Here is an 83,874-nt window from a genome sequence, read left to right as displayed (position 1 = left end):
CTGCTTACGTTTGCCGGCGTACTCAGCATCGGCGAAGGACATCTGTTTCATCGGGACTCAACCGTTCGATTCCTGTGAGGCGGGTATTTCACCAAATCTGGAAGCCTTTTTCAGAGTTTCCCTAAGTGCGCTGCTTTTCAGCACCCTGAATACCGGCAAATCGATAAAGCTGAAAAGCGCCGAGCATACGGCAACTCAACCCTTGAACCATGCCTTCCGGCAGTACGCCAAAGCGGCAGTGACGGTGGCCAGTTCCGGAGGGTTCTTGAGTGCAGCGAAAATCCTCTTTGTCAGCTTGTCTACTGGAGGGTTGCTGGGTTGGGGAGTCATTGACCAGTTGTCAGGCGAGCCAAGTGTCAGCGTTGGCCAACTGGTTGCCGTATTCGTCATTGCCGGAAGCTTTTTGCTCAACATCTCAGCGCTGACTGAAGGTTATCGAGTGCTCGATCAGTTTCTGGCTGATCAGCGAAGACTACGCTACCTGCTGTCACTGCCAGACTTTGATGATGACAGTCGACAAGCAGATATCACGTCGCAGAACGAGTCGACGCTCGTCCTTCAGCCCTGCGCCGTCAGCGTTAACAACGCTGTTCAGTTGACCATCAGCAAAACCATGACGTTTTACCAAGGGCAGTCGGTTGCGATTACTGGCCCCAGTGGGGCCGGCAAATCCACCTTGCTCGAAACGCTGGCCGGGCTCAACGCCTCAGTGAGAGCTCACGTGAGTATCGATGAGGTGCAACTCTGCGATCTGAACGCCCAGACACATCTGCAGGTGTTGAGGTATTGCCCTCAATCGCCGCAGTTTCTAGAGGGCAGTTTTGCCAAGTCAGTTCTGTTTGGCATGGATCTATCGCCAGACCTGCACCTGGCGATTAAACGTTTAAATCTTGAGGACATTGTTTCGCAACGCAAACTCACCGAGAACGCCTCTAATATTTCCGGTGGGGAGGCGAAACGCCTGTCTTTGCTTCGCCTGATAAACAGGCCGGGGCGGTTCAATCTGTTCGACGAACCCAGCGCCTCCATTGAACCGAAGTTGGCCGCACCGGTTTGGGATCTTTTGTTCGATACGTTTGCGACTCGCGGATTGATCTGTGTCACCCATGATGTCGACCATCTGTACCGCTTTGATCGGGTCATCGTCATGCAGAACGGCGCGATTATTGAAGATGGCCCCTGGCAGGAATTGGTCGATACAGTCGCAATTAAACTTCTGTTAACTGATCTTCAGATGGTTGAGGAGTAAAAACGTCAAAGATCGCAGCCTTCGGCAGCTCCTACACGGGATCGCATTCCAATGCAGGAGCCGCCGCAGACTGCGATCTTTTGCTCTTTTCTACAAAATGCCGTTAGTCGCCACCCCCCGCGATGGATTAAAGTAACGCCCCCAGCCCCGGCGTTATCCTTGCGCCTGTGGCCACCCCTTTCCAGGAACAGTCACCGATGGAACATCGTGAAGCGCTGCTGGCGCTGCGAACCTTTCTTTCAACGCAGATTCTCGGCCAGGAAAAACTCATCGAGCGTTTGCTCATCGCCCTGCTCGCCGACGGCCACATGCTGGTCGAGGGCGCTCCGGGTCTGGCCAAGACCAAAGCGATCAAAGAACTCGCCGAGGGCATCGAAGCCCAGTTCCATCGCATCCAGTTCACCCCCGACCTGTTGCCTGCCGACATCACCGGCACCGAGATCTATCGCCCGGAAACCGGGAGTTTCGTGTTTCAGCAGGGGCCGATCTTCCACAACCTGGTGCTGGCGGACGAAATCAACCGTGCCCCGGCCAAGGTGCAATCGGCGCTGCTTGAAGCGATGGCCGAGCGCCAGGTCAGTGTCGGGCGCAGCACCTATGAGCTGTCGCCGCTGTTTCTGGTGATGGCCACGCAGAACCCGATCGAGCAGGAAGGCACCTATCCGTTGCCGGAAGCGCAGCTAGACCGTTTCCTGATGCACGTAAAAATCGGTTTCCCCGACGCCGCCGTCGAACGGCGCATCCTCCAGCAAGCCCGTGGCGAAGCGCTGAACGGCGAGACCAAGCCCGAGCGCCGGGTCAGTCAGCAGGCGATCTTCGCCGCCCGCAAGGAAATCCTCGGCCTGTACATGGCTGACGCCGTTGAGGAATACCTCGTGCAACTGGTCATGGCCACGCGCACACCGGCCAAGTTCGACCCGGAAATGGCCGAGTGGATCGCCTATGGCGCCAGCCCGCGCGGCTCTATCGCCCTCGACCGCTGCGCCCGGGCCCACGCCTGGCTGGCCGGACGCGACTTCGTCAGCCCTGAAGACATTCAGGCGGTGCTGTTTGATGTGCTGCGTCACCGCATCATTCTGTCGTTTGAAGCCGAGGCCGCCGGTATCGACCAGGATCGCGTGGTGCAGCGGATTCTCGACGTCGTAGCCGTCGCTTGACCCCCATGAACGCCCCTCTGCCGTCCGAACCGGGCATCCGCGTCAGCCTCGCCGAGCTGATCGAGATGCGCCACCGTGTGCGCGAAGTGCAGCTGTTTTCCACGCCGAGCCAGCGCAGCCCGCTGATCGGCTTGCATCACTCGAAATTCCGCGGGCGTGGCGTCGACTTCGATCAAGTGCGGGTTTATCAGGCCGGCGACGACGTGCGCACCATCGACTGGCGCGTCACCGCTCGCACCCAGGAGCCGCACACCAAGCTGTTCCATGAGGAACGCGAACGGCCGATCTTCATCATGGTCGAGCAAAGCACGCGGTTGTTTTTCGGCTCGGGGCTGATGTTCAAGTCGGTGCTGGCGGCGCAAGTGGCGGCGTTGATCGGCTGGGCCGCGCTGGGCCATAACGACCGGGTCGGCGGCCTGGTGTTCGGCGACAACGAGCACTACGAAATCAAGCCACGGCGCAGCAAACAGAGCCTGCTGCAACTGCTCAACCGTCTGGTGAAGGTCAACCAGTCGCTGCACACCGAGCGCGAACCGGATCGCGACACGCTCGGCGTGGCCCTGCGCCGCGCCCGTGAGGTATTGCGCCCGGGCAGTCTGGTGATCGTGATTTGCGATGAGCGCGCATTGTCTGACAGCGCAGAGCAGCAACTGAGTTTGCTTTCGCGGCATTGCGACCTGCTGATGCTGCCGCTGTCCGACCCGCTCGATCACGCCCTGCCCGCCGCCGGTCTTTTGCGATTCGCCGAACGAGGCGCGCAACTGGAACTCGACACGCTCAATTTTGACTTGCGCCAGACCTATCGCGCCCAAGCCGAAGCCCGTATCGCACGCTGGGAATTGCTCGCGCAAAAGCTGCGGGTATTGCTGATGCCGCTGAGCACCCAAAGCGAAATGGTCGAGCAGATGCGCGAGTTCCTCAATCCGCAGCGACCGGGGAAAGGTCGATGAACGGCCTCGAGCAACTGCAACCGCTGATCTCCCCGCCACCGATTGCCTTCTGGCCGCCGGCGCCGGGCTGGTGGCTGCTGCTTTTGTTGTTGCCGCTGCTCGGTTTTGCCGTGTGGCGTCTGCGCCGTTTCATCCCGATGAAAAAACGTCCGGTCGTGCGCGCCGAACAGCCGCTCGATCCGGTGCGCATCGCCGCCCTCGCCGAACTGGCACAAATGCCCAAACCCTACGACGGCGCTCCCGCCGGGGCCTGGCTGCAACAACTCAACGGCCTGCTCAAACGCCTGTGCCGCAACCATTACCCTTATAGCCAGAGCCACACGCTCAATGGCCGAAAGTGGCTGGCGTTTCTCGACAACCGTTGCCCGGCCGCCGGGCTGACGCGCTGGATGGTGCTGGTTGAAGGTGCCTACAAACCGGAATGTAAACTTGACGACAAAGCCATCGCCGGCCTGACCCAAGCGGTCGACACCTGGATTCGCAAGCATGTTTGAATTCGCCTGGCCGTGGATCCTCGTCCTGTTGCCGCTGCCGTGGCTGATGCGCCTTGTGCTGCCGGTGGCCGACAGCGGCGAGCCGGCATTGAAAGTCAGCTTCCTCTCCGACCTTGAAGGCCTTGCGCGTCGTCGCGCTCGGGCCAATCTGCCGGCGTGGCGCCAACAGGCACCGTTCATTTTGCTGTGGCTGCTGTTGTTGAGCGCTGCTGCGCGTCCGCAATGGCTTGGCGAACCGCTACCGATTGCTGCCAGCGGTCGTGATCTGCTGGTCGCGGTGGACGTGTCCGGATCAATGGACTTCCCTGACATGCAATGGCAGGACGAAGACGTCAGCCGCCTGACTCTGGTGCAACACCTGCTGGGCGACTTCCTCGAAAGTCGCGACGGCGATCGCGTTGGCCTGATCCTCTTCGGCAGCCAGGCCTATCTGCAAGCACCGCTGACCTTCGATCGCCACACCGTGCGTGTCTGGCTCGACGAAGCGCGGATCGGCATCGCTGGCAAGAACACCGCCATCGGCGACGCCATCGGTCTGGCCCTGAAACGCCTGCGCCTGCGTCCGGCGCAAAGTCGCGTGCTGATTCTGGTCACGGACGGCGCCAACAATGGCGGCGAAATCGACCCGCTGACCGCAGCGAAACTGGCGGCCAGCGAAGGCGTGAAGATCTATCCGATCGGCATCGGCGCCAATCCGGAAGACAGCGGATCCACCGCGTTGCTCGGGGTCAATCCGAGCCTGGACCTCGACGAGCCGACGCTCAAAGCCATTGCTGAAGTGACCGGCGGCCAGTATTTCCGCGCCCACGACGGCAAAGAACTGCAAGCAATCAAGGACACCCTCGACCAACTCGAGCCGGTGACCCAGCAACCGACCCAGGCGCGCCCGGCGCAAGCCTTGTATCACTGGCCTCTGGCGTTGACTCTGTGGCTGAGCCTGTTGTTGGTCGCGCGTGAATTGTGGCCGGACAACCCGCTGCAACGCCTGTTCAACAAGGAGCTGTACCTGCAAAGTCCGCTGCCTGACTGGCGTGAGCGCCTCAAACGCCTGCGTCTGCGGAGGCGCCGATGATCGCCCTCTGGCCGCACTGGTTCCGTCCGTGGTGGTTGCTGCTACTGCCGTTGCTCGGCTGGCTGATCTGGCAACTCTGGCATCGGCAAAAACGCGCTGGTCGCTGGCAGATGATTTTGCCGCCGGCATTCCACGCCACCCTGCTCAGCGGCGGTAGTGGTCGCGACAGCAAACTGCCGTGGGTCGCCCTGGGCGTGGCATGGCTGCTGACGATTCTGGCGCTGCTCGGGCCGAGTTGGGAGCGGGTGGAGCAGACCAGTCAGAAACCTGCTGATCCGTTGGTGGTGGTGCTGGAACTGACTCCGGAAATGCTCGCCACCGACTCACCACCAACCCGGCTTGAGCAAGCACGGCGCAAGTTGTTTGACCTGTTGCAGGCACGCAGCGATGCGCAGACCGCCATTGTCGTCTACGCCGGCAGTGCCCACACGCTGGTGCCGCTGTCGGATGACCTGGCCACCAGTCGCAACCTGCTCGACGCCCTCAAGCCTTCGCTGATGCCGCAAAGCGGTCATCGCGCAGACCTTGCGGTGAGCAAGGCGCTGGCATTGCTCAAACAAGGCGCGCTTGGCCAGGGCCGGATTCTGTTGATCGGCTCATCCCTGAATGAAGAAGAGCGCCAAGGCATTCGCCGTGCGCTGAGCGGTGAGTCGGCGCAACTGTTGATGCTCGGCGTCGGCACCGCCGAAGGCGCGCCGATTGCTCAGGAGGACGGCAGTTTCCTCAAGGACGAACAAGGCGCGATCCGCGTGCCGCAACTCGACAGTCCAGGCCTTGGCGCCTTCCTCAACAGCGTCGGCGGCGACTATCACGTCGCACGGCTGGACGAAGGCGATCTGGGCGCCCTCGGTTTGCTCAATGGCCCGCGCAGCTTGCGCGACGACGGCCAGACCGTGCGCCTCGACACCTGGGCTGATCAGGGTTACTGGCTGCTGCTACCGCTGTTATTGCTGGCGGCGTGTGCCGGGCGTCGCGGCTGGTTGTTCTGTCTGCCGCTGCTGTTCTGCCTGCCGCAGCCCAGCTACGCTTTTGACTTCGAAGACCTTTGGCTGCGCCCCGACCAGCGCGGGCTGCACTTGCTCAAGCAGAAACGCCCCGCCGAAGCGGCGCAACATTTTGCCGATCATCAGTGGCAAGGGGTGGCGTTGTACGAGGCCGGCGACTACAGTGGCGCCGCCCAGCGTTTCGCCGAAGGCAGCGATGCCCGCGCCCACTACAATCGAGGCAACGCGCTGGCGAAAAGCGGTGAGCTGGACGCCGCCATCGATGCCTATGAACAGGCCCTGGAGTTGCAACCGGACTTGCGTCCGGCGCAGACCAACAAGGCGCTGGTGGAAAATCTGCTGAAGCTGCAAAAAACACCACCGCCCGCTGAACCGGAGCGCAAACCGACGGAGCAAAACCTGCCCGGCGATGAACCGCCGCCAGCGACCGCGCCGCCACCTGCGGTACAAAGTGAAACCCGCAGCGAGGCTCAGACCGCCGAGTCGGCCAGCGAACCACCACCGACCGCCCCGCCGCTGCCAGGTCCTGACGAATTGCCCGGCAGTGACGAGGAAGAAGACACGAACACCGTGCCGACGCTGCGTCCCAGCGAGGACAACCTCGAAGGCGAGCAACGTCAGGCACTGGAACAATGGCTGGGCAAGATCCCGGATGACCCCGGCGAATTGCTGCGACGCAAATTCTGGTACGAACAGCAACAACATCAGGATCAGGAAAACATTCGATGACCCGCTTCACCGTTCTCTTGCTGCCCCTGCTGATCTGCACGGCCACCGCGCACGCGGCCGAGTTGATCGCCAGCGTGGATCGCAGTCGCCTGAATTCCGGCGAGACGGTCGAACTCACCCTCGAAACCAGCGACGTCACCCAGTTCGGCAAACCCGACCTGACACCGCTGGAACCGCTGTTCGAAGTACGCGGCACGCGGCAGGTCAACCAGCTGAACACCCTCAACGGCGACAACCGCGCCACCACGCGCTGGATCATCACCCTGTTGCCAAAGGAAAACGGCAGCGTGCTGATCCCGCCGCTGCAAGTGGGCGATGTCCAGAGCCAGCCGATCACCGTGCAAGTGGTCGAAAGCGATGGTCGCGAGGACAAGAACAGCCTCGACCCGGTGTTCATCGAGGCCAGTCTCGATCAGTCCAGCGTCTACGTGCAGGCCCAGGCGATCCTGACCCTGCGCATCTACCATTCGGTGTCGCTGTACGACGACAGCAGCCTGACCCCGCTGCAAATAGCCGACGCGCGCGTCGAGCAACTCGGTGAAACGCGCACCTACGAGAAAGACATCAACGGCGTGCGCCATGGCGTGATCGAAATGCGCTATGCGATCTACCCGCAGCACAGCGGCTTGTTGACCATTGCGCCGCAGACGTTCAGCGCAACGCTGGTCGAGACTCAGCCCGCCCAGGACTCGACCGCACAGGGGCCGAAACCCGGCAAACTGATGCGAGTCAGCTCCGCGCAAATCCCCCTCACGGTCAAACCCAAACCGCTGACCTACCCGATCGATGCGCCATGGCTGCCGGCCCGCAGCTTGAGCCTGAGCGAAAGCTGGAACCCTGAGCCGGAACACACTCAGGTCGGCGACTCGCTGACACGCAGCCTGACCCTGAAGGTCGAAGGCCTGGCCAGCTCTCAATTGCCCGCCATGCCTGCCACTGAAGTCAACGGCCTGCGGCGCTATCCGGATCAACCGGTGCTGAGCAACCAGAGCAGCGACCGTGGCCTGATCGGCAGCCGTGAAGAACGCGAAGCGCTGGTCCCGAGCCGCAGCGGTTTAATCGACCTGCCAACGGTGGACGTGGTGTGGTGGAACACCTTCGAGGATCACCTGGAACACACCAGCCTGCCGGCGCGCACCCTGCAAGTGGCCAACAACCCGAGCCTGCAAGTCGACACCCCGACCGGCAGCCTGCAACCGAGCGCGGTCGACAATGACACGCTGTGGTGGTGGAAACTCAGCACCCTCATTCTGGCCTGCACCACCCTGCTCGGCTTCGGCCTGTGGTGGCGTGCGCGCTGGCAACCGGCGATCCTGCGCGCCGCACAAACCGGCCCGAGCCCGCGCACATTGATGGACGACATCAAGCGTGCGAGTCAGGCGAATGACCCGCACGCAACCCGCCAGGCACTGGACGCCTGGGCCCGTCAGCAACCGGAAACCCTGGCCGATATGGCGGCGCGGTTTGTGCCGTTGTCGGATGCGCTGGATGGGCTCAATGGTGCGCTGTACAGCGAGACGGGGCAGCACTGGCAGGGTGAGGATTTGTGGCGGGCGATTCGCACCATTCCGGCGGCGGAACGGGTGCAGGATCCGGTGGGTGACAGCGGGCTGCCGCCGCTTTATCCGAAGTAAAGATCAAAAGATCGCAGCCTTCGGCAGCTCCTACAGTACATCTGTGTTTACCCCTCCATTTCGGTGTGAACAGCCACCCTGCAGGCTGCGAACTCCAGATCCATCAAGCCTTTGGGCAAGTCTGCGCTTTTGCCAGTAAACTCTCCCCTCTTTCGCCGCCCCTCATTTCCCCGCGGCCATCACCTCTTTATCTGTTGCGGAGTCCACCTTGCGTCTGTTTCACACCTCCGACTGGCACCTTGGGCAAAACCTGCACGGCCAGGAGCGCGATTTCGAGCATGCGCGCTTCCTCGAATGGCTGCTGCGCCAACTGAAACTGGCGCAGCCGGATGTGCTGTTGATTGCCGGTGACATCTTCGACACGGTCAATCCGCCGGTCAAAGCCCAGGAACGCCTCTACGATTTCATCGTCAGCGCCCACGAGCAGCAGCCGTTGCTGACCATCGTGATGATCGCCGGCAACCACGATTCCGGCTCGCGGATCGAACTGCCCGCGCCGTTGATGCGCCGTTTGCGCACCCACGCGTTAGGGCGGGTGTTGTGGCTGGATGATGGGCAACTGGATGCCGAACGCTTGCTGCTGCCGTTGCCGGATAAAACCGGCGAAGTCGCCGCGTGGTGCCTGGCGCTGCCATTCCTGCGCCCGGCGGAGGTGACCGGCGCGCATCTGGGTGACAACTATTTGCGTGGCATCGGCCAAGTGCATGAATGGCTGATCGAAGCGGCCAACGCCAAGCGCAAGCCGGGCCAGGCGCTGATCGCTATCAGCCATGCGCACATGGCCGGTGGTTCGGTTTCTGAGGACTCGGAGCGCAGCCTGATCATCGGTAACGCCGAAGCCCTGCCCGCCAGTCTGTTTGGTCCGAGCATCAGCTACGTCGCCCTCGGTCACTTGCACAAACCGCAGAAGGTCAACGGTGAAGAGCGCATTCGCTACAGCGGCTCGCCGATCCCGTTGTCGTTCTCGGAGATTGGTTATCAGCACCAGATTCTCGATATCACGCTGGATGGCGACACGCTGGTCAGCGTCGAACCGAAACTGATCCCCCGCGCTGTCAACTTGCAGCGCATCGGCCCAGCGCCGTTGGCGGAAATCCTCGTGCAACTGGCGGACTTGCCGAACGTCGATCTGCTGGCCGAAACCCAGCGCCAACCGTGGCTGGAGGTTCGCGTGCGCCTCGACGAGCCGCAACCGGATCTGCGTCATCAGGTAGAAACCGCCCTGCAAGGCAAAGCCGTGCGTCTGGTGCGCATCGCCGCCGAATACGCCGGCAACCGGGGTGCCGATGGCGTGGAGGACGGCACCGCGTTGATCGAACTTGACCAACTCACACCCCAGGAATTGTTCAGCCGCGCGTGGCTCGACAACTATGGCAACGAGGTCGATGAGCAAACGCTCAAGGACTTCGCCGAACTGTTGCAGGACGTGCAAATGGAGGGCGAGCAGCCATGAAGATTCTCGCCATTCGTTTGAAGAACCTGGCCTCGCTCGCTGGGCCGTTTGAAATCGACTTCACCGCTGAGCCGCTGGCCAGCGCCGGTCTGTTTGCGATCACCGGCCCGACTGGCGCCGGTAAAAGCACCCTGCTCGACGCCTTGTGCCTGGCGCTGTTCGGCGCCGTGCCGCGCTTGAACAACACCGGCCGTGACGCCAAAGTCCCGGATGCCGACGGCGAAATCGCCACCGGCGACCCGCGCACGTTGCTGCGTCGCGGCACCGGTGAAGGCTACGCTGAGGTGGATTTTGTCGGTATCGACGGTCGTCGCTACCGTGCGCGCTGGGAAGCCAATCGTGCACGGGAAAAGGCTGGCGGCAAGTTACAGGCCAGCCGCCAGAGCCTGCGCGACATCGATCAGGATCAATTACTGGCCAGCCAGAAAGGCGAGTACAAAACGCAACTGGAAGCCGCGCTGGGCCTGAACTTCGAACAGTTCACCCGCGCCGTGCTATTGGCCCAGAGCGAGTTCAGCGCGTTCCTGAAAGCCGACGACAACGATCGCAGCGAACTGCTGGAAAAACTCACCGACACCGCGCTGTACACCCAGCTCGGGCGCCGCGCCTTCGACAAGACCAAGGAAGCCCGCGAAGCGCACAAGCTGTTGCAGGATCAGGCCACCGGCGTCACCCCGCTTGCGCCCGAAGCGCGGGCGGAACTGGATGAGCGTTTCAACACCGCACAGCAACAACTGAAAGTGCAGCAGACGCAGCTCAAACAGCTTGAACAGCAGCACGGCTGGCTCAAGGAGTTGCGCCTGTTGCAGGAATCGCAGCAAGCCGCCACCGAGCAGCTGCACAGCGCGCAACAACAATGGGAAAGTCTGGCCGGCGAGCGCGTGAAATTGACGCGCCTGGAGCAGCTCGGCCCGCAACGTCACCAGTTCGCGCGTAAAACCGAACTGGATGCGCTGCTGACACCGTTGGCTGCTCAGATTGCCGCGCATACTCAGCAACACGCAGAACTGAGCAAACAGCAGACACTGCTGGAGCAAAATCTGACGGCGGCGAAAGTCGCCCTGAGCGAGGCACAACAGCGCCAAAGCGAGAACGCCCCGCTGTTGCGTCAGGCGTTTGAAGAGCAAAGCACCCTCACCCGTCTGGCCAAAGAAGCAGCCAGCAGCGCCGATGCCAGACAGAGTGCACAGCACGCCTGCACGCAAGGCCAGAGTGACATACAAGCCTTGCTGGAAAAGCAGGGCCAGGTCGCCGAACGCCTGCAACGCATCGCCGCCGGGCTTGAGCAAAGCGCTCACCTTGCACCGTTGAGCGATGCGTGGAATGCCTACCGCGATCGCCTGCAACAGCTGATGCTGATCGGCAACCGTTTGAACAAAGGTCAGGCCGAACTGGCTTCGCTCGAAGAGAGCGCCACGCGCAACGCTGAAGCATTTGCCGCACAAAAGCAGCAACTCGAAGTGCTGTTCAAGGAGGCCGGCGCCGAACCCGATGCCGTCGCCGAGCAGATCGGCATTCTCGGCAATCTGTTGCAGGACAATCGCAAGCAACTGCGCGCCTTCGAAGACCTGTCGCGCCTGTGGGTCAGCCAACAGGACCTGCACAAGCGCAGCGGCGAGCTGCAACAACGCCAGCTCAGCGCCCAACAGGAGCGTGAGCGGCTGACCCAGGACGGCGTAAAAACCAAGGCCGAACTGACCGTCGCCGAACAAACCCTCAACGTCACCCGCGAACTGCTGGAGCGTCAGCGTCTGGCCCGCAGTGCCAGTGTCGAAGAGCTGCGCGCGCAGTTGCAAGACGATCAGCCCTGCCCGGTCTGCGGCAGCAACGAGCACCCGTATCATCAGCCCGAAGCGCTGCTGCAAAGCCTTGGTCGCCACGATGAAAGCGAACAGGCCAACGCCCAGCAAGTGGTCGATCAGCTCAAGGAAAAGCTGGTTGAACTGCGCGCCGAAGTCGGTGGTGTCATTGCTCAGCAAAAAGAGCTGCTGCAACAACAGGAACAATTGGCCGCTCAGCAACAGGCGCTGGCGCCGAGCCTCGACGCTCATCCGCTGTCCGCGCAGTTGCATAATCAGGACGCCGATAAACGCGACGCCTGGCTCACCCGCCAAAACGAGCAATTGAATCAGAGCATCGCTCAGGACGAACAACGCCAAGGCGCCCTGCTCACTCTGCAACAGGACGCCGCGCGCCTGACCCAGCAACTGCGTCAGGCCGAAACTGCGCATCAGCAAGCGGCGCAGCACTTGAGTAACCAGCAGCGCGAGTTGAGCAGCGATCGCCAGCGCCTTGATGAAGAACTCACCGCGTTTGGCAGTTTGCTGCCGGCGGACACTCTCGAAGCCTTGCGCCTTGAACCGGCCGCCACGTTCATGCAGCTCGACCAGCAGATTGCCGAGCGCCTGACGCAAGTCGAGCAGCAGAAGGAAGAACTGGCCGAGCAGCAACAACGTCAGCAAACGCTGGAGAAAGAACAGGATCGCCAGCAGACCCGCGTGCAGCAATCGCAAGCTGCCGAACAGCAATTCAATGCGCTGGCCGAGCAACAACAGGCTTGCCAGCAAAAACTCACGCAACTGCTCGGTGAGCACAGCAGCGCCGAGCACTGGCAGCAGCAACTCGAACACGCCGTTGAACAGGCGCGTAACGCCGAAACCGGCACGGCTCAAGAACTGCAAAATATCAGCACGCAACTCGTGCAGATCGCCGCCGAACTCAAAGCCCAGCGTGAGCGTTTACAAACGCTGGAAAGTGAAGACAAGGATCTCGCCGGCAAAATTGCCGACTGGCGCGCCCGCCATCCCGAGCTGGACGACGGCGGTCTCGAGGACCTGCTGCGGGTCGATGACACGCAACTGGCTGAATTGCGCCAACACTTGCAGCGCAACGAAAAAGCCATCGAACAGGCCAAAGTGCTGTTGCAGGAACGCGATCAGCGTTTGCTCGATCATCAGGCGCAGCACAACGGCAATCTCGATGCCGAACAACTCGCCAGCGCCCTCGTTGACCTGCAGAACCAGTTCAACGTCAGCGAGCAGCACTGCGCCGAATTGCGCGCCGAACAGGCTGAAGACCAGCGCCGGCAGAACGCCAATCAGGCACTGGCGCAGCAAATCGCCGACGCCTACGCCGAGTACCAGCGCTGGGCACGTCTGAGTGCGCTGATCGGTTCGGCGACGGGCGACACTTTCCGCAAGATCGCCCAGGCCTACAACCTCGATTTGCTTGTGCACCACGCCAACGTGCAGTTGCGCCAACTGGTTAAACGCTATCGCCTGAAACGCGGCGGCAGCATGCTCGGCCTTCTGGTGATGGACACGGAGATGGGCGACGAATTGCGCTCGGTGCATTCGTTGTCCGGCGGCGAGACGTTCCTGGTGTCGCTGGCCCTTGCGCTGGGCCTGGCATCAATGGCGTCGAGTACGCTGAAAATCGAATCGCTGTTTATCGACGAAGGCTTTGGCAGCCTTGATCCGGAATCCCTGCAACTGGCGATGGATGCCCTCGACGGCTTGCAGGCGCAGGGCCGCAAGGTCGCGGTGATTTCCCACGTGCAGGAGATGCACGAGCGAATCCCGGTGCAGATTCAAGTGCTGCGCCAGGGCAACGGTTTGAGCACGCTGGAGGTGAAATGAACACGCTGTATTCATTCCGCCGCTGCCCCTACGCCATGCGCGCGCGAATGGCCCTGCGTTATTGCGGCGTACCGGTGGAGATTGTCGAGGTCAGCCTCAAGGCCAAACCCGCCGAGATGCTCGCGATCTCGCCAAAAGGCACGGTGCCGGTGCTGGATGCGGACGGTCGGGTGATCGATGAAAGCCTGGAAATCATGCGCTGGGCGCTGGCACAGAATGATCCGCAGGATTGGTTGCTCAGCGGTGATGCTCGGGTTGCAGAGTTGATCGAAGCCAATGATCAGGTGTTCAAGGTCCATTTGAATCGCTACAGATATGCCGAGCGCTATCCCGAGCAGCCGATGGAAGTTTATCGGGCCGAGGGCGAGATGTTTTTGCGCAGGCTCGAAGAGTTGCTTGAAGGGCGCGATTACTTGCTGACGGATCATCCGAGCCTGGCGGATGTGGCGTTACTGCCGTTCGTACGCCAGTTCGCCCATGTCGATCGCGAGTGGTTCGCGCAAACGCCGTACGTTCGCTTGCAGGCGTGGCTTCAGCGATTCCTCGAATCCGAGCTCTTTACCTCGATCATGAAGAAATAACCACGGGGTCAGGCCAAAACCTGGCACATGCCGAGGGCCGAGCAATCGACTTCGAACGGCCCGAGGAAATTCGTTGCGGCCTTGCTCGGCGGATTGCCGGCCAGCAGCCCGAGCGTATTCGCCCGCTCAATGTTGTGAGCGATGTTGTGATTGGCCTCTATGGCCCGCGCCAGCGCTCCCACCGAGCCTTGACCAATACCCAGCAACGATGCGCCGTTAGTCATCAATGCGAGACTGGCGATAACCCAAAGCCTGTAGCCTTTCATGCGCCGCCGACTCCTGCGAGTTCCACCGGGTCGACCATCACGCTTTGCGAGCGGTGTTCGAACTGAATACCGGGACTTGCGACCTGAATCGGTGCGTCGAAGCTGTGTTCCATCTGCGATGAGATGCTGACGATCAGCACCAGCGCCAGGTAAAGGCCGATGGCCAGGTAGGCGCCGAATTTGGCAGAAGAGATGATTGCGCTGGCCATGGTGTTCTCCCGTGGGCATGTTTCGATGCCCACAGAATCGATCAAAAAAGCTGTGGCAACCACTCAGGGTTTCCCATAGTGAACATCAGCTTCGTTGATCATTAAGCCAGTCTATTTCGGCGCTGAATAAAACCTATTACACGAGGATTTTTCGCACCCACAAACGTGCAGGAGCTGCCGAAGGCTGGGATCTTTTGACGTTGAGGATCAAAAGATCGCAGCCTTCGGCAGCTCCTACAGGGGAGTTTTGTCTGTGTGCTCAGTGTTGGGCTTTGTGATCCAGCGCAGCGTAGAAGTTGGCGCTCTGTTGCAGATATTTCTGGGTGTAGCTCTGGGCGTGGGATTTTTTGCCGTTGATCTCGACGTTGGCACTGGCTGGCAGAACCACGGTGGCGGAGATGGCGGAAGCGGCAATAACGGAGAAGAGATTGAAGTTCATGGCGGTAACCCTCGTGTTCGGTTGGCTTGCTTGCCCGGTTGGGCTGTGGAGCCAACTTAACGCTCGAGGGTTGATCGCTTGAAATGCTTTGTAACAGTAGCAGTTATCAGCGCGATTAATACATAGAGACAGGCCCCGTGAATCGGGGCCTGTGGCTTATTGTCGCACTACAAACTTGAGATCGCTGGGCGCATCCATCGCCAGTTTCTGCACGGTTTTACCGAGCAGGCCGGTCTTGCCATCGCGTTCAACGACGACGATCTCATTGCTCTTCTGGTTGGCAATCAGCAGGAATTTGCCACTCGGGTCGAGGCTGAATTCGCGCGGGTGATCACCGTCCACCGAGCGTTTTTGCAGTTCCTTGAGCTGGCCGGTGGCCGGATCAATGCTGAACACGACCAACTGATTGGCGGTGCCACGGTTGCTGACGTAGAGGAATTTACCGTCAGCGCTGGCATGCAAAGCAGCGGCAGCCTTGTCCGAGGTCGGCTGGCCAGCCGCCAGTTCAACCAATTGCGTCTGGGTCAGCACGCCATCGTTGTAATCGAATACGGCGACTTGAGCGCTCATTTCCATGGTCAGCCAGGCGTGTTTGCCATCAGCGCTGAACAGCAGGTGACGCGGACCACTGCCCGCCGGCATAGGCACGGCAGCGGTTTTCGCCGGTGTCAGCGGCAGCTCCGGGTTGGCCTTCGGGTCGAACTGGTAGATGAAGACCTTGTCCGCGCCCAGATCATTGGAGAACACGTAACGGCCGTCCGGCGAAGAGACCGTCGAGTGCACATGGTTCGACGCCTGACGCTCGGGATTGACCCGGCTCGCCGGGTGCGCGCTCATCTGCACCACCGGTTTGAGTTTGCCGTCTGCGCCTACCGGCAACAACGCCAGGGTACCGCCCGGATCTTCCATCACCGAATAGTTGCTGACGAACAAATGGCTGGCGTCATGACTGAGGCTTGAATGGGTCGGCTCGTTGCCCAGGCTTTGGACTTGATTGATCAGACTAAGCGCATGGGTTTTCGGATCGATTGCATAACTGCTGACGCGACCGACCGGATCGGTCTGGCCTGGACCGTTTTCGTTGACCACGAACAAGCGTTTCTGGTCTTTGGACAGAGTGAGCCAGGACGGGTTTTCGCTTTTCACCACTTGCAGTGGTTTGGCTTCGATCTGACCGGTGGCGCTATCGAAGCTCATCCGATAGATGCCTTGGCTGGCGCCGGCGGTGTAAGAGCCGACCAGCAGCTGGAAGCTTTCAGCGGATGCATTGGAAAGGCCCATCGCACCGACGCTGCCGGCCATCAGCAATGGCCAGAATTTACGCATTTTCATCAGTTTCATCCTCGTCGTCGCTGCTGCTGACGACGTCGCCGTGGCAGACCAGGCGGTGTTCGCCGATAGCTTTGGTCTCATTGAAATAACCGACGATCAACCAGCTCTGCAGAGAATCATCGAAGGTGGCTGCAGCGACCTGCGCCGGCGTGAATTCCCAATGCTTGGCCGCTCGGCCATCGATGCATTCGATGTGCAGATTGTCGTCTTCATCGAGGGCGAATTCGAAAGCGTGCAGGCCGTCGATTTCGACCATACCGCAGTGTTCGAGGGCGTTGAGAAGGGTTTGGGCAGTCATGGTGAACAGTCTTTCTAGGGGGGAAAGAGCGAATGATAGCTTATTGTCGATGCAGATCCGTGTGGGAGCTGGCTTGCCAGCGATAGCAATCTGTCTGACACATCAATGTTGGATGTGCCGCAGTCATCGCTGGCAAGCCAGCTCCCACAGGTTATGCGTGTTGCCTTACAATGCTTCGCGCGAAGGCTTGCCATCCACCAGGCGCTGGATGCGCAACGGGTTGGCGTTTTTCAGCGGTTCCGGCAGCAAGCTGTCGGGGTAGTTCTGGAAACACACCGGACGCAGGAAGCGATCAATGGCCAGTGTGCCGACCGAAGTGCCACGGGCATCGGACGTCGCAGGGTACGGGCCGCCATGGACCATCGAATCACACACCTCGACACCGGTCGGATAGCCGTTGAGCAGGATGCGCCCGACCTTCTGCTCCAGCAGCGGCGTCAACTCCGCGAAGTCCTGGAAGTCCGCCGGCTCGCCGATGATCGTCGCCGTGAGCTGCCCGTGCAAACCGTTCAATGCGGCACTGAGTTGCGCCTGATCAGCCACCTCGACAATCACCGTGGTTGGGCCGAAGACTTCTTCCTGCAGCACTTCATCGCCGTTGATCAACAGGCTGACATCCGCTTTGAACAGCTGCGGCTGCGCTTGATTGCCCTGCTGCGGATTGCCGGCCAGATGCTCGATGCCATGGTGCGCGAGCAGCTTCTGCAAGCCGTTGCCGTAACTGCCAAGGGTGCCGGCATTGAGCATGGTTTGCGCCGGTTGGTCGCCGATCAGCCCTGCAACCTGTTGCACGAAGGCGCTGAACTCTGGCGAGCGAATACCGATGACCAAACCCGGATTGGTGCAGAACTGACCGCAGCCCTGCACGACCGACGCGGTGAGGTCGCGAGCGACGCTTTCCGAGCGAGTGGCCAGCGCCTGCGGCAAGACGATGACCGGGTTGATGCTCGACATCTCGGCAAACACCGGGATTGGTTGCGGGCGTGCCGCCGCCATGTCGCACAACGCACGTCCACCCTTGAGCGAGCCGGTGAAACCGACAGCCTGAATCGCCGGATGCTTGACCAGCCACTCGCCGACGCCACCGCCATAGATCATGTTGAACACACCCGCTGGCATCTCGGTTTTTTCCGCCGCACGAATCAGTGCATCAGCCACCAGTTCGGCCGTGGCCATGTGACCGCTGTGCGCCTTGAACACCACCGGGCAACCGGCAGCGAGTGCCGATGCGGTGTCGCCACCGGCAGTTGAAAAAGCCAGCGGAAAATTGCTCGCGCCGAACACGGCGACTGGACCGAGGCCGATGCGGTACTGACGCAGATCCGGGCGCGGCAATGGCTGGCGATCCGGCAACGGCAGGTCGATCCGCGCGCCGTAGAAATCGCCACGGCGCAGCACTTTGGCGAACAAACGCATCTGGCCGCTGGTGCGACCGCGTTCGCCCTGAATGCGCCCAGCCGGCAACGCGGTTTCGCGGCAGACCACGGCGACGAAATCATCGCCGAGCGCGTCCAGTTCGTCGGCAATCGCGTCGAGAAACTGCGCACGACGCTCAGCGCTGAGGCTGCGATAGGCCGGGTAGGCGGCAGCGGCGGCTTTGGCGGCGGCGTCAACTTCTTCGGCCGTGGCCTGGATGAAATCGTGAGGCAGTTGTTCGCCCGTCGCCGCGTCAACGCTTTGCAGTTTGACGTTGCCGGCAGCGCTACGCTGACCGCCGATGTAGTTGTGACCGAGAATCTGAGTCATGGGATCTCCTTAAAGGGTGCCAATGCTGTCCGGTTCGAAAACAGCCTGAACCGGGGCGATGCCATTGATCAGCGGTGCGCCGAATTCGGCCTGGCTGATTTCGAAAACGTCACCCGGTTGGGTGCGAATGCCATCGGCGAACGACAAGGTCGCGGTGCCGAAAAAGTGAATGTGCACGTCGCCCGGGCGCAGAAACTGGCTGTACTTGAAGTGGTGGTATTCGAGGTTCGCCAGGCTGTGGCACATGTTGGCCTCGCCACTGAGGAACTCGTTCTGCCACAGCACTTCACCGTAACGCAGGATGCGGCTGGTACCCGCAAGGTGTTGGGGTAGCTCACCGACGCGAAGTTCCGGACCATAACTGCAACTGCGCAATTTCGAGTGGGCCAGGTACAGGTAGTTCTTGCGCTCCATGACGTGATCGGAGAACTCGTTGCCGACGGCGAACCCCAGGCGATACGGCTTGCCGTCGTGACCGATGATGTACAGGCCGGCCATCTCCGGCTCTTCACCTGCGTCTTCGGCAAACGGCGGCAACGGGAAGGCTTCGCCGGGGCGCACGACGATGCTGCCGTCGCCCTTGTAGAACCATTCCGGCTGAACACCGGCCTGCCCCGCCGCCGGCTTACCGCCCTCGACGCCCCATTTGAAGATTTTCATGGTGTCGGTCATCGCGGTTTCGTCACCGGCCTGCTGGTGCATCTTGTCGCGGGCCGAGGCGCTGCCCAGATGCGTCAGACCGGTGCCGCTGACCAGCATGTGCGCCGGGTCCGGGTGATCGAGCGGCGGCAGAATGCGCAGGTCTTTGAGCAATTGCGCATAGTCGTGGCTGCTGCCCAGGCCGAGGGTTTTGACTTGCTGCTCCAAAGTGCCGCCGGCTTCGATGGCGGCAAGGGCCAGATCACGCACGCTGCGGGCGTCCTGCACTTCGCGCACCACAGCGCCTTCGACCACGCCGACGCGGCGTTCGCCGTTACTCAATTCGAATTGAACCAGATGCATGTTTTTCTCCTATTCCTTCAAAAACACCGCAGATCCCTGTGGGAGCTGGCTTGCCAGCGATAGCAATCTGTCAGACACATCCATGTCGGATGTGCCGCCGCCATCGCTGGCAAGCCAGCTCCCACAGGGGCGTGTCAGGTGCGTGTGGCACCGCGGGCACTCGCGGCAAACTGGTCAGCCGGCAACACGTGTTTACGCTCCAGCACGCGATACACCACGCCAGTCAGAATCAGCCCAAACACCATCACCCCCGACAGGAAGTACAACCCCGAAGCCAGATTGCCGGTGTGTTCCTTCAGCGCCCCGATCACGAATGGCCCGATGTAGCCGCCGAGGTTGCCCACCGAGTTGATCAGCGCGATCCCCGCCGCCGCACTCGCACCGGCAAAGAACCGCCCCGGCAGCGTCCAGAACACCGCCGTGCAGGAAAACAGTGCAAACGCCACCAGACACAGCGCCGCCAGTTGCGCCACCGGCAACGAGAGCCAGGCACTGAGGAACAAGCCAATCGCGCCCAGCACATACAACACCGCCAAATGTCCGTAGCGGTCGTTCAAGCGATCGGAACTGCGCGGGATGATCAGCAGGCCGATGATCCCGAAGATGTACGGCACCGACGATACGAATCCGGTCACCAGATCACTGCCACCGAACTGTTTGATCAACGTCGGCAGCCACAAGCCGAGGCCGTAGATGCTCAGGGTCACCGGCAGATAGAACAGCGCCAGCAGCAACACGCGCTTGTCTTTCAGCGCATGCAAAGGATTGCCGTGACGGGTCTGACCGTACGCTTGCAGATCCTTTTTCAGTTCGCCGGTCAGCCAGTCTTTCTCGGCCTGATCCATCCACTTCACCTGTTGCGGACCGTCAGGCAACCAGCGCAGCACCGGCCAGGTCAGCAGGATCGCCGGGGTGCCGATGACGATGAACAGCCACTGCCAGCCGTGCAGGCCGAGAATGCCGTCCATGCCCAGCAAACCGCCGGACACGGGACCGGTGATCATCATGGCGATGGGTTGCGAAAGAATGAACAGCCCGAGGATCTTGCCGCGATGGCGCACCGGGAACCATTGGGTGATGTAGTAGAGAACGCCGGGGAAGAACCCTGCCTCTGCCGCGCCGAGCAAAAAGCGCATGACATAGAAGCTGTGGGGGCCCTGGACGAAGGCCATGCCGATGGTGATCGCGCCCCAGGTGATCATGATCCGCGCGAACCAGCGCCGCGCGCCGAAGCGTTCGAGCATCAGGTTGCTGGGGATTTCGAACAGGAAATAACCAATGAAGAACAGCCCGGCACCGAGGCCATAGGCCGCATCGCCGATGCCGATGTCGGCGCCCATGTGCAGCTTGGCGAAGCCGACGGCGGAGCGATCCACATAGGCGATCAGGTACAGCAGGATCAGGAAGGGAATCAGTTTCAGTGTGATGCGCCGTATCAGGCGCAATTCCTGGCTCATGAGATCGGTCTCCGATTGTTGTTTTTATAGAACCTCGGGGGACGCCTCTCGCGGAAAACCGCCAGGACCATCCCTCCGTCGAAAACGACTATATAGTAATACTAATTACCCAACAACACTTCCAAACCGTCGAATTTGAGCTTATGTTAGGCCATCGCTGGAACACTATAGTCATACAATAAGAGAATCGATCATGTCTGATAAGAAACCCACCCTGCGCTCCGCCCAATGGTTTGGCACGGCCGACAAGAACGGCTTCATGTACCGCAGCTGGATGAAGAATCAGGGCATCGCCGACCACCAGTTTCATGGCAAGCCGATCATCGGCATCTGCAACACCTGGTCGGAATTGACCCCGTGCAACGCGCATTTCCGCCAGATCGCGGAGCACGTCAAACGCGGGGTGATCGAGGCCGGTGGCTTCCCGGTGGAATTCCCGGTGTTCTCCAACGGCGAATCCAACCTGCGCCCGACCGCCATGCTCACCCGCAACCTGGCGAGCATGGACGTTGAGGAAGCGATTCGCGGTAACCCGATTGACGGCGTGGTGCTGCTGACCGGTTGCGACAAAACCACTCCGGCGCTGCTCATGGGCGCAGCGAGTTGCGACGTGCCGGCCATCGTCGTCACTGGCGGGCCGATGCTCAACGGCAAGCACAAGGGCAAGGACATTGGCTCCGGCACCGTGGTCTGGCAGCTCAGCGAACAGGTCAAGGCCGGTACCATCACCATTGACGATTTCCTCGCGGCCGAGGGCGGCATGTCGCGTTCGGCGGGCACCTGCAACACCATGGGCACGGCGTCGACCATGGCGTGCATGGCCGAAGCACTGGGCACTTCGCTGCCGCACAACGCGGCGATTCCAGCGGTGGATGCGCGGCGCTATGTGCTGGCGCACATGTCCGGCATGCGTGCGGTGGAGATGGTTCGCGAGGATTTGAAACTGTCGAAGATCCTGACCAAGGAGGCCTTCGAAAACGCCATTCGCGTCAACGCCGCCATCGGTGGTTCGACCAACGCCGTAATTCACTTGAAAGCCATCGCCGGGCGCATTGGCGTCGAACTGGATCTGGACGACTGGACCCGCATCGGCCGCGGCATGCCGACCATCGTCGATCTGCAACCGTCCGGGCGTTTCCTGATGGAAGAGTTCTACTACGCCGGTGGCTTGCCAGCCGTGCTGCGCCGCCTCGGTGAAGCCAACCTGATTCCGCATCCGAATGCCCTGACCGTCAACGGCAAGTCCATCGGCGAGAACACCAAGGACGCGCCGATCTATGGCGAAGACGAAGTGATCCGCACGCTCGACAACCCGATTCGTGCTGACGGCGGTATCTGCGTGCTGCGCGGTAATCTCGCGCCACTGGGCGCGGTGCTCAAGCCGTCCGCCGCCAGCGCCGAACTGATGCAGCATCGTGGTCGTGCAGTGGTGTTCGAGAACTTCGACATGTACAAAGCGCGAATCAATGATCCGGAACTGGATGTTGATGCCAACTCGATTCTGGTGATGAAGAACTGCGGGCCGAAGGGTTATCCGGGCATGGCCGAAGTCGGCAACATGGGCCTACCGGCCAAGCTGTTGGCTCAAGGCGTGACCGACATGGTGCGTATTTCCGATGCGCGGATGAGCGGCACGGCTTACGGCACGGTGGTTTTGCACGTGGCGCCGGAAGCGGCAGCCGGTGGGCCGTTGGCCACAGTGAAGGAAGGCGACTGGATCGAACTCGATTGCGCCACTGGCCGTTTGCACCTGGACATTCCGGATGCCGAACTGGCGGCGCGTATGGCCGATCTGCAACCACCGCAACAGTTGCTGGTGGGCGGTTATCGTCAGCTGTACATCGACCATGTGTTGCAGGCGGATCAGGGCTGTGACTTTGACTTCCTGGTAGGTTGCCGTGGGGCGGAAGTACCCCGCCACTCTCACTAACACCGCCGTCCCCCTGTGGGAGCGAGCCTGCTTGCGAAGAGGGAGTGTCATTCGACATCTATCTGACTGATATGCCGCCTTCGCGAGCAGGCTCGCTCCCACATTTGGTTTCTGTGTCTGCCTCAAGATTATGCCGTGCCTGCTATGATGCGCGGCATCTCCATCGCTCAGGATCGCGCCGCCCCCCATGGATTACCGTAAACCTTCCGACCGCAAAAGCATGCACTCGCGCATTGTCCAGGAACTGGGCAAGCAGATCGTCTCCGGACGCTTTTTGCCCGATGACAAACTGCCCGCCGAAGCCTTGTTGTGCGAGGAGTACGCGGTCAGCCGGCCGGTGTTGCGCGAAGCCACGCGGGTGTTGGTGGCCAAGGGTCTGGTGTATTCGAAGCCGCGCGTCGGCACGGTGGTCAAGGCGCGCCGCGAATGGCACATGCTCGACCCGGACGTGTTGCACTGGCTGATGCAAAGCAGCCCGCAGAACGAGTTTTTCAACGTGCTGACCAGCGTGCGCAGCATCATCGAACCTGCCGCCGCCGCCCTCGCCGCCCAGCATGCGACCGATGCCGACATCGCCGCCATCGGCGAAGCCTACCAACGCATGGAGGCGGCGCCGACGCCGGAAGCACTGCTGCAACCGGACCTGGACTTTCACAGCAGGATTGCCGATGCAACGCACAATGATTTGTTGGCGAACCTGTGCAACATGTTGTCGGTGGCGATTGCCGAGGCGCTGAAGCATTCGAATCAGCGGCCGAACCTGCATGAATTGGCGTTGCCGCGGCACAAGGCGATTTTGACGGCCATTGAAAATCGCGATGCGCTGGGGGCGCGGCATGCGACGTTGGTGCAGCTGGATGATGCGCGCAGTGCGTTGAGTGTTGTGTTGGGGGCTGAGCTTTCTTAAGGCTTTAGATCGCTTGCCCTCACCCTAGCCCTCTCCCAGAGGTAGAGGGGACTGATTGGGGGATATTTGAGATCTACACCGACTTGAACGATTTGCTTTGAATCCATAATCGGCTCGGTCTTTCAGGTCGGTGTGTGGCGAAAGACACCGCCGTCAGCCCCCTCTCCCTCCGGGAGAGGGCTAGGGTGAGGGGCTCTTGATCTTGATCCACAAAAAAAGCCGCAACCCTAAGGTTGCGGCTCTGTCGTTTCAGCCCTTCAGATCAATGCGCAAACAGCGAATTGCCCTTCTGCCCTGCCAGTTTCTCTGGCTTGATCAGGAACTTCGCCAGTGCCGGCAGCAGCCACAGCGCACCGAACATGTTCCACAGCAGCATGAAGGTCAGCATCAGGCCCATGTCGGCCTGGAACTTGATCGCCGAGAAGATCCAGGTGCACACGCCGATGGCCAGGCACAGACCGGTGAACAGCACCGCTTTACCGGTGGATTTCAGGGTCTGGTAATAGGCTTCCTGCAACGGCAGACCGGCACGCAGGAAACTTTCCAGACGGCTGTAGATGTAGATCCCGTAGTCGACGCCGATACCCACGCCCAGCGCCACCACCGGCAACGTCGCCACTTTCACACCGATGCCCATGAACGCCATCAGCGCGTTGCCGAGTACCGAAGTCAGTACCAGCGGCAGCACGATGCACAAGGTCGCCGCCCATGAACGGAAGGTGATCATGCACATCACCGCCACACAGATGTACACCAGAATCAGGATGGTCAACTCGGCCTGTTTGATGACTTCGTTGGTGGCCGCTTCGATGCCGGCGTTACCCGCCGCAAGGATGAATTCCAGGCCGTCCTTGTTGTTGTCCTTGGCGAATTCCTGCACCGCATGCACCGCACGATCAAGGGTTTCCGCCTTGTGGTCGTTGAGGAACACCAGCACCGGCGCCAGCGAGCAACTGTTGTTGTACAAACCATCAGCACGGGCAATCGAGTTGTTCAGCACGTCCGGGTTGCGCGACAGGGTTTCCCATTTCAGGTTGCCCTCGTTCATGCCTTTGATCATCTGCTTGGACACAGTCACCAACGAGATCGCCGACTGCACGCCCTCGGTGTTCTGCATCTTCCACATCAGCTCATCGATCGGCGCCATGGCTTCAAAACGTGAGCAGCCTTCAGCCTTGGTCTTGACCATCACCACCAGCACGTCGGAACTGGTCGAGTAATTGCTGATGATGAAGTTGTTGTCCTTGTTGTAGCGCGAATCAGGACGCAACTCCGGCGCGCCTTGGTCGAGGTCGCCGATTTTCAGGTTCTGGCTGTACCAGAGGCCACCACCGAAGGCGACCAGCGCCAGCGCTACGGAGATCGGTGCAACTTTCGGGCTGGCAAAGTTCGACAGCAAGCGCCAGAACGGATGTTCGCGGTTCGCGTCCTTCTTGCTCTTGGCGATAGCGCGTTTGCTGATGCCGACATAGGAGATGGCGACCGGCAACAGGATCAGGTTGGTAAACACGATCACCGCCACACCGATGGACGCACCGATGGCCAGTTCACGGATAACACCGATGTCAATGATCAGCAGCGTGATGAAGCCCACCGCATCCGCGAGAATCGCGATCATCCCCGGCAGGAACAGTTGCCGGAACGTGCGTCGTGCAGCCGTAAGTGCGTTGTCCGCCTCGCTGGATTGCAGAGCGATACCGTTGATCTTCTGCACGCCATGAGAGATGCCGATCGCGAAAATCAGGAACGGCACCAGCATCGAATACGGATCGAGTCCGAAGCCGAAGAAGTGCATCAAGCCGAGTTGCCAGACCACCGCCACCAGCGTCGTGCTAAGTACCGCGATGGTGCTGCGCACGCAGTTGGTGAACCACAGCAGCAGAATCAGGGTGATCACGAAGGCGACGCCGAAGAACAGCACCACCATCACCAGACCGTCAATCAGGTCGCCGACCTTCTTGGCGAAACCGACGATGTGGATCTTGATGTTCGGGTTCTGCGCTTCGAACTTGTTGCGGATCTTGTCTTCGAGCTCATGGGAGAACTTGCGGTAATCCAGCGCCAGCAACTTGCCCTGATCCTGCGGGTCCGGGTAGGACTCCAGCAGCGGGATGTCGACGATGCTCGACTTGAAGTCGTTGGCCACCAGACGGCCGACCTGACCGGACTTGAGCACGTTGTTGCGCAGCAGATCGAGGCTGTCCTGCGAGCCGTTGTAGCTCTGCGGAATCACCTCACCGCCGGCGAAACCCTCCTCGGTCACTTCGGTCCAGCGCACGCTCGGGCTCCACAGCGACTTTAGCCCGGAGCGGTCAACGCCCGAGATGTAGAACACCTCGTCGTTGATCTGGCGCAGGGTCTCCATGTACTCCTTGGAGAAGATGTCGCCATCAGTGGCTTCCACCGAAATCCGCACGGTGTTGCCCAGGTTCGCCAGATCGTTGCGATGCTCCATCATCTTTTCGATGAACGGATGCTGCAGCGGGATCATTTTTTCGAAACTGGTGGACGGCCGGATCAACGTGGCCTGCCAGAACAGGAAAATGCTCACCACCAGGCAGATCAGGATCACAGCCGGGCGGTTGTTGAAAATCAGGCGCTCGAGGAACGTCGCCTTTTCCTGGTTTTGCGTGTTCAAGGAAGTCATAGCCCCGCCTTCTTATTATTGATCTCGGCGCCGTTCGGCAGCGTGATGTGGACGCCACCCTGCCCGGACAGAATCAGGTTGCCATCGCCGGCGGCGGTCACCGACGACAGGGATATGCGATCCGGGCGGTTGAACACGCTGAAGGTTTCGCCGTTATCGCTGCTGCTGATCACGGAACCGCCGTTGCCGACGATGACGATGGAGCCGTCGTCGAGCAAGGCAGCGCCGGAAAGGCCGAACTCCAGTGTTCCGCGCGCGGCTTTCAGCTCGATCTGTTCCCAGTTGCTGCCAAAATCGCTTGAGCGGTAGAGGTTACCGCGCAAGCCATAAGCCAGCAGCGTCTGCGGTTGAGCAGTGCCGATCACGCCGAAGAGCGAGCCTTCGTATGGGCCTTCGAGTTTTTCCCAGGTCTGGCCCTCGTCGGCGGAGCGGAACATGCTGCCCGACTCGCCGACGATGAACAGCCCGGCGTCTTTCACTGCAGCGATGGCGTTGAGGTGGAACTGGTCTTCGTTATCGAGGCGGTCACTGACGTCTTCCCAGTTTTTGCCGCCATCGGTGGTTTCCAGCAGCGCGCCGTAAGCGCCCACGGCAAAGCCGCTGCTGGCGTCCTTGAACCAGACGTCGAGCAGCGGCGATTCGCGTTTGAGGTCTTCGAATTGTTTGGTCCAGGTCAGGCCGCCGTCCTCGCTGGCGAGAATCTGCGCGTCATGGCCGACCGCCCAGCCGTGCTTGTCATCGACAAAATACACGGCCGTCAGCAACTGCCGGCTCGGCACCTTGGCCTGCGTCCAGGTCTTGCCCTGGTCATCGGAATACAGAATGTGCCCGCGATCCCCGACGGCGACCAAACGGGCGCCAGCGTGGACGACGTCAAGAATGAGGCTTTTCGCGGCTTTGGCTGATTCGGTGGCATAAACCACATCGGCTGGAGCCTGGGCGGCAATCACAGGTGCCGACAACATGGCAAAGCCCAGCATCGAGAGTGCTGTGGCCAGCAACGCGGTGTTGCGTAACGCCGGCGGGCGGCAACGACTCATAGACCTTCCCCTATTTATTATTGTTAGGCCATTTGGCCTTAAAGGGCGCCGCAAGGGTGTTCGAGCGATCGCTGGTCAGAAGCGTAGTCCTGAAACCCGCAATCCAGAGCCCCTTCGGAAGCTGGCTCATCCTATCGGGCTTTGGAAACGTCTGACAATCGGCGCCACGTTATCTTTTGTTAACCGCACACAGGCTTCTGCTGCCAGTGATTTCCATTGTGGGAGCGAGCCTGCTCGCGAATGCGGGGTAACAGTCACCCTCTTTATTGGCTGACCCACCGCTTTCGCGAGCAGGCTCGCTCCCACAGGGGCCTGAGGCGAATTGGGGATGTGGGGTGGCGGCTGAATACAGCGCCATTCGCCGGATGGATGAGGCGAATCTTGCGAGAGGGACTTGCGCGATAGGTATTATGGTATACCATCAGACGGGAAGACACTTTCAACCCCCCCCACCGGAGCAGCTCATGAGTTTCGAAATTCGCAAGATCGTCAGCTATGTCGAAGAAACCTTCATCGAAGGCGGCAAAGCCACCGACAAGCCAGTGACCATGGTTGGCCTCGCCGTGGTGATGAAAAACCCCTGGGTGGGCAACGGCTTTGTGGAGGACCTCAAGCCGCAGATCCGCGCCAATTGCTCCGATCTCGGCGCGTTGATGGTCGAGCGTCTGGTCGGGATCATTGGCGGTGCAGAAAAAATCGAGGCCTACGGCAAAGCCGCTGTGGTCGGCGCTGATGGCGAGATCGAACACGCCTCCGCCGTGATCCACACCCTGCGCTTCGGCAACCACTACCGCGAAGCGGTCAAGGCCAAGAGCTATCTGAGCTTCACCAACAAGCGCGGCGGCCCGGGTACCTCGATTCAGATCCCGATGATGCACAAGGACGACGAAGGCCTGCGTTCGCACTACATCACCCTGGAAATGCAGATCGAAGACGCGCCGCGTGCCGATGAAATCGTCGTTGTGCTGGGTTGCGCCGACGGTGGTCGTCTGCACCCGCGCATCGGTAACCGTTACATCGATCTGGAAGAACTGGCCGCCGAAAAAGCCCAGTAACCACAATAAAAAAGGCAAGCAGGAGCGCTCCATGATTCGGCTCACCGCTGAACTCACCCCGGCTGGCACCAGTTACCTGGCGACCGGCCAAGGCCAGCCCGTGGTTTTGATCCACGGCGTGGGCCTGAACAAAGAAATGTGGGGCGGCCAGATTGTCGGCCTCGCCAGCCAATATCAGGTGATCGCCTACGACATGCTCGGCCATGGCGCGAGTCCGCGACCGGCCAGTGGCACCAACCTGCTCGGTTACGCCGACCAGTTGCTGGAGCTGCTCCATCACCTGAACTTGCCTGAGGCGGCGGTGATCGGTTTTTCCATGGGCGGCCTGGTGGCGCGGGCATTTGCCCTGCATTACCCACAGCGCCTGCAAAGCCTGGTGGTGCTCAACAGCGTGTTCAACCGCAGCGAAGAGCAGCGCGCCGGCGTCATCGCCCGCACTGCGCAAGCCGCCGAACACGGGCCCGACGCGAATGCCGAAGCGGCGCTTTCACGCTGGTTCAGCCGTGAATATCAGGCGGCGAATCCGGCGCAGATCGCCGCGTTGCGGCAAACCCTGGCCAACAACGATCCGCAGGGTTACCTGACCACTTACGAGCTGTTCGCCACGCAAGACATGTATCGCGCCGACGACCTGGGCAGCATTCAGGCGCCGACGCTGATTGCCACCGGTGAGCTCGATCCGGGCTCGACCCCGGAGATGGCCGAGCAACTGGCCCTGCGCATCCCCGGCGCCAAGGTTGCCGTGCTGCCCGAGCAACGGCATATGATGCCCGTAGAGTCGCCGCGTCTGGTCAACCAGACATTGCTGGAATTTCTTGAATTCGCGCACTCCCGACAAAATCAAATAAAGGGGATCGTTGCATGACGCTCGCACGCTTCCAGATGTGCATCGGCGGAGAATGGGTCGATGCCCTCTCCGGCAAGACTTTCGAAAGCCTCAACCCGGCCACGGCCCAAGCCTGGGCCGAGCTGCCCGACGCCGATGAAGCGGATGTCGAGTGCGCCGTGCAATCGGCGCAAACCGCGTTCGACAGCCCGGCATGGCGTGGCCTGACCGCCACCGCACGCGGCAAACTGCTGCGTCGTCTCGGCGACCTGATTGCCGAAAACAAGGAACACCTGGCGCAACTGGAAAGCCGCGACAACGGCAAACTGATCCGCGAAACCCGTGGTCAGGTCAGCTATCTGCCAGAGTTTTTCCATTACACCGCAGGCCTGGCGGACAAGCTCGAAGGCGGCACCTTGCCGCTGGATAAGCCGGATCTGTTCGCCTACACGGTTCACGAAGCCATGGGTGTGGTCGCCGCGATCATTCCCTGGAACAGCCCGCTCTATCTGACTGCGATCAAACTCGCCCCGGCCCTCGCCGCCGGCAACACGATTGTGATCAAGCCGTCCGAACATGCTTCGGCGACCATCCTTGAGTTGGCGCGCCTGGCCCTCGAAGCCGGGATCCCGCCGGGCGTGGTCAACGTCGTTACCGGTTACGGCCCGAGTACCGGCGCCGCCCTCACCCGTCATCCGCTGATCCGCAAGATCGCCTTCACCGGCGGCGCGGCCACAGCACGGCATGTGGTGCGCAGCAGTGCCGAGAACTTCGCCAAGCTGTCGCTGGAACTGGGCGGCAAATCGCCGAACATCATCTTCGCCGACGCCGACCTGGACAGCGCGATCAACGGGGCGATTGCCGGGATTTAAGCGGCATCCGGTCAGAGTTGTGTGTCCGGCTCGCGACTGTTGGTGCAGGACGAAATCTACGACGAGTTCGTCAGTCGACTGGTGGAGCGCGCCCGGCGCATTCGCATCGGCAATCCGCAGGAAGACAGCAGTGAAATGGGCCCGATGGCCACCGCGCAGCAGCTCGCGGTGGTTGAAGGTCTGGTTGCCGATGCCCTCGCCGAAGGTGCGATTTTGCGTACCGGTGGCAAGCGCCCGACGGGGCTCGGTGATGGCTGGTTCTATGAGCCGACACTGTTCGAGTGCGACAGCAATTCGATGAAAATCATGCAGGAAGAAGTCTTCGGCCCTGTCGCATCAGTTATTCGCTTTAAAGATGAAGCCCAAGCGCTGGCGATTGCCAACGACTCACAGTTCGGTCTCGCCGCCGGCATCTGGACCCGTGACCTGGGCCGTGCCCATCGTCTGGCTCGGGATGTGCGGTCGGGGATCATCTGGGTCAACACCTACCGCGCAGTGTCGGCGATGGCACCGATCGGTGGCTTCAAGAACAGTGGCTATGGACGCGAAAGCGGCATCGATTCGGTGCTGGCTTACACCGAACTGAAAACGGTGTGGATCAACCTTTCTCAGGCGCCAATGCCTGATCCGTTTGTGATGCGCTAGGAGACCTGCGACATGATCGAACCCGGCATATATAAAGACGTGATGAGCTCATTTCCGTCCGGCGTCACGGTGGTCACCGCCCTCGACCCGGACGGCGGCATCGTCGGCATCACCGCGAGCGCCTTCAGCGCCCTGTCGATTGACCCGGCGTTGGTGCTGTTCTGCCCCAACTACGCCTCCGACACCTACCCGATCTTGCGCGACAGCAAGCGCTTCGCCATTCACTTGCTCTCAGCCGAGCAGACTGCCGAGGCCTACGCCTTTGCCGGTAAAGGCAAGGACAAGGCCAAAGACATCGAGTGGCATTTGAGCGAACTGGGCAACCCGATTCTGGCCAGGGCTACGGCGATCATCGAGTGCGAGTTGTGGCGCGAATACGATGGTGGCGATCACGCGATCATCGTTGGCGCGGTGAAGAATCTGATTCTGCCGGCACAACCGGTGACGCCGATGATTTATCACAAGGGCAAGCTGGGTCCCCTACCAACCTTGGCCTGACGGATTCACACAATACCCTGTGGGAGCTGGCTTGCCAGCGATGACGGCATCACATTCGATATCAATGTTGAGTGATCTACCGCTATCGCTGGCAAGCCAGCTCCCACAGGGATCGAGTTGAGGCGAACATCATGAACAATGAAAAGTACGAAAAAGGCCTGAAAATCCGCACTCAGGTATTGGGCGAAGCCTATATGCAACGCTCAATAGAGAACGCCGATGACTTCACCCGCCCGTTGCAGGAAATGGTCACCGAATACTGCTGGGGCCATGTCTGGGGTCGCGAGGGTTTGTCGCTCAAGGAGCGCAGCATGATCAACCTGGCGATGATCTCGGCGCTCAACCGCCCGCACGAACTCAAGCTGCATGTGCGTGGCGCCTTGCGTAACGGCCTGAGTCGTGAGCAAATACGCGAAATTCTGCTTCAAGTCGGCATTTATTGCGGCGTCCCGGCGGCCGTGGACAGTTTCCGGCTGGCCCGCGAAGCCTTTGCCGACGCCGACGCCGAGGCCTCCAGTTAACCCCTCGGCTGTTTTGATGCCCGTCTGGCATGGACAGCCATAGTAAAGAGCGGACCCCATGAAACGCCTGCCACTCGACGACAGCTTCAAGGTCAATCGCAACCCCGTTACCCTGCGCGAAATCGTGCTGGATAAACTGCGAAGCGCCATCATGAACTTCCAGCTTCTGCCGGGCGACCGCCTGGTCGAACGCGATCTGTGCGATCGTCTGGGCGTCAGCCGCACGTCGGTGCGCGAAGCCTTGCGTCACCTCGAATCCGAAGGCCTGGTGGAGTTCGCCGATGCCAAGGGGCCGCGCGTCGCCATCATCACCCTCGCCGACGCTGTCGATATCTACGAACTGCGTTGCGTGCTGGAAGGCCTGATCGTGCAGCTGTTCACCCTGCGCGCCAAAGCCAAGGACATCAAAGCCCTGGAGAAAGCCCTCGATGAGAACCGCAAGGCGCTCAAGGACGGCGAATTGCAGCAAGTGATCGACTCGGTACAAGGTTTCTACGATGTGCTGCTGGAAGGTTCGGGCAACCACGTCGCGGCCACGCAATTGCGTCAGTTGCAGGCACGCATCAGCTACCTGCGCGCGACCTCGGTGTCTCAGGAAAACCGTCGCGGCGCGAGTAACCAGGAAATGGAAAAAATGGTCGAGGCGATCAAGAGCGGCGATCCGCTGCTGGCGCATCAGGCTTGCGTGGACCACGTTCGCGCTGCCGCTGCCGTTGCTCTGGACTACCTCAAGCGCAAGCAGGAAGAAACCGGCATCGCTGTCAAAGGCACGCCACCGATCACCCTGCCCATCCCGCTCAAAGAACCTCGTATAGGTCACTGACATGTTCAGCCCGAGCTTTTGCCCAAAATGCGGTGGACCTGATCTCGGTCAGCAGGTACCGCCGGGCGATACGCACGAGCGCCTGATGTGCCGCGGTTGCGGCTTCATCCACTACGTCAATCCGAAGATCATTGCCGGCTGCATCATTGAGCAGGACGGCAAGTACCTCCTGTGCCAACGGGCAATTCCCCCGCGCCCGGGCACCTGGACGCTGCCCGCAGGCTTCATGGAAAGCGGCGAAACCACCGAGCAGGCCGCGCTGCGTGAAGTCTGGGAAGAAAGCGGCGTTCGCGCGGAAATCCTCTCGCCCTACTCGATTTTCAGCGTGCCGAAGATCAGCGAGGTGTACATCATCTTTCGCGCTATCGCGCTGGAGATCACCGGCCAGTTCGGGCCGGAAACCCTCGACTATAAATTCTTCGCCCCCGAGGACATCCCGTGGGAGCAGATCTATTACCCGGCGATCCGGCAGATCCTCGAACGCTATATCGAGGAACGCCAGGCCGGGGTTTACGGGATCTATGTGGGCAATGATGACAGCGGCAAGATTCACTTTATCCGCTGATCCCCACCTATCCCCGTGTGGGAGCGAGCCTGCTCGCGAAGGCGTCGGGTCAGTCGATACAAATGTTGAATGAACGACCGCCTTCGCGAGCAGGCTCGCTCCCACAGGGTGAAGTGGTGTTGCTTACATCGGGGCAACGCCTTCAACAATGATGATTTCCGCCTTCGCCCATTCTTCGCGGTAACTTTTCGCTTCCTGATACGCCGCTGAGTGGTAGCACGCCACAGCCTTCTCAAAGCTCTCGAACTCGATCACCACGCTGCGTTGCGGTGCCTGGCGTCCTTCCATCGCCTCGCTGCGACCACCTCTGGCCAGAAACCGCCCGCCAAACTCGGCGAATGCCTTCGGCGCGCGCTGGGTGTATTGGCTGTAGTGGTCGGGATCGGCAATGTCTACGTGAGCAATCCAGTACGCCTTCATAGTGACCTCTCTGTCGATTATGTATTATGGTATACCAATAATATTTCCAACAAACACTGAGAGTCCAGCATGGCCTTCAACAGCATCGAAGAAATCATCGCAGATTATCGCCTCGGCAAAATGGTCCTGCTGGTCGATGACGAAGATCGGGAAAACGAAGGCGACCTGTTGCTGGCCGCCGACTGTTGCACGCCCGAGGCGATCAGCTTCATGGCCCGTGAAGCACGCGGCCTGATCTGCCTGACGTTGACCGACGAACATTGCCAGCGGCTAGGGCTTGAACAAATGGTGCCGAGCAATGGCAGCGTGTTCAGCACCGCGTTTACCGTGTCGATTGAAGCGGCGGTTGGCGTGACCACCGGTATTTCCGCCGCCGACCGCGCCTGCACGGTTGCCGCTGCCGTGGCCAAGGACGCCCGCGCCGAAGACCTGGTGCAGCCCGGCCACATCTTTCCACTGCGCGCCAAGGAAGGTGGCGTGCTGACCCGTGCAGGCCATACAGAGGCGGGGTGCGATCTGGCCAGACTGGCCGGTTTTACGCCGGCCTCGGTCATTGTCGAAGTGATGAACGACGACGGCACCATGGCACGTCGCCCGGATCTGGAAGTGTTTGCGCGCCAGCACGGAATCAAGATCGGCACCATTGCCGACCTGATCCACCATCGTTTGAGCACCGAGCACACCATCGAACGTATTGGCGAACGCGATTTGCCGACAGTGCATGGCACGTTCCGCCTGATCACGTTTGAGGACCGCATCGAGGGCGGCGTGCACATGGCGATGGTCATGGGGGATTTGCGCCGGGAAGAACCGACGCTGGTGCGCGTGCATGTGATCGATCCGCTGCGCGATCTGGTCGGCGCCGACTACAGCGGGCCAAGCAACTGGACGCTGTGGGCGGCGCTGCAACGGGTTGCGGCAGAGGGGCATGGTGTTGTGGTGGTGCTCGCCAATCATGAGTCTTCGCAGGCGCTGCTGGAGCGGGTTCCGCAACTGATTCAACCGCCACGGCAGTTCAGCCGCTCGCAATCGCGGATCTATTCTGAAGTGGGAACCGGAGCGCAGATTTTGCAGAACCTTGGGGTTGGCAAGCTGCGGCATCTGGGGCCGCCGTTGAAGTATGCCGGCCTGACCGGATATGACCTGGAGGTGGTCGAGAGCATCCCCTTCAGCGAATAACCCGAGACCTCCGCAAATCCAGTGTGGGAGCGAGCCTGCTCGCGAAAGCAGGGGTTCAGTCGCTGGAGATGTTGGCTGTTCCACCGCTTTCGCGAGCAGGCTCGCTCCCACAGTGTTTCGCATTTCAAGCCACAAAAAGCAGATTCGCCAGATAACCGGTCAGGCAAAGTGCTTGCACAAAACTTGGAATACCATAATATGATATTCCATAGACCGGACACTTCCACGAACGTCCATCTACTGCTCCCGACAGGCGGGCAACAACGCAAGCCCGCTCAAAAACACAACAATGAGGGCGTGAAAATGGTGTTGAACAAAGCTGCAACCGCGATCTTTTTTGCGGGACTGCTCAGCGTTACCGGCCAGGCCGCGATGGCCGCCGAGAGCGTGAATTTTGTCAGTTGGGGCGGAAGCACCCAGGATGCGCAGAAACAGGCCTGGGCTGATCCGTTCAGCAAGGCCAGCGGCATCACCGTCGTACAGGATGGCCCGACCGACTACGGCAAACTCAAAGCCATGGTTGAAAGCGGCAACGTGCAATGGGACGTGGTCGATGTTGAAGCCGATTTCGCCCTGCGCGCCGCAGCTGAAGGCCTGCTCGAACCCCTCGATTTCAACGTCATCCAGCGCGACAAAATCGACCCGCGTTTCGTCAGCGATCACGGCGTGGGCTCGTTCTTCTTCTCCTTCGTTCTCGGCTACAACGAGAGCAAACTCGGCGCCAACAAGCCGCAGGACTGGAGCGCCCTGTTCGACACCAAGACCTACCCCGGCAAACGCGCACTGTACAAATGGCCAAGCCCCGGCGTACTCGAACTGGCGCTGCTGGCCGATGGCGTAGCTGCCGACAAGCTCTATCCGCTGGATCTGGATCGCGCCTTCAAGAAACTCGACACCATCAAGAAAAACATCGTCTGGTGGGGCGGCGGCGCGCAGTCGCAGCAACTGCTGGCGTCCGGTGAAGCGAGCATGGGCCAGTTCTGGAACGGCCGCGTTCATGCTCTGCAAGAGGACGGCGCCCCGGTTGGCGTGAGCTGGAAACAGAACCTGGTCATGGCCGACATTCTGGTCATTCCCAAAGGCTCGAAAAACAAGGACGCGGCGATGAAGTTTCTGGCCAACGCCAGCAGCGCCAAGGGCCAGGCCGACTTCTCCAACCTGACTGCCTACGCCCCGGTCAACCTCGACAGTGTGGAGCGTCTGGATTCGACGCTGGCCCCCAACCTGCCGACTGCCTACGCTAAGGATCAGATCACTCTTGATTTCGCGTACTGGGCCAAGAACGGTCCGGCCATCGCGACACGGTGGAACGAATGGCTGGTCAAATGAAAATGGCGGCCACTGCGTCCCGTCCCTCCACTGCCACCGGGAGCGCCGCACGCGCTGCCGGCTCGGCCGAAGGCAAAAAGGCGATTGCGATGCCGCAAGCCGAGTCCCTCAAACAACGCTGGCGCGGTGCCGGCAACCTCCTCCCGGCGCTGCTGTTCCTCGGCCTGTTCTTTCTTGCACCGCTGATTGGCCTGCTGTTGCGCGGCGTTCTGGAACCTGTGCCTGGCCTTGGCAACTATGAACAACTGTTCGCCAACTCGGCGTACGCCCGCGTGCTGCTCAACACCTTTTCGGTGGCCGGGCTGGTAACGGTGTTCAGTTTGCTGCTGGGCTTTCCGCTGGCCTGGGCGATCACGTTGGTGCCCCGCGGCTGGGGGCGCTGGATTCTCAACATCGTGCTGCTCTCGATGTGGACCAGCCTCCTCGCTCGCACCTACTCATGGCTGGTGCTGCTGCAAGCTTCGGGGGTGATCAACAAAGCCTTGATGGCGATGGGCATCATCGATCAGCCGCTGGAAATGGTGCACAACCTCACCGGCGTAGTGATCGGCATGAGCTACATCATGATCCCGTTCATCGTGCTGCCGTTGCAGGCGACCATGCAGGCCATCGATCCGATGATCCTGCAGGCCGGCTCGATCTGCGGCGCCAGTCCCTGGACCAACTTCTTCCGGGTGTTCCTGCCGCTGTGCCGGCCAGGTCTGGCGTCCGGCGGCTTGATGGTGTTCGTGATGTCGCTCGGTTACTACGTCACCCCGGCGCTGCTCGGCGGGGCGCAGAACATGATGCTGCCGGAGTTCATCATTCAGCAGGTGCAATCGTTCCTCAATTGGGGCCTGGCCAGTGCCGGCGCCGCGTTGCTGATCGCGATCACGCTGGTGCTGTTCTACTTCTACCTGAAGCTTCAGCCGGAATCCCCGGTTGGCGCCAGTAACGCGAGGTAAGCCGACATGCTCCTGACTCCCAACGCAATGAGCCGGCGCATGCGTTTCGGCCTCTACGCCACCACCGGGCTGATCGGATTGTTTCTGCTGTTGCCGATCGTCTTTATCGTGCTGCTGTCGTTCGGTTCATCGCAGTGGCTGGTGTTCCCGCCACCGGGCTGGACGCTGAAATGGTACGGCCAGTTCTTTTCCAACCCCGACTGGATGAACGCCGCAGCGGCCAGCCTCAAGGTCGCGGTACTGACGACGATCTGCGCCGTGGCCCTCGGTTTGCCGACGGCGTTTGCCTTGGTGCGCGGGCGCTTCCCCGGCCGCGAGATGCTCTATGGTCTGTTCACCCTGCCGATGATCGTACCGTTGGTGATTATCGCCGTGGCGGTGTATGCGCTGTTTCTCAAGCTCGGGTACACCGGGACGATGTTCGCCTTCGTCGTCAGCCATGTGATCGTCGCGCTGCCGTTCACCATCATCTCGATCATCAACTCGTTGAAGCTGTTCGATCAATCGATTGAAGACGCAGCGGTGATCTGCGGGGCCTCGCGCCTGCAAGCGGTGTTCAAGGTGACGTTCCCGGCGATTCGTCCGGGCATGGTAGCCGGCGCCCTCTTCGCCTTCCTGGTTTCGTGGGACGAAGTGGTGCTCAGCGTGATGATGGCCAGCCCGACGCTGCAAACCCTTCCCGTAAAAATGTGGACCACCCTGCGTCAAGACCTGACACCGGTGATCGCCGTCGCTTCGACGCTGCTGATCGGCCTGTCGGTATTGGTCATGGTGATCGCCGCCGCCCTGCGCCGGCGCAATCAAATCAGCGCCTGAGCGCCCAGGAGTACGACATGAGTGCCGTGATCAAAGACGCATCCCAGCAGAACGACAAACCCCTGGTCAGCCTGCGCAACCTGAACAAGCACTACGGCGACTTTGCTGCCGTGGACAACATCTCGCTGGACATCAAGGAAGGCGAATTCCTCACCTTCCTCGGCTCCAGCGGCTCTGGCAAGAGCACCACGCTGTCGATGCTCGCGGGCTTCGAAACGCCGAGCAGCGGCGAGATCCTCGTCAACGGTCAGTCGCTGGTCAACGTGCCGCCGCACAAGCGCGACATCGGCATGGTGTTCCAGCGTTATTCGCTGTTCCCGCATCTGTCGGTGCGCGACAACATTGCGTTCCCGTTGGCGATCCGCAAACTCGCGACTGCCGAACGCGAACGGCGTGTCGATGCGATGTTGAAACTGGTGCAGCTCGAAGAGTTCGCCCATCGCCGTCCTTCGCAACTGTCCGGTGGCCAGCAGCAAAGGGTCGCGATTGCTCGCGCACTGGTTTACGAGCCACGCATTCTGCTGATGGACGAACCGCTGGGTGCGCTGGACAAAAAACTGCGTGAAGACTTGCAGGATGAACTGCGCCAGTTGCATCGGCGTCTGGGCATCACCATCGTCTACGTGACCCACGATCAGGAAGAGGCGATGCGTTTGTCGCAGCGCATCGCGATTTTCAGTCACGGCAAGATTGTCGGTTTGGGCAGCGGGTATGACCTCTACCAGAATCCGCCGAATGCGTTTGTTGCGTCGTTTCTGGGCAACTCGAACTTCCTCAAGCTCAAGGCGCAGGGCAATGCGGCGGCGAGTTTTGAGGGGCAATCGTTGTCGATTCGGCTGACGGCCGGTTTGCACACCGATCAGGATGTGTTGCTGATGGTGCGCCCGGAAAAGGCGCTGGCGTTGAGCGTGGCGCAGGCGAGCAGCGAACCGCTGGCGGCCGGTTGGAACGAGGTCTCGGCGAAGGTGGTGGAAGTGCTGTTTCTGGGTGAAAGCCAGACTTGCAGCGTGGTCACTTCGGGTGGCACATCGATGACGGTGAAGGCGTTGTCGGCGGCGGGTATGCCGCTCAAGGCCGGGGATCCGGTGCAAGTGCGTTGGGCCACTGCAGACGCCTGCGTCTATACCGAATGGACTGAAAGCGATCTGAACAAGGCAGCTGGCGCTCACTGATAGCGTGTTGTCTGCGGGATTTACCCCCTCACCCCAGCCCTCTCCCAGAGGTAGAGGGAGCAGATCCGGGGATATTGAAGAAGTACGTCGACCTGAAAGTTCTGCAGTGAATCCATATTCACCGCCAATCTTTCAGGTCGATATCTGACGCCGGGCAACTCGGTCAGTCCCCTCTCCCTCCGGGAGAGGGTTAGGGTGAGGGCAAGCAGGCGACGGGGTATCACCTGATCGGCGCAAACCCTTCAATCTCATCCGGCCAAGCCGTCAGCACTTCAAACCCAGTCTCCGTCACCGCCACCATGTGTTCCCACTGCGCCGACAACGAGCCATCCTTGGTCAGCACGGTCCAGCCATCGGGCATGTTTTTCACGTGACGCTTACCGGCATTGAGCATCGGCTCAACGGTAAAAATCATCCCGGCCTTGAGCTTCATGCCCTGATTCGGGAAGCCGTAATGCAGGATCTGCGGCTCATCGTGATAAACCTTGCCAATGCCGTGGCCGCAATACTCACGCACCACACTGAAGCCTTCTTTCTCCGCCAGGCTCTGGATCGCGTGGCCGATATCGCCCAAAGTCGCGCCCGGTTTTACAACGCGAATACCCGCGCACATGGCGTCGTACGTCGTTTTGATCAGGTGCTGCGCCTCAGGCGTCGCCTCCCCGACCACATACATGCGGCTGGTATCGCCAAACCAGCCATCCTTGATCACGGCGATGTCGAGGTTGACGATGTCGCCATCCTTGAGCGGCGTGCCCGACGGGATCCCGTGGCACACCACATCGTTGACCGAGGCGCACACGGTTTTCGGGAAACCGTGATAGCCGACATTGGCGGGAATGGCTTTTTGCACATTGACGATGTAGTCGTTGCACAACCGATCCAGTTCATCGGTGGTGACGCCTGCCTTGACGTGCGGCACCAGCATCGCCAGCACTTGCGCGGCGAGTTTGCCGGCGGCGCGCGATTGAGCGATGTCGGTCGGGGTGTTGATCTTGATCTGGTTTCTCATGCCGTGACGTCTTCCTGAGTCAGTTGTTGCAGGTCCAGCCCGCCGTTTTGTTCAGCACGAATCAGCAAACGGCAGATCGCGCTGTGGTCGAGGTTGGGATGCAGTTCGGCGAGCATGCCGATGCGCATCCAGTGCTCGGCTTGCGCGTTGATCGAGCGGCTGAGTGCGTTGCTGGAAATGCGCAGGTTCTCGTGCATGTCCTCTGAAATCTTTACGATGCCCATAGCGAAATCCGATACGAAGTGTATATGGTTCGTATATTAGCTAAGCATCAGCAAGAATTGCAAATCAAGCCAGCGCCGCGTCGAAAAACGAAGAGATCAGCCGACTCGAACGCCGCTCGGCCAGGCAATACAGATAGGTCTCGGTGTAGAGCGCCGCGCCTTCGATGCGAATCACACGGATGTTCGGGTCGGCAATGAACTCCGCCTCCGACACCACCCCCAGGCCCAGGCCGCGTACCACCGCTTCACGCAGTGCTTCACGGCTGCCGATTTCCATGGCGATACGCGGTTTGACCTGCGCCGCGTGCAATGCCTGCTCCAGCACCAAACGGGTGGTCGAGCCCGGTTCGCGTTGCAGCAAGCGCTGACCTTCGAGCTCCTCCAGGCGCACGCTGCCACGGTTAGCCAACGGATGTTCGTGGTGCGCGAACAGAATGATCGCGTGCCGCGCGTAGTGCACCGCACACAACCCCGGGTCATCCTGACGCCCGGCCAACACCGCGATGTCGGTCACGTAGTTTTCCAGATCGGACAACACCTGCGCCGAGTTGCCCACGCGGATCGACACGTCGATGTTCGGGTGCTGTTGCAGGTAGGTGTCGACCATCTCGATCACATGAAACGGCCCCACTGCCCCCAGCTTGAGCTGGCCGCTGTCGAGCCGCCCCGAGTCGCGCATCAGGTTGTGCGCCTCCAGTTCCAGCAAGGCGATGCGCTGGGCAATCGGCAGCAATTGCCGGCCGACATCCGACAGCTCGATCCGCCGTCCGCGTCGATGAAAAAGCTCGACATTGTGCTTACGCTCCAGGCTTTGCACCTGAGTGGTCAAGGTCGGCTGAGTCAGCCCGCAAGCCCGCGCTCCGGCACTAAAACTGCCGTGACGGGCGACGGCCAGAAAAGCCCGCAGTTTGGCGCTCGACATCCATAGACTCCATCAATAGTTAGCTGCTGTTTCCCATATTGAATTGATTGAATGACTGTCACGTGACAGACCTAGCCTGTGGCAACTCCCAACCACACCGTGGAATGCCATGAAAACAATTAACCAGTTTCTGCGTGTCGTCAGCCTTACCGTACTCGCCCTGAGCGCCAGCCAGGTCTGGGCCAAGGACAAACTGACCATTGGCCTGATCCCGTCTGAAGACTCCCAGGCGATGATCGAGGCGAGCAAACAAGTGCTCGACGATCTGCAAAGCAAAATCGGCATGCCGGTGGTGCCGTTCGTAGCCACCGACTACAACGGCATCATCGAAGCGCTGCGCTCGGGCAAACTCGACGTTGCCTATCTCGGCCCGTTCTCGTATGTGCTGGCGACCTCAGTGGCGGATGTCGAAGCGTTCTCCGTGGCGGTCACCAAGAAGACCGGTCAGAGCGCTTACAAAAGCGTGATTCTGGCGCGCAAGGACAGCGGCATTCACTCGCTGGCTGATCTGCAAGGCCATACCTTCGCTTTCGTAGATCCAAGCTCCGCCTCCGGGCATCTGTTCCCCAAGGCCGGACTTGAACAAGCCGGTTTTGTTCCGGACACCTTGTTCAAGCGAGTAATTTTCTCCGGCTCCCACGACGCCAGCATCCTCGCCGTCGAGAACAAAAAGGTGGATGCCGCCGCCGTCGCCGACCGCATCTTCGCCAGCGCTGTGGCCAAGGGTGTGGTGAAGCAGGATGACTTCGAGGTGGTCTGGAGTTCCAAGCCGATCCCGGAATCGCCGATGGTCTGGCGTAAGGCGCTCGATCCGCAATTGAAGAAAAAAATCGCCGACGCATTGGCATCGATCAAAGACGTACCGTGGGGTGATCAGGGCGTACTTAATGGCTTTCAGCGCACTACTGACGCGGCTTACGACGTGGTGCGCGACACCGCCAAGGTGCTCGATCTCGATTTGCGGAGCATGAAATGATCAGTATCCGCCAACTGACCAAACACTACGGCAGCAACCCGGTTTTGCGCGGAATTGATCTTGAGGTCGGTGCTGGTGAATTCGTCGTGGTACTCGGTCAGTCCGGTGCCGGGAAATCGACCTTGCTGCGATGCATCAACCGCTTGGCGCAGGCCGATAGCGGGACGCTGAGCGTGGCCGGTATCGACGCCCTCGGCTGCCCCGACACCAGCGTTTTGCGTCGAGAAGTGGCAATGATTTTCCAGCACCACAATGTCGTGCCGCGCCTGAGTGTCTTGAAGAACGTGCTGACCGGTCGCCTCGGATCGGTTGGTACCCTCGCCTCGATTTTTCAGCTGTTTCGGCGTGACGATGTGGCGTTGGCCATGCAATGCCTGGAGCGCGTCGAACTGGCGCACAAGGCTGGCGAGCGTACCGATTCACTGTCCGGCGGGCAGAAGCAACGAGTGGGGATTGCTCGTGCCCTGGCGCAACGACCGCAAGTGATCCTGGCCGATGAACCGATTGCCAGCCTCGACCCGAAAACTGCGCGACTGGTGCTGCAGTACCTGCGCGATGCCACTCGCGAGCTGGGCATCACCGTGCTGTGCAATCTGCATCAGATCGAATATGCCCGCGAATTCGGCGACCGCGTGGTCGGCCTCGCTCACGGCAATCTGGTGTTCGATGGCAAGGCTTCGAGCATGACCGATGCCGATCTGGCGCGGATCTATCCGCAGCCATCCACGCAATTGTCCGCAGACACTGCGGCCCCGAACCTGACCTACTGCGCCGCATCGAGGGCCTGAACATGCAATCGAACAACTATCAGTGGGTGGGCGACCGGCCCCGCAGTACACGCAGTTGGCTGACCCTCGGCGCGGTCGTCCTGATCGTGCTGTGGACGCTGAACTGGAGCGCCCAAGGCGCCCAACTCAGCCTGGGCGAACTGGCTGCGGGGCTGCCGCAGATCGGCGACTTCCTCTCGCGAACCTTCCCGCCAGACCTGAGTATCCTGCCGCGCTTGTTGGCACCCGCTGTGGAAACCCTGCAGATCGCCATCTGGGGCACGTTGCTCGGTGTGCTGCTGGCGATTCCGCTGTCGTTTCTCGCAGCGCGCAACCTGAGCCGTAATCGGCTGGTGTTTCACGCCACCCGCCAGGCACTCAATTTTACCCGCAGCATCAACGAGTTGATCCTCGCCCTGATCTTCGTCTCGGCAGTTGGCCTTGGCCCGTTCCCGGGTGTGCTGGCGCTGGCGTTGCACGGTGTGGGCATGCTCGGCAAGTTCTTTGCCGAGAGCATCGAAGAGATCGATCAAGGCCCGATTGAAGCGTTGCAGGCAACCGGCGCCCGACCCTTGCAAGTGATCGTGTTTGGCGTCTTGCCGCAAGTCATTACCGCATGGATCGCGGTGATTCTCTACCGTTTCGAAGTCAACCTGCGCTCGGCCACGGTGCTCGGCATGGTCGGCGCCGGTGGCCTCGGATTCGAACTGGTGAGCAGCCTCAAGCTGTTCAAATATCAGGAAACCGCCACCTGCATCATCGTCATCACCTTCATGGTGATCGTCGCCGATGCGGTATCCAGTCGGCTGCGCGCCGCGATCCAGAGCGGTTCTAATCACTAGAGCCTGGCAACCATGAACGGTTGCGGACGCTGTTATCGCCTCAGCCGATTCAAACCTGCGAATTATCGATTTGAGCCGTTGCCGACGGGCGCTGAGTATGGCGCCACTACCGACAACAACAAGAAGGATTCACCATGACTGCCCGCTTCCAGAACCCAGTTGATACCCGTTTCGGCTGGGGCAGCCTGCAAGAACTTGACGCCCTCACCGAACAACAGACCGTCGCCCTCGTCACCTTCCCCGAAGCGCGTGGACTGGGACTGGTCGATCGTCTGCAAAAGTTGCTCGGTGATCGTCTGGTCTACGTCTTCGAAGACGTGCAGCCCAACCCGGATGTCGCGCACCTGCGCAGCACTTACGAAGATTTTTGGCAGCGTGCCGACACGTGCGACGTAGTGCTGGCGGTTGGCGGCGGCAGTGCGATCGACACGGCCAAGGCGTTGATTGTCGGTACCGCCTCGGGACGTTTTGATGAATTACTGGCGCTGCTGGCGACCGGCAAACCATTCACCCCGCCGCGCTTCAAACAGTTGATCGCCGCGCCAACCACAGCCGGTACCGGCAGTGAAGTCACGCCATGGGCGACGATTTGGGACAGCGCCAGCCAGAAAAAATATTCGTTGCACCTGGAATGCACCTGGCCGCGCGTGGCAATCATCGACCCGCAACTGATGCTCACCGTGCCGGCCGGCGTCACCGTTTCCACCGGGCTCGACGCACTGTCGCATGCGCTGGAATCAATCTGGAATGTCAACGCCAACCCGGTGTCCGACACCTTCGCAATCTCGGCCATTGAAGACATTCTCGAATGCCTGCCGCGCCTGCATAAGGACTTGTCCAGCCAGGAGCTGCGCACGCGCATGGCGCTGGCGGCGCTCAAGGCTGGCCTGGCGTTTTCCAACACCAAAACCGCGCTGGCGCATTCGATCTCCTACGAAATGACCCTGCGCCACGGCCTGCCCCACGGCATCGCCTGCTCCTTCACTCTGCCGCTGGTGCTGGGTTTGGCCTGGGGCCATGACGCTACCCGCGACCGCACCTTGCAGCGCATCTTCGGCGAAGACCTGGCCAAAGCCCAACAGCAGTTGCGCGAGTTCCTGCACAGCCTCGGCGTGAAGACCGAGTTCGCCGATTATGGCGTCTCGGCCAAGGACGCCGAAGACATCATCCATCTCGCGATGCAGGGCGCGCGCGGCAAGAACTTCATCGGTTCACAGGCCGCCTGACGCGTCGCAATTGCTAAATAACCCAAGCACAGCCAGCAGCCAAAAGCTGCGGTGATTTCCTGTCGCACCAAAAAAGAGTGCACCCGCTGCCGACATTCGGCGGGAACCCACAACAATAAGGAAAAGATCATGAATCGTGCCCAAACCCTGCCTGGTCTCGCCGTACGTTCTGCCTCGTTCCGGGTCGCCCAATGGCGCATGTTGCTGGCGGCGATGTTCTGCTACCTGTTTTTCTACACCGGTCGACAAACCTTCGGTTTCGCTATCCCGGGTATCCAGGCCGAATTCGGCTTGACCAAGGAAACCCTCGGCTGGGCATCCGCCGCGATGCTCTGGGCCTATGCCATCGGCCAGGCAATCAACGGCAACCTCGCCGACAAATTCGGTGGTCGGCGCATCATGACCCTCGGCGCAGTGCTGTCGTGCGGGGCGAATTGGGTGACCAGTTTTGCCGGTGGACTCACCAGCCTGATCCTGCCGTGGGGCGTTAACGGTTACTTTCAGGCGCTCGGCTGGGCGCCGGGAAGCCGTCTGCTTTCCAATTGGTGGGCGGCCGGCGAGCGCGGCAAGGTTTATGGCTTCTACACCTTCGCCGCGGGTTGCGCGTCGATTCTGTCGTACGTCACCTCCATCGTCATTCTGGAAGTGTTGCAACTGGAATGGCGCTGGATCTTCCGTTTGCCGGTGTTGTTGATGCTGGCCGGCGGGATCATTTTCTATCTGGTCGCTCGCGAACGGCCTCAGGATCTTGGCTTCGAGCCGCTGACTGATACTGGCGTCGCCAACACCGACGACAAACATCAGGAAGCAGCCCACGGCGCGGTCGAGTCCTCGGCGCAGCGCTACAAGGCAGTACTGAAGAATCCACGCTTGCTTATCGCCGCGCTGGCATTGGGTTTCCAGAACGCCGCGCGCTACGGACTGATCGTCTGGGTGCCGGTGCACTTTCTCGGCGCCAACTGGAAAAGCGGCGACAGCATGGTCGATCCGAAGTGGATCACCGTCGCCCTCCCCGTCGGCATGGCGGTCGGCGCCCTGAGCAACGGCTGGGTGTCGGACAAGCTGTTCGGCTCCAGGCGCTATCTTGCGATCATGCTTTATATGGTCCTCGGCGCTGCGACCAGTCTGTGGATGTGGAGCCTGCCGCCGCACAGTCTGGTCGGTCTGATCGCGTTGTTCCTTTGCGGCTTCTTCGTCTACGGCCCGGCGTCGAGTTTCTGGGCACTGTGTCCTGACCTGGTCGGCGCCAAGCGTGCGGGCACGGCGACCGGGGTGATGAACTTCTCGTCCTATCTGTTCGCCGGACTGGCCGAACCGCTGATCGGCCGTTTGCTTGACTCCACGGCAAATACGTCTCTTATCTTCATCGTGGTCACCAGCGCCTGCCTTTGCAGCGCGGCGGTGGCAATGTTCATCCGACGCTGACGGGGCCTGCATGTACCAGTACCACAAGTGGTTGCGTTCATTTCATGCCGTGGCCAAGACCGGCAGTTTCACCCTCGCCGCCGAGTTTCTGTGCATCGGTCAGCCGACCGTCAGCGAGCAGGTCAACGCGCTGGAGAAAACCTTCTCGGTGGAACTGTTCCATCGTCGCGGGCGCTACATCGAGATGAGCGCGGCCGGGCACAAGCTGTACGCAATTACCCAGGGCCTATTTGGTCAGGAGGATGAGGCGGTGCAACTGCTGCAGAGCTTCAAGCAACGCAAATCCGGCATGCTGCGCCTCGGCGCCGTGTCGCCGCCGATCGCGATGAACCTGACTTATGAGCTAATGCAGCGCCACCCTGATATCGAACTGGAGACCTCGTTCTCCTCGGAAAAGGAAACCCTGGCGCGACTGTTCAATTTTGATATCGATGTGGCGATTCTGGCGCTGTCGGAATTCGATCAGCGCTTCCACACGCGCTTGTATCACCGCTATCCGATCATTGCCGTGGTGCGTGACGACCATCCCTGGGCCAGCCAGGAGCAGGTTCACGTCAGCGAAATCAGCCGCGAAAAATGGGTGCTGCGCGAGACCAGTGCACGCACCCGGCAACTGGTGGAAGAAAGCTGCAAACGCCTCGACATCGAACTCAACTGCGTCATGCAACTGAACAGCCGTGAGGCCATCGTGCACGCCATCGTCAAAGGCATCGGCATCGGTTTTGTTTCGGCCGTCGAGTACGCCGAAACCCCGGGCACCAAGCCGATCACCTTTGTCGACCATCCGTTCTTCATCGAATACCACTTGTGCTGCCTCGGCATACGCAGGAACCGACCGGTAATCGCGGAGCTGTTCGACTCGAATTCACCGATGCTCTGATTCAACACTTATTCCAACCGGCCTACCTCTATATCGAGGGACGGCACACGCTCACCTGAAAACGGAGATTGATCATGCAGTACAAGCAACCTACTTACGTGCAAGCCGCGATTCTCGACTGGGCCGGCACCGTTGTTGATTTCGGCTCGTTCGCGCCGACGCAGATTTTCGTCGAAGCCTTCGCCGAGTTCGGTGTCGCCGTGTCGCTGGAGGAGGCTCGTGGCCCGATGGGCATGGGCAAATGGGACCATATCCGCACTTTGTGCAACCTTGATCAGATTGGCGAACGCTACCGCGCCGCGTTTGGTCGCTTGCCGACCGATGACGACGTGACGGCGATCTACGAGCGTTTCATGCCGCTGCAGATCGAGAAAATCGCCCTCCACTCTGCGTTGATCCCCGGCGCGCTTGAAGCCATTGCGGCGTTGCGTGACAAGGGTTTGAAGATCGGCTCGTGCTCAGGTTATCCGGCGGTGGTCATGGCCAGGGTCATCGAGCTGGCACGAAAAAACGGTTATGTCGCTGACCACGTCGTCGCTACCGATGGAGTGCCCAATGGTCGCCCTTATCCGGCACAGGCGCTGGCTAACGTGATAGCGCTGGGCATCAATGACGTGGCTGCGTGCGTGAAGGTTGACGACACCTGGCCGGGAATTCTCGAGGGTCGCAGTGCGGGGATGTGGACGGTGGCGCTGACCTGCTCCGGTAACGCGCTGGGCCTGACCTACGAGCAATACAAAGCGCTGCCGTCGGACAGACTCGCCGAGGAGCGCACGCGCATCAGCACGATGTTTGCCCCTTCGCGCCCGCATTACCTGATCGACACCATTGCAGAGTTACCCGAGGTGATCGACGACATCAACGCGCGGCTGGCCCGAGGCGAAACCCCTCAAGGCTGCTAGGCCAATCCCCGGTAGGAGCTGCACAAGGCAGCCCTACAGGATTGTATCTGTTGAATTTTGGTCAAAAAAAAGCTGCCAGAAATGGCAGCAAAAACTTTAAGAACACGCGATGTGTTGAGCTCAGTATGGGTATCGAATAATGACAGTGTCATGACAAACAACAATTCACTGAACGGCCCCTGACCCGTCATCAGGATGTCATCAAGATAACGGCAGAGTCCTCGCAAACCGTCTTGAGCCTCGCGACGGATGCTTTGCAAGGACTGCCATGAAAGACGACGCCTCGCTGTTTGCCGCCATCGACCTGGGTTCGAATGCGTTTCGCTTGATGATCGGCCAGTCGGTCCGCAGTCGCAAAGGCCTGATGATTCAGGAAGTGAAAACCTTGCGCGAACCGGTGCGTCTGGCCGAGGGGCTCGACGGTGGTGCGCTTGACACCCTCGCCCTTGATCGAGGCTGGCAGGCATTGGCGCGATTCGGCAAGAAACTGCGCGGATTCGAGCCGGGCCGCGTGCGGGCAGTGGCAACCAGTGCAGTGCGTGAGGCCGATAACGCGCAGCTGTTTCTGGCCAGTGCGGAGCGGCATTTGGGCTTTCGCATCGACGTCATCTCAGGGCATGAAGAAGCGCGATTGGTGTACGCGGGCGTGGCCCACGCATTACCGGGCGTCGAAGACATGCGCCTGGTGGTCGATATCGGTGGCGGTTCTACCGAATTGATCCTCGGCCAGGGCTCACAACCGCTGCTCACCGAAAGCATTTCCATCGGCAGCGGAACATTGAGTGCGCGATTCTTTCGCGGCGGCGAGATTTCCCCCGGTGCGCTGCAAGAAGCCGAACGCGTCGCCATCCTCCAGTTTGAAACAGTCGCTCGACGCTATCGCGCTCAGGGTTGGCAGCAGACCATCGGCTCCTCGGGCACCGCACGGATGCTCGCCAAAGTGCTCAAGGCCAACCGATTGAACGACTTCGGCGAGGATGGCATCACCTACGCAGGGCTGTTGCGCCTGTCGCTGCATCTGCTGGAAGTGACTAACGTCCGGCAGCTCAGGCTCCAGGGCCTGCAACCACACCGCCAAAGCATCCTGCCCGGCGGCCTGGTGCTGATGCTCGCCGCGTTCAAGGCGTTCGGCATCTCGCAGATGGTGCCATCTGAACCGGGATTGCGCCTGGGTGTGCTGCACGGATTGATGAGCAAGCACTGACCTTGCCACAATTTGCCTGCATTCCCTCAGCGGGATCTGCATGGGTTGAAAATATGTGAACACCGCTGATCCCACAGGGATCAGCGGTGGTGTCGGGGCCTTTTTGTATCCCCTCACGCCTACAGTTTTTTCTGCCCAGCGTTCAAATCCGCATAACCCTACTCCCTCATAACGCCCGCCCCCTCCGGCAAATTCAGTTCTATAGTTAGATCAAAATCGTTGAGCTTTTCAGCCCACCGGATGGTTGCGGGAGATCCCTTCACGGCCTATGTTGCAGGCGAGCTTTTCCCCGCGAATGGAACGCGATCAATCACCAACAAGAGGTGAAGAATGTCAAAGGAATCTCGCCCTGCCGTACTTGGGCTGATAGGAAATACGCCGCTGGTGCAAGTGACCCGCTTCGATACCGGCCCGTGCACACTCTTTCTCAAACTCGAATCACAAAACCCTGGCGGCTCGATCAAGGACCGAATCGGTCTGGCGATGATCGACGCCGCCGAACGTGACGGTCGCCTCACCCCTGGAGGCACCATCGTCGAGGCGACTGCGGGCAATACTGGCCTGGGCCTGGCACTGGTCGGGCGCGCCAAAGGTTATCGCGTGGTGCTGGTGGTCCCGGACAAAATGTCCACGGAAAAAGTCCTGCACTTGAAGGCCATGGGCGCCGAGGTGCACATCACCCGCTCCGACGTCGGCAAGGGTCATCCCGAGTATTACCAGGACGTCGCCGCGCGGTTGGCGAAAGACATTCCGGGCGCATTTTTTGCCGATCAGTTCAACAATCCGGCCAACCCACTGGCCCATGAATGCAGCACCGCGCCGGAAATCTGGGCGCAAACCGAACATGATCTGGATGCAATTGTGGTCGGCGTCGGCTCGGCCGGCACCCTGACCGGGCTGACCCGTTTTTTCAAACGGGTGCAACCGGATCTGGAAATGATTCTTGCCGACCCGGTCGGCTCGGTGATGGCGCAATACAGCCGCGACGGCTCGCTGCCAACCCCCGGTTCATGGGCGGTTGAAGGCATTGGCGAGGACTTTATTCCGTCGATCACCGACCTCTCCAGCGTACGCCACGCCTATTCGATCAGCGATGAAGAAAGCTTCGACCATGCCCGTCAGTTGCTGCGTGCCGAGGGCATTCTCGGTGGGTCATCGACCGGCACCCTGCTCGCTGCCGCGCTGCGTTATTGCCGCGAACAGACCGAGCCCAAACGCGTGGTGAGTTTCGTCTGCGACACCGGCACGCGTTATTTGTCGAAGGTCTACAACGATCAGTGGATGACCGATCAGGGCCTGTTGCAGCGCAAAGGCTATGGCGACCTGCGGGACTTGATCGCCCGACGTTTTGAAGACGGCCGGGTCATCAGCGTCGGCCCCGATGACACGCTGCTAACTGCCTTCCAGCGCATGCGCCTGGCGGATGTCTCGCAGCTGCCCGTGCTGGTGGAAGGCAAACAACTGGTCGGGGTGATCGACGAATCGGACATTTTGCTGGGTGTGCATGAGGACGCCGCACGCTTCAGCCAATCGGTCTCCAGCGTGATGACCGACAAACTGCAAACCCTCGCGCCCGACGCCCCCCTCGCTGAGCTGGAATCGGTGCTCAGCCGTGGCCTCGTCGCCATCATCGCCGACGCGTCGGGCTTCCATGGCTTGATCACACGCGTCGACATGCTCAACCAATTACGGAGATCCCTCGCATGAGTCAGCAGGACAACAATTCCCAAGGTTTCGCGACCCGGGTAATCCATGCCGGGCAAGAGCCCGACCCGACCACCGGCGCGTTGATGCCGCCGATTTACGCCAACTCCACTTACCTGCAAGACAGCCCCGGCGTGCACAAGGGTTTCGACTACGGGCGCTCGCACAACCCGACGCGTTTTGCCCTCGAGCGCTGCGTGGCGGATCTGGAGGGGGGCGCCCGCGGGTTTGCGTTCGCCTCCGGTCTGGCGACGATTTCCACCGTTCTCGAGTTGATCGACGCCGGCTCTCACGTGATTTCCGGCAACGACTTGTACGGCGGCACCTTTCGCTTGTTCGACAAGGTGCGCCAACGCAGCGCCGGGCACCGCTTCAGCTACGTCGACCTGACCGACCTGTCGGCATTCGAAGCGTCGTTACAGGACGACACGCGCATGGTCATGGTCGAGACACCGACCAATCCACTGCTGAGCCTGTCGGATCTGGCCGCCATCGCCCGCATCTGCCGCGCACGCGGGATCATCAGCGTGGCCGACAACACCTTTGCCAGCCCCTACATCCAGCGCCCGCTGGAGCTGGGTTTCGACATCGTGCTGCACTCGACCACCAAGTATCTGAACGGTCACTCCGACGTGATCGGCGGAATCGCCGTGGTCGGGCAGAACGCCGAACTGGCCGAGCGTCTGGGCTTTTTGCAAAACGCGGTCGGTGCGATTTCCGGGCCGTTCGATGCGTTTCTTACCTTGCGTGGCGTGAAAACCCTGGCGCTGCGCATGGAGCGTCATTGCAGCAACGCGCAGGATCTGGCGCAGTGGCTGGAACAGCAACCGCAGGTCAAACGCGTCTACTACCCCGGCCTTGAATCGCACCCGCAGCATGAATTGGCCAAACGGCAGATGCGTGGTTTCGGCGGGATGATTTCCGTGGACCTGAACAGTGATCTGGCCGGCGCACGGCGCTTTCTGGAGAACGTGAAAATCTTCGCCCTGGCGGAAAGTCTGGGCGGCGTTGAAAGCCTGATCGAGCATCCGGCGATCATGACGCACGCCACCATTCCACCCGAAACCCGCGCGAAACTGGGGATTGGCGATGGCTTGGTACGCCTTTCGGTGGGCGTCGAAGACGTCGAAGACCTGCGCGCCGATCTGGCGTATGCCCTGACGAAAATCTAGCGCTGCAAGAACGACAAAGCCCGCACGAAGCGGGCTTTGGTGTTCGAGTAGGCGGCCAGTGCTGGTCTCTGGCTTACAAGGTTTATCAGGCTTCTCACAGTACCGGGCCAAATTGAAAAAGGTAGTGCCTCGGCTGCTTCACACGGCATAAGGGCTGGATCTCAGCGCGGAGATCTTTCTAACCGTGCACCCTTCGGAACACGCCCCACGTCCCCTTGCTATCCGTTTGCGCATCAGTCTGCGTCTTCACCTACATCTTTGAGACTAGCAAAGGCTTACGGAGGCGGCGCGGGATTTTTAGACTGATTTGAGCTTTGCGCAGAACGTGCAGGAAGGGAAACGCCTAACCCCTGTATATCCCCGCTGCGCACTAGCACATTTGTGCTAATCGACCGCTCCGCCACCCGGCGCTATATTCCCCCGCAACCCCGACGTTCCTCAACGCTGCCTGCGTGCAGCGTGCGGGATCGTTGTGCCTGGAAATCAAAAACAACAGCAAGGAAGAAACACCATGAAACTGCATGCCAACCTCTGCAAGATCTCTCTGATCAGTGCTGTGCTGCTCGGCGTTGCCGGCTGCCAGACCATCAAACCCACCGAAGCCAGCATGAAAGAACGCGCGCAAACGGTGATCGGTAAACCGGTATCGAGAATCGACAACATCCGCAACGACAGCACCCTCACCTACTACACCGCCTACACCCCGGCCGGGGAATACAACTGTGAATTGCCCAGCGGCGTCATCGTCGCCGTGGCAGGCATGGGCATCATGAAGCCGCCGCTGTCGTGCCTGCCCAAAGGCGCTTCACCGATTCCGCTGCAATAATTTCTCCGTCCGGTAAAGGATTGCCTTTGCAAATTGCAGCAGGCTAGCTGCCACAGGGATTTGTGGTGCGGCCGCGATGATCATTTACGGCACATTTTCAGCGAGTTCCGGCTGGCGGTCGCGCAGGGTGCGCAAGGTCGCGCGCAGCTCGGCCGGGCGCACGGGTTTGGACAGGATGGCAATTTGGCGGTCGTGCAGGGCCGCCTGTATTTTTTCGATGTCATGCCCGGTGATGATCATCGCCGGCACCGCCCAGCCTCTCTGCCGGCGCACTTCATCGATGCATTCGATGCCGGTGGCATGGGTGCCGAGGTCATAGTCGGCGACGATGATGTCGCAGTCGGTGACCAGATCCACTGCCGCCAACTCGGCCTGAACCACACAGCCCCAGCGCTCCAGCAATGCTGACGTCGCCAGCAGCACGTTGCGATCATCCTCAACCAGACACACCTTCAACCCGGTCAGCAAACCGACCTGGCGCACCTCATCACGATTGACCGTTGATGGCGGCGGCGCGACGATCGGCAATCCGTACAAGGTCACCGCCGTGCCCCGCCCAAGCCGCGAACGCAAAGCAACACTCACACCCATCAACTGGCCCAGTCGCTTGACGATCGACAGGCCCAACCCCACCCCCTCGACATCCTTGTCGCGCACTTGCCGCACCCGATAGAACTCCTCGAACACCTTTGGCAAATGCTCCTCGGCGATACCATTGCCGCGGTCATAAATCACGATGGCCAGCCCTGCCCCGCGCCCACGCACGCCGATCAGGACCGGCCGATGCGCGCCATATTTGAAGCAATTGGAAAGCACGTTCTGCACCATGGTCGCCAGCAGTACCGGATCGGTGCGCACCCAGTATTTACAGGGGCGCAAGCGCAGGTCGACGCCAGCCCAGCGCGCAGCTTCGGCGTTCTGGTGAATCAGTTCAGTCAGCCATTCGTGCAAGTTGATGGTTTGCAGCTTCGGCAACACCCGTCCGTTATCAAGGGTGTACAGGTCGAGAATGGACCGAAACAGCTGCGACACGTTGAGCAGCGAACGGTCGATGTTGTCCACCAGCCGACGCTCCTCATCACCCAGCCGCGACTCGCGCAGACACGCGGTAAACAGCCCGATGGAGTGAATCGGCTGGCGCAGGTCATGGCTGGCCTGAGCGAGGAACCGCGACTTCTCCAGATTGGCCGCGACCGCTTCTTCCGACGCCTTGCGCGTGCGCTCCAGCAACAGATGGGCGTAAAACGGGATCACCGTGCTGGTGATCATCAGCATCAACACCATGAACGGTTGCGCCTGCCACACCGGGGTCAGGCGATAGACACACAGCAGCGCCAGCAACGCCAGGCCCGTGGCAATCGCCAGATAGCGCGAGCCATAACGCATGCCGTTGCCGAGGTTGACCCAAATGATGACCGCATACAGGGGCAACGCCGCCTCGCCTCCCACCACCAGACCAAAGCAGGTGCCGGTGTAATCGTGGACCATGGCGAAAATCCGCCGTGCCGGGTAATGCCCCGGCCAGCGCACAATTGCCTGGCGTAACCCGATCGAGGCCAGCAGAAACACGATGATGTAGGTGATCACCGGTAGATACGTATCGAAGCGCTCGCCCGGCAAAAAACCCAATATGAGCATGTAAACCACGGCAATACTGGCAATGATGATGCGCAGATTGGCCTGGTCGAGTTCGGTATTTTTCTCGAACTTCATGGTAAACGTCCTTGTGCAGCAATCGTCAGATTCGGAAGCAGCCTACAGGCAACGATCGCGCCCGGTGCTAAGGTGCAAGCCTTGAGCAATGCCTGACCCAGGGAGGGACATGCCATGACATGCCGAATTATCATAGCCGACGATCACCCGCTGTTTCGTGAGGGGATGCTGCGCACGGTTCAGCGACTGCTGCCCGAAGCCGTCATCGACGAAGCCGGCGATCTGGACGCGGTGCGGGCGCTGCTGGCAGTGGGTGAAGAGCCGGACACACTGATACTGGATCTGCGCTTTCCCGGACTGACCGGCGTCAGCCAGCTCGCCGAACTGCGCCAGCGCTTGCCGCGCAGCACGCTGATTGTGGTGTCGATGGTCGATGATGAAGCATTGATCCGTGACGTCATGGCCGTCGGCATTGACGGCTTTATCGGCAAGAACATTGCCCCGGCCGAAATCGGTCAGGCGATTCTGGCGATTCGTGAAGGCGAGGTGCTGGTGAAGTTTGCGCCGTCAGGGCTGTTGCCGCTGGAGACCGGCACCCCGCTCACACCCCGTCAGCAAGACGTCCTGCGCTTGATCGCCCAGGGCAAGACCAACAAGGAAATCGCTCGCGAACTGGATATTTCACCGTTTACGGTGCGCATTCACGTGTCTTCTTTACTACGCACGCTCAACGTGCCCTCACGGGCGGCCGCTGCGGTGAAATACGCAGGGATTCTGTAGGCGCAGGCTTCGGTAGCTCCTACAGGTGACGGTGTGGGTTATGGATCGACCTGCGCCATCAGCTCCGGCACCGACTCCGGCCGTTTCGCATAGCGCTGCGCCAACACCGCGCAAACCATCAATTGAATCTGATGGAACAGCATCAGCGGCAGGATCAGCACGCCAATGGTGCTGCCGGCAAACAATACCTGAGCCATCGGCACGCCGGTGGCCAGGCTCTTTTTAGAGCCGCAGAACAGAATGGTGATGCGGTCTTCCTGACTGAAACCGAAGGCCTTGCCCAGCAACGTCGCCGCCACTAGCACCAGTGCCAGCAAAATGCAGCAGACAACTACCAGCCCGAGCAACTCGATCAGCGGGATCTGATGCCAGATGCCTTCGTTGACTGCCTCGCTGAACGCGCCGTAAACCACCAGCAGAATCGAACCCTGATCGACAAACTTCAGCCAGTTCTTGTTGCGCCCTACCCACGCGCCGATCCAGCGACGGGCAATCTGACCCACGATGAATGGCAGTAGCAACTGCACGCTGATTTTGACGATCGCATCGAGGGTCGAACCGCCGTCACCATGGACATCGAGCAGCAGCGTCACCAGCAACGGCGTGAGGAAAATCCCGAACAGGCTGGATGCCGCCGCACTGCAAATCGCCGCAGGAATGTTGCCCCGCGCCAGCGAGGTGAAGGCAATCGCCGATTGCACCGTTGCGGGTAACGCGCACAGGTAAAGCATGCCCATGTACAACGTGTCGCCAATCAGCGGCGACAGCAGCGGTTTCAAGGCAAATCCAAGCAGCGGGAACAGCACGAAGGTCAGACCGAACACCAGCAAATGCAGACGCCAGTGACCGGCGCCGGCGATGATCGATTCACGGGAGAGTTTGGCGCCGTGGAGGAAAAACAGCAGTGCGATGGCGATGTTGGTCAGCCAGCCGAAACCGACCGCGACCTGACCGCTGGCAGGTAGAAAACTCGCCAGTAGCACGACGCCGATCAGCGTCAGGGTGAAGTTGTCGGGCAGGAATCTTGGGCGCGTCATGGTGTGTTCATCCGGGGGTTGCCAGTGCGTGCCGACGACTCTAACGTGAGCGGGAATTACCGACTAACGCCGAAGAGCCTGCAGATGCCGCCTAAAGGACATGTCAAAAGTATTCGGCGCAGCATTCCCGGGCTGCCCAGCCTGCCGCGGCCACTGTACGGGCGCACTGAATCCCTGCCCAATCGCGCACTGACCCGCCGCCACAGCCATCCGTGGGTGCAATTGTCGTACGCCATTGAAGGGGTGCTTGAGGTCCAGACCAGTGCCGGACGCTTCGTTGCGCCGCCGGAGCGCGCCGTATGGATTCCGGCCGGTGTGCCGCATCGGGTATTCAGTTCGCCGCACACCGAAATGCGCAGCCTGTATATCGATTGCAGCGTTGCCGGTTGGGCAGTTGAGCACTGTCATGTGCTCGGTGTCAGCGACTTGCTGCGCGAACTGATCCGCGCCTTCAGCCAGGTTCCCGTGGAATACGATCAATCCGGCCCACACGGACGGCTGGCCCAGGTGATCCTCGATCAACTCGCCGAAGCGCCACAGATCGATCTGATGTTGCCGCTGCCGCAAGACCCGCGTTTACGGCAGATCTACCAGAGCCTGGAGCAACATCCCGAACAGCAGACCACGCTGAGCCATTGGAGCGAGAAGTTCGGTGTCACCGAAAAAACCCTCACGCGCCTGTTCCTGCGCGACACGGGCCTGACCTTCCGCGCCTGGCGCCAACGCTTGCGCCTGCTCGGAGCGCTGACGCCACTGGAAAAAGGCGAACGCGTCACCGACGTCGCGCTGGCCTGCGGCTACGACTCGACGTCGGCGTTTATTGCAGCGTTTCGCCAGCAGTTTGGGGAGACGCCGGGGGAGTTTTTTCGCTGATCCGCGATCATCCACGGGGTCAACACTTCGTTAAAACCGAACTCTAAACCAGAAATAAACGATTTTTCTTTCGCCCAAACACGTCGCTAGCATGGCCTCGTCTGACCCTGATACAACCAGAACAAGGGAGCGTGACATGCCAGAAACGAACATCAATATCGGCGAACCGTGGATGTGGGGCGCCTTCATCGTCTTCGTACTTGCGATGTTGGCATTGGACCTTTTTGTGTTCGGCGGGCGCAAGGCGCATCGGGTTTCAGTGCGAGAAGCCTCGGCATGGGTCATTGCCTGGTGCTTGCTGGCGCTGAGCTTCGCCGGGCTGCTGTGGTGGTATCTGAACGGTGAATTCGGCGGCGAAATCGCCCGACAGAAAACCCTGGAATTCCTCACCGGTTATCTGATCGAGCAGTCGCTGTCGATCGACAACATGTTCATCTTCGTGATGATCTTCACCTACTTCGCCGTGCCGCCGGAGTTGCAGCGTCGCGTGCTGCTGTACGGCGTACTCGGGGCGATCGTGATGCGTGCGGTGATGATTTTTGCCGGGGTGTGGCTGGTATCGCAGTTCGAGTGGCTGCTGTACGTGTTCGGGGTGTTCCTGATCATCACCGGTATCAAGATGCTGATCTTTGCCGATCAGCAACCGGATCTGGAGAAAAACCCTTTATTGCGCTGGGTGCGGGGGCATATGCGGATTACCAGCGGCTTTCATGGCGAACGGTTTTTTGTCCTGCAAAACGGTGTGCGCTGGGCCACGCCGATGTTTCTGGTGCTGGTGCTGATCGAGGCCAGCGACTTGATGTTCGCGGTCGACAGCATCCCGGCGATCTTCGCCGTCACCACTGACCCGTTCATCGTCTTCACCTCGAACATCTTCGCGATAATGGGCCTGCGGGCGCTGTACTTTCTGCTGGCGGACATGGCCGACCGCTTCCACCTGCTCAAGTACGGTTTGGCGATCGTGCTGGTGTTCATCGGCGGCAAGATGACATTGATGCCGTGGTTCCACATGCCGGTGGAATGGTCGTTGGCGGTGGTGGGCGGGGTGATTTTCGGGTCAGTGCTGCTGAGCCTGATCACGACGAAGGGCAAAGCGCCGGAAAACCAGTCACCCTAATCCCTGTGGGAGCGAGCCTGCTCGCGAAGGCGTCGTGTCATTCAACGATTATGTTGGCTGATCCACCGCATTCGCGAGCAGGCTCGCTCCCACAGAATTGCGTGCTGTCAATTACCGGATTTGATGCTGGTCCAGACCCGGGTGCGAACACGCTCAACCTTTTGCGGCAGTGGCTGGACGACGTAGAGGGTTTTCAGCGCCTCGGGGGTCGGCGTCAGGTTCGGGTTGCCAGTGATTTCCTTGTTGATCAACGCCATCGAATCCTTGTTCGCATTCGGGTAACCGAGGAAATCACTGATCGGCGCGATGACCTTCGGGTCAAGCAGGTTGTTGAGAAACTCATGAGCCTCGGCGACGTTCTTCGCGCTCTTCGGAATCGCGAACGTATCGAACCAGATCGGCGCGCCTTCCTTCGGCAAGCGCCAGTCGACCACGACACCATTGCCCGACTCTTTCGCGCGGTTGCCGAACTGATAGAAGCTGCCGGAATAACCGATGGCTACGCAGATGTCGCCGTTGGCGATGTCGGTCATGTATTTGGCGGAGTGGAAGTAGGTGACGTAGGGGCGAACCTTGAGCATCAGCTCTTTGGCTTTTTCGTAGTCGGCGGGGTTTTGGCTGTTCGGGTCGAGGCCCAGATAATGCAGGGCCAGCGGCAGAATTTCCGTCGGCGAATCAAGCATCGCCACACCGCAGGATTTCAGCTTTTCCATGTTCTCGGGCTTGAACACCAGATCCCAGCTGTCCACCGGCGCATTCTCGCCCAGCGCCGCCTTGACCTTGGCCGGGTTGAAGCCGATCAGCACCGTACCGACCATGTAGGGCACGCCGTACTGGTTGCCGGGATCGTTCTTGCCCAACAGCTTCAAGAGCTCCGGGTCCTGGTGTTTCCAGTTGGGCAACTTCGACTTGTCGAGTTTCTGAAACACACCGGCCTTGATCTGGGTCTCGAGAAACTGGTTCGACGGCACCACCAGATCGTAACCGGAGTTACCGGTCAGCAGTTTGGCCTCCAGAGATTCGTTAGTGTCGAAGGTGTCCCAGGTCACTTTGATGCCGCTTTGCGCTGCGAAATCCTTGGGCACCGCCGGCAGGATGTAATCCGCCCAGTTATACACCCGCAGTTCGCGCTGCTCGGCCTGGACCGTGCTGGCCAGCAGCGTCAGTCCACACACGGTGGCACCCAGAATACGTTTCATCGTGACCATGGTTGTTTTCCCAAAAAGCGACGTGAGTTCGATGGTTTTTATGTTCTGTACACGGCAGTGGCTAAAGATAGCCAAGGGTAAAAAGGTCTGGCGTTTCGTTGTGGCTTTGATTCTTGCTGACCGCGTAGATGGATCACAGTGGGCGATGGGCCAAAAGGGGATCGATATGGCCAATTTGAATGACCACCGTTATGCGCAAACGCAAGTAGCCGGTGAATGGCTGGGCAGTGTTCGTACTAGATTCACCCACTTCGTGCCTATTCAAATCCCGTTGAACATCGCCTTTTCGACGCAAAAGCCACGCTTATCGGCTCCGCTTAAAAGCCCTTGCAAAGAACAAATACTGGTATACCATCAGACCAACAAATACATAACAATCGCGTCACAACACCCGAGGACTGCCCAATGATCGATGCCGCCATCTACAAACAAGTCATGGGCTCGTTCCCGTCCGGCGTAACCGTCATCACCACTCTTGATGACGACGGCCAGATCGTCGGTCTGACCGCCAGCGCCTTCAGTTCGCTGTCGATCGATCCGGCCCTGGTGCTGTTCTGCCCCAACTACAGCTCCGACTCCTACCCGGTACTGATCAAGAACAAACGCTTTGCGATCCATGTTCTGTCCGGTGGCCAGCAAAGCGAAGCCTACGCCTTCGCCCGCAAAGGCAAGGACAAGGCACAGGGCATCGAGTGGACATTGAGCGACCTGGGCAATCCGATTCTGGCCAACGCGACAGCGGTGATCGAGTGCGAGTTGTGGCGCGAATACGAAGGTGGCGACCACGCGATCATGGTCGGCGCGGTGAAGAACCTGATCGTGCCCGAACAGTGCGCCGGTCCGCTGGTGTATTGCCACGGCAAAATGGGCGCCCTGCCCGTCCTGGCCTGATCAAAACCTCCAGACTCATGCAGATCAAATGTGGGAGCGAGCCTGCTCGCGAAAGCGGTGTTACAGGCAAGCAGATAGCGACTGACACTACGCCATCGTGAGCAGGCTCGCTCCTGCAGTTTTGCGGCCACAACAACAAAAAATCCGAGGAAGCGTCATGAAATTTTCCCTGTTCGTACACATGGAACGCTGGGACGAAAGCGTCAGCCACCGCCAACTGTTCGAAGACCTCACCGAACTTACCCTGATGGCCGAGGCCGGTGGTTTCAGCACCGTGTGGATCGGCGAACACCACGCCATGGAATACACCATCTCGCCAAGCCCGATGCCGCTGCTGGCCTACCTCGCGGCCAAAACCACCACCATCCACCTCGGCGCCGGCACCATCATCGCGCCGTTCTGGCACCCGCTGCGGGTCGCCGGTGAATGCGCGTTGCTCGACGTCATCAGCAACGGCCGCATGGAAGTCGGCCTCGCCCGCGGCGCCTATCAGGTTGAATTCGATCGCATGGCCGGCGGCATGCCCGCATCAAGCGGCGGCCAGGCCCTGCGAGAAATGGTTCCGGTGGTCCGCGCCCTCTGGCAAGGCGACTACGCCCACGACGGCGACATCTGGAAATTCCCCACGTCCACCAGCGTGCCGAAACCCATCCAGAAGCCCAATCCACCGATGTGGATCGCCGCCCGCGACCCGGATTCACACAACTTCGCCGTGGCTAACGGCTGCAACGTGATGGTCACGCCATTGATGAAGGGCGACGAAGAAGTCCTCGATCTGAAGAACAAATTCCAGACTGCGCTGGACAACAATCCAGACGTAGCTCGCCCGCAATTGATGGTCCTGCGTCATACCCACGTGCACACCGTTGATGATCCGGAAGGCTGGAAAGTCGGCGCGAAAGCGATCTCGCGGTTCTACCGCACGTTTGATGCGTGGTTTGGCAACAAGGAAACGCCGGTGAACGGCTTCCTTGCGCCGAGTCCGGAGGAGAAGTTCGCAGGGCGTCCGGAGTTTGAGCTGGAGAGTTTGCACAAGACAGCGATGATTGGTACGCCGGAGGAGATTATTCCGCGGATCAAGTACTACCAGGAACTGGGGGTGGATGAGTTTAGTTTTTGGTGTGATAACAGCTTGCCGCATGAGGAGAAGAAGAAGTCGTTGGCGTTGTTTATCAAGCATGTGGTGCCGGCGTTTCGGTGAAAACCGTTGCGCACTCCGTAACTGAAAACGGGGGAGCATTCATCAGAATGAACGCTCCCCTTCTTTGTCCGTCGAGGACGCTGTTAAAGACGATTTTTCAATGCTCGACGCCGAACCGAGTCGCCACCTCGTTCGCCGCCAACACGCGACCGTCCTCTGCCTTCAGTTCAATCTTGCGGATCGGTTGGCGATTCTTCGCATCGACCATCACTGATCCCGCCTCACCCGGTTCGTACATAAACTCGCCGCCCCATTGCGACAGCGCGACAATCACGGTCTGCAAGGCCTTGCCGCGTTCGGTCAGCACATATTCCTTATAGGCGCCGCCATCGGCTGCCGGCACCGTTTGCAGGATGCCCTGCTCCACCAACGCCTTGAGGCGGGCGCTGAGCATGTTTTTGGCGATATCCAGGTTCTTTTGAAAATCGCTGAACCGGCGTATGCCCTCCAGCGCATCGCGGATGATCAGCAACGACCACCAGTCACCGATCAGGTCCAGTGTCCGGGCAACCGGGCAGGCATTGCCCTGCAGGCTTTTGCGCTTCACGTCAACGTACTCCCTCAAACCAGTGATCGGCCTTGTGGCTCAGGGTTGCATCATACAACCCTGATGCCGAGATCCAACCCAGCACCTGCATACAAGTGACCGGTTGCGATTGCGGGGATAGTGAAGGCTGCCTTTTCGGCAATCCATGCACGCCCTTCGAAGAACCCTGACGCAAGGAGTTTCCATGAGCACGCTCACCACGCAAGACGGCACCGCAATCTATTACAAGGACTGGGGCAGCGGTAAGCCCGTGCTGTTCAGCCACGGCTGGCCACTGGACGCCGACATGTGGGAATACCAGATGGAATACCTGAGCAGTCGTGGCTATCGCACTATCGCTTTCGACCGTCGGGGTTTCGGCCGTTCCGATCAACCGTGGACCGGTTACGACTACGACACCTTTGCCGATGACATCGCGCAACTGATCAATCATCTGGACCTGCGTGAAGTGACACTGGTGGGTTTCTCCATGGGCGGCGGGGATGTCAGCCGCTACATCGCCCGGCACGGCAGCGAGCGCGTTGCCGGGTTGGTTTTACTGGGCGCAGTGACGCCGCTGTTCGGCAAGAAAGCCGACTTCCCGCAGGGCGTAGATACGTCGGTGTTCGATGGCATCAAGGCCGGTCTGCTGAAAGATCGTGCGCAGTTCATCGCTGACTTTGCCGCGCCGTTCTATGGCACCAATCAGGGCCAGACCGTCTCCGATGGCGTGCTGACGCAAACCCTGAACGTCGCGCTGCTGGCGTCGCTCAAAGGCACCGTGGACTGCGTGACTGCCTTCTCGGAAACCGACTTCCGTCCGGACATGGCGAAGATCGATGTGCCGACATTGGTGATTCATGGCGACGGCGATCAGATCGTGCCGTTCGAAACCACCGGCAAACAGGCTGCCGCGCAGATCAAAGGGTCTGAACTCAAGGTTTATGCCGGTGCACCACATGGTTTTGCGGTGACGCATGCGCAGGCGCTGAATGAGGATTTGTTGGCGTTTCTCAGCCGATAACCCTGGTCAATCAAACCTGACACTAACCTGTGGCGAGGGAGCAGACTCCCTCGCCACAATTCAAGCGTCATTCTCAGGTGAAACAGCATCACGTCATGTGGGCCTTGTGCATTGCACTATGGTATTTGTCACGACCGACGACCACCAAGGAGGGAAACCCGATGCTGCGAATTCTAGGCAAGGCTTCATCAATCAATGTGCGCAAAGTGCTGTGGACCTGCGCCGAACTGCAGATCCCGTTCGAGCGTGAAGATTGGGGCTCGGGCTTCAAATCCACCGACACACCTGAATTTCTCGCACTCAATCCTTGCGCCATGGTGCCGGTGATTCAGGACGGTGATTTCACCCTGTGGGAATCAAATTCGATCATTCGTTATCTGGTGGCGCGTTTTGACGGTTCGCACCTTTATCCGGCGGATGCGCGCGAGCGTGCGCGCATCGATCAGTGGCTGGACTGGCAGCCTTCGGAGCTGAACCGCTCGTGGTCGTATCCGCTCATGTCGCTGGTGCGCAAATCACCGGACTATCAAGACCCGGAGGCATTGGCCGCTGGATGCCGGGACTGGTCGCGCAACATGGAAATCCTCGACCGGCAGCTGGAGAAAACCGGCGCCTATGTCAGCGGCGAGCAGTTTTCCCTGGCCGATATCCCGATTGGCTTGTCAGTCAATCGCTGGTTCGAGACGCCGCTCGCTCATCCGCACCTGCCCGCGGTCAATGCCTACTACGAGCGCTTGAGCCAACGTCCCGGTTATCTGCTTTACGGCCGCAACGGCACGCCGTGATCAAGGCTATTTCGCCTTGAACGCCTCACGCCGCGCCTGCCGTTCGGCGGCGTAGGCTACTCGCGGCTGGCTGATCAGGTCTGCGCGCTGCAAAGGTTCGCCGCAGTGGTCGCATAGCGGACCCAAACCTGCGTCGTGATGACAGGTTTTGTGGGTCATGTTCACGGCCACTCCCTCTTCCGGTGCCTTGCACCAGGTTTCTCCCCATGCCCGCAACGCAATCACCACCGGATAAAACGCCTCGCCTTTCGCGGTGAGGTGGTACTCGTAGCGTTTCGGCCGCTCGTTGTACAAACGACGCTCGACCAGCCCGTGCGCCTCGAGGTTTTTCAGGCGGGCGGCGACCATCTGCGGGGTGCCAGCGGTTTGCGCCAGGATCTCGTCATAGCGATGGCTGCCCATAAACAACTCGCGCAAAACCAGTACTGTCCAGCGATCACCTACGATTGCCTCCGCCCGCGCCACCGGGCACAGCGTGTCAGCAGGCGGACTATCATTTGTTGCCATCAGCGCTTGCCTCTTTCTTGATTACTATGATTATCATATCAACATGGCGCCGGGACGAGCCCTGCGCACTGTTCAAACTCTTTGCCGGAGCAAACAGCCATGTTGCCACCTCGCTACCCGCTGGACAGAACCGCTTACTTGCTGGTCGATCCGTACAACGATTTTCTCTCGGAGGGCGGCAAGGTCTTCCCACTGATCAAACCGATGGCCGACCAGATCGGTTTACTGGACAACCTGCGCAAACTCGACCGCGCCGTGCGCGGCCTGCAGATTCCGGTAGTCATCGTCCCCCATCATCGCTGGGAAAAAGGCGATTACGAAAACTGGGATCACCCCACCCCGACCCAATGCAAGATCATGCACATGCACCATTTTGCCCGTGGCGAATGGGGCGGCGAATGGCATCCGGACTTCGCGCCGCAGGACGGCGACATCGTGGTTCAGGAACATTGGGGCTCCAGCGGTTTCGCCAACACCGATCTGGATTTTCGCCTGAAACAGAAAGGCATCACCCACGTGATCATCGCCGGTCTGCTGGCCAACACCTGCATCGAAGCCACCGCCCGCTATGCTTCTGAACTGGGCTATCACGTCACCTTGGTGCGCGATGCCACCGCCGCGCTCAAAGCGGAAATGATGCACGCCGCTCACGAACTCAACGGCCCGACCTTCGCCCATGTCATCGCCAGCACCGACGAACTGATCGCCAGCCTCAACCCACACGGTGCAGCGCAGTGAGCCGATCCGGCGTTTGACACGGGTCGTATCCGTGGAAACTTTCGTGGCCATCGCCGACACCCTGCGCCAAAAACCACAATCACACACCGTGACAATTATTCTTCTGCACGCACCACACCGCGCTCTTCAAGCAAGCGCACAAACATGCTCAGGCTGCGCGACACCGTGCCCCGCCGCCACACCAGCCAAGTGGTCAGGTAGCGAAAATCTGCCGCCAGCGGCCAGACACTCACCGTCGCGCTGCCGGGCATGCTTTGCAGCATTTTGCGTGGCATCAGCGCCAGGCCTGCGCCGGCGCTGACGCAAGCGAGCATGCCGTGATAGGACTCCATTTCGAAGATCTTGCCGGGCACGGCGGCGTCGGTGCTGAACCATTTTTCGAAGTGGTGACGGTAGGAGCAGTTGGAGCGAAACGCATAGATGCTCTCGCCGTTCACATCCGCCGCGCGCTGGACTGGCGGATGGTTAAGCGGTGCGATGACGACCATTTCCTCTTCAAACGCCGGCACGCCCTCCAGCGCCGGATGCAACACCGGGCCGTCGACAAATGCAGCGGCCAGACGCCCGGATAGCACGCCGTCGATCATTGTCCCGGACGGGCCGGTAGACAGGTCCAGATCGACTTTGGGGTGCAACTGGTTATACGCCGCCAGCAGTTCCGGGATGCGCACCGCGGCGGTACTTTCCAGCGAACCCAGAGGAAATGCTCCCTGGGGTTCTTCACCGGCAACCGTGGCCCGCGCCTCTTGCACCAGATCGAGAATGCGCCGTGCGTATTCAAGAAAACTCCAACCGGCCGGTGACAGGCGCAAACGGCTTTTTTCACGAATAAACAGATCGACGCCCAGATCCTGCTCAAGCTGTTTGATCCGCGTGGTCAGGTTCGACGGCACGCGATGGATCTGCGCGGCGGCGGCGCTGATGCTGCCGTGTTCGGCCACGGCTTTGAAGATTTCCAGCTGCACCAGATCCATAGTCATTCTCTAATCGTGAAAGAAACGATCTTTATTATTCAGTTTCCAGAACACAAACACCACCCTACTCTAGGCCCATCCCATGAACACGCAGGACGAAAGCCATGAGCCAGATTTCCAGCCAGACCTACGCCATTTCGACCAACCCTGCCACTGGCGAGCAGATCGGCCACTACGCGTTTGAATCCGCAGAAGCCCTCGATGCCGCGCTGACCCGCGCCGCCTTCGGCTTCGGCAAGTGGAAACGCAAGCCGTTGCAAGATCGCTCTCGCGCCCTGACCGCCCTCGCCGGCGCGCTGCGTGAAACCGCTGAGGCCATGGCCACCATGATCACCCTGGAAATGGGTAAGCCCATTGCCCAGGCCCGCGGTGAAATCGAAAAATGCGCCAAGCTCTGCGAGTGGTACGCCGAACATGGCCCGGCCATGCTCGATGCTGAACCGACTCAGGTTGAAGGCGGCAAGGCGCGCATCGAATACCGCCCACTCGGCCCGATCCTCGCCGTGATGCCGTGGAACTTCCCGATCTGGCAAGTGCTGCGCGGTGCCGTTCCAGCGCTTGTCGCCGGCAATACCTACGTTCTCAAGCATGCGCCTAACGTGATGGGCAGCGCTTATTTGCTGCGCGATGCGTTTACCCGCGCAGGCTTTGCCCCCGGCGTGTTTGAAGTGATCAACGTCACTCCAGAAGGCGTCTCCAGCGCCATCGCCGACCCGCGCATTGCCGCCGTTACGTTGACCGGCAGCGTCCGCGCTGGCATGGCCATCGGCGCTCAGGCCGGTGCCGCGCTGAAGAAATGCGTGCTGGAGTTGGGCGGATCTGATCCGTTTATCGTGCTCAATGACGCCAATCTCGACGAAGCCGTTCAGGCCGCAGTGATCGGTCGCTACCAGAACTCCGGTCAGGTCTGCGCGGCGGCCAAGCGACTGATTATCGAAGAAGGCGTCGTCGAAGCGTTCACCCGCAAATTCGTTGAGGCAACGCGCAAGTTGAAGGTGGGCGATCCGCTGTCTGCCGACACTTACATCGGGCCGATGGCGCGTTTTGATCTGCGTGATGAACTGGATCAGCAAGTGCGCGACACCCTCGAGGAAGGTGCGACCCTGTTGCTCGGCGGCGTCAAAACCGCTGGGGCTGGCAACTACTACGAGCCGACCGTGCTGGCTGACGTTACCGATCGCATGACTTCGTTCAAACAGGAACTGTTCGGCCCGGTCGCCTCAATTATTACTGCCCGCGATTGCGCGCATGCCGTCGCGTTGGCCAACGACAGCGAATTCGGCCTGACCGCGACGATCTACACCGCCAATGTGCAACTGGCACAGCAACTGACCAGCGAGCTGGAAACCGGCGGCGTATTCATCAACGGTTATTCCGCCAGCGACCCGCGCGTGACATTCGGCGGCGTGAAGAAGAGTGGGTTTGGCCGTGAGCTGTCGCACTTCGGCGTTCGCGAGTTCTGCAATGCGCAGACGGTGTGGCTGGATCGCCGCTGATCGTTAGCAGAAAATGCTGCCGCTCGATGCCCTGCAAGTTGCCCATTGCCGTGAGCCTTCTATAGTGATCAGGTCCCCCTGCTTTTGGGGCCCGATATCGAGCGCTTTTCATGATCGCCCCCGAACGCCTGATCATCTGCGAGCACTGCGATTGCGTGTATGAAAAAGCCGTGCTCGGCAAACACCAGAAAACCCTCTGCGTACGCTGCGGCGGGGTGCTCGAACGCTTCAACGGACTGACCGTTGAGCAGCGTCTGGCCCTGTCGTTCACGGCGGCGATGCTGTGGCTGTTCGCCAATTTCTATCCGGTGATGAGCATCAGCCTCAAAGGCTTGAAAAACAGTGCGACGCTGTGGGATTCGGTGCTCGCCCTGAGCCAGGGGCCGATCACGTTCATGGCGATGGTGGCCGCAATCTCGATCATTATTGCCCCGGCGTTTCAGTTGGTGTTGCTGATCTGGGTGCTGAGTTTCGCCCTCTCATCCCGACGCGCGCCAGGCTTCAAGGTCTGTATGCGCTGGCTGGAAACGCTGCGCCCGTGGAGCATGCTGGAAGTGTGTTTACTGGGGGCGATGGTCGCCGTGTTCAAACTGGCCGGAATGCTTGATGTGCTGCCCGGGATCGGCCTGTTCGCCCTGGCCGTGCTGAGCCTGATGATGATCCGTATTGCCGGCCGCGACATCCGTGACCTCTGGGACATCTTATGAAGCGACCAGCGACCGCCAGCGAGCTGAACCTGTGCCTGTGCCACAGTTGCGGCCTGGCCTGCGACATGACCGTCGAACCGCATGAGTGCCCGCGCTGCGACGCCCCGCTGCATCGGCGCAAGACCAATTCGCTCACCCGCACCTGGGCCTATCTGCTTGCCGCACTGGTGTTTTACGTGCCGGCCAATTTGCTGCCGGTGATGAACACCACGATGCTGGGCAGCGGCGCCGACAGCACGATCATGAGCGGCGTGCTGGAGTTCTGGCAGCACGGTGCGTGGGATATCGCGCTGATCATCTTCATCGCCAGTATTGCCGTGCCGGGCGTCAAGTTCGGAGCCCTGACGCTGTTGCTGATCACTGTGCAGCGCGACAGTGGCTGGGCGCGGCGGGAGCGCTCGAAGCTGTTTCGATTCGTCGAGTTGATCGGCTATTGGTCGATGCTCGATGTACTGGTGGTTGCCCTGGTCGCGGCGCTGGTGAAATTCCAGACGCTGGGCGATATCGAACCGCGTTCGGGCATCCTGTTTTTCGGCATGGTGGTGGTGCTCACCATGCTCTCGGCAATGAGCTTCGACCCGCGACTGATCTGGGATAACGCGCCGGACGACGAAACGCTCAGCGACGCACCCTCTCAAGCAACACCTGCAAGGGATGGCGCACTGCCCGATCCGACTGGCGCTTGACCTGGCTGCGGCACGAATAGCCGGTGGCCAGCGCCTCGCCTTTCTGCGCTGGCGCGTCGATCTGACGCGCCCACGACTGTTCGTAGATCACTGCCGACGTGTCGCGGTTGCGCGCTTCGTGGCCATAGGTGCCGGACATGCCGCAGCAGCCGGTGGCCTGAGTGGTCAGTTTCAATCCCACGCGCGCGAACACTTGCTCCCACTGCCGGGTCGCGGCCGGTGCATTGGTTTTTTCCGTGCAATGCGCCAGCAAACGGAAGGTCTCGGCGGTGCCTTCTGGTGCCTGTTCCGGCATCACGTCGAGCAGCCATTCCTGCAGCAGCGCGACCTCCGGACATGCCTGCATACCGGGGACTTTCTGATATTCCTGGCGATAAACCAGGGTCATGGCCGGGTCCAGCCCCACCAGCGGCACGCCGACATCCGCCAGTTCGCGCAACTGTCGCGCATTGCGTAGAGCCGCGCGGTTGAACGCCGACAGAAAACCCTGCACATGCAGCGGCTTGCCGTTGGCACTGAACGGCGCCAGATAGACCTGATAGCCAAGCCGCGAAATCAGCTCAACCAGATCCGCCAACAGCGGCGCTTCGAAGTAGCGGGTAAACGCGTCCTGCACCAGCACCACGCTGCGCTCGCGTTGCGTCTGGGTCAGCGCAGACAAGGTCGGCACCGTCGCCGGCTGCACCTGCCAACGGCGCATCGCTGCGTGGAAATCGAAACGGCTGAGCAACGGCACATCAACCATGCCGCCCAGGCGTTCCAGCAGTTGTCGAACCACCGACGCGCCCATCAAACCGTTATACAGCGCCGGAATCCGCGCCATGCAGGGGATGCTGTATTCAAGCGACGCGATCAGATAATCCCGCGCCGGACGCAGGTAGCGGCTGTGATACAGCTCGAGGAACCGCGAACGAAACTCCGGCACGTTGACCTTCACCGGGCATTGGCCCGCGCAGGATTTGCACGCCAGACAACCGGCCATGGCGTCGTAGACCTCATGGGAGAAGTCCGGCGTTTGCGCGCGGCTGTTGCGCCAGCGCTGCCAAAAAGTGCTGAAAAACGCGGGTCGACGAATAGCCTCAGACAGCACATCAACCCCCGCCTCACCCTGCAATCGCAGCCATTCGCGGATCAACGACGCCCGGCCCTTGGGCGACTGCGCGCGCTCACGAGTGGCCTTCCACGACGGGCACATCGCGTCATCAGGATCGAAGTTGTAACAAGCGCCGTTGCCATTGCAGTGCATCGCTGCACCGTAGTCCTGCCAGACTTTCTCGTCGATCTGTCGATCCAGTTCGCCACGCAAGGTCACTTCATCAATCTTCAGCAGTGCTGCGCCAGTGTTGGCCGCCGTCGCGATTTTGCCCGGGTTGAATTGGTTGAACGGGTCGAACGCGGCCTTCAGCGCTTGCAGCGCCGGATACAGCTCACCGAAAAACGCGGGCGCATATTCCGAGCGCAGGCCCTTGCCGTGCTCGCCCCACAGCAGACCGCCGTAGCGTTGAGTCAATGCGGCGACGCCATCGGATACCGGCCGCACCAGCGCCGCTTGTTGCGGATCTTTCATGTCGAGAATCGGCCGCACGTGCAGCACGCCGGCATCGACATGACCGAACATGCCGTACTGCAAACCGTGGCTGTCGAGCAGATCGCGCAACTCGGCGATGTACTCGGCAAGATGCTGCGGTGGCACGGCCGTGTCTTCGACAAACGGCTGCGGCCGCGCTTCACCGGCAACGTTGCCGAGCAAGCCCACGGCGCGTTTGCGCATGCCGTAAACCTTGTTCACCGCGGCGTGACCTACCGCCAGCGTGTGGCCCAGACGCTCAACGGTAAGGTCGTTGCTCAAGTGCTCAACGAACGCTTCGACACGGCGCTGCAGATCTTCGGCATCGTCACCGCAAAATTCCACCAGGTTGATCCCCAGCGTCGGCCGTTCGGGACTTTGTGGGAAATACTCGGCAACGCCGTGCCAGACAATGTCCTGCATCGCCAGCAACAGCACTTTCGAGTCGACAGTTTCAATCGACAGCGGCTTAAGCGCCATCAGCGCCCGGGCATCACGGAGCGCGTCCATGAACCCGGCGTAGCGAATGTTCACCAGCATCGTATGTTTGGGGATGGGCAATACATTCAACTTCGCCTCAACCACAAAACCGAGCGAACCTTCGGCGCCACACAGCACGCTGTTGAGGTTGAAGCGATTGTCCGCCTCGCGCAGGTGCGCCAGGTCGTAACCGGTCAGGCAACGGTTGAGATCGGGAAAGCGCGCCTTGATCAGCGCACCTTGCTCATCAATGATCTGCCGCGCACAACGATAGACTTCGCCGATCCGATCTTCGCGGGCGCACTGCGCTTCAAGTTCGCTCTCCGCAAGCGGCTGACCGTGCAGACGCTCGCCGCCGCGCAGGATCATATCCAGCTCCAGCACGTGATCGCGGGTCTTGCCATAGGTGCAGCTGCCTTGGCCGCTGGCGTCGGTGTTGATCATGCCGCCGACGGTGGCGCGGTTAGAGGTGGAGAGCTCTGGGGCGAAAAACAGCCCGGCTGATTTCAGCGCGGCGTTGAGCTGATCCTTGACCACCCCGGCCTGCACGCGCACCCAACGCTGCTCGACGTTGATCTCCAGAATACGGTTCATGTGCCGCGACAAGTCGACGACGATACCGTCGGTCAACGACTGGCCATTGGTGCCGGTGCCACCGCCGCGCGGGGTGATGACCACGTGTTGGTAGGTCGGGTCGGCAATCAGTCGTGCGACCTTGGCCACATCCTCAGCGTCCATGGGAAACACCGCAGCTTGCGGCAGTCGCTGATAGATCGAGTTGTCAGTGGCCAGCACCACGCGACTGGCGTAGTCGGCGCTGATTTCACCACGAAAACCGCTGGCCTTCAGCGCATTGAGGAACTGCTGGTAATTGGAGGTTTGCGCGGTTGCGGGCGACAGCTGGGCAATCATTGGTCAGGACATCTCGGTAAAAATCGGGCCGTGTGGCAGTGAACAGTTGTACGCAACGAATGATTGCGTCAGGCTCCGCCATCTCATGTTGCCCATATTCATTGCTGACGAACGTTGGGACAACCGTAAATTCGACCCGCTATTGATGACTTTTACGAATGAATCCGCGCACGCTCACGCCTTCCATGTCGTTACTGCTGGCCTTCGAGGCTGCCGCGCGCCACGAAAGCTACACCCGCGCCGCCCATGAACTGTCGCTGACGCAAAGTGCGGTCAGCCGTCAGGTGCAAATCCTCGAGAAGATGCTCGGCATGCGCCTGTTCAGCCGCGAAGGCCGGCAAGTAGTCCTGACCGACGTCGGACGCATGTATCAGCGCGAACTCGCCGAAGCACTCGGGCAGATCCGCAGCGCCACTTTGCAGGCCATGGCATTCGGCTCCGGCATCCATAGCCTGCGGCTGGCAACGCTGCCGACCTTCGGCTCGAAATGGTTGTTGCCGCGACTCAAGGATTTCTACACCGCCCACCCGGGCATGACCGTGCACTTGCACTCACGCATCGAAGCCATCGATTTTGATACCAGTGAAATCGACGCGGCGATCTGTGTGGGTGGCGGCGAGTGGCCGGGGCTGACCGCCCTGCCCCTGCACACCGAGGAACTGGTGGTCATCGCCAGTACGCAACTGTCCGAAGACGAGCGCAACGACGCTGGGCAACACATCGCCGGGCAATTGCTACTCAACGTCAGCAGCAATGCTCAAGCGTGGACAGAATGGTTCAGCCAGCACGATTTGCCGCATCGCAGCATGCGCATCGGCCCGAGCTTCGAAATGACTGCGCATCTGATTCAGGCGGTGCGGGCGAATATTGGCGTGGGCCTGGTGCCGCGGATTCTGGTCGAGGACGAACTGCTGAATGGGGAATTGCTGCAACTGGGCGAACCGATTACCAGTCGACGCAGCTATTACCTGGTGTACCCGCCGCGCAATGAAGCGCTGCCGTCGTTGAAGGCGTTTCGGGATTGGTTGGTGGAGACGCTTTGAGGATCGCGATGACCGCCGGGGAGTCAGCAAATTTCCACGATTGGCTAGCGCTTCAAGGGCGGTGGCGCGCTCGGCCCTTTGAAAAGTGATTCCTCAAGCGGCTTCCCGTCTGGCCCCTTGAAAAAGCGCTCGTATTTCTTAGGCATGGGTTGCGGTGCTCTTGCGGTCATGATCAATCCTCTAGTTCCGGGCTGAATTCAACCCATTTAACCTTCGCGGAATCTATCAGCAAAAATTCGGCACCAGAAGACGCTGACTTGCCATCATCGCCGAGCCAGCGCGGATTCTGCATCACGAATTGCCCACTGGCTGACTCAGGCGGCCACTCGATCGGCCAGCCAAGTACGCGCCTTTCGTCGATCAAATGCAGGGTAATGACTCGATCATATTGGACGAATGCGCAGAACCATTCGCTCGGGTAGGAAGATTGTTTCGTTACGTTTCTGTTGCGCAACCATCGATGCAATTTGTCATTGGTGGCCAAATAACAGGCCAGCAGTCCAAGTAGCAACGAAGAAAAGAAAGCCCATAATGTCTCAGCCTTACCATCCCATTTCCCTATAGAAAACCCTTTCGCCCCCACCCACAAACAGACCACACCAATTCCTGTAACCGCCCCATGAATCACAAACGTGAAAATCAACGCCTGCACAATCTGGCCAAACGTATCCGGCCGCCTGAACGCTGTAAGCGAATAAAAAATCCACGTCGATAGAAAACCGGGAATCAGATACTGCAACAACGGAATAACTTCTTTGACCAGATCATCCATGATCCGTGGCTCCTTGAAAGACATGCCGGCCTGATTTTCGGCCGGCACTCCAAAGCCTGGCGCACGCTGAAAAAACCCTCACGAGCAACTGTCACAGCTCATTTCGCCAAGCCTGAAACCTGCGCATCCTGCAAAATCAGATCCGCGCCCGTCTCCAACGCCATCAGCACCGCCGCATAACCGCGGATCAACCGAAGCGGGATTTTTTTTGCAACGCAGAGGGTTTATGCGACCGGAATCATCGGGTCGGCAGCCGCGAGCGCAGTGACGCGATCCGCCGCTGGTGGGTAAATCCACTGGGTATTGATCTGGGTCTTCAACGCTTTGCCTTCCTGTTTGACCAGTTTCACCTGACGATCCCAGCCTTCGGTGTACACCGCGCCCCAGGCGCCGAGGTCCAGGCAGGTCACGTATTTGGGCTGGCTATACGGCGTCGGGTCAACCCCGAGAATCTGCGCCGCGACGTTGTTGCCGGCATGACGACCCAGCGAGATCGCGTGCTGGCAAGTCATCAGCGCGTAATTGCCGATGTCATCACTGGCCGCATAAGCCACATCACCCGTCGCAAAGATATCGTTCTGGCCGATGACTTTCAGGTTCGCATCGACGTGCAGGCGTCCCTGCTTGTCGCGTTCGGCGGGAATCTGCTCCGTCAGCGAACTGGCGCGTACACCGGTGGTCCAGACCACTGTTTTCGCGTCGATGTGTTGACCGTCCGACAGGGTCACGCCCTCGGCATCGACAGACTGCACGGAGACACCCAAGCGCCATTCAACGCCCAACTCTTCGCTGGCCTCGACGATGGATTCGCTGATCTGCTCGCCCATCGACAGGCCGATTTTCTGCCCACGATCAACAATGATGACCTTGATGTCAGCCTGCCCGCCGAAGATTTCACGCAGCCGCGCCGGCATTTCCGTTGCGGTTTCGATCCCGGTAAAACCGCCACCGGCGACCACCACGGTGTTGCGTGCAGTGCTTTCTGGCAAATCCTTCAGACCTTTCAAATGGGTTTCGAGGCGAACGGCGGCTTCGATGCGGTCGACGTCAAACGCATGCTCGCTAACGCCTGGCGTACCGGACTGAGCCAAGCCGCTGCCGGAGGCCAGCACCAGTTTATCGAAGTGAAACACTTGCCTGGTGCCTGCGGCATCGGTGTATCCGACGGTTTTGCCCGCCACGTCGATGGTCTCGGCAGCACCTTTGATGAAGTGAACGCCGACCGCTTCAAATAGTTCATGCAGCGGTGCAGCCAGCTGATGAGCATTCGGCTCGTAGAAACGCGGACGAACTCGCAGTTCAGCCTGAGGTGCGAGGACGGTCACCTCAACATTGTCGCGAGCGTGGATATCGACCAGACGCGTGGCGCTCAATGCGCTCCACATGCCACCGAAACCTGCGCCAATTACCAGAATGTGCTGTTTCATGTTTATCTCCGGGCTGATTGCCACGTACGGAAAAAAGGAGTGAAGAGTTCGTGCTGATCGGGAGTCACTGGACCGTGAAACTAAAAAAATTTGAAACTCGCGGATGACTGCTCACCCGATATAGCCGACTGTATTGGTCGTATATCTTCCGGACAAGACAGATTATGTGATAGTTGCCATCGAAAACATCGATAGCTCAAATACTTGACACAGGGAGGCCATAACGCCATTAAACAGGCATATTTCGGCAAAAAGGGATATCCGAAAGCAGGGAATTACACCCGCGCGCCCGTTGCCGGCCAAAGGTGAGCCTGCTAACATTTACGACAAATCAGGTCGGACTTCTATATGGCTCTTTACAGCGCAGGCGTCGAATACGGCATTCATTGCCTGACCTTTCTGGTTGCCAACGGTGGCGACAGTCGGGAGGCCAGCGTGCGTGACCTCGCAGAACTGCAGGGTGTGCCACTGGAGTATCTGGCAAAGATCTTCACCAAACTCGCCAAAGCCAAAGTGGTGGTCGCCACTGAAGGCGTGCGTGGCGGCTTCAGCCTGGCGCGGCCGGCAGACGAAATCACCCTGCTCGACGTCGTCAACGCCATTGATGGGCGCAAGAATATTTTCGAATGCAGAGAGATTCGCGGGCGTTGCGCCCTGTTTGAAGGGGATCCGCCGGACTGGGCCATCGAAGGCACCTGCTCGATCCACGCCGCCATGATGACCGCGCAAAAACGCATGGAAGATGCCCTCGCCCAGCAGACCATTCTCGACATCGCCAGAAAGGTTGGACGCAAGGCGCCGGCGCAGTTTGGCCAACAAGTCGAAGACTGGATTCAGGATCGACGCGAGAAAAAGGGCAACTTCGGCACCATCCCGCTGACCGACATTTCAGACTGATCGCGCTCTACTGGTATCGCCAGCCAAAAAAAAAGCAGAAACCGAAATCCGGTTTCTGCTTTTTTTTGCACCCGACAATTGCTACAGGCAATCACGCACAGATTGGCGTAGCGAGCCGGACTTGGCCCACGGCGGGCCTTGGTACAAGGACACGCTGCTGCCGTCCTTGTATTTGACGATTTCGAGGATTTCGTCAGCCGTGATGATGCTCGGCGCGGTGATGCGGTAACCGTTGGAGATCGATGCCTGCGAGGTTTTCGCAACATCCTTCTGCCACAACGGCAATACGCACGCGGCATAGTCTTTGGGCGCCTTGCTAGTGGTCTTTCTGACATTGGGCTCACCCGGCACCAACGAAGTCGGCAACGAGCACCCTGCCAACATGGCCAACGCCAGACTCCCGATCCATATCCGCATGATGTTTCCTTTTGCTAAAAAAGTGAATGTACCGCCTAACAGACAACACATCCATCGTGGCATCGCGCCCGCTGTGGAGATTGGACAATCTTTTACACCCATTCAGCGGTATCACAGACAAACCACGCGCGACGGGTGAAAAATGCGACTACTCTTTTTTACCGAGAATGTTCCGGAGGTGATCATGCGTCTCAACGAATACGAACATGAACTGCAACGCGACTTGCAAAGCGTCGCATCGGATCTGCGCTGGTCGGCAGTCGATCTGAAACGCATCGCCGAGCAGCTGCGCAAATCTGGTAACGAGGCTGACGCGCAGTCAGTGCTGAGATCCTGCGAGGTCTTGCAAAGCGATGAAGAGCGGCTGCAATTGTACGCCAGGGAAGTGAAGGCACGGGCAATCAGTCGTACCAAAGTCCACTGACACTTACCACCGCTGCAAACCAAGGCCCTGGCATTAGCCGGGGCTGCTTTTTTTTACAACCCGTTATCTCGCTTCAAGCCTCTGAACACGCGTTTAGGGTTTTCTGCATCCGCTCGCACCACGCAAGCCTGTTCAGCATTTGGCACTTCTCTCAATACTCGACGCTCCAACGTCAATGGAACCTTTAATCAAAGGCTCGGCTCGAATATTGCAGTTATGTTTCTATTTTGTGACAGCAGTAACAGGCATCCGATGAAAGTACGTGCAACCGTCATTTGCGAACAGGATCGACATATCCTCTTGGTGCGCAAGCCCAGCTGCCGGTGGAATTTGCCTGGCGGCAAAGTTGAACCTGGCGAAACCCGGGCAGACGCTGCCGTGCGCGAATTGCAGGAAGAAACCGGACTGGATGCCGATGAAGTGCTCTACCTGATGGAACTGCAATACGGCGGAACCCGACATCATGTCTATGAGGCGTCGGTGCTAAACATAGAAGAGTTGCGCCCGCAGAACGAAATCACTGATTGCATCTGGTTTCCGTTAGGCGCGGTACAGAATCTGGATACCAGCGAAGCAACGCTTCGCATCGTCCGGGCCTTTCAACGGCGTTTATAAACATCAACCGGCGAAGGCCCTGCGGCCGGCACTGATTTCTGTACGCAATTCGCCAATAAAGTTGGAAATGTCGCGGATCGTGACGAGATGTTCCGGGGAAACGCCGTTGAGCAGCAACTCGACGCGTCCGCTGCCGGGCTCATAGACTTTGATTTGAAGCAGCCCCTGAGGCGTTGAAATGCACTCGCATTTAAACGTGGGAAAGCCGGATTCGACAATGCGACAGATGTCGGCAATGGCAAGCATGGCGGGGCGCCTCAGGCGTTGAATCGATCGATCCATAGAGCATAGATGGGCGATGACTGCCCCGCCCCCGAAAAACGCCAACCCCATCACACTTTTCATGCGTCCCGTCAGTGAGCGTCGTGATCCCAGATCCAGTTCCACATGCCCGGCAACTGCACCGACTCGCAACTTTGCCGAACCGTACGCGCCAGCGCAGCCTTCTCCAATTCAGCGTGATCGTCATAAAACGGCTTTTGCGCCAATCTCACGCCGGTGGTCGCGGCGCTGTCGAGCAGGATTTGCAGGTATTCGCGCATGTGCCGCGCGGTATAGCGGTTCAGATCATGAAAGGTCACCACCACAGGAATCACACCGTCCACTGTCGGAAACTCTCCCAGGGCGATGCGCTCACGCACTTTCGACAGCTGCTGCAACATGTTCGCCCGTCGGCGAGGGCTTGCGTTGAAGCCCCAGATCTTGCCGTCATTGGCACTCAGATCCGTGAGCAACACCTGCAAGCCATGCTGTTGATAGGCGGCGAACGTGCGTTTGTCGTAATTCCAGAATGGCGGTCGCAACAACTTCGGCGGCGCTCCGGTGAGGGCGGCAATGTCAGCGGAGCCGTTGGTCAGCGATTCTTTGAGTTCCTGCGGGGTGAGCGAGCGATGGTTGGTGTGCCAATGGGTCGCTGTATGAAAACCGAGGACATGCCCCTCTTCGAACTCGCGCCGCATGATGTCGCGACCAATTTCGCTGTTGCCAGCCCGGGGGGCACGCGTCTGGACGAAAAATACCGCTTTGATGCCCGACTGCACCGGGTTGTCTTTCAGGCTGTCGAGCACCGTCGCTGATGGATTCCAGAAACTCGAGGCGCTGGGGCCATCATCGAACGTCAGCAGAAAACGCACCGGCGCTTGAGCCTTCAGCCGGGATTCGGTTTGCGCGGTCAGTTCAATGGGCGCGGCAATGCAGCCAGCCAGCACCAGGGCGATGACCGCTGCACAAAAAAGTTTGAATCCGGATGTCATGTTTTGCCTTGAGCCCGACCACTGCGTTCATTTTATTGATTGGCAAAACTCCCTCGCCCTTATCCACCCCTGCGCTCGGCTTCGCGGGCCGAGGTTGGATAAGGTACACAGGGTTTGGTTCCAGCGCTCGCTCTGTGCGCCAGTGACTGCTGAAACGAGCCGACACGTTCACCGGTCACCCCGCCAGGGAGTGAAGCAAAGAGCCAACTAAGCTGATATTTCCTACAGGAGATTCAGCCGATGTGCGGAAGACTCTCGCAGTACCGGGGCATTCACGATTTCGTCGCAGTGCTGAGCATTCCCGATGCGTTGATCAATCATGTCGGCGAAGCGCCGCTGGCTCGATACAACGCAGCGCCGACCACCGCGCTGGCGGTCCTGCATCAACACGAACAACGTGTGTATGCGGACAACCTGCGCTGGGGCTGGCGTCCGCACTGGGCAAAGGACCGCGCCGCGCCGATCAATGCGCGGGTGGAGAAAGTCGCGCACGGGCCGTTTTTCCGCGCGATCTGGCGTCACCGCTTGATCGTGCCGGTCGATAACTGGTTTGAATGGGTCGATGCCGAGGACAAAACCCGACAACCATGGCTGATTCGTCGGGTGGATCATGGGCCAGTTTTCTGTGCCGCCATTGGGCAATTTCCGACACCGGGTGCGGATGCTCGTGACGACGATGGATTCGTCATCATCACTGCCGACAGTATGGGCGGCATGCTCGATATCCACGACCGTCGACCGGTGGTGCTAAACGCCGAACTGGCGCGCGAATGGTTAGACCCGGCGACCCCGGTGGAACGAGCCGAGCAGATGTTGCTGTTCGAGGGTGAAGACGCAACGGCGTTTGAGTGGCACAAGGTCGTCAAAGCTGTCGGCAACTCACGCAATCAAGGCCCCGAGTTGATCGCTGAAGTGGCCTGAAAATTTGCCAGCACCACACGTTCTCTCTTATGTAGGAGTTGCCGAAGGCTGCGATCTTTTGCTTTTCCAGATCAAAAGATCGCAGCCTTCGGCAGCTCCTACAGGTGGCGCAAAGGCTTTACAAATGGTGTTTCAATCTTGAGACAAGCGTATATAAAACAGTCGTTTGAGCGAACTAACCGCTTGTCTGACATTTCAATCGTCATACATACATTTACATTCGCTACGGATAGCATGCGCGCCGCATTTCCAATTGGTATACCAGTTGACCAGAGAGTCAAGAAACCAGGATTCCCTATAACTTCTTCAAGCCTTGCAGAGAAATAAGTTGCGCGACGATTTTGCAATCAAACAGGTCAGTGGCCTGGAGTGTATTCATCTGTCCACGACAGAACGCTTTCAACTCGACTGTTTTATCGGCCATTACATCAAGACCCGAAACCTGAGTTCAGTCCCTGACATCGAACGTATTCTGCGCACCACTCTTGATGAGTATCCCGGCCAAGCGCCGGTAATGGTCAACGAGCTCAATGCCTGGATCGACCGAACCCTGGGTTATCGGGCGGCACACCCCGATTTAACGCAGTTCGAAGACCTATGAAACGCAAAGCCCCGTTGATTCGGGGCTTTGGCAATTCACCATTCAAGGCTTTAGCGGGCGTTCCTGATCGCGATCCGACAGCTCTCGGCTGTCGTCATGTTTCCAGGTCTGCTCCTCTCTCCTCTTCTGTTGCTCGACCTCTTCTTCTGATGGCTCATCCTCATCATCCAGATGCGTTTTCTCAGTTGCCATATCCGCCTCGCTTTCAGAAGTCATTCATCGTCGATAAAGCGTAGAACAGTTTTCATCGCGCGACTTGTAACCACTCGACGCTGACAGCAAACACCATGTCCGGCTAACAAATGCGCTAAATCGCGCCGTCCGTGAGCCGCGGCTGGCGTAACATGGAACCCATCACAAATGCGTCAGGGAGACGACATGCTGTACCGAATCGCAGCCGACGGGCTGGTGCTGTTTCATTTGCTGTTCATTCTATTCGTGCTGTTCGGCGGACTGCTGGTGCTCAAGTGGCCGCGACTGATGTGGCTGCACTTGCCGGCCGCCGCGTGGGGCTTCGCGGTCGAGGTGTTGCACCTGACCTGCCCCCTGACCTACTGGGAAAACCTGATGCGCCACGCCGCCGGACAAACCGAGTACGCCGGCGGTTTCATCGAACATTACATCTGGCCGATCATCTACCCGGCCGGGCTTACACCGCAGATTCAACTGGTGCTAGGCAGCGTGGTGCTGATAATCAACCTGCTGGTTTACGGCCGATTGTTCCGCTCGAGAAAACAGCGCCGAGCCAGCCGTATTTCGCTTTAACGCGACGCAGGTTTCAAAGCCTCCAGCCACGCCGGGTCAAGGCGTGGCTGGTCGACATCGAGACCCAGCGCTTGCATCCGCTCCTTGTGCTGCTCGACTTCGCGATGCAACTGCGCATGATCGCTGGAGTTGCCATCCAGTTCATGCATCTGCGTCAGCCCCAGATGATAGAAGCGCAACACTTTCATCGCGATCGGGTCATTCTTTTCCACTGCCGCCGTCACCTGATGCATCACATTGGTCACGCTCATCAAATTGCGCTTGAGCCGCCAGCTATACACCGCCGGCGCCATCCAGCTCTGATTCCAGAAGCGCCCGCGCAGCAATGCCGCCGTCAGCAGAAATGCCAGAAAAACCCCGCCGACATTAAACCGCAGGTTATCGCCGCCCGGTTCTCCGAACAGCTGCACCGCCACCGTTGAAAACAACATCGCCAGCACCAGGAACAGCACGGCGATGATCAGCGTGCTGCGGCGGGTCTGCTGGCGAAAAGTGGCGGCGTCCATCGGCTGAATCTCGAACATCACTAATGACTTCCTTGAGCAAGAAAAAGAGGCACAACAGAAAAACGGGCCCGCGCATTATCGCCTCTGCGATGGATTTAGCTATGCTGGGGCCCCTTTTCATCTTTTCATCGTCCAACGGGGACATGGCGGTATAGCGCAGATCGTGCCATCTTCATTCATGGCTACACACTATTCGGATGCCATTCGCCTGGTTCTGGGATGACATCGTTTTAAGGATCATTGCATGACCCAACGACACGTAATCAATGCTTCGGTCAGCCCCAAAGGCAGCCTGGAAACCCTTTCTCAACGTGAAGTGCAGCAGCTGAGCGAAGCCGGATCCGGCAGCACCTACACCCTGTTCCGCCAGTGCGCCCTGGCCATCCTCAACACCGGCGCTCATGTCGATAACGCCAAGACCATTCTTGAAGCCTACAAGGACTTCGAAATCCGCATTCACCAGCAGGATCGCGGTGTGCGCCTCGAGCTGCTGAACGCTCCGGCCGATGCCTTCGTCGACGGCGAAATGATCGCCAGCACCCGGGAAATGCTGTTCAGCGCCCTGCGAGACATCGTCTACACCGAAAACGAACTCGACAGCCAACGTATCGATCTCAGCACTTCGCAAGGCATCAGCGACTACGTCTTTCACCTGCTGCGTAATGCCCGCACCCTGCGCCCGGGTGTCGAGCCGAAAATCGTCGTGTGCTGGGGCGGTCACTCGATCAACACCGAAGAATACAAATACACCAAGAAAGTCGGCCACGAACTGGGCCTGCGCAGCCTCGACATCTGCACCGGCTGCGGCCCCGGCGTGATGAAGGGACCGATGAAAGGCGCCACCATCGCCCACGCCAAACAGCGTATTCACGGCGGTCGCTACCTCGGTCTGACCGAGCCGGGCATCATCGCTGCCGAAGCGCCAAACCCGATCGTCAATGAACTGGTGATCCTGCCGGACATCGAGAAACGTCTGGAAGCGTTCGTGCGTGTCGGCCACGGCATCATCATCTTCCCGGGCGGTGCCGGTACGGCGGAAGAGTTCCTCTATCTGCTGGGCATCCTCATGCATCCGGACAACGAGGGCTTGCCGTTCCCGGTCATCCTGACCGGGCCGAAACATGCTGCGCCGTATCTGGAGCAGCTCGACGCGTTCGTCATCGCGACCCTCGGTGAAGCGGCCAAGCAGCACTACGAAATCATCATCGACGACCCGACTGAAGTCGCGCGCCAGATGACTCAGGGCCTTAAAGCCGTGAAGCAGTTCCGCCGCGAGCGCAACGACGCGTTCCACTTCAACTGGCTGCTGAAGATTGATGAGGGCTTCCAGCGTCCGTTCGATCCGACCCACGAAAACATGGCCAACCTCAAGTTGCACCGCGACCAGCCACCGCACGAACTGGCGGCCAACCTGCGCCGGGCGTTCTCGGGCATCGTCGCTGGCAACGTCAAGGACAAAGGCATTCGCTTGATTGAAGAACACGGGCCGTATCAGATCCGTGGTGACGCAGCGATCATGCAACCGCTCGATGCGCTGCTGAAAGCTTTCGTTGCGCAGCACCGGATGAAACTACCGGGCGGCGCGGCGTATGTACCGTGTTATCGAGTGGTGGCGTAAAAGCTCCCAAGGTATTGGGTGTGGCTGAAAGGTGCGGCCGTTGACGTTGGGGATTGCGGCTGCGATTGATGGTGCAGTGCTGAACGAACACGGATACGCGGCGAACCGGCTGTTCGCCATGGGGCTGCTGCTTCGCGGGATGTGGTGGGAGAGCACGGCGTTGACGGATGTGGCGTTGCAGGCGAAGGCGTTGGCTCTGAGGCTGGTAGTCGAGGTTGCCGTTGGTCGGAATAAAGGCCCTACCTGTAATTTCTGACAGTTGTGGACCTTAGCCGGCAGTGGTGTGATTGCTGCGCAGCGATACCTTCGCGTGCTCAACCTGTTTTTTAAAAGAATAAAGAAATGGCTAAGGAAGGTCTGAAGTACCCACCGATTTTTGAGGCCCTCGCTGCTTGAGGTTCAAAAAATCCAAGTCGGCCGAAAAACAGACCCTTCTTGTCTTTAATTCACGGCTCTTTCCTCTGATCGTGCT

Annotated in this window: 82 protein-coding genes and 2 pseudogenes; 56 read left to right on the top strand and 28 right to left on the bottom strand. The window is 59.8% G+C overall.

Annotated features, from left to right (window positions below; translation table 11 throughout):
* The 10 genes from IEQ42_RS24650 to IEQ42_RS24605 form a co-directional block, all read left to right on the top strand.
* The coding region (locus IEQ42_RS24650; RefSeq protein WP_210705813.1) for an ATP-binding cassette domain-containing protein at nt 1-1,249 on the top strand (1,249 nt) is incomplete at its 5' end.
* A gap of 197 nt (nt 1,250-1,446) precedes the next feature.
* Nucleotides 1,447-2,406 (top strand): AAA family ATPase, encoded by a 960-nt coding sequence (locus IEQ42_RS24645; protein WP_003218556.1) that lies wholly within the window; start codon nt 1,447-1,449, stop codon nt 2,404-2,406.
* A gap of 5 nt (nt 2,407-2,411) precedes the next feature.
* Entirely contained in the window at nt 2,412-3,356 is a 945-nt protein-coding gene (locus IEQ42_RS24640) for a DUF58 domain-containing protein (protein WP_042559487.1), read from the top strand.
* Nucleotides 3,353-3,850, top strand: coding sequence for a DUF4381 domain-containing protein (locus IEQ42_RS24635; RefSeq protein WP_042559488.1), 498 nt, complete (start codon nt 3,353-3,355; stop codon nt 3,848-3,850). The genes IEQ42_RS24640 and IEQ42_RS24635 overlap by 4 nt, the downstream gene beginning before the upstream one ends.
* A complete protein-coding gene (locus tag IEQ42_RS24630; protein ID WP_210705812.1) occupies nt 3,843-4,922 on the top strand; it encodes a vWA domain-containing protein in 1,080 nt (359 codons plus the stop codon). Before IEQ42_RS24635 ends, IEQ42_RS24630 begins: the two co-directional genes overlap by 8 nt.
* On the top strand, nt 4,919-6,655 hold the full coding sequence (locus IEQ42_RS24625; protein WP_210705810.1) for a tetratricopeptide repeat protein: 1,737 nt from the start codon (nt 4,919-4,921) through the stop codon (nt 6,653-6,655). The genes IEQ42_RS24630 and IEQ42_RS24625 overlap by 4 nt, the downstream gene beginning before the upstream one ends.
* Nucleotides 6,652-8,289, top strand: coding sequence for a BatD family protein (locus IEQ42_RS24620; protein ID WP_210705808.1), 1,638 nt, complete (start codon nt 6,652-6,654; stop codon nt 8,287-8,289). Before IEQ42_RS24625 ends, IEQ42_RS24620 begins: the two co-directional genes overlap by 4 nt.
* A gap of 208 nt (nt 8,290-8,497) precedes the next feature.
* Nucleotides 8,498-9,742 carry an exonuclease SbcCD subunit D C-terminal domain-containing protein gene (locus IEQ42_RS24615; RefSeq protein ID WP_210705806.1) on the top strand — a complete coding sequence of 415 codons (1,245 nt, stop codon included), beginning with the start codon at nt 8,498-8,500 and terminating at the stop codon, nt 9,740-9,742.
* Nucleotides 9,739-13,380: an AAA family ATPase gene (locus tag IEQ42_RS24610; RefSeq protein WP_210705804.1), complete on the top strand. Its 3,642-nt coding sequence runs from the start codon at nt 9,739-9,741 to the stop codon at nt 13,378-13,380. The genes IEQ42_RS24615 and IEQ42_RS24610 overlap by 4 nt, the downstream gene beginning before the upstream one ends.
* Nucleotides 13,377-13,961 carry a glutathione S-transferase gene (locus IEQ42_RS24605; protein WP_210705802.1) on the top strand — a complete coding sequence of 195 codons (585 nt, stop codon included), beginning with the start codon at nt 13,377-13,379 and terminating at the stop codon, nt 13,959-13,961. Before IEQ42_RS24610 ends, IEQ42_RS24605 begins: the two co-directional genes overlap by 4 nt.
* Before the next feature lie 8 nt (nt 13,962-13,969).
* On the opposite strand, the gene IEQ42_RS24600 is transcribed toward IEQ42_RS24605, so the two are convergent.
* The 8 genes from IEQ42_RS24600 to IEQ42_RS24565 all read right to left on the bottom strand — a co-directional run bounded on the left by IEQ42_RS24600 (nt 13,970) and on the right by IEQ42_RS24565 (nt 20,710).
* Nucleotides 13,970-14,227: a hypothetical protein gene (locus IEQ42_RS24600; protein ID WP_210705800.1), complete on the bottom strand. Its 258-nt coding sequence runs from the start codon at nt 14,225-14,227 to the stop codon at nt 13,970-13,972.
* Nucleotides 14,224-14,436: a hypothetical protein gene (locus tag IEQ42_RS24595; RefSeq protein ID WP_210705799.1), complete on the bottom strand. Its 213-nt coding sequence runs from the start codon at nt 14,434-14,436 to the stop codon at nt 14,224-14,226. The genes IEQ42_RS24600 and IEQ42_RS24595 overlap by 4 nt, the downstream gene beginning before the upstream one ends.
* 259 nt (nt 14,437-14,695) lie before the next feature.
* Nucleotides 14,696-14,875: a hypothetical protein gene (locus IEQ42_RS24590; RefSeq protein ID WP_042559499.1), complete on the bottom strand. Its 180-nt coding sequence runs from the start codon at nt 14,873-14,875 to the stop codon at nt 14,696-14,698.
* Between the two features lie 156 nt (nt 14,876-15,031).
* Nucleotides 15,032-16,207 carry a lactonase family protein gene (locus IEQ42_RS24585; RefSeq protein ID WP_210705797.1) on the bottom strand — a complete coding sequence of 392 codons (1,176 nt, stop codon included), beginning with the start codon at nt 16,205-16,207 and terminating at the stop codon, nt 15,032-15,034.
* Complete coding sequence (locus IEQ42_RS24580) at nt 16,194-16,505, bottom strand: DUF5629 family protein (RefSeq protein ID WP_038368119.1); 312 nt, start codon at nt 16,503-16,505, stop codon at nt 16,194-16,196. Before IEQ42_RS24580 ends, IEQ42_RS24585 begins: the two co-directional genes overlap by 14 nt.
* Nucleotides 16,506-16,670: 165 nt before the next feature.
* Nucleotides 16,671-18,251, bottom strand: a complete 1,581-nt coding sequence (locus IEQ42_RS24575; RefSeq protein WP_210705795.1) for an aldehyde dehydrogenase (NADP(+)) — start codon at nt 18,249-18,251, stop codon at nt 16,671-16,673.
* Between the two features lie 9 nt (nt 18,252-18,260).
* Nucleotides 18,261-19,253, bottom strand: a complete 993-nt coding sequence (gene araD1, locus IEQ42_RS24570; protein WP_210705792.1) for an AraD1 family protein — start codon at nt 19,251-19,253, stop codon at nt 18,261-18,263.
* A 134-nt stretch (nt 19,254-19,387) separates the two neighbouring features.
* Nucleotides 19,388-20,710: an MFS transporter gene (locus IEQ42_RS24565; RefSeq protein WP_210705790.1), complete on the bottom strand. Its 1,323-nt coding sequence runs from the start codon at nt 20,708-20,710 to the stop codon at nt 19,388-19,390.
* Between the two features lie 193 nt (nt 20,711-20,903).
* Between IEQ42_RS24565 and IEQ42_RS24560 the strand changes: the two genes are divergently transcribed.
* Together IEQ42_RS24560 and IEQ42_RS24555 are read left to right on the top strand one after the other, a co-directional pair.
* Entirely contained in the window at nt 20,904-22,640 is a 1,737-nt protein-coding gene (locus tag IEQ42_RS24560; protein WP_042559504.1) for an IlvD/Edd family dehydratase, read from the top strand.
* 187 nt (nt 22,641-22,827) lie between these two features.
* Nucleotides 22,828-23,547 carry a FadR/GntR family transcriptional regulator gene (locus tag IEQ42_RS24555; protein WP_150592137.1) on the top strand — a complete coding sequence of 240 codons (720 nt, stop codon included), beginning with the start codon at nt 22,828-22,830 and terminating at the stop codon, nt 23,545-23,547.
* A gap of 262 nt (nt 23,548-23,809) precedes the next feature.
* Here IEQ42_RS24555 and IEQ42_RS24550 read toward each other — a convergent pair whose 3' ends face one another.
* Together IEQ42_RS24550 and IEQ42_RS24545 are read right to left on the bottom strand one after the other, a co-directional pair.
* Nucleotides 23,810-26,194, bottom strand: a complete 2,385-nt coding sequence (locus tag IEQ42_RS24550) for an efflux RND transporter permease subunit (RefSeq protein ID WP_210705788.1) — start codon at nt 26,192-26,194, stop codon at nt 23,810-23,812.
* Nucleotides 26,191-27,234, bottom strand: a complete 1,044-nt coding sequence (locus IEQ42_RS24545) for a WD40/YVTN/BNR-like repeat-containing protein (RefSeq protein WP_210705786.1) — start codon at nt 27,232-27,234, stop codon at nt 26,191-26,193. Before IEQ42_RS24545 ends, IEQ42_RS24550 begins: the two co-directional genes overlap by 4 nt.
* 464 nt (nt 27,235-27,698) lie before the next feature.
* Between IEQ42_RS24545 and IEQ42_RS24540 the strand changes: the two genes are divergently transcribed.
* The 7 genes and pseudogenes from IEQ42_RS24540 (at nt 27,699) to IEQ42_RS24510 (ending at nt 33,039) form a co-directional block, all read left to right on the top strand.
* A complete protein-coding gene (locus IEQ42_RS24540; RefSeq protein WP_003225712.1) occupies nt 27,699-28,289 on the top strand; it encodes an amino acid synthesis family protein in 591 nt (196 codons plus the stop codon).
* Between the two features lie 31 nt (nt 28,290-28,320).
* On the top strand, nt 28,321-29,154 hold the full coding sequence (locus tag IEQ42_RS24535; protein ID WP_210705784.1) for an alpha/beta fold hydrolase: 834 nt from the start codon (nt 28,321-28,323) through the stop codon (nt 29,152-29,154).
* A pseudogene (locus IEQ42_RS24530) lies at nt 29,151-30,632 on the top strand (aldehyde dehydrogenase). The gene IEQ42_RS24535 and the pseudogene IEQ42_RS24530 overlap by 4 nt, the downstream one beginning before the upstream one ends.
* A gap of 12 nt (nt 30,633-30,644) precedes the next feature.
* Nucleotides 30,645-31,130, top strand: a complete 486-nt coding sequence (locus IEQ42_RS24525) for a flavin reductase family protein (RefSeq protein WP_210705782.1) — start codon at nt 30,645-30,647, stop codon at nt 31,128-31,130.
* Between the two features lie 131 nt (nt 31,131-31,261).
* Nucleotides 31,262-31,651: a carboxymuconolactone decarboxylase family protein gene (locus tag IEQ42_RS24520; protein ID WP_210705780.1), complete on the top strand. Its 390-nt coding sequence runs from the start codon at nt 31,262-31,264 to the stop codon at nt 31,649-31,651.
* Between the two features lie 58 nt (nt 31,652-31,709).
* Entirely contained in the window at nt 31,710-32,474 is a 765-nt protein-coding gene (locus tag IEQ42_RS24515) for a GntR family transcriptional regulator (protein WP_042559512.1), read from the top strand.
* 1 nt (nt 32,475) lies between these two features.
* A complete protein-coding gene (locus IEQ42_RS24510; RefSeq protein WP_150592145.1) occupies nt 32,476-33,039 on the top strand; it encodes an NUDIX hydrolase in 564 nt (187 codons plus the stop codon).
* A gap of 123 nt (nt 33,040-33,162) precedes the next feature.
* On the opposite strand, the gene IEQ42_RS24505 is transcribed toward IEQ42_RS24510, so the two are convergent.
* Nucleotides 33,163-33,459 carry a DUF1330 domain-containing protein gene (locus IEQ42_RS24505; RefSeq protein ID WP_210705778.1) on the bottom strand — a complete coding sequence of 99 codons (297 nt, stop codon included), beginning with the start codon at nt 33,457-33,459 and terminating at the stop codon, nt 33,163-33,165.
* A gap of 69 nt (nt 33,460-33,528) precedes the next feature.
* Here IEQ42_RS24505 and ribBA point away from each other — a divergent pair, with 69 nt between their 5' ends.
* From ribBA to IEQ42_RS24480, 5 genes are all read left to right on the top strand, one after another.
* A complete protein-coding gene (gene ribBA / locus IEQ42_RS24500; RefSeq protein WP_210705776.1) occupies nt 33,529-34,638 on the top strand; it encodes a bifunctional 3,4-dihydroxy-2-butanone-4-phosphate synthase/GTP cyclohydrolase II in 1,110 nt (369 codons plus the stop codon).
* 303 nt (nt 34,639-34,941) lie between these two features.
* Nucleotides 34,942-35,967, top strand: a complete 1,026-nt coding sequence (locus IEQ42_RS24495; protein WP_042559516.1) for an ABC transporter substrate-binding protein — start codon at nt 34,942-34,944, stop codon at nt 35,965-35,967.
* Nucleotides 35,964-36,911: an ABC transporter permease gene (locus IEQ42_RS24490; RefSeq protein WP_042559517.1), complete on the top strand. Its 948-nt coding sequence runs from the start codon at nt 35,964-35,966 to the stop codon at nt 36,909-36,911. Before IEQ42_RS24495 ends, IEQ42_RS24490 begins: the two co-directional genes overlap by 4 nt.
* Nucleotides 36,912-36,917: 6 nt before the next feature.
* Nucleotides 36,918-37,727, top strand: coding sequence for an ABC transporter permease (locus IEQ42_RS24485; RefSeq protein WP_047301679.1), 810 nt, complete (start codon nt 36,918-36,920; stop codon nt 37,725-37,727).
* Between the two features lie 17 nt (nt 37,728-37,744).
* Nucleotides 37,745-38,899 (top strand): ABC transporter ATP-binding protein, encoded by a 1,155-nt coding sequence (locus IEQ42_RS24480; RefSeq protein WP_210705774.1) that lies wholly within the window; start codon nt 37,745-37,747, stop codon nt 38,897-38,899.
* A gap of 220 nt (nt 38,900-39,119) precedes the next feature.
* Here IEQ42_RS24480 and map read toward each other — a convergent pair whose 3' ends face one another.
* From map to IEQ42_RS24465, 3 genes are all read right to left on the bottom strand, one after another.
* Nucleotides 39,120-39,911 (bottom strand): type I methionyl aminopeptidase, encoded by a 792-nt coding sequence (map, locus tag IEQ42_RS24475; RefSeq protein ID WP_210705772.1) that lies wholly within the window; start codon nt 39,909-39,911, stop codon nt 39,120-39,122.
* Nucleotides 39,908-40,135, bottom strand: coding sequence for a ParD-like family protein (locus IEQ42_RS24470; protein WP_042559521.1), 228 nt, complete (start codon nt 40,133-40,135; stop codon nt 39,908-39,910). The genes map and IEQ42_RS24470 overlap by 4 nt, the downstream gene beginning before the upstream one ends.
* Before the next feature lie 64 nt (nt 40,136-40,199).
* On the bottom strand, nt 40,200-41,057 hold the full coding sequence (locus tag IEQ42_RS24465; RefSeq protein WP_210705770.1) for a LysR substrate-binding domain-containing protein: 858 nt from the start codon (nt 41,055-41,057) through the stop codon (nt 40,200-40,202).
* A gap of 109 nt (nt 41,058-41,166) precedes the next feature.
* On the opposite strand from IEQ42_RS24465, the gene phnD reads away from it, so the two are divergent.
* The 11 genes from phnD to IEQ42_RS24410 all read left to right on the top strand — a co-directional run bounded on the left by phnD (nt 41,167) and on the right by IEQ42_RS24410 (nt 52,981).
* The gene (phnD, locus tag IEQ42_RS24460; RefSeq protein ID WP_210705768.1) at nt 41,167-42,033 is read left to right on the top strand and encodes a phosphonate ABC transporter substrate-binding protein; all 867 of its coding nucleotides are present in this window, start codon (nt 41,167-41,169) and stop codon (nt 42,031-42,033) included.
* Nucleotides 42,030-42,821: a phosphonate ABC transporter ATP-binding protein gene (gene phnC, locus IEQ42_RS24455; RefSeq protein WP_210705766.1), complete on the top strand. Its 792-nt coding sequence runs from the start codon at nt 42,030-42,032 to the stop codon at nt 42,819-42,821. The genes phnD and phnC overlap by 4 nt, the downstream gene beginning before the upstream one ends.
* Nucleotides 42,822-42,823: 2 nt before the next feature.
* The gene (gene phnE / locus IEQ42_RS24450; protein WP_210705765.1) at nt 42,824-43,642 is read left to right on the top strand and encodes a phosphonate ABC transporter, permease protein PhnE; all 819 of its coding nucleotides are present in this window, start codon (nt 42,824-42,826) and stop codon (nt 43,640-43,642) included.
* 134 nt (nt 43,643-43,776) lie between these two features.
* Nucleotides 43,777-44,868, top strand: coding sequence for an iron-containing alcohol dehydrogenase PsrA (gene psrA / locus IEQ42_RS24445; RefSeq protein WP_210705763.1), 1,092 nt, complete (start codon nt 43,777-43,779; stop codon nt 44,866-44,868).
* Nucleotides 44,869-44,997: 129 nt separating this feature from the next.
* Nucleotides 44,998-46,293 carry an MFS transporter gene (locus IEQ42_RS24440; RefSeq protein WP_210705761.1) on the top strand — a complete coding sequence of 432 codons (1,296 nt, stop codon included), beginning with the start codon at nt 44,998-45,000 and terminating at the stop codon, nt 46,291-46,293.
* A gap of 10 nt (nt 46,294-46,303) precedes the next feature.
* Complete coding sequence (locus tag IEQ42_RS24435) at nt 46,304-47,173, top strand: LysR substrate-binding domain-containing protein (protein ID WP_210705759.1); 870 nt, start codon at nt 46,304-46,306, stop codon at nt 47,171-47,173.
* A gap of 74 nt (nt 47,174-47,247) precedes the next feature.
* Entirely contained in the window at nt 47,248-48,075 is an 828-nt protein-coding gene (gene phnX / locus IEQ42_RS24430; RefSeq protein ID WP_210705757.1) for a phosphonoacetaldehyde hydrolase, read from the top strand.
* A 268-nt stretch (nt 48,076-48,343) separates the two neighbouring features.
* Nucleotides 48,344-49,279, top strand: coding sequence for a Ppx/GppA family phosphatase (locus tag IEQ42_RS24425; RefSeq protein WP_210705755.1), 936 nt, complete (start codon nt 48,344-48,346; stop codon nt 49,277-49,279).
* A gap of 330 nt (nt 49,280-49,609) precedes the next feature.
* The gene (locus tag IEQ42_RS24420) at nt 49,610-50,986 is read left to right on the top strand and encodes a pyridoxal-phosphate dependent enzyme (protein ID WP_210705753.1); all 1,377 of its coding nucleotides are present in this window, start codon (nt 49,610-49,612) and stop codon (nt 50,984-50,986) included.
* Nucleotides 50,983-52,155 (top strand): cystathionine gamma-synthase, encoded by a 1,173-nt coding sequence (locus IEQ42_RS24415; RefSeq protein ID WP_210705751.1) that lies wholly within the window; start codon nt 50,983-50,985, stop codon nt 52,153-52,155. The genes IEQ42_RS24420 and IEQ42_RS24415 overlap by 4 nt, the downstream gene beginning before the upstream one ends.
* A gap of 511 nt (nt 52,156-52,666) precedes the next feature.
* Entirely contained in the window at nt 52,667-52,981 is a 315-nt protein-coding gene (locus tag IEQ42_RS24410; RefSeq protein WP_210705748.1) for a hypothetical protein, read from the top strand.
* Nucleotides 52,982-53,065: 84 nt separating this feature from the next.
* Here the strand turns inward: IEQ42_RS24410 and IEQ42_RS24405 are convergent, their stop codons facing one another.
* Complete coding sequence (locus IEQ42_RS24405; protein ID WP_210705747.1) at nt 53,066-54,694, bottom strand: ATP-binding response regulator; 1,629 nt, start codon at nt 54,692-54,694, stop codon at nt 53,066-53,068.
* A gap of 114 nt (nt 54,695-54,808) precedes the next feature.
* Here IEQ42_RS24405 and IEQ42_RS24400 point away from each other — a divergent pair, with 114 nt between their 5' ends.
* Nucleotides 54,809-55,414, top strand: a complete 606-nt coding sequence (locus IEQ42_RS24400; protein WP_210705745.1) for a LuxR C-terminal-related transcriptional regulator — start codon at nt 54,809-54,811, stop codon at nt 55,412-55,414.
* 38 nt (nt 55,415-55,452) lie between these two features.
* Here IEQ42_RS24400 and IEQ42_RS24395 read toward each other — a convergent pair whose 3' ends face one another.
* Complete coding sequence (locus tag IEQ42_RS24395; RefSeq protein WP_210705743.1) at nt 55,453-56,451, bottom strand: bile acid:sodium symporter family protein; 999 nt, start codon at nt 56,449-56,451, stop codon at nt 55,453-55,455.
* 84 nt (nt 56,452-56,535) lie between these two features.
* On the opposite strand from IEQ42_RS24395, the gene IEQ42_RS24390 reads away from it, so the two are divergent.
* Nucleotides 56,536-57,324, top strand: coding sequence for an AraC family transcriptional regulator (locus IEQ42_RS24390; RefSeq protein WP_210705741.1), 789 nt, complete (start codon nt 56,536-56,538; stop codon nt 57,322-57,324).
* A gap of 136 nt (nt 57,325-57,460) precedes the next feature.
* Nucleotides 57,461-58,441: a TerC family protein gene (locus tag IEQ42_RS24385; protein ID WP_042559537.1), complete on the top strand. Its 981-nt coding sequence runs from the start codon at nt 57,461-57,463 to the stop codon at nt 58,439-58,441.
* 107 nt (nt 58,442-58,548) lie between these two features.
* Here the strand turns inward: IEQ42_RS24385 and IEQ42_RS24380 are convergent, their stop codons facing one another.
* Nucleotides 58,549-59,649 (bottom strand): polyamine ABC transporter substrate-binding protein, encoded by a 1,101-nt coding sequence (locus IEQ42_RS24380; RefSeq protein ID WP_210705739.1) that lies wholly within the window; start codon nt 59,647-59,649, stop codon nt 58,549-58,551.
* Between IEQ42_RS24380 and IEQ42_RS24375 the strand changes: the two genes are divergently transcribed.
* From IEQ42_RS24375 to IEQ42_RS24365, 3 genes are all read left to right on the top strand, one after another.
* Nucleotides 59,642-60,058, top strand: coding sequence for a hypothetical protein (locus tag IEQ42_RS24375; protein ID WP_210705737.1), 417 nt, complete (start codon nt 59,642-59,644; stop codon nt 60,056-60,058). The two genes, IEQ42_RS24380 and IEQ42_RS24375, sit on opposite strands and share 8 nt — an antisense overlap.
* Complete coding sequence (locus IEQ42_RS24370) at nt 60,055-60,540, top strand: flavin reductase family protein (protein ID WP_210705735.1); 486 nt, start codon at nt 60,055-60,057, stop codon at nt 60,538-60,540. Before IEQ42_RS24375 ends, IEQ42_RS24370 begins: the two co-directional genes overlap by 4 nt.
* A gap of 157 nt (nt 60,541-60,697) precedes the next feature.
* Nucleotides 60,698-61,741, top strand: coding sequence for an LLM class flavin-dependent oxidoreductase (locus IEQ42_RS24365; RefSeq protein WP_210705733.1), 1,044 nt, complete (start codon nt 60,698-60,700; stop codon nt 61,739-61,741).
* Nucleotides 61,742-61,838: 97 nt separating this feature from the next.
* On the opposite strand, the gene IEQ42_RS24360 is transcribed toward IEQ42_RS24365, so the two are convergent.
* Nucleotides 61,839-62,288, bottom strand: coding sequence for a winged helix-turn-helix transcriptional regulator (locus IEQ42_RS24360; protein ID WP_210705731.1), 450 nt, complete (start codon nt 62,286-62,288; stop codon nt 61,839-61,841).
* A 184-nt stretch (nt 62,289-62,472) separates the two neighbouring features.
* Here IEQ42_RS24360 and IEQ42_RS24355 point away from each other — a divergent pair, with 184 nt between their 5' ends.
* Both IEQ42_RS24355 and IEQ42_RS24350 read left to right on the top strand, forming a co-directional pair.
* Complete coding sequence (locus IEQ42_RS24355; RefSeq protein ID WP_210705729.1) at nt 62,473-63,291, top strand: alpha/beta fold hydrolase; 819 nt, start codon at nt 62,473-62,475, stop codon at nt 63,289-63,291.
* A gap of 161 nt (nt 63,292-63,452) precedes the next feature.
* Nucleotides 63,453-64,076: a glutathione S-transferase family protein gene (locus IEQ42_RS24350; RefSeq protein WP_210705727.1), complete on the top strand. Its 624-nt coding sequence runs from the start codon at nt 63,453-63,455 to the stop codon at nt 64,074-64,076.
* A gap of 6 nt (nt 64,077-64,082) precedes the next feature.
* On the opposite strand, the gene IEQ42_RS24345 is transcribed toward IEQ42_RS24350, so the two are convergent.
* Nucleotides 64,083-64,583, bottom strand: coding sequence for a winged helix-turn-helix transcriptional regulator (locus IEQ42_RS24345; RefSeq protein WP_210705725.1), 501 nt, complete (start codon nt 64,581-64,583; stop codon nt 64,083-64,085).
* A 99-nt stretch (nt 64,584-64,682) separates the two neighbouring features.
* Here IEQ42_RS24345 and IEQ42_RS24340 point away from each other — a divergent pair, with 99 nt between their 5' ends.
* A complete protein-coding gene (locus IEQ42_RS24340; protein ID WP_210705723.1) occupies nt 64,683-65,321 on the top strand; it encodes a cysteine hydrolase family protein in 639 nt (212 codons plus the stop codon).
* A gap of 95 nt (nt 65,322-65,416) precedes the next feature.
* Here IEQ42_RS24340 and ptrR read toward each other — a convergent pair whose 3' ends face one another.
* Nucleotides 65,417-66,295 (bottom strand): putrescine utilization regulator PtrR, encoded by an 879-nt coding sequence (gene ptrR, locus IEQ42_RS24335; RefSeq protein ID WP_210705815.1) that lies wholly within the window; start codon nt 66,293-66,295, stop codon nt 65,417-65,419.
* A 104-nt stretch (nt 66,296-66,399) separates the two neighbouring features.
* Here ptrR and IEQ42_RS24330 point away from each other — a divergent pair, with 104 nt between their 5' ends.
* The 3 genes from IEQ42_RS24330 to IEQ42_RS24320 all read left to right on the top strand — a co-directional run bounded on the left by IEQ42_RS24330 (nt 66,400) and on the right by IEQ42_RS24320 (nt 69,184).
* A complete protein-coding gene (locus IEQ42_RS24330; RefSeq protein ID WP_210705722.1) occupies nt 66,400-67,791 on the top strand; it encodes an aldehyde dehydrogenase family protein in 1,392 nt (463 codons plus the stop codon).
* A gap of 110 nt (nt 67,792-67,901) precedes the next feature.
* Nucleotides 67,902-68,498 carry a paraquat-inducible protein A gene (locus IEQ42_RS24325; RefSeq protein ID WP_210705720.1) on the top strand — a complete coding sequence of 199 codons (597 nt, stop codon included), beginning with the start codon at nt 67,902-67,904 and terminating at the stop codon, nt 68,496-68,498.
* Nucleotides 68,495-69,184: a paraquat-inducible protein A gene (locus IEQ42_RS24320; protein WP_210705718.1), complete on the top strand. Its 690-nt coding sequence runs from the start codon at nt 68,495-68,497 to the stop codon at nt 69,182-69,184. The genes IEQ42_RS24325 and IEQ42_RS24320 overlap by 4 nt, the downstream gene beginning before the upstream one ends.
* On the opposite strand, the gene ydiJ is transcribed toward IEQ42_RS24320, so the two are convergent.
* The gene (ydiJ, locus tag IEQ42_RS24315) at nt 69,117-72,143 is read right to left on the bottom strand and encodes a D-2-hydroxyglutarate dehydrogenase YdiJ (RefSeq protein WP_210705716.1); all 3,027 of its coding nucleotides are present in this window, start codon (nt 72,141-72,143) and stop codon (nt 69,117-69,119) included. The two genes, IEQ42_RS24320 and ydiJ, sit on opposite strands and share 68 nt — an antisense overlap.
* A 158-nt stretch (nt 72,144-72,301) precedes the next feature.
* Here ydiJ and IEQ42_RS24310 point away from each other — a divergent pair, with 158 nt between their 5' ends.
* Nucleotides 72,302-73,186: a LysR substrate-binding domain-containing protein gene (locus IEQ42_RS24310; protein WP_042559552.1), complete on the top strand. Its 885-nt coding sequence runs from the start codon at nt 72,302-72,304 to the stop codon at nt 73,184-73,186.
* Nucleotides 73,187-73,358: 172 nt separating this feature from the next.
* Here IEQ42_RS24310 and IEQ42_RS24305 read toward each other — a convergent pair whose 3' ends face one another.
* Together IEQ42_RS24305 and IEQ42_RS24300 are read right to left on the bottom strand one after the other, a co-directional pair.
* Nucleotides 73,359-73,958 carry a DUF6338 family protein gene (locus IEQ42_RS24305; RefSeq protein WP_210705714.1) on the bottom strand — a complete coding sequence of 200 codons (600 nt, stop codon included), beginning with the start codon at nt 73,956-73,958 and terminating at the stop codon, nt 73,359-73,361.
* Between the two features lie 224 nt (nt 73,959-74,182).
* Complete coding sequence (locus tag IEQ42_RS24300; RefSeq protein ID WP_150598155.1) at nt 74,183-75,385, bottom strand: NAD(P)/FAD-dependent oxidoreductase; 1,203 nt, start codon at nt 75,383-75,385, stop codon at nt 74,183-74,185.
* A gap of 348 nt (nt 75,386-75,733) precedes the next feature.
* On the opposite strand from IEQ42_RS24300, the gene IEQ42_RS24295 reads away from it, so the two are divergent.
* A complete protein-coding gene (locus tag IEQ42_RS24295; protein WP_210705712.1) occupies nt 75,734-76,282 on the top strand; it encodes an RrF2 family transcriptional regulator in 549 nt (182 codons plus the stop codon).
* An 81-nt stretch (nt 76,283-76,363) separates the two neighbouring features.
* Here the strand turns inward: IEQ42_RS24295 and IEQ42_RS24290 are convergent, their stop codons facing one another.
* Entirely contained in the window at nt 76,364-76,699 is a 336-nt protein-coding gene (locus IEQ42_RS24290; RefSeq protein WP_210705710.1) for a hypothetical protein, read from the bottom strand.
* A 184-nt stretch (nt 76,700-76,883) separates the two neighbouring features.
* On the opposite strand from IEQ42_RS24290, the gene IEQ42_RS24285 reads away from it, so the two are divergent.
* A complete protein-coding gene (locus IEQ42_RS24285; protein ID WP_007910805.1) occupies nt 76,884-77,123 on the top strand; it encodes a hypothetical protein in 240 nt (79 codons plus the stop codon).
* Between the two features lie 252 nt (nt 77,124-77,375).
* Nucleotides 77,376-77,738 carry an NUDIX hydrolase gene (locus IEQ42_RS24280; RefSeq protein ID WP_210705709.1) on the top strand — a complete coding sequence of 121 codons (363 nt, stop codon included), beginning with the start codon at nt 77,376-77,378 and terminating at the stop codon, nt 77,736-77,738.
* 3 nt (nt 77,739-77,741) lie between these two features.
* Here IEQ42_RS24280 and IEQ42_RS24275 read toward each other — a convergent pair whose 3' ends face one another.
* Together IEQ42_RS24275 and IEQ42_RS24270 are read right to left on the bottom strand one after the other, a co-directional pair.
* Entirely contained in the window at nt 77,742-77,984 is a 243-nt protein-coding gene (locus IEQ42_RS24275) for a DUF1652 domain-containing protein (protein ID WP_210705707.1), read from the bottom strand.
* A gap of 107 nt (nt 77,985-78,091) precedes the next feature.
* Nucleotides 78,092-78,991: a polysaccharide deacetylase family protein gene (locus IEQ42_RS24270; protein WP_210705705.1), complete on the bottom strand. Its 900-nt coding sequence runs from the start codon at nt 78,989-78,991 to the stop codon at nt 78,092-78,094.
* A 240-nt stretch (nt 78,992-79,231) separates the two neighbouring features.
* Here IEQ42_RS24270 and IEQ42_RS24265 point away from each other — a divergent pair, with 240 nt between their 5' ends.
* Complete coding sequence (locus tag IEQ42_RS24265) at nt 79,232-79,912, top strand: SOS response-associated peptidase (protein WP_210705703.1); 681 nt, start codon at nt 79,232-79,234, stop codon at nt 79,910-79,912.
* A gap of 328 nt (nt 79,913-80,240) precedes the next feature.
* Nucleotides 80,241-80,513 (top strand): hypothetical protein, encoded by a 273-nt coding sequence (locus tag IEQ42_RS24260; protein WP_210705700.1) that lies wholly within the window; start codon nt 80,241-80,243, stop codon nt 80,511-80,513.
* Nucleotides 80,514-80,555: 42 nt separating this feature from the next.
* On the opposite strand, the gene IEQ42_RS24255 is transcribed toward IEQ42_RS24260, so the two are convergent.
* The gene (locus IEQ42_RS24255) at nt 80,556-80,729 is read right to left on the bottom strand and encodes a hypothetical protein (RefSeq protein WP_155401132.1); all 174 of its coding nucleotides are present in this window, start codon (nt 80,727-80,729) and stop codon (nt 80,556-80,558) included.
* 162 nt (nt 80,730-80,891) lie between these two features.
* On the opposite strand from IEQ42_RS24255, the gene IEQ42_RS24250 reads away from it, so the two are divergent.
* On the top strand, nt 80,892-81,278 hold the full coding sequence (locus IEQ42_RS24250; RefSeq protein WP_210705698.1) for a DUF2784 domain-containing protein: 387 nt from the start codon (nt 80,892-80,894) through the stop codon (nt 81,276-81,278).
* Here IEQ42_RS24250 and IEQ42_RS24245 read toward each other — a convergent pair.
* Nucleotides 81,275-81,802, bottom strand: coding sequence for a DUF3087 family protein (locus IEQ42_RS24245; protein ID WP_210705696.1), 528 nt, complete (start codon nt 81,800-81,802; stop codon nt 81,275-81,277). The two genes, IEQ42_RS24250 and IEQ42_RS24245, sit on opposite strands and share 4 nt — an antisense overlap.
* A 226-nt stretch (nt 81,803-82,028) precedes the next feature.
* Between IEQ42_RS24245 and ppnN the strand changes: the two genes are divergently transcribed.
* Entirely contained in the window at nt 82,029-83,402 is a 1,374-nt protein-coding gene (ppnN, locus tag IEQ42_RS24240; RefSeq protein ID WP_042559566.1) for a nucleotide 5'-monophosphate nucleosidase PpnN, read from the top strand.
* 37 nt (nt 83,403-83,439) lie between these two features.
* Nucleotides 83,440-83,658: pseudogene (locus IEQ42_RS24235) on the top strand (hypothetical protein); the annotation flags it as partial.
* Nucleotides 83,659-83,874: the final 216 nt, after the last annotated feature.

The sequence above is a fragment of the Pseudomonas iridis genome (assembly GCF_017980685.1).
GTDB classification, from domain to species: domain Bacteria; phylum Pseudomonadota; class Gammaproteobacteria; order Pseudomonadales; family Pseudomonadaceae; genus Aquipseudomonas; species Aquipseudomonas iridis.
Note: the sequence above shows the minus strand (reverse complement) of the source record. Positions and strands in the feature narration are given on the sequence as shown.

Excerpts from the sequence above, each read along its gene's own strand:
- IEQ42_RS24440 (WP_210705761.1), top strand. The coding sequence starts at position 44,998 with ATGAATCGTGCCCAAACCCTGCCTGGTCTCGCCGTACGTTCTGCCTCG.
- IEQ42_RS24535 (WP_210705784.1), top strand. The coding sequence starts at position 28,321 with ATGATTCGGCTCACCGCTGAACTCACCCCGGCTGGCACCAGTTACCTG.
- IEQ42_RS24395 (WP_210705743.1), bottom strand. The coding sequence starts at position 56,451 with ATGACGCGCCCAAGATTCCTGCCCGACAACTTCACCCTGACGCTGATC.
- IEQ42_RS24435 (WP_210705759.1), top strand. The coding sequence starts at position 46,304 with ATGTACCAGTACCACAAGTGGTTGCGTTCATTTCATGCCGTGGCCAAG.
- IEQ42_RS24505 (WP_210705778.1), bottom strand. The coding sequence starts at position 33,459 with ATGAAGGCGTACTGGATTGCTCACGTAGACATTGCCGATCCCGACCAC.
- IEQ42_RS24390 (WP_210705741.1), top strand. The coding sequence starts at position 56,536 with ATGCCGCCTAAAGGACATGTCAAAAGTATTCGGCGCAGCATTCCCGGG.
- IEQ42_RS24415 (WP_210705751.1), top strand. The coding sequence starts at position 50,983 with ATGAGTCAGCAGGACAACAATTCCCAAGGTTTCGCGACCCGGGTAATC.
- ribBA (WP_210705776.1), top strand. The coding sequence starts at position 33,529 with ATGGCCTTCAACAGCATCGAAGAAATCATCGCAGATTATCGCCTCGGC.
- IEQ42_RS24480 (WP_210705774.1), top strand. The coding sequence starts at position 37,745 with ATGAGTGCCGTGATCAAAGACGCATCCCAGCAGAACGACAAACCCCTG.
- IEQ42_RS24625 (WP_210705810.1), top strand. The coding sequence starts at position 4,919 with ATGATCGCCCTCTGGCCGCACTGGTTCCGTCCGTGGTGGTTGCTGCTA.
- IEQ42_RS24405 (WP_210705747.1), bottom strand. The coding sequence starts at position 54,694 with ATGAAGTTCGAGAAAAATACCGAACTCGACCAGGCCAATCTGCGCATC.
- IEQ42_RS24385 (WP_042559537.1), top strand. The coding sequence starts at position 57,461 with ATGCCAGAAACGAACATCAATATCGGCGAACCGTGGATGTGGGGCGCC.
- IEQ42_RS24330 (WP_210705722.1), top strand. The coding sequence starts at position 66,400 with ATGAGCCAGATTTCCAGCCAGACCTACGCCATTTCGACCAACCCTGCC.
- IEQ42_RS24280 (WP_210705709.1), top strand. The coding sequence starts at position 77,376 with ATGAAAGTACGTGCAACCGTCATTTGCGAACAGGATCGACATATCCTC.
- IEQ42_RS24495 (WP_042559516.1), top strand. The coding sequence starts at position 34,942 with ATGGTGTTGAACAAAGCTGCAACCGCGATCTTTTTTGCGGGACTGCTC.
- IEQ42_RS24310 (WP_042559552.1), top strand. The coding sequence starts at position 72,302 with ATGAATCCGCGCACGCTCACGCCTTCCATGTCGTTACTGCTGGCCTTC.
- IEQ42_RS24270 (WP_210705705.1), bottom strand. The coding sequence starts at position 78,991 with ATGACATCCGGATTCAAACTTTTTTGTGCAGCGGTCATCGCCCTGGTG.
- IEQ42_RS24610 (WP_210705804.1), top strand. The coding sequence starts at position 9,739 with ATGAAGATTCTCGCCATTCGTTTGAAGAACCTGGCCTCGCTCGCTGGG.
- IEQ42_RS24410 (WP_210705748.1), top strand. The coding sequence starts at position 52,667 with ATGAAACTGCATGCCAACCTCTGCAAGATCTCTCTGATCAGTGCTGTG.
- map (WP_210705772.1), bottom strand. The coding sequence starts at position 39,911 with ATGAGAAACCAGATCAAGATCAACACCCCGACCGACATCGCTCAATCG.
- IEQ42_RS24540 (WP_003225712.1), top strand. The coding sequence starts at position 27,699 with ATGAGTTTCGAAATTCGCAAGATCGTCAGCTATGTCGAAGAAACCTTC.
- psrA (WP_210705763.1), top strand. The coding sequence starts at position 43,777 with ATGACTGCCCGCTTCCAGAACCCAGTTGATACCCGTTTCGGCTGGGGC.
- IEQ42_RS24420 (WP_210705753.1), top strand. The coding sequence starts at position 49,610 with ATGTCAAAGGAATCTCGCCCTGCCGTACTTGGGCTGATAGGAAATACG.
- IEQ42_RS24550 (WP_210705788.1), bottom strand. The coding sequence starts at position 26,194 with ATGACTTCCTTGAACACGCAAAACCAGGAAAAGGCGACGTTCCTCGAG.
- IEQ42_RS24380 (WP_210705739.1), bottom strand. The coding sequence starts at position 59,649 with ATGGTCACGATGAAACGTATTCTGGGTGCCACCGTGTGTGGACTGACG.
- IEQ42_RS24370 (WP_210705735.1), top strand. The coding sequence starts at position 60,055 with ATGATCGATGCCGCCATCTACAAACAAGTCATGGGCTCGTTCCCGTCC.
- phnX (WP_210705757.1), top strand. The coding sequence starts at position 47,248 with ATGCAGTACAAGCAACCTACTTACGTGCAAGCCGCGATTCTCGACTGG.
- IEQ42_RS24355 (WP_210705729.1), top strand. The coding sequence starts at position 62,473 with ATGAGCACGCTCACCACGCAAGACGGCACCGCAATCTATTACAAGGAC.
- IEQ42_RS24630 (WP_210705812.1), top strand. The coding sequence starts at position 3,843 with ATGTTTGAATTCGCCTGGCCGTGGATCCTCGTCCTGTTGCCGCTGCCG.
- IEQ42_RS24275 (WP_210705707.1), bottom strand. The coding sequence starts at position 77,984 with ATGCTTGCCATTGCCGACATCTGTCGCATTGTCGAATCCGGCTTTCCC.
- IEQ42_RS24290 (WP_210705710.1), bottom strand. The coding sequence starts at position 76,699 with ATGCGGATATGGATCGGGAGTCTGGCGTTGGCCATGTTGGCAGGGTGC.
- IEQ42_RS24635 (WP_042559488.1), top strand. The coding sequence starts at position 3,353 with ATGAACGGCCTCGAGCAACTGCAACCGCTGATCTCCCCGCCACCGATT.
- ppnN (WP_042559566.1), top strand. The coding sequence starts at position 82,029 with ATGACCCAACGACACGTAATCAATGCTTCGGTCAGCCCCAAAGGCAGC.
- IEQ42_RS24575 (WP_210705795.1), bottom strand. The coding sequence starts at position 18,251 with ATGACTCAGATTCTCGGTCACAACTACATCGGCGGTCAGCGTAGCGCT.
- IEQ42_RS24485 (WP_047301679.1), top strand. The coding sequence starts at position 36,918 with ATGCTCCTGACTCCCAACGCAATGAGCCGGCGCATGCGTTTCGGCCTC.
- IEQ42_RS24525 (WP_210705782.1), top strand. The coding sequence starts at position 30,645 with ATGATCGAACCCGGCATATATAAAGACGTGATGAGCTCATTTCCGTCC.
- IEQ42_RS24295 (WP_210705712.1), top strand. The coding sequence starts at position 75,734 with ATGGCTCTTTACAGCGCAGGCGTCGAATACGGCATTCATTGCCTGACC.
- IEQ42_RS24645 (WP_003218556.1), top strand. The coding sequence starts at position 1,447 with ATGGAACATCGTGAAGCGCTGCTGGCGCTGCGAACCTTTCTTTCAACG.
- IEQ42_RS24620 (WP_210705808.1), top strand. The coding sequence starts at position 6,652 with ATGACCCGCTTCACCGTTCTCTTGCTGCCCCTGCTGATCTGCACGGCC.
- IEQ42_RS24325 (WP_210705720.1), top strand. The coding sequence starts at position 67,902 with ATGATCGCCCCCGAACGCCTGATCATCTGCGAGCACTGCGATTGCGTG.
- IEQ42_RS24300 (WP_150598155.1), bottom strand. The coding sequence starts at position 75,385 with ATGAAACAGCACATTCTGGTAATTGGCGCAGGTTTCGGTGGCATGTGG.
- IEQ42_RS24515 (WP_042559512.1), top strand. The coding sequence starts at position 31,710 with ATGAAACGCCTGCCACTCGACGACAGCTTCAAGGTCAATCGCAACCCC.
- IEQ42_RS24465 (WP_210705770.1), bottom strand. The coding sequence starts at position 41,057 with ATGTCGAGCGCCAAACTGCGGGCTTTTCTGGCCGTCGCCCGTCACGGC.
- IEQ42_RS24600 (WP_210705800.1), bottom strand. The coding sequence starts at position 14,227 with ATGAAAGGCTACAGGCTTTGGGTTATCGCCAGTCTCGCATTGATGACT.
- IEQ42_RS24255 (WP_155401132.1), bottom strand. The coding sequence starts at position 80,729 with ATGACTTCTGAAAGCGAGGCGGATATGGCAACTGAGAAAACGCATCTG.
- IEQ42_RS24400 (WP_210705745.1), top strand. The coding sequence starts at position 54,809 with ATGACATGCCGAATTATCATAGCCGACGATCACCCGCTGTTTCGTGAG.
- IEQ42_RS24425 (WP_210705755.1), top strand. The coding sequence starts at position 48,344 with ATGAAAGACGACGCCTCGCTGTTTGCCGCCATCGACCTGGGTTCGAAT.
- phnD (WP_210705768.1), top strand. The coding sequence starts at position 41,167 with ATGAAAACAATTAACCAGTTTCTGCGTGTCGTCAGCCTTACCGTACTC.
- phnE (WP_210705765.1), top strand. The coding sequence starts at position 42,824 with ATGCAATCGAACAACTATCAGTGGGTGGGCGACCGGCCCCGCAGTACA.
- ptrR (WP_210705815.1), bottom strand. The coding sequence starts at position 66,295 with ATGGATCTGGTGCAGCTGGAAATCTTCAAAGCCGTGGCCGAACACGGC.
- IEQ42_RS24545 (WP_210705786.1), bottom strand. The coding sequence starts at position 27,234 with ATGAGTCGTTGCCGCCCGCCGGCGTTACGCAACACCGCGTTGCTGGCC.
- IEQ42_RS24245 (WP_210705696.1), bottom strand. The coding sequence starts at position 81,802 with ATGTTCGAGATTCAGCCGATGGACGCCGCCACTTTTCGCCAGCAGACC.
- IEQ42_RS24605 (WP_210705802.1), top strand. The coding sequence starts at position 13,377 with ATGAACACGCTGTATTCATTCCGCCGCTGCCCCTACGCCATGCGCGCG.
- IEQ42_RS24510 (WP_150592145.1), top strand. The coding sequence starts at position 32,476 with ATGTTCAGCCCGAGCTTTTGCCCAAAATGCGGTGGACCTGATCTCGGT.
- IEQ42_RS24265 (WP_210705703.1), top strand. The coding sequence starts at position 79,232 with ATGTGCGGAAGACTCTCGCAGTACCGGGGCATTCACGATTTCGTCGCA.
- IEQ42_RS24470 (WP_042559521.1), bottom strand. The coding sequence starts at position 40,135 with ATGGGCATCGTAAAGATTTCAGAGGACATGCACGAGAACCTGCGCATT.
- IEQ42_RS24250 (WP_210705698.1), top strand. The coding sequence starts at position 80,892 with ATGCTGTACCGAATCGCAGCCGACGGGCTGGTGCTGTTTCATTTGCTG.
- IEQ42_RS24320 (WP_210705718.1), top strand. The coding sequence starts at position 68,495 with ATGAAGCGACCAGCGACCGCCAGCGAGCTGAACCTGTGCCTGTGCCAC.
- IEQ42_RS24365 (WP_210705733.1), top strand. The coding sequence starts at position 60,698 with ATGAAATTTTCCCTGTTCGTACACATGGAACGCTGGGACGAAAGCGTC.
- ydiJ (WP_210705716.1), bottom strand. The coding sequence starts at position 72,143 with ATGATTGCCCAGCTGTCGCCCGCAACCGCGCAAACCTCCAATTACCAG.
- IEQ42_RS24345 (WP_210705725.1), bottom strand. The coding sequence starts at position 64,583 with ATGGCAACAAATGATAGTCCGCCTGCTGACACGCTGTGCCCGGTGGCG.
- IEQ42_RS24565 (WP_210705790.1), bottom strand. The coding sequence starts at position 20,710 with ATGAGCCAGGAATTGCGCCTGATACGGCGCATCACACTGAAACTGATT.
- IEQ42_RS24555 (WP_150592137.1), top strand. The coding sequence starts at position 22,828 with ATGGATTACCGTAAACCTTCCGACCGCAAAAGCATGCACTCGCGCATT.
- IEQ42_RS24640 (WP_042559487.1), top strand. The coding sequence starts at position 2,412 with ATGAACGCCCCTCTGCCGTCCGAACCGGGCATCCGCGTCAGCCTCGCC.
- IEQ42_RS24490 (WP_042559517.1), top strand. The coding sequence starts at position 35,964 with ATGAAAATGGCGGCCACTGCGTCCCGTCCCTCCACTGCCACCGGGAGC.
- IEQ42_RS24285 (WP_007910805.1), top strand. The coding sequence starts at position 76,884 with ATGCGTCTCAACGAATACGAACATGAACTGCAACGCGACTTGCAAAGC.
- araD1 (WP_210705792.1), bottom strand. The coding sequence starts at position 19,253 with ATGCATCTGGTTCAATTCGAATTGAGTAACGGCGAACGCCGCGTCGGC.
- IEQ42_RS24585 (WP_210705797.1), bottom strand. The coding sequence starts at position 16,207 with ATGAAAATGCGTAAATTCTGGCCATTGCTGATGGCCGGCAGCGTCGGT.
- IEQ42_RS24350 (WP_210705727.1), top strand. The coding sequence starts at position 63,453 with ATGCTGCGAATTCTAGGCAAGGCTTCATCAATCAATGTGCGCAAAGTG.
- IEQ42_RS24580 (WP_038368119.1), bottom strand. The coding sequence starts at position 16,505 with ATGACTGCCCAAACCCTTCTCAACGCCCTCGAACACTGCGGTATGGTC.
- IEQ42_RS24305 (WP_210705714.1), bottom strand. The coding sequence starts at position 73,958 with ATGGATGATCTGGTCAAAGAAGTTATTCCGTTGTTGCAGTATCTGATT.
- IEQ42_RS24520 (WP_210705780.1), top strand. The coding sequence starts at position 31,262 with ATGAACAATGAAAAGTACGAAAAAGGCCTGAAAATCCGCACTCAGGTA.
- IEQ42_RS24340 (WP_210705723.1), top strand. The coding sequence starts at position 64,683 with ATGTTGCCACCTCGCTACCCGCTGGACAGAACCGCTTACTTGCTGGTC.
- IEQ42_RS24590 (WP_042559499.1), bottom strand. The coding sequence starts at position 14,875 with ATGAACTTCAATCTCTTCTCCGTTATTGCCGCTTCCGCCATCTCCGCC.
- IEQ42_RS24595 (WP_210705799.1), bottom strand. The coding sequence starts at position 14,436 with ATGGCCAGCGCAATCATCTCTTCTGCCAAATTCGGCGCCTACCTGGCC.
- IEQ42_RS24560 (WP_042559504.1), top strand. The coding sequence starts at position 20,904 with ATGTCTGATAAGAAACCCACCCTGCGCTCCGCCCAATGGTTTGGCACG.
- phnC (WP_210705766.1), top strand. The coding sequence starts at position 42,030 with ATGATCAGTATCCGCCAACTGACCAAACACTACGGCAGCAACCCGGTT.